This window comes from Achromobacter colocynthidis (genome assembly GCF_057334535.1).
Genome location: NZ_JBHFIZ010000021.1, coordinates 1 through 114393 on the forward strand (window position 1 = coordinate 1; position 114393 = coordinate 114393).

A 114393-nucleotide genomic window follows, 5' to 3' on the forward strand; every position below is an offset into this window, starting at 1 on the left:
GGGCTTGAAGCGACCGAGGGCGAGATTGGCATGCAACTGATGTGCATCGGCCATGGCATGGCCACGGCGACCATCATCCAGAGACTGTGAAGCGTTATGAACAAGACCGTGGCCGCCGCGCCGCGCGATGAAGGCACGGAGTCCGAGCGCCGCCGCGAGCTGGTGCTGACGGCCGGCAGGTTGTTCTGCAAGCATGGCTACGAGCGCACCACCGTGCGCGAACTGGCCCGCGCCGTGGGCTTGCAGTCCGGCAGCCTGTTTCACCATTTCCGCAGCAAAGAAGAAATTTTGGTGGCGGTCATGAACAACGGCATCCAGGAAGTGATCGACGGCGGCGAGCGGGCGCTGGCGCATTACGACGCGCCGGCCGACCGCCTAGCGGCGCTGTTTCGCGTACACATGTGGAGCATGCTGCAAGGGGCGGGGGGCGACGCCATGAACGCGCTGGTGTACGAATGGCGCAGCCTGTCCGCGCCCAGTCAGTCGGCGGTCAAGGCGTTAAGCGATCGCTACGAGGCGATGTGGCAGTCCGTGGTGGCCGGCGCGGTGGATGCGGGCATGATCAAGGGCGATGCCCGCGTCATCAAGCGTTGCGTGCTGGGGGCGATGAACCTGACGGTGCAGTGGTACAAGCCGGGCGGGCGCCTGGCGCCCGCCGAGTTCATTGATGCGATGTTGCTGGCGTCGTTGCCGGCCTTGCCCGCGGGCGCGGGGGCTTGGCCCTTGCCGGCTCAGGCTACCGACGCTTGATATAGGCGCCCACGGCGCAGGCCACGGCCAGCGCCAGCAGGCATCCCGCCACGGGCAGCAGGAAGTCGGCTTCGCCGTGATAGCCGCCACCGGTGACGCCGCCCGCCACGCCGCCCATCCACAGCAGCGCGGACAGCAGCGATGCCACCGCGGAGATCGCGGCGGCGATGCACAAGGCAATGAACACCGGCCGGCGCGGCCGCGCGGAGACGTAGGGCGAAGCCGGCAAGACGCGGCGGGGTTGCTTGATCCAGTAGATCAGCCCCGCCGCAATCAGCAGCAGCATCAGGATCTTGAAGATCATGACGCTGCCCCGGCCAAGCAGCCTTTAGTCTTCACGACGCAGGTGCGGGAACAGGATGACGTCGCGGATGCTGGGGCTGTCGGTCAGCAGCATGACCAGGCGGTCGATGCCGATGCCGCAGCCGCCCGTCGGAGGCATGCCGTATTCCAGGGCGCGGATGTAGTCCGCGTCGTAGAACATGGCTTCTTCGTCACCGGCGTCCTTGGCTTCCACTTGCGAGCGGAAGCGTTCGGCCTGGTCTTCGGGGTCGTTCAATTCCGAGAAGCCGTTGGCGATTTCGCGGCCCGTCATGAACAGCTCGAAGCGCTCGGTGATGCCTTCGCGCGTGTCGGAAGCGCGCGCCAGCGGCGACACTTCAACCGGGTAGTCGATGATGTACGTGGGGTTCCAGAGCTTGGCTTCGGCCGTCTCTTCGAACAGCGCCAGTTGCAGCGCGCCCAGGCCGGCGCGCGACAGCACGGGGCCGTCGGCATCCGCGCCCAGCTTCTTCAATTCGGCGCGTACAAAGGCGGGGTCGTCCAGTTGTTCCTGGGTGTAGCCCGGCGCGTACTTCAGGATGGCTTCGCAGATGGTCAGGCGGTCGAACGGCTTGGACAAGTCCAGCTCGCGTTCCTGATACGTCAGCACGGCGCTGCCGGTGGCCGAGATGGCCGCCTGGCGGATCAGTTCTTCCGTGAAGTCCATCAGCCAGCGGTATTCCGCAAAGGCCGCGTAGAACTCCATCATCGTGAATTCAGGGTTGTGACGCGGGCTGACGCCTTCGTTGCGGAAGTTGCGGTTGACTTCGAACACGCGCTCGAAGCCGCCGACGATCAGGCGCTTCAGGTAGAGCTCGGGCGCGATGCGCAGGTACATTTCCATGTCCAGCGCATTGTGGTGCGTGACGAACGGCTTGGCCGCCGCGCCACCCGGAATCGGGTGCAGCATGGGCGTTTCGACTTCCAGGAAGCCGGCGTTCAGCATGAACTGGCGGATGCTGCCCACGGCCTTGCTGCGCGCTTCGAACGTGCGGCGCGTGGCGTCCGTCATGATCAGGTCAACGTAGCGCTGGCGGTAGCGCAGTTCCTGGTCGGCCACGCCGTGGAACTTGTCCGGCAGCGGGCGCAGCGACTTCGACAGCAGGCGGGCGGTGGCGGCGTGCACCGACAGTTCGCCCTTGTTGGTCTTGAAGACCGACCCTTCGATCGCGATGATGTCGCCGATGTCCCATTGCTTGAACGCGGCGTAGTTGTCTTCGCCCAGCGTGCCACGGTCCAGGTAGATCTGGATGCGGCCGGTGCTGTCTTGCAGCGTGGCGAAGCTGGCCTTGCCCATGACGCGCTTGAGCATCATGCGGCCGGCGACCTTGACGGTGACGGCGGCGGCGGCCAGGGCTTCCTGTTCTTCGCCGTCGTACTTGTCGTGCAGCGCGGCGGCGCGGGCGTCCGGAACGAAATCGTTGGGGTACGCGACCCCGGTTTCGCGCAGTTTGGCCAGCTTGGCGCGCCGTTCGGCGATCAAGCGGTTTTCATCCTGGGCGGGTGCCGGAGTGGTCGAGTGGTCGGTCATGGTAAGGGGATCAGTCGTAATTGCGGATGTCGTCGATTTCGGTCGTGCCGAAATCTTCGCGATCCAGGTAGGCAAGGATGCGGGCGGCCACGTTGGCGGGCGAAGCGAGCTTGCCGGTGGCGTGGAAGTCCTGGAACTTGGCCAGCGCCGGGAAGCTGTCGGGGTCGCTGGAACGGATGGCGACCTGCATGTCGGTGTCGACGATGCCGGGGGCCAGCGCGACGATGCGCGCGCCGTCATCGCCTTGTTCCTGCTTGACCACGCGCGAATACATGTCCAGCGCGGCCTTGGTGGCGCAGTAGACGCCCCAGCCGGCGTTCGGGTTGCGGCCCGCGCCGGACGAGATGTTCAGCACGCGGCGGTCTGCCTTCAGGTCTTCGACGGCGGCCAAAAAGCGCGCGGTCAGCAGCATGACGGCGGTGACGTTCAGATTGAACGCGGCGGTGATGGCCGCGCTGTCGATCAGGGCGTCGGTGCCGGCCACGGGGTGGACCGTGCCCGCATTGTTGATCAGCAGATAGCGCTTGGCATCGCGCGGCAGGGCCGAGCAGATGCGTTCGGCCGCGGTTTCCGCCGCCTTCAGGTCCGAGAGGTCCACGGACAGTTGTTCCAGTTGCACATCCTGCGACCGGGCGTAGGCGGCCAGTTCAGGGTCTTCGCGGCGCGCCAGCGTGATCAGGCGGGTGCCCGGTGTGAGCAGGCCGCGCGCCATGGCGGCGCCGATGCCGCGCGAAGCGCCGGTAAGGATTGCGATGGTGTCAGACATTCGTGGACCTCTGGGTGCGGTTAGCGGAAGTATCGCGACAAACTTAAACGCCTTGCTTCAGGCTGGCCTGGATGAAGGGATCCAGGTCGCCGTCCAGCACTTTTTGCGTGTTGGAGATTTCAACGTTCGTGCGCAGGTCCTTGATGCGGCTCTGGTCCAGCACGTAGGAACGGATCTGGTGCCCCCAGCCCACGTCGGTCTTGGAGTCTTCCAGCTTCTGCTGTTCGGCCATGCGGTTGCGCATTTCCAGTTCGTAGAGCTTGGACTTCAGCATCTGCATGGCTTCGGCGCGGTTGCGGTGCTGCGAACGGTCGTTCTGGCACTGCACCACGATGCCCGTGGGGATGTGGGTCAGGCGCACGGCGGAATCGGTCTTGTTGATGTGCTGACCGCCCGCGCCGGACGCGCGATAGGTGTCCACGCGCAGGTCGGCGGGGTTCACTTCAACTTCAAACGATTCGTCTACTTCCGGGTACACGAAGACGCTGGCAAACGACGTGTGGCGACCGCCGGAGGAATCGAACGGGCTCTTGCGGACCAGGCGATGCACGCCGGTTTCGGTGCGCAGGTAGCCAAAGGCGTATTCGCCTTCCATCTTGATGGTGGCCGACTTGATGCCCGCGACGTCGCCTTCAGATTCTTCCAGCACTTCAACCTTGAAGCCCTTGCGCTCGGCGTACTTGAGGTACTGGCGCAGCAGCATAGAGGCCCAGTCCTGCGCTTCCGTGCCGCCCGCGCCCGCCTGGATGTCCAGGAAGCAGTTCAGCGGATCGGCCGGATTGGAGAACATGCGGCGGAATTCCAGGTTTTCGAGCTTTTCCTGGAACGCGTCGGCGTCTTTTTCGATGGATTCAAGGGTGGAATCGTCGTCGTCGGCCTCAGCCAGTTCGAACAATTCATTGGCGTCGGCCAGGCCCGTGCCCAGACCGGTGAGCGTTTCCACCACGTCTTCCAGGGCTTTCTTTTCACGGCCCAGGTCTTGGGCGTGCTTGGGGTCGTTCCAGACCGCCGGGTCTTCAAGCTCGGCGTTTACAACGTGCAGGCGTTCAGCTTTGGCATCGTAGTCAAAGATACCTCCGTAGAGCCTGTTCGCGCTCCGCGTAATCGGCGAGGCGGGCTGCGAGCTGGTTCTGACGTTCGGCTTCCATGATGATTCCTGATGACTTTTGTGCGAAACCTGGCATTTTACCGTGGTTGGGGCAATAGCGCGGGCGGGGGTTGTAAGACGGGGGGGGCGGATGGGGGCGAGCGGGCGCGCACCTCGTAGGATGGGTGAAGCGCGGGAATGCGCGGGCAAGAATTCAGGTGCGGGACGCGCGTAACCCATCAGCCGGCCGCCACCGTGTAGGTACCGCCCATGAGAATTTAGGTACGGCCCATGAGAATTCGGCGTTGTTTGATGGGTTGCGCGCGTTCTACACCTTCGTTCTTGCGCGGACTTTGCCGCGCTTCACCCATCCTACGGATGTGAATCCGCTTTTTACCCCGCGTGTTCGATCACCAACTGCACCGATACCATCCCGTTCCACACGTTTTGTTCCAGTCGGTACGCCGCCTGTATATGTTCCGGTAGCGACTGGTCGTGGCCGAACCAGATCGCGTCAAAACGCTGATGGCCGCGTTCCAGGGACAGCTTCAGGTGCTTTTCACCGACCAGGCGCTGGTTGCGCACGGTGAATTCGTCCAGGAACAAGGGGGCGGCAAAGCCCGCGCCCCAGACCTGTTGCTGCAACATGCCCGCGACTTCGGCGTTGGCGTAGCCCGACTCCAAAGATCCATCGGTTTCGATGACGGGTTCGAAGGTGTCGCGGCCGGTCAGCTCGCGCACGGCCGCGTCGAAAGCGGGGGCGAAGGCGGGGAAGTCGGCGCGGCCCAGCGTCAAGCCGGCGGCCATGGCGTGGCCGCCGAATTTGCGGATCAGGTTGGGATGGCGCTTGGATACGAGGTCCAGCGCATCGCGCAGGTGCACGTCGGGAATCGAACGGCCCGACCCCCGGATTTCGTCATCGCCCGCGGGGGCGAACGCCAGGGTGGGGCGCCAGAATTTTTCTTTCAGGCGCGAGGCCACCAGGCCCACCACGCCCTGGTGCCAGCCGGGGTCGAACACACAGACCGTGGCGCCCGCCGATGCGTTGGGTTCTTCCATGGCGGCCAGGGCCTGCTCGCGCATTTCGGCTTCGATGGTGCGGCGTTCGCGGTTGATGTTGTCGAGTTCGCGCGCCATTTCCAGCGCCTGGGCTTCGTCGTCGGTGGTCAGGCAGGCAATGCCCAGGCTCATGTCGGCCAGGCGACCGGCCGCGGTGATGCGGGGGCCCAGCGCAAAGCCCAGGTCGAAACCATTGGCGCTGCGCGGTTCGCGGCCGGCCACGGCAAACAGCGCGCGCAGGCCGGGTTGCAGGCGGCCGCTGCGCATGCGTTGCAGGCCTTGAGTGACCAGCAGGCGGTTGTTGGCGTCCAGTTTGACCACGTCGGCCACGGTGCCCAAGGCAACCAAGTCCGATAGCGCATCCAGGCGCGGGCCGCCATCGGCCGGGTAGACGCCACGGCGGCGCAGTTCGGCGCGCAAGGCCAGCATCATGTAGAAGATCACGCCCACGCCCGCCAGGTTCTTGGACGGGAAACCGCAGCCGGGTTGGTTCGGGTTCACGATGGCCAGCGCGTCGGGCAAGGTGTCGCCCGGCAAGTGGTGGTCGGTGATGACCACGCCGATGCCGGCATCGTTGGCGGCGGCCACGCCGTCAACGCTGGCGATGCCGTTGTCCACGGTGATGATGATGTCGGGCTTGCCGCTGCGGTGGCGCACGGCCAGCTCGACCACGGCGGGCGACAGGCCATAGCCGGTTTCAAAGCGGTTCGGCACCAGGAAGTCGACATCGGCGCCCATGGCGGATAGGGCGCGCAGGCCAACCGCGCAGGCGGTGGCGCCGTCGCAATCGTAGTCGGCCACGATCAAGAGCTTCTTGCCGGCCTGGATGGCATCGGCCAGCACGCCGGCGGCGTGCGCGGAATGGGTCAGGCCGGCGGGCGGCAGCAGCGACGGCCACGCCAGCTTGGTTTGATCAGGATGGGTGACGCCGCGCGCGGCCCACAGGCGGGCCAGCAGCGGATGGATGCCCGACGCTTCCAGGATGCGGCAGGCTTCCAGGGCGGCGGGTCGGGTCGTTAAGCGGGGTGAGACCACCAGGCGCTCCAGTTTTTCTTGGGCGCGGGCAGCAAGCCAAGCAGGCCCCCGCGCGGTTTCAGGGTCAGCGCGGCTTGGCGGTCGTCGCCCAGCAGCAGCAGTTCGGTGGGGGCGGCGGGCAGGCCATGCTTGCCGGCCAGCGGGCGCAGGTGCTGCGCATCCAGTTCGGCCAAGGCGTCCAGCCAGCCGGACCAGTCGCCCGTCCGTTGCGGGGCGTCCAGCCCGGTCAGCACGTACTCGGCACCGGCAGGCGTGGCCGTCCAGGGCGTGCCGCCGCCGTACAGCCATAAGGCGTTGACCGGGGGCAGGCCGCGCGCGGCGCGGTCGTCGTTGACGGGGTGTTCGTGCCACGCCATCTGAATTTCATTGAGCAGCCGGCGCCAGGGGCGGGTTTCGGCGTCTTGGCGCCACCATTCGTTCAGCCGGTGGCCGGCCACTACCTGCGGCGACGCGGTCTGCGGACGCAAGCCCTCGGGCAGCGTCAAGCGCCAGCGTTGGGGTGACAGCGCGTGGACGGTGAAACCCGTGCCGTCAAACAGCGGGCGCGCCGTGTCCAGCAGGGCGTCGGATTCCTGCGCGCGCAATTCCATTTGGCCGGGGTCCAGCAAATTGGCTTGGTCGGCCCCCAATGCCAAATGGACCAACTCGGCCAGCCACACGGCCTGGCCGGCAGGGGCTTGGTCGCACGCCAGCAAGGGCCCCAGCCCCGCGCCTTGCAGCAGGCCGGGTTCGGCCTGGTAGCCCGCGCGGTTCAGTTGCCAGGATTCGAACGCGGTACAGCCGTGGGCACGGACATCAAACGGCGTGGCGCGGGCGGAGCCGGCCAGCAGCCAGTGGTGCAGCGTGGGCGCGCGCTCGGGTAGCAGTTTGGCCAGTTCGGCGGCAACGGGAAGGGCGGGCAGGGCGCCCGGAATGACGATCAGCATGGGCGGGATTGTAGTCTGGCAAGGCGGCGGGAACTAAGGGGCGTTGGCGCCTGCCATAGCTTGACACGGCTGGTCGTGGAACCGCACATCCGCGGCGCGATTTCCAGGCCGTTAATGCAATAATGCGCACGTGCTGAAAATACCCTACGAACTCTGGATAGGCGCCCGCTATGCCGGGATGGCCCGAATCCGCCAGCGACGCGGGCGCCGCGATCGCTTCATCTCATTCATTGCCGCCAGTTCCATGGCGGGTATCGCGCTGGGCGTTGCCGCCCTGATCGTGGTGCTATCCGTGATGAACGGGTTTCAAAAAGAAGTGCGCGATCGCATGCTGTCGGTGCTGCCGCACATCGAGCTCTACATCCCCGGCGCCTTGCCCGAGCGGGTGCTTGAGCAGTGGCAGCAGTTTGCCACCGCCGCCAAGCAGAACCCCGAGGTCAAGGCCGGCGCGCCCTTCGTGGCGGCGCAGGGCATGCTGGTACGCGGTCAGGCGCTGCGGGGCGTGCAGGTACGGGGCATCGATCCCGCCACCGAAGGCAACGTGTCTGACCTGCCGCGCCAGATGGTATCGGGCAAGCTGACCGACCTGAAAGCCGGCGGCTTCGGCGTGGTGCTGGGCAACGAGCTGGCCGATGGCCTGGGCGTGAAAGTGGGCGACACGCTGCTGATGATGGCGCCGCAGGGCTCGATCAGCCCGGCCGGTTTCGCGCCGCGCATGCGCCAGTTCACCGTGGTTGGCGTGTTCTCGTCGGGCCACTATGAATACGATTCGTCGCTGGCGTTCGTGGACAACCAGGACGCCGCGCGCGTGTTCCGGGAAAGCGGCACGGCGGGCGTGCGGCTGCGCATTGCCGACATGCAGAAAGCGCCCGAGGTGGCGGTCGAACTGAAGAAGGTCTTGCCGCCCTACGTGATGGCCAGCGACTGGTCGCGCAACAACCGCACCTGGTTCGCCGCCGTGCAGACCGAAAAGCGCATGATGTTCCTGATCCTGGCGCTGATCGTCGCCGTGGCCGCGTTCAACCTGCTGTCGTCCTTGGTGATGGCCGTGAAGGACAAGCAGTCGGACATCGCCATCCTGCGCACGCTGGGCGCCGGGCCGGGCGAAGTGGCCCGCATCTTCCTGGTGCAGGGCGCCTTGATCGGCGTGATCGGCACCTTGCTGGGCGTGGTGGGCGGTATTGCCATCGCCTACAACGTAGACGTGATCGTGCCGTTCATCGAACGCATGCTGGGCGTGCATTTCCTGCCGCGCGAGGTCTATTTCATCAGCGCGTTGCCGTCCGACCCGCAAGTGGGCGACATCGTCACCATTGGCTTGACGTCCTTGGTGCTGTCGCTGCTGGCCACGCTGTATCCCAGTTGGCGCGCTTCGCGCCTGCAACCGGCACAGGTGCTGCGTCATGATTAAGATTCCCAACGCAGACGCTTTGACCCCCGCGCTGCAAGCCGAAAACATCGTCAAGTTCTACGACGATGGCGCTACCCGCATCGACGTGCTGAGCGATGTCAGCCTGACGGTGGCGCGCGGCGAAATGGTCGCCATCGTGGGCGCGTCGGGCTCGGGCAAGAGCACGTTGCTGCACATTCTTGGTCTGCTGGACGTGCCCAACAGCGGCTCGGTATCGGTGGACGGCAAATTGGCCGTGGGCCTGTCGGAAGCCAAGAAGAGCGCGGTGCGCAACAGCAGCCTGGGCTTTGTGTACCAGTTCCACCATCTGCTGCCGGAATTTTCGGCGTTGGATAACGTGGCGATGCCGCTGATCGTGCGTCGCGAAAACCGCGACAAGGCCCGCGAGGCCGCGCGCGAGGTGCTGGCGCTGGTGGGCCTGGCCGCGCGCGAAGACCATTTTCCGGGTCAGTTGTCGGGCGGCGAACGCCAGCGGGTGGCCTTGGCGCGCGCGCTGGTGACGCGCCCGGTGTGCGTGCTGGCCGATGAACCCACTGGCAACCTGGACCGCAACACGGCGCACAAGATGTTTGAGCTGCTGACCCGCGTGAACCAGGAGTCGGGCACGGCGTTTGCCATCGTCACGCATGACCCCGAACTGGCTGCTCGCGCCGACCGCCAATTGTTGATGGAAAACGGCAGGCTGGTACCGGAATAAGCCGGGCAGGGGAGCATAATTCCGCCAAGGAGGCCATGCCCATGCTGATCGACACCCACTGCCACCTGGACGCCGCGGAATTCGACGCCGACCGCCAGCAGGTGGCCGACCACGCTTGCGAAGCCGGCGTCCGGTCCATCGTCATCCCCGCCATCGAACGCGCCAATTTCTCCGTGGTGCAAAAGCTTGCCGGCCAGATCGCCGGCGGCGCCTACGCGCTGGGCATCCATCCGCTCTTCGTGCAGCGCGCGCAAGAGTCCGACTTGGACGTGCTGCGCGACACCATCAAGCATTGCCTGGGCGACCCCCGCTTTGTGGCCATCGGCGAAATCGGCCTGGACTTTTTCGTGCCCGAGATTTCCGCCGGCGAAGCGCGCGAACGGCAGGAACGGTTCTATGCCGCCCAACTGGACATGGCCGCGGAATTCAAGCTGCCCGTCTTGCTGCATGTGCGCCGGTCGCAAGACATCTTGCTGAAATACCTGCGCCGCCATGGCCCCATCGGCGGCATCGCGCACGCCTTCAACGGCAGCGCGCAGCAAGCCCAAGCGTTTATTGATCACGGATTTGCCCTGGGCATGGGGGGCGCCATGACGTATGAACGCGCCCTGCAGATTCGCCGCCACGCGGTGGACGTGGATCTGGCGCACCTGGTGCTGGAAACCGATGCGCCGGATATTCCGCCTGCCTGGCTGCACCCGCCCCAGCGCCGCAACCGGCCGGGTGAGTTGGTGCGTATCGCAGCCGTTCTGGCTGAGCTGCGCGGCATCACGCCCGCGCAGGTGGCGCATGCCACCACGGCCAACGCGATGCGGGTATTGCCACGCCTGCCGGCTGCAATTCTGACTGACGACGACTAAATCCGTCCCCGAATGTTTAACGCAGATGACAGTGGTTGTCGTCTTAATGCATCACAGATCTAAGAAATTTCTGAAAGCTTTCTAAAAACTGAATGAAAGCTGGCAAAAGGATGGATCGCTTATTGGGAATGCCTATCATTGGCGTTCTTTAAAAATCCCAATCAGCGCGATGCGCGCCGCCCGGCCCGGGTGGTTCCCTGCGATTCCTTATGTCTACTCAGAAAAGCGTTACCGGCCTCGGGGTCGTTCGCCCCACAATCCTCCCATCCTTCCGCCCGGCGCCGCTGGTTCTCGCCATCGCCATGACCGGCGCGGCCCACGCGCAGACGGCCAACCGGGGCATGGAAGACACCCTGGGCGTTGCGCAACTGGATACCGTGGTGGTCACCGCTGCCGGCTTCGAGCAGGAAATCAAGAACGCGCCCGCGTCCATTTCCGTGATCACGCGCGAACAGCTTGAAACCAAGCCGTTCCACAACCTGGCCGATGCAGTGGCCGACGTGGAAGGCGTGACGGTGGAACGAGGTGGCAAGGCGGGCGGCATGAACATCAGCATTCGTGGCCTGCCCAGTGATTACACGCTGGTGCTGGTTGACGGCAAGCGGTTGAACCAGAACAGTTCGGGTGCGCGGCCCAACGGCTTTGGCGACGTGGACACCAACTTCATCCCGCCCATGGCCGCCATCGAACGCATTGAAGTCGTGCGCGGCCCCATGTCCACGCTGTATGGCTCGGACGCCATGGGCGGCGTGATCAACATCATCACGCGCAAGACCAGCCAGGAATGGATCGGCCAGATCACGCTGGACGGCACCGCGCAAGGCGACAACACCTACGGCAACAACTACGGCGCGGCGTTTTACCTCAGCGGCCCCATCAAGACCGACAAGGTGGGCCTGACCCTGCGCGGCGGCCACTACCGCCGCCTGAGCGCCCATGGCAGCTATCCCGTCAACCAGGCGGAAGCCGACAGCGGCAACTACACCGGCAACATCGCCGCCTTCTCCGGCCTGGGCGACAGCACGCAACAGAACGTGGGCCTGCGCCTGGCGCTGACGCCCAACCGCAACCACGACGTGCTCTTCGACGTAGACAGCAACTGGCAAACCTATGACAACGGCAACGAGGAACTGGGCACGCTGAACAGCAGCATCGCGCCCAAGCGCCAGGGCGGCGGCTACGAGCCCGAATTGAAGTTCAACCGCCAGCGTTACGCGCTGACGCACCTGGGTCGCTACAGCGGTTCGGTCAGTTCCGACACCAGCATTGTTTACGACACCACCGACACCATCGGCCGCACCAACCCCATGAACTGGCCGCGCCGCCCCACAGACGGCGACAAGCGCGACCTGGAATACGACAACTGGGTGTTCGACACCAAGTGGACAACGCCGCTGTTCAACGAACGGCACAACCTGACCGTGGGCGGGCAGTGGCGCGAGCAGCATTTCAAGGACACGCTGGGGGCCGCGCCGCTGGACCAGCGCCAGTATCAATGGGCGCTGTTCGCCGAAGACGAATGGCGCATTGTCGACGACCTGGCGCTGACGGCCGGCGCCCGCTACGACCGCAACGAGCAGTTCGGCGGCAAGTGGAGCCCGCGCGGCTACCTGGTCTGGAACGCCACGCCTAAGTGGACGGTCAAGGGCGGTGTCAGCAAGGGCTACAAGACGCCCGACATCAACCTGATGACCGACGGCATCATCGGCCTGGGCGCGCAGGGCACCAAGCCCTTGCTGGGCAACTCGCAACTGAAGCCGGAAAGCAGCACCGCGTCTGAATTGGGCCTGCTGTTTGACGACGGCGAGGGCCTGTCCGGCAACCTGACGGCATTCCATACCAAGTTCAAGGACAAGATCGACAGCCAAAGTGTGCCCAATTGCCTGGCCGTGGGTGGCCCGGTGGCCGGGTGCCTGGACTTGGGCGTCTGGGGGCGCAACGGCATCCCCGTGGCCGACTTCTCGCAGCGCGTGAACGTGGATACCGCCACCATCCAGGGCTTTGAACTGGGCGGCCGCGTGCCGTTGGGCGGCGGCGTATCGTTCAACGGCAATTACACGCTGACCGCCAGCGAAGTGACCTCGGGCGATAAGGAAGGCCAACCGCTGGGCTCACAACCGCGCCACGCCCTGAACCTGGGCCTGAACTGGCGCATCAACGACCAGTTCAATGTCTGGGCGCGGGGCGAATACCGCGCCAAGCAGTTCAACAACATGAACTGGGAAAAAGAGCAGGTGTTCTACGACCCGTACTGGCTGGCCAGCACGGGTGGGTCGTATATCGTCAACAAGAACGTGACCTTGTCGGCGTCGGTGTTCAACCTGTTCGACAAGAACTTCGTGAACTACGGCCCGACGAAGGTGGGTTCCACCACGCCCGCCGCGAACGCCAACTGGACCAACTCGTACCGTCAGGTGCTGGAAGGCCGCCGCTTGTGGGTATCGGCGAACATCACGTTCTGACGCCGGTGGGCCGCCCGGTGGGCAAGGGCGGCCGTGCCTCGCGCGGCAGCTCGATGCGCACGCTCAAGCCTTGCGGCGAGACGTTGCGCGCCCGGATGCGGCCCTTGTGCGCGGCCACCGCGGCCTGGGCGATGGACAGTCCCAGGCCCGCGCCGGAACCGGGTGTGTTGGCGCCCGACGCGGCGCGGAAAAAAGGTTCGAACAGGGATTCCAGGTCTTCCTGCGCAACCCCGGGACCCCGGTCTTCAATTTCAACGCCAACAACGTCGGCGCTTTCCAGCAGCCGCACCCGGATGGCGCTGTGGGCGGGCGCGAAGCGCAGCGCGTTGCGCATGACGTTTTCGATGGCGCTGGACAGGCTGTCGCGGTCCCCGATGATGGGCACCGGCGCTTGCGGATCCCACACGATGCGTAGTTGCTGTTCGCCGGCTTCAAAGCGGGCGTCGTCCACCACCGCGCTGACGATGTCGGTCAAGTCCAGCAAGTCGCGCGGTTCGGGCAGGGCGCCCAGGCGGGCCAACCGCAAGGTGCTGCCGACCAAGGCATCCAGCCGCTCGCATTCGCGTTCGATGCGGTCCAGTTGCAGGTCCTGGCGTTCGTCCTTGCGGCGCGCCAGTTCGCTGGCAAGACGCAAGCGGGCCAGCGGCGAGCGCAGCTCGTGCGCGATGTTGTGCAGCAATTGTTCGCGCGTATCCACCACCGCCTTCAGGCGGTCCGCCATGGCGTTGAAGTCGCGTGCCAGCAGGCCAAGTTCGTCTTTGCGTCCGGCCAGCTTGGCCGGTGTATGGGCGTCCAGGTCGCCCGCCGCCAAGGCATGCGTAGTGTGGCGCAACTGGGTCAAGGGCGCGGTGACGTGGCGCGTCAGCGCCCAGCAGAAGGGCGCCGTGACCGCCAGCGCAAACAGCAGCAAGGCCAGCGCCACGGGCGACAGCCCCAGCACCTCCCAGTGCGAGGAATCAAACGGCAAAAACAGCATCAGCCGTTCGGAGCCATCAGGCAGCACCAAAAGCTGGGGTTGCCACCATGACACGCGCTGGCCCGAGGTCTCGGGCGCCAGCAGTTCCGCCTGCGTGGGCCGGTCCGACGCGGCGCGATAGGCGCTGAGCCAATCGTGCATGCGGGCGGGCAGCGTGCGGCCCAGGATTTCGGTGTCGTTCGCATCCAGGATGTAGATCTTCAGCGCCGAATAGCGCTGGTCCATCGCTTCAACCCAGCGTTGCAGGCCGCCTTCGCCATGAATGCGCGCCACCTGCTCCGCGTCGTGCGTCAGGCTGGCGGGATTAAGGCCGTCCAGGGAATTGATGCGATACCAGGCGACGGCCGCCGTGAACAGCATGCCGCACACCAGGATGATGGCCATGGCGGACCAGAACGTCAGGAACGCGCGCCAGAACAGCGACCGCGTGGGTAACAACCACCGCATCAGGCCGAACCCGCCAGCACATAGCCCAGGCCGCGCAGGTTGCGGATCGATAGCGTGCCGTTGGCCTGGTCCAGATGCAGTTTCTTGCGCAAGGCGCTGATGTGGGTGTCGATGCTGCGGTCGTAGCGGTCAGGCCGTCGGCCCAGCGCGTACAAGCCGATCTGCTCGCGTGCCACCACCTGGCCGGGGGCGCGCATCAGCAGTTCCAGGATGCGCTGCTCGGCGCCCGTCAGCGGCACGTCTTCGGTGTCCAGCCGCGCGCGGCCCGTGGCGGGGTCCAGCGACAAGGCGCCCACCGTCAGGTTGGGCCGGGTGGGTTCCGGCATTTCTTCAAAACGCCGCAGCACCGCCGTCATGCGCGCCTTGAGCTCGCGCGGGCTGAAGGGCTTGGCCAGATAGTCGTCGGCGCCGAACTCCAGCCCCAGCACGCGGTCGGTTTCACCGCCGTGCGCCGTGAACATGATGACCGGGCGCCGCGACCGTTGCCGGTATTGCTTGAGCAGGTCCAGGCCATTGCCGTCCGGCAGCATCAGGTCCAGCAGGATCAGGTCGTAGTCTTGCTGCGCCAACAGGGCAAGCCCGTGGGCGCCCGTGTGAGCCAGGCTGAGCAGGCAATGATTGGGTTCCAGGTATTCCTGCAGCATCTGCGCCAGTTCGACGTCGTCGTCGATAAGCAGGATGCGGCGCGCTACCGCTGATTGGGAATAAAGCATTCGTAGAGGGTTCCGCACCCGGTAGTGTGGCCGATGGCCGCCCGCCGGAGTGTCAAGAAGTGCGAAGAAGATAAAAGTTGCGGAAAGGTGTTTGCCGGGTTCCGAAGGCCTCAATTCTAATATGAGAATAGTTTTCATTAAGAAATAAGAGGCAGGCCCAAGGCCGCGCAAGGGGCGCGGCAAGGTCTGGTACGGGAGCAAGCGACCATCATGAGCAGCAACGATCTGGCCTTGGGCGGCCGTGGTTTGACACCGCGCACGCAGTTGGCGGCGGCACTTTGCGCAGCGGGTTTGGGCATGGGCCCGGGGGCGGCGTGGGCGCAGAACGCCAGCGACACCAAGACCCTGGAAACCGTCGTGGTGACGGCCAGCGGCTACGAACAGCAGATTCAGGATGCGCCCGCCTCCATCAGCGTGATCACCCGCGAAGACCTGGACAAGAAGTTCTACCGCGACGTGAACGACGCCTTGCTGGAAGTGCCGGGCGTCATCATCACGGGGGGCGGTGACCGCCAGGACATCAGCCTGCGTGGCATGGGCCCGCAATACACGCTGATCTTGATCGACGGCAAGCGCCAGAGCTCTCGTGAAACCCGCACCAACTCGGATTCCGCCGGCGTGGAAGGCGGCTGGACGCCGCCGCTGGCCGCCATCGAGCGCATCGAAGTGGTGCGCGGCCCGATGTCGTCGCTGTATGGCTCGGACGCCATGGGCGGGGTGATCAACATCATCACCCGCAAGGTTCCCGATGAATGGGGCGGCGAGATCCGCATGGATACGACCATTCAGGAAAGCAATAAATCGGGCGACATCTACCAGGGCAACTTCTACCTGGCGGGTCCCATCAAGAACGATTTGCTGGGCTTGCAGATCTACGGCCAGGCCTCGCAACGCGACGAAGACGACATCGTCAATGGCTTTCGCAAGCGCAATTCGGATAGCGTCACGGCCAAGCTGGCGCTGACGCCCAACCGCGATCACGACATCGTGCTGGAAGCCACCACGATGCGCCAGAAAATGCAGGAAACGTTGGGCAAGACGGTGGCCCCGCTGGCGCCGGGCGTGGCGTGCCCGCGCACGGGCTGCCCGGCGTCGGGCCAGAACGACTACCGCAGCAACAAGTGGGCGCTGTCGCACACCGGGCGTTGGGGTTGGGGCGTGTCGGACAGCTATGTGCAGCAGGAAGAATTCGACAACCGCTCGCGCCAGATGAAGGTCAAGAACCTGAATCTTCAAACAAGCTGGACCCTACCGTTGGGCTCGCACATGCTGACCCTGGGCGGCACCTACCTGAGCCAGCGCTTGAATGACCAGACGGGCAACCAACTGTCGGGTGGCCCCAACAAGATCGACCGCTATCAGTGGGCCTTGTTTGCCGAAGACGAATGGCGCCTGACCGAATCGTTTGCCGTTACCACCGGCCTGCGCATGGACGAAGACGAAAACTTCGGCACCCATTTCAGCCCGCGCCTGTATGGCGTGTGGCACATGGCCGAGCGCTGGACCTTGAAGGGCGGCGTGTCCACGGGTTTCCGCGCACCGGACCTGCGCCAGACGGTGGCGGGCTGGGGCCAGGTCAGCCGGGGCGGCAACATGTACGGCAACCCGGATCTGACGCCCGAGAAGTCGGTTACCGAGGAAATCGGCATTCTGTATGACGACGGCGAAGGCTTCAACGCCGGCCTGACTTTGTTCAACAACGACTTCAAGGACAAGATCACCCGCGTGGCTTGCCCCTTGTCGCAATGCACGGAAGGCCCCAACCAGTTCGGCTCCAATCCCACCACCTACATGAACGTGGACAAGGCCGTGTCGCGTGGCGTCGAAGCCAGCATGAAGCTGCCGTTGGCGCGCGATTTGTCTTTGACCAGCAGCTACACGTTCACCAAGTCGGAACAGAAGTCGGGCCAGTACAAGGGCGAACCGCTGAACCAACTGCCCAAGCACTTGTTCACCACCACGGTGAACTGGCAGGCGTCCGATGCGCTGGAAGCCTGGGCGCGCGTGAACTACCGCGGCAAGGAAAGCCAGCCGACCACGGGCGCGTCGTCGTCATCCGTGGTGGCGCCGTCCTACACCTTCGTGGACATGGGCGCGTCGTACGCGGTGAACAAGACCGTGTCGGTGTACGCCGGCATCTACAACCTGTTCGACAAGCAGGTCACGTATGACGACTACGAGTACGTGGAAGACGGCCGCCGTTACTGGCTGGGCGTGGGCGTGAAATTCTGATCGCAATGAACAAGGGGGGGCGCTTCTCGTCCCCCCGCACTACACAGAGGGCTCTATGACGATGTTGGAAAAAAAGGGCTGTGCCCGCCGTTGGTTGCTACAGGCGGGCGCCGCGTTGGCGCTGAGCGCGGCGGTTGGTGTGTGCGCGGCGCAGGCCACCGTGCCCGTCAAGCATGCGCGCGGCGAGACCAACGTGCCGGCCAATCCGAAGAAGACCATCGTCATGGACATGGCGGTGCTGGACACGATGCACGCGTTGGGCGTGGAAGTGGCGGGTGTGCCCACCGTCGCCAAACTGCCGCCGCAATTGGCGCAGTACGCCGACGAGCGCTACCTGAAAGTCGGCTCGCTGTTTGAACCCAACTACGAGGTGATCCACGCCGCGCAGCCGCAGGTGATCTTCGTGGCCGGCCGGTCGGCGCCCAAATACGATGAGCTGTCCAAGCTGGCGCCCACCGTTGACCTGACAGTCAACCCGCGCGATCTGGTGGGCAGCGTGACGCGCAACACCGAAACCCTGGCCGCCATCTACGGCAAAGAGGCGCAGGCCAAGCAGCAGTTGGATGCCTTGCGCGCGTCCATCTCCGCGCTGCATAGCCAGGCGGCCACGGCCGGCACGGCGCTGATCGTGCTGACCACCGGCGGCAAGATGAGCGCCTATGGCCCGGGTTCGCGCTTTGGCGTCATCCACGATGCGTTCGGCATCAAGCCGGCCTCCAAGGATTTGAATGTGTCGAACCACGGCCAGGCCGTCTCGTTTGAATTCATCGCCGAGATGGACCCGGACTGGCTCTTCGTGATTGACCGCGATGCCGCGATTGGCCGGGAAGGCGTGTCGGCGCAGCGCATGCTGGACAACGAACTGATGCGTCCCACCAAGGCGTGGAAGAACAAGCGCGTGGTGTATTTGAATGGCTTCAACTGGTATTTGCTGGGCAGTGCCGGCTTGACGGCCATGCAGCAGAACGTGGACGACATCGCGGCGGCGTTGGCGGCGGGCAAGTAAGCAGCATGGAAGTAAGCAGTATGAAAGTCAGCGGTATGAAAGTCAGCAACCTGAATGTCAGCAACATGGCGGCTGTACAAGAAGGGCGTTTGTGAACTGGCGGCGGGTGCTAAGCGGTTGGGGCGGCCTGGCCGCGGTGTTGATGCTGCTGGCGGCGCTGTGCGTGGCCAGCGTCAGCCTGGGCGCGGGCACGTTGTCGCTCACGGCGCTATGGGGCGGCGGCGAAGAGGCCGAGCGCGCCTGGCGCCTGCTGATGGTCAGCCGCGTGCCGCGCACGCTGGCCTTGCTGCTGGCCGGCATGGCGTTGGCGGTGGCGGGCCTGATCATGCAGATGCTGGTGCGCAACCGCTTCGTGGAACCCACCACCGCCGGCACCGTGGAATCAGCCACGCTGGGCATCCTGGTCATCACCTTGCTGGCGCCCGACACGCCGGTGATCGGCAAGATGCTTACCGCTACGGGCTTTGCCTTGGCCGGCACCTTGCTGTTCCTGGCGCTGCTGCGCCGCGTGCCACTGCGCACGCCCTTCATCGTGCCGTTGATCGGTTTGATTTTGGGCGGCGTCATCCACGCGGCAACCACCTTCCTGGCTTTCCGATTCGACCTGCTGCAATCGCTGCACGCCTGGACCACGGGCGATTTCTCGGGCGTGTTGCGCGGCCGCTATGAATTGCTGTGGATCGGCTTTGCGCTGGCATGCGCCGCCTACGCCGCCGCCGACCGCTATACCGTGGCGGGCATGGGGCGAGAATTCGCGTCCAACCTGGGCCTGAACCACGCGCGCTTGACCTTCGTGGGCCTGCTGATTGTGTCGGCCATTTCGGCGGTGGTGGTGGTGACGGCGGGCGGCATTCCGTTTCTGGGGCTGATCGTGCCCAACGCCGTCAGCCTGGTGCTGGGCGACAACATGCGGCGCGCCATTCCGTGGGTGGCGGCGCTGGGTGGCGTGTTCGTGCTGGCCTGCGACATCATCGGCCGGCTGGTGATCCACCCCTACGAAATCCCGATCGGCACCGTGGTCGGCGTGGTCGGCAGCATCCTGTTCCTGGGCTTGCTGCGCCTGCGGAGGAATCGCCTTGGTTGATACCGCTTTCTATGGCGCTACCCGCGCCGTGCCACGCGCACCGCAACGCGCGCGCCTGCTGTGGCTGGCCGCCGCCGCGCTGCTTTGCGTGGTGGCGTTCATGACCTTGGGCGCCAACGGCCAGTGGTCGTTCGTGATTCCGTTTCGTGGCGGCAAGCTGCTTGCGATGCTGCTGGTGGCGTACGCCGTGGCGGTGTCGTCGGTGCTGTTCCAGACCGTCACGCACAACCGCATCCTGACGCCCGCCATCATGGGCTTTGACGCGCTGTACCTGTTGATCCAGGCGGTGGTGGTGTTCGGCTTCGGCCAGGCGGCGGTTGCGGCCGAGCATCCCGTGGCCGCGTTTCTGCTGGAAGTCTGCGCGATGACCGCGTTTGCCTGCCTGCTGTTTCGCTGGCTGTTTTCGGATGCGGTGCGCAGCCTGCATCTGATGATGCTGGTGGGCATTATCTTCGGACTGCTGTTTCGCAGCTTGTCCAATTTCGTGGTGCGCCTGATCGACCCCAACGAATTCCTGGTGCTGCAAGACCGCATGTTCGCCAGCTTCAATACGGTGCGCGTGTCGCTCTTGCCGATTGCGCTGGCAGCCGTCTGCGTGGCGACGCTGGTGGTGTGGCGCTTGCGCCATCGCTACGACGTGCTGGCGCTGGGGCGCGACATCGCCGTGAATCTGGGCGTGGACTATCGCCGCAGCCTGATGCTGACGCTGGCGGCCATTGCGGTGCTGGTGTCGGTATCCACGGCGCTGGTTGGCCCGGTGACGTTCTTTGGCCTCTTGGTCAGCAACCTGGCTTACCAGGCCATGGGGTCCGACAAGCATAAATACACCGTGCCCGCCGCGACCCTGTTGGGCGTCATCTTCCTGGTGGGCGGGCAGACATTGCTGGAGCGTGTGCTGGGCTTGAACACCACCGTCAGCGTGGTCATTGAATTCGTGGGCGGGGTGATGTTCCTTGCCCTGATCTTGCGCAAGGGGCGCCGATGATAGACATCGCAAAAGTCAGCAAGCAATACGGCGATAGCGTGGTGGTGGATGACGTCACCCTGCAACTGCCGGCCCAGGGCGTAACCGCCATCATCGGCCCCAATGGCGCGGGCAAGTCCACCTTGCTTTCCATGGTGAGCCGCCTGCTGCCCGTGTCCGCCGGGCAGATCCGGGTGGACGGGCTGGACGTGACGCGCGCGGACAGCCGCGAGCTGGCGCGCCGCCTGGCCATCCTGCGGCAAGACAACCACCTGCCGCTGCGCCTGACCGTGAGGGACCTGGTGGCGTTCGGCCGGTTTCCGTACACGGGCGGCCGGCTGACGCTGGACGACAAGGCCCACATCGACCGCGCGCTTGCGTACCTGAACCTGGAACCGCTGGCTGACCGCTATCTGGACGAGATGTCGGGCGGACAGCGACAGCGCGCCTTTGTGGCGATGGTGCTGTGCCAGGACACGCGCTACGTGTTGCTGGACGAACCCTTGAACAGCCTGGACATGAAGCACGCGGTGGCGATGATGGGCACCTTGCGCCGCGCGGCGGATGAGCTGGGCAAGACCGTGGTGCTGGTGCTGCACGACATCAATTTCGCGTCCAGCTATGCGGACCGCATCGTGGCGATGCGCCAGGGCCGCGTGGCCCACCAAGGCACCCCGGCGGAACTGATCCGGCCCGAGGTGCTGAGCCCCCTGTATGAACTGCCGATCGATGTGCATGACATCGGTGGCAAGCGCATCTGCGTGTATTACCGCTAGGCAGTGCAGGGCCTGTTATGCCGATTCCGTGCTGGCGACCAGTTGAGCCTGGCGCGCGGCGCGGTGGCGTCGCTCCAGCATCACGGCCCACAGCCACAAGGGCATGCTGCCCAGGGCCAGCAGGCTGCCCACCCAGCCGGTGGACGTCCAGCCGTAGCCGGCGGCAATCGCCAGGCCGCCCAGAAGGGGGCCCAGCGCATTGGCGGTGTTGAAGGCGGAATGGTTCAGGGCGGCGGCCAAGCCTTGGGCGTCGCCCGCCACATCCATCAAGCGGGTTTGCAGCACCGTGCCCAGCGCGCCGCCCACGCCCACCAGAAAGACGTTCAGCGTGATCAGCCAGACGTTGTGCGCCATCAGCGGAAACAGCGCCAGCACCACGGCCGACCACACCAGCAGCAAGCCCGCCGTGCGCATCACGGCGCGGTCCGCGAAGATCGGCACCACCATGTTGCCCACCGTCAGCCCCACGCCAAACGCGCTGAGCACGAAGGGCACGGTGCTGGGCGCGACTTGCGTGACGGCGGTCAGCGTGTCGGCCAGGTACGTGTACACCGAGAACAAGCCGCCAAAACCCACCGCGCCGATCGCCAGCGTGATCCAGACCTGGCCCCGGCCCAGCGCGCTTAGTTCGCGCAGCGGGCTGGCCTTGTGGTCGGCGGGCGTGTCGGGGGCGTAGACGGCCACGCTGATCATGGTCAGCACCGCCAATAGCGACACCAGGCCGAAGCTCCAGCGCCAGCCGACCACCTGGCCCAGCCAGTTGGCCATGGGCACGCCGATGATAGTGGCCACGGTCAGGCCCAGAAACACGCGGCCCACGGCCATGGTGCGGCGGTTGGCCGGCACCAGCGAACTGGCCACCAGCGACGCAATGCCGAAGTACGCGCCGTGGGGCAGCCCGCTGAGAAAGCGGAAGAACAGCATCCAGTGATAGTCGGGCGCGATGGCGCTCAGGCCGTTGCCCACGGCGAACAGCCCCATCAGGGCGATCAGCAGGCGGCGGCGCGGCATCTTTGCGCCCAGCACGGCAAGGATCGGCGCGCCGACCACCACGCCCAGCGCATAGGCGCTGATGACGTGGCCGGCCGTGGGCGCGTCGATGCCCAATGACTGCGAAAAATAAGGCAGCAGGCTCATCGTGGCGAACTCGGTGGTTCCGATGGCGAAGCTGCCCACAGCTAGGGCAAGCAGCACCAGCGCGGGCCGGTGCTGCGGGGAAGCAGGGTGAGACATGGGGATGGCTAGGGGTGATTCGAGGAATGTTGCAACGCAACAGCGCTATTGTAAGCACCCCAAGCTGTCATCCACATGTCTGCCGCGCTTACTGGCTGAGATCCACCGCGTAGCGCGACAACTGCGTCGTTGCGTCCGGGGTGGCGTCATACACGCTGACATTGGTCACGCCGTGCGCCACCGCCATCGGCAGGGTGCCCGGCACCGACCAGAACACCACGGGGCCCGCCAACGCGCTCAACGGCTTGAAGCGCCAACTGCGGTCCAGGCCGTAGGTGGCCAGGTCCAGCGTCGGGTTTTTCTTGATGAAGCTAATCAGCACGTCGCGGCTGGCGTCCGGGGCTTGCAACACGATGTCGCCCTTGCCGCCCGCCAGGCCGGGAAAGTCGCCGCCGCCGCTGGCGCGGTAGTTGTTGGTGACCACCAGGAACTCTGCCGCCGGATCCACGGGCGCGCCCTGGTAGGTCAGGCCCGAGATGCGCGAGCCCTTGGGCTGGCTCACATCGATCTCGTATTTCAGCGCATTGCCCGGTGCGTACAGCACGTCGAAGTTGAACGTGGGGAAGCTTGTGTCGACCAAGTCTTGCGGCGCGACCTGGGCAGGGTCGATCTGCTTGAACTGTTCGGCGGTCTTCTCCAGCCACAATCGCACGGTGTCGCCCGTGACGCGCACCACCTGCAAGGTGTTCGGGTACAGGTACAGGTCGGCCGCGTTGTTGATGGCCACATTGCCTTGCTTCACGAAGGTGAAGTCGCCCGGCCCATTGCGCCCGCCCTTGAACGGCGCGGCGGCCGACAGGATGGGCAGGGCGGCGTAGGCCGGGTTGTTCTTGGCGATGTAGTCCTGCAGGTAGTCAATCTGCGCCATGTTGACGATTTGCAGCGCCGACACGTCACCCGTCAGCGCGTAATAGGTCGCCATGTCGAACTGGCTTTGGCCGATCGGCGTCTTCACGTAGTCGATGGTGGCGGCGTGCTCGGTCTGCACCAACTGCTGCACGGCGGTGTCGGGGGCAACGTAGGTGGCCGGCGTCGAACCGCTTTGCGCGGTCAGGCGCGTGGAAATGCGCTGCACCGTGGTCGCGTCCTGCTGCACGCGCCAGCCCTTGTCGTAGGCCAGCTTCAGCGTGATCTGGCCCAGGTTGTTGCCCCATTGGCCCGCTTGCACGGCCGGCACGCCGTTGACCAGGCCGCGCACCGGGTCCACGCCGGGCTGGCCAACGAATGTCGACGTGGCGCTGGTGTCCGGAAACAGCAAGTGCTGGTGGCCGGTGATCAGCGCGTCGATGCCGGGCACCTGGCTCAAGTAGCCCGCGCCGTTCTCCATTGCGGGGTCGTAGGCGGTCTTCATGTCGATGCCGCCATGCGCCAGCGCCACGATGATGTCGGCGCCCGCCGCCTTCATGTCGGGCACGTAGCGTTGCGCGGTTTCTTTCCAGCCCGTGACTTGCACATGGCCTTCCAGGTTGGCCTTGTCCCATTGCAGGATCGGCGGCGGGGCAAACCCGATCACGCCCACCTTGAACGGCACGTCGATCGCGTTGCCGGCGGCGTCCGTGGCCTTGAAGGTTTTGTCCAACAGCACCCAGGGCTTGAAGATCGGTTGCTTGCTGGCGGCCGACACCACGTTGGCCGACACAAACGGGAAGGCCGGCGCGGCGCAGTCCTTGGCGCCGGCGGGGTTGGTCTGGGCCGTGCCCTTGCCGATGCCCGCCAGGCCGAAGTCCACGTTCGTGATCTGCGACAGATAGGGCAGACCGTAGTTGAATTCGTGATTGCCCATCGTGCCCGCGTCGTAGGCCAGCAGGTTCATCTGCTTGTAGATGGCGATCATGTCCGAACACTGCACGGGCGCCACCAGCGCCTGGTAGTCGGACAGCGCGGTGCCCTGGATGGTGTCGCCATTGTCGAACAGCAGCGTGTTGGCGTGCTGCTTGCGGGCGTTGGCGATCAGCGTCGCGCTGCGGTCCACGCCGTAGCTCTTGTCTTCGGCCAGCTTGTAGTAGTCGTAACCCAGCACGTTGGCATGCAGGTCGGTCGTGGCCAGAATCGCCACTTCCAGCGCGGCGCCTTGCGGCACGCTGGCAACGGGCGGGGTCACCGCGCCGGTGTCATCGTCATCGGCGTCATCGCCGCCGCAGGCGGTCAGGCCCGCCATGAGCGCAACGCTGGCGGATACCGCGAACAGTTTTCGTACGTGTGGCTTCACCGTCATTCCTCCGTGTCATGAAGGAATCCGAGTGTGGGGATGGTGTGTGACCTGGGCGTGACATGAATCGCGTGGGCGCGCAAACGCAGCCCGTATTAGCGCAGCGGCGATTCCCTGGTCAGGCTGTCGGTCTCCAGCGACGCCAACGCATCCAGGAAGCGCCATGCGAATGAACCGGGTCCTTCCGACAGTGCGCCCGCGCGCCGGCCCGCGATGGCAAAGCAGGACAGGGCGGCGACTGCCGCCGTATACGGATCGTCTTTGGATACCGCCGCAAAGGCGCCGACCAGCGCCGTCAACGCGCAGCCGGTGGCGGTCACGCGCGGCATCAGCGGCGACCCGCCCGTGACGCGCACCGAACGTTGGCCGTCGGTGACGTAATCGGTTTCTCCGGTCACGGCCACCACGGTGCGATGCGCGGTGGCGATGTCGCGGGCCGATTGTTCCGCCTGCGCCACGGCGTCGCGCGCGTCCACGCCCTTGCCGGCACTGTGGCCGCCCGCCAACGCAATGATCTCCGACGCGTTGCCGCGCACGATGGTCGGCTGCAAGGCCAGCAGTTGCCGCACGGCGTCGCGCCTGAAGGCGGTGGCGTGATGGGCCACGGGGTCCAGCACCCAGGGAATGCCGGCCTGGCGCGCGGACGCGGCGGTCAGCAGCATGCTTTCCAACCAGGGCGCGGACAGCGTACCGATGTTGATGACCACCGCGCCCGCCACGCACGCGAACTCCGGCGCTTCGTCGGTGGCGTGCACCATCGCGGGCGACGCGCCCATCGCCAGCAACACATTGGCCGCGATGTTCATGGACACGAAATTGGTCAGGCATTGCACCAGCGGCGCGTCTTGCCGCAGCGTGGCGTACAGGCTTTGGCACGTCCGCGCCAGGGCAGCGGTGTCAGTGGGGGATTCAGCCATGCCAGAAGGTCCTTGCAACGCGTTTCGAGGGATCGGCGTATGTTCTGGCGTCGCAAGCAGGGCTGTCAAGTTGGCGCGCCATTGCTCGACTGGCTGGTGGCCGGCGCGTTCCTGCTATTCGGCCTGATCCGGCCCATCCACATACACCAGCCCCGCCGCGCGCAGCTTGTCGCGCATGCCGTAGATGTCCAGGCCCAGCTCGCCGGCGGCCAACCTTGCGCGCGTGGCGTCTTCTTTCTTCAGACGCGCCTCGCTGGCATCCGCCACCGACAAGGCGTGCTGGCGTTCCACCACCACCACGCCATCTTGATCGGCCACGATGATGTCGCCCGGCCGCACCAGCGCGCCGGCGCACACCACCGGCACGTTGACGCTGCCTGGCGTGGCCTTCACGGTGCCCTTGGCCGACACCGCGCGCGACCAGACCGGAAAGCGCATGGCTTCCAAGGCCATCACGTCGCGGCAGCCGGCATCGATGACCAGGCCACGCACGCCGCGCGCGGCGCAGGACGTGGCCAGCAGTTCGCCAAACATGCCGTCGTGATTCTCGGTGGTGCAGGCCACGACCAGCACATCGCCGGGTTGGCACAGTTCCACCGCCACGTGCAGCATCCAGTTGTCGCCCGGTTGGGCCAGCACGGTGACGGCGCTGCCCGCGATGGCCGCGCCGCGCCAGACGGGGCGCAGATACGGTTGCAGCAGCCCGGAGCGGCCCTGGGCTTCATGCACGGTGGACACGCCGGCCGCCTGCAAGCGAGCGATCACGGCGGGTTCCGCACGCGGGATGTTGCGTACGGCGATGGCGCGTGTGCTCATGCGAAGGCTCCCGTCACTTGCGGGAATATCCGCTGATAGCCCTCGGCATGCGTGATCTTCAGGTCGGAATTGCGCGATGCCTGCACCCCGCGCTGCAAGGCCACGCGCGTGTAGTACTCCCACAAGTGTTCCTGCGCGGCCATGGTTTCAAAGGCGCGGCGCTTCACGTCCCATACAGATGAAATGTCCAGCAGCACCTCGGGCTTCCATTCGCATTGCTCGGGCTGGTGCGGCTCGAACAGGAACACGGGCGGCGCGCCCAGCACGGGCTGGTCCGGCCGATGCCCGTGCGCCTGGGCGATGATGCGCGCCTCTTGCGCCACATGGGTGGCAAGCGGGTGGTCGAAGTTGTAGGGGTCTTTCAGCGAGTGCGTCAGCACGAAAGCCGGCCGCAGTTCGCGATAGATGTCGGCCAGTTGGAACAAGGCGTCGTCGCTGACGCGCAGCGGATAATCACCGCAATCCAGAAAGCGCACCGACGCGCCCAATATCGACGCGGCGCGCGTGGCTTCTTCGCGCCGTGCCGTCTTGACCTTTTCCAGCGTCATGCCCGGCTCACGCCAGAGCTTGGCCGATTCGCCGCGCTCGCCGAACGACAGGCACACCACGGTCATGTTGAAGCCGCGCTGCGCGTACAGGGCAATGGCGCCGCCCGCGCGCCAGACGAAATCCGCCGAATGGGCGCTGACGATCAGGCCGTTTTGAGTTGTGCTGCTCATGCTTTCTTCCTGAAAAATAAAGGCCGTTCAGTCTGCGCTGATGCCGGCGTCGCGGATCACCTTGGTCCACTTCACCGATTCATCGGCCACGAAGCGACCAAAGTCCGCGGCGCTACCTGGCGTGACTTCGGCGCCGATCTCGCTCATGCGTTGTTGGAAGGCCGGGTCCGCCAGCGCGGCCTGCAATGCCTTGTTCAAGCGCTTGACCACGGGCTCGGGCATGCCGGCCGGGCCAACCAGCCCCCACCACACGGTGGCATCCGCGCCCGACATGCCTTGGGATGCGGCGGTAGGCACGTCGGGCAGCAGCTTGGCCGGATGCGGGTTCAGCACGGCCAATGCGCGCAGCTTGCCGGCCTGGACGTGCGAGACCACTTCCAGCGGGTTGATCGACATGAAGGACAGCCGGCCGCCCAACAGGTCGGTCACGGCGGGCGAGCCGCCCTTGTACGGAATGTGCAGCGCCTTGAAGCCGCCCTCGGACTTGAGGAGTTCGCTGCCCAGATGGCCCGAACTGCCGTTGCCCGCCGAGCCATACGTCAGCTTGTCGGGGTTGGCGCGGCCTTGCGCGACCAGGTCTTTCAAGGTCTTGGCGCTGGCGTCGCTACGCACCACCACGACCAGCGGCGCGAAGCCGATGGCGCCGATGGGGGCGAAATCCTTGGCGGGATTGAAGTTCAGTTTCGGGAACAGCGCCGCATTGCTGGCCAGCGTGTTCGAGGCGGTAAGCAAGGTGTAGCCATCCGGCTCCGCGCGCGCCACGTGCTCCATGCCGATGTTGGTGGCGGCGCCGGGGCGGTTGTCGACGATGACCGGCTGCTTGAGTTCTTCGGCCATTTTCTGCGTGATCAATCGCGTCACGATGTCCACGCCGCCACCCGCCGCGTACGGCACGACGATGCGCACCGGCTTGTCGGGAAAGGTGTCCGCGGCATACGCGCCCAACGGCGCCGCCAGCCCCGCAACCATTCCCAGGGCCACGCCAAAACGGGCGAGATATGTCTTCTGCATCAATGTCTCCTGTGTGCTTGTTCTAGTGTCGACATGGTGCTGGGGCAGGACTAATATCGTCCAATACTTTTTCCGCCAGCGACTTATTTGGTTTTCAAATAAATTGGACTTCCGCCAACTTCGCTATTTCGTTGCCGTGGCCGAGGAGCTGAGCTTCAGCGCCGCCGCCCGGCGCCTGCACGTGAGCCAACCGCCCCTGAGCTTGCAGGTCAAGGCTCTGGAAACCGAACTGGGCGCGGTGCTGCTGGAACGCGATAAACGCAACGTCGCCCTGACCACGGCGGGCGCCTTGTTCCTGGAACAGGCGCGGCGCGCGCTGGGCAATCTGGACCGCGCCGCCGAAGTGGTGCGCCTGGCCTCACAAGGCGAGGCTGGTGAAATCCGCATCGCGTTCACGGCCTCGGTGCCTATGGCCGAAGCGTTTCCGCGCGTGGTGCAGACGTTTCGCAGCAGCCATCCCGCCGCCCGCGCCGACCTGATTCATATGTCCACCGGGCAGCAGCTTCAAGCGCTGGCAGACAAGAGCATCGACGTGGGGTTCTTGCGCCCGTCGCTGCTGTTTTGCCCACCGCCCAACATCCAGACGCTGGACTTGTGGACCGACCGCCTGGTGGTGGTGCTGCCGGCCTGGCATGCGCTGGCCGACACGCAAAGCCCCTTGCCCATGGCGGCGCTGGCCGATGAACCCTTCATTCTGTTTCCGCGCGGGCTGGGTTGCGGCTTGTTCGAGCACGTGATGGTGCTGGCCAGCCGCGCGGGCTTCGCGCCGCGCCTGATGCAAGAGGCCCGCGAAGGGGCGACGATCGTTGGGTTGGTGGCCGCCGGGATGGGCATTTCGGTGCTTCCCGACACCTATGCACGCACCGGCATCCCCGGCGTGGTGTATCGCAGCCTGGATACGCCCGACGCCACCAGTCGCCTGCTGCTGGCGTACCGGCGCGATGACGCGGCCCCGTTGCTGCAACGGTTTGTGGATGTGGTCAGGCCGAACGCGGGGACGGCGGTATAGGGCTGGCGCTGCTTTTTACTTCGCTGACGGCCAGCGTCCGCCCAGGGATCGCGTGGCGTCGGCCGCGGCTTCCTGCACCAGCTTGGCCATCTTCTTGACGGCGGCCGGCGAGTAGCGTTCCTTGGGACCCGACAAGGAAATGGCCCCGCAGATGTCGCCGTCCGGGCCGAACACCGGGCTGGCCACGGCGGCGCAATTCGGGTCGCGTTCGCCCATGGAGGTCAGCATCAGGCCCACTTCGGCGGGTGACTTGCCTTCCACCAGATAGGCCGTCAGCAGCTTGCCGGCGGCGCCCTTGTCCAGCGGCAGCAGATCACCCACGCGGATGCGGTCCAAGGTGGAGTGGTGCGAATCGACGCGCAGCACGCACACGCGGGAATGCGCGTCGTGGTAGACGTGGAACGACGCGCTTTCGGTGCCCTTGTCGACCAGGCCTTGCAGCAGCGGCAGAATGGTTTCCGTCAGCCGGTAGGTGGCTTCGTAGGCGCGTCCCAGGTGGTGGGCGTAAGGCCCCAGCGAATAGCGGCCGTCCGCGCGGCGCACCACCAGGGCCGCGTTTTCAAGCGAGGCGATAAGCCGCAAGAGCGTGCTCTTGTAAAACCCCGTGGCTCGGGAAAGGGCGGCAAGCGTGATGGGCTCGGTGCGTTGTGCAACGGCGCCGACGATCGTCAGGGCGCGTTCGACGGCGGCCACGCCGTCACTGGAATTGTCCTGAGTAGGGGTACGGCTCATGGGGCTGATAGGGATGATTAGGCGGTGGTCCCCGGGTCCGGATCAATGACCCGGCTGACGACCGGGAAATAGCGGTTGCCGTGGCCCTGGGCCATCGCGGCGTCGAACCAGTGGTCTACGTTGCGGGCGCCCAGTGCCTCTACGCCGGTCTGTTCCGCCAGTGCCAGCGCGTAGCGCAGGTCTTTGCGGGCATAGTCCACGGGGAAGGCTTTTTCGGGAAATTCTCCGGGCAGAATAGCCTTTAAGCCGTGGTTGCGCAACGCGAAGCTATCGGCCGAACCGCGTGTGAAGGTCTCCAGCAATACCTGCGGATCCACGCCCGAACGGCGTGCGATGGCGCGCGCTTCCGACAGCGCCACCACGGTCTCGAACAACACCATGTTGTTCAGGATCTTCACGACCTGGCCGCTGCCCACCGGGCCGCAATAGGTGATCTCGTTGGCGAACGTGGACACCAGCGGCTTGATGCGCGCGAACGTCTCTGCGTCTCCGCCGATCATGACGGACAGCGTGCCGGCTTCGGCGGCGGCGCGCGTGCGGGCGACGGGGCCGTCCATGAAGATCGCCCCTTTGGCTGCGAACTCGCCGGCCAGTTCGCGGGTGACGTCCACCGGCGAGGTGCTCAGGTCCACGATCAATTGGCCCGCGCGCGTATTGGCCAGCAAACCGTCGGCCGCACGGGCAAGCTGAGCCACGATTTCGCCCGAAGGCAGGGACAGGAACACCACGTCGCACTCGCGCATGATCTGCGTGGTGGTGGCCGTCGCCACGCCATGCGGGGCCAGGCGCTGCAAGGGGGCGGGATCGGTGTCGCAGCCCAGTACGGGCAGCCCGCCCTTGGCGGCAAGGTTGCGGCAGATAGGTTCGCCCATGACGCCCAGGCCAATGAAGCCGGCTCGTTGAAATTCAGACATGTGGAGAGTCTCCGAAGAAGGGGAGGCCGTCGTCGCGGCCCTGAAAGAAGAATGGATAAAAAAAGCGAAAAGTGACGCGGCCTACATGCCGAAGTAGATGCCCTTGGATTGCTGGTACAGGCGCAGGCCGCTCACGCCTTTTTCTCGGCCGATGCCGCTTTGCTTGAATCCGCCGAAGGGCGTGGAAATGGAAAGCTGCTTATAGGTGTTGATCCAGACGCTGCCCGCTTCCAGGCGCTTGGCAACCCGCCAGGCGCGGCGATAGTCCGCCGTCCAGATGCCGGAGGCCAGGCCGTAGACACTGTCGTTGGCCTGCTCGATCAGGTCGTCTTCGTCGTCGAAGGTCAGCGCGCACAGCACGGGGCCAAAGATTTCTTCGCGCACTACGTGCGCGTCGCGCAACAGTCCGCCCAGGATGGTGGGGCGGTAGAACGCGCCGGCTTCGAGCGCGGCGCCATCCGGCCGCTGTCCGCCCAGCAGCACTTGCGCGCCATCGCGCTTGGCGGCGTTGACCATGCCTTCGATTTTTTCCCGATGGGCGAACGAAGCGATCGGGCCCATCTGCGCGCCGGCGGCATCGGGCAGGTCCACTTTCAGTTGGCTCGCGCGCGCCACCAGTTTTGCGATGAAGGATTCCGCGATGCCGCGGTGAACGTACAAGCGCGAACCCGCCACGCAAGACTGCCCGCTGCCTTCGAAAATGCCGCCGATCACGCCGGCTATCGCGGCGTCTTGGTCGGCATCATCGAACACGATGTGTGGCGACTTGCCGCCCAACTCCAGCGCCACGGGCATCAGCTTTTCAGCGGCGGCGTGGGCAATGGCCCGGCCGCTGGCGGTGCCGCCCGTGAACGACACCATGCGCACGCCGGGATGTTCAACCAGGCGGCGGCCCACCGTGGACCCCAACCCCGTGACCACGTTCAGGATGCCGGGCGGCAAGCCCGCTTCCAGGGCGATGCGGCCCAGCGCCAACGCAGGCGACGAAGTTACTTCGGAAGGCTTGAGGATGACGGCATTGCCGGCCGCCAGCGCGGGCGCCACCTTCTGCGCTTCCATCGTCAGCGGTGAATTCCACGGCGTGATCGCCACGACCACGCCATATGGGTCGTAGTGCGTCATGGACAGGTAGTTGCCGCGCGCCGGCGTGACTTCCGCGCCCAGCGTTTCGCACACGCCCGCGTAGTAGCGAAAGGTGGCCGCGGCGCTGGCGACCTGCGCCTTGCATTCGGCCCAGACCTTGCCGTTTTCAATCATCTGCAAGCGCGCCAGCAGGTCGGCATGTTGTTCCATGCCGTCGGCAATGCGGCGCAGAATCGCGGCGCGCTGGTGCGGCAGCATGTCGCGCCAGGCGGGCTGGCGCTGGGCTTGCCAGGCCGCCTCCACGGCCTGGTCCACCTGCGCGTCGGAGGCCGCGCTGACCAAGTAATTGCGGGCGCCGGTGGCGGGGTTGACCGACGCGAACGCGGCTTCGCCCTGGGCGATCCATTCACCGCCGATCAGCATGGATTTAAGGGTTTCCGAGGATTCGGACATGACGGGTTGTTCCTCTCTTGATGGAATTTTCCAGACCGACAGAGCGCCGTCCAGATGCATTTATTCGTTGACAGGCTTCGTTCGAAAAAATATAAAATAGAATAAGCGTTCTGTCTACTGGAACGATAAAAATAAACAAACCGTCATTCGATGACAAGAGGAGACTTCTCGATGCAACGCAATTGGTTGTGCGCCCTGGCATGTGCCACGACGCTGTTCACGGGAACGGCGCAGGCCGCTGATTCCTATCCCTCGAAGCCTGTGACGATGGTCGTGCCATACCCCGCGGGCGGGGCCACCGACGTGGTGGCGCGCGCCGTGGCGGAAAAGCTCACGCAGGGCTGGGGCCAGACCGTCATCGTGGAAAACCGCGCGGGCGCCGGCACCACGATCGGCGCCAGTTCGGTTGCACGTGCCAAGGGCGATGGCTACACGCTGTTCATGACCACGTCCGCCCACACGATCAGCGGCCACCTGTACAGCAAGCTGAACTACGACCCCGTCAAGGATTTCGCGCCCATCACGCTGGTGACCAAGGTGCCGCTGGTGCTGGTGGTCAACCCCGACGTTCCGGCCAAGACGCTGCCGGAATTTCTGACGTATTTGAAAGAGCACAGCGCGTCGGTCAACTTTGCGTCGCCCGGCAACGGCACGGCGCAGCACCTTAGCGGCGAACTGTTCAAGATCGCCACGCAATCGCGCATCACGCACGTGCCGTACCGAGGCGATGCGCCGGCCTTCACGGACCTGGCGGGCGGGCAGGTGCAGATGATGCTGGCCACGATCACGTCGGCCTTGCCATTGATTGAATCCGGCAAGCTGCGTGCGCTGGCGGTGGCCAACGGCAAGCGGGTGCAGGCGCTGCGCGATGTGCCGACCTTCGCGGAAGCGGGCATGCCCGGCTTCGAGGCCGCCACCTGGTTCGGCCTGTTGGCGCCGGCATCGATGCCGCAGGCGCAGGCGCAACGCATCTACCAGGACGTCTCCAAGATTGTCGCCACGCCGGCCATGCAAACGCGCATCGAGGCCATGGGCGGTGAAGTGGTCAACAGCACGCCACAGGCGTTCGCCGCCTTCATGGGGCAAGAGCAGGAGAAGTGGGGCCAGGCCGTCAAGGCGTCTGGCGCCGTCGCCCAGCAGTAAGCGCAACCGCGCACCCAAGCGTCCGTAGCCCCGCGCCAAAGCAGTGCGGGGCACGGCATCAGGCAACCTCGGAGGAGACACATCATGACAGTTTCAGCATGGCTGGCAGCAGGTGCGATTGCGTTGTCCACGGCCGCGCCCATCGCGGCAAACGCCGCGGACTATCCCAATGCCCCGGTGAAGTTCGTTGTGGGCTTCAGCCCCGGCAGCACCATCGATACGGTGGCGCGCATCGTTGGCGACGCGCTGTCCACGCGCATGGGGCAGTCGTTTGTGGTGGACAACAAGACCGGCGCCAACGGCATGATCGCCGCGCGCGCCGTGGCGCAGGCCAAGCCCGACGGTTACACCATCCTGGTCAGCAATTCCAGTTCCATCACCGTCAACCCCTTGCTCTACAAGGATCTGCAGTACGACCCCTTGAAGGATTTCGCGCCGGTGACGACCGTGGTGTCGGTGCCCTTCATCCTGACGATCAACGCCGACAACCCGCGCGTGGCGGGCGTGACCGACGTCAAGTCGCTCGTGGCGCTGGCCAAGAGCAAGCCCAACACCATCAGCTACGGTTCAGCCGGCAACGGCAACCTGATGCATCTGGCCGGCGCGCAGCTTGCCGCCATGTCCGATGTGCAGATGCTGCACGTGCCGTACCGGGGCGCGGCACCGATGGAAGCGGGCCTGCTGTCCAAGGAAGTCGACTTCGGTTTCGACACCTTGTCCGGCGTGCCGCTCATCAAGGCCGGCAAGCTGCGCGCCCTGGCCGTGTCCACCGCCGATCGCTGGCATGACCTGCCGGACGTTCCTGCCGTGGCCGAATTGGGCTATCCGGATTTCGACATCTCGTTCTGGGTGGGCATCTTTGCGCCCGCGGGCACGCCGCCTGACGTCGTGGACCGCTTGAATCGCGAGATCGCGGCGGTGGCTCAGGACCCCGCCGTGCGCGCGCGGCTGGCGGCGCAGGGCAATCCGTCCACGCAATCGCCGCAAGCCTTCCGGCAGAAGATCGCCGACGAGCTCAAGCAGAACGAAGCGCTGATCAAGCGCGCCAACATCAAGATCGATTGATCGGCGTCGACTGAACCGGCGGCGCACGCCGCCATCGCAATGAGCAGGGAGGAGCATAAGGTGTCCTGGGATAAAGAACTGCAAGAACTGGCGCTGCGCAAGGAGCTGGCGGCGCGCATGGGGGGCGAGGCCAAGGTGCGCCGGCATCGGGAAGGTGGCAAGCTGCCGGTCCGTGAACGCATCACTGGCATGGTCGACAAAGGTTCGTTTCGTGAAGTGGGCGCGCTGACGGGCAGCGCTGAATACGATGCCGAAGGACGCTTGACGGATCTGACACCATCGAACCTGCTGATCGGCCGCGCCAAGGTGGAGGGGCGGCCGGTGGTAGTGGCTGCCGACGATTTCACCGTGCGTGGCGGCGCCAACGACGGCGCGGTTGGCGACAAGTTGGTCGAGGCCGAACGCATGGCGCATGACTTGCGCCTGCCGCTCTTGCGGCTGGTGGACGGTACGGGCGGCGGCGGGTCGGTGCGCAATATCGAAATCAAGGGCCACACCTTGTTGCCCAAGCTGCGCATGTGGCCCTTGATGGCGCAAAACCTGGCCACCGTGCCGGTGGTGTCGCTGGCCTTGGGTTCGGTGGCGGGTCTGGGCGCGGCGCGTGTGGCCGCCAGCCATTACGCCGTGATGGTGCGCGAGACCTCGCAGCTATTCATTGCGGGTCCGCCCGTTGTGGCGCGCATCGGCCAGAATCTGGAAAAGAATGAACTGGGCGGCAGCGACATCCATACCCGCAATGGCGTGGTGGACGACGAGGCGGATTCAGAAGCGGACGCCTTTGCCATGGCGCGCCGCTTCCTGTCGTACCTGCCGCGCTCGGTGCACGAGTTACCGCCGCGCGCGGCAAGCCCCGGCAGCGCTGCCGCCGACCCGGACTGGCTGCGCAACGCCATCCCATCCGATCCGCGCGCCGTCTACAAGATGCGGCCCATCGTGTCGGCGCTGATGGACGAGGGATCGTTCATGGAAATCGGCAAGCGCTGGGGCAGGGCGGTGATCACGGGCCTGGCGCGTATCGATGGCTGGCCTGTGGCGGTATTCGCCAGCGACCCCTATCACTACGGCGGCGGCTGGGACGGCCCCGCCGCCGAGAAATTCACGCGCCTGCTGGACCTGGCCGAGACCTTTCATCTGCCGGTCGTGAACCTGGTGGACGTGCCGGGTTTCCAGATCGGCCTGAATGCCGAGAAGGCCGGCGCCATGCGCTACGGTGTGCGCGCCTTGACCGCCGTGGCGCAGTCCACCGTGCCCTGGTGCTCGATCATCGTGCGCAAGGCTTTCGGCGTAGCGGCGGGCGGCCACCAAAGCGCGGGCCGCTTCAATTTTCGCTATGCCTGGCCGTCTGCCCAATGGGGCTCGTTGCCGGTTGAAGGCGGGTTGGAGGTGGCCTACAAGGCCGAGATCGAAGCCGCCTCGGACCCCGAAGCCAAGATGCGCGAGATCGAGGCCCGCGTGCGCGGCCTGACTTCGCCATTTCGCAGCGCCGAAGCCTTCGTCGTGGAAGACATCATCGACCCCGCCACCACGCGGCAGGTGCTGGAAGAGTTCGTGGACGTGGTGATGCCCTTGCGCGAACCCGGTCCGCGCGCCTTTGGCTATCGGCCGTGACGCCGCATCGGGAGCGCAATATGAAACGAGTCATCGTCGCCAACCGGGGGGCAGTCGCCTGGCGTGTCATTCGAGCGCTGCGCGCGTTGGACCTGGAATCGGTTGCCGTCTATTCCGAGGCGGATCGCGATCTTCCCTATCTGCGTGAGGCCGATGTGGCCGTACCGATTGGCCCCGCGCCCGCCGCGCAAAGCTATTTGAACCGTGACACCTTGCTGCGCGTGGCGCGCGAGGCCGGCGCGGATGCGCTGCATCCGGGCTATGGTTTTCTGTCCGAGAACGCGGACTTTGCCCAGGCCGTGGAGCAGGCGGGCATGATCTTCGTGGGCCCGTCGCCTCGCTGGATCCGGATGCTGGGGCACAAGACGCAGGCGCGCGATGCGATGGCCGCGTTGGGCATGCCGATGGCGCCCAGCAGCGCGGTGCTGGGCGGTGATCTGGATGCAGTGCGCCAGGCCGCGCGGGAACTGGGTTATCCGGTGCTGATCAAGCCGGCCTCGGGCGGCGGCGGCATCGGCATGATTCCGATGCATGGCCCGCAGGATGTGGACGCCGAATGGGTGCGGGCACGGCTGATCGCCGAACGCAGTTTCGGCGGATCGGATCTGTATCTGGAAAAGCTGCTGAGCAACCCCCGGCATGTGGAGTTCCAATTTCTGGCGGACCGCTACGGGCAGGTGCGATGCCTGTATGAACGCGATTGCTCGACCCAGCGCCGGCATCAGAAGGTGCTGGAAGAGGCGCCCGCGCCGGGGTTGGACCGAGCCGCCGTGCAAGACATGGCGGCCCGGCTGGAAGGCATGCTGGCCGGGCTGGGCTATGACGTGATCGGCACCGTTGAAATGCTGTACACGCCCGAGTCCGGCTTTTCATTCCTGGAAATCAATACCCGCTTGCAAGTGGAGCACGCCGTGACGGAAGCGGTGACGGGCATCGACATTGTGGCCGCGCAACTGAGGCTGGCGGCGGGCGAGCGCATGGATAGCGTGCTGGCGCAGGTGCCGCCCTTGCGCGGGCACGCGCTGGAAGCGCGCGTTTATGCGGAAGACCCTGTGCGCTTTCTGCCGTCGCCGGGCGTGCTGCGGGCGTTTACCCCGCCTGAACTTCCCGGCGTGCGCGTGGAGACGGGCTACGCCGAAGGCTGCCGCGTGTCCAGCCATTACGACCCGATGCTGGCCAAGGTGATCGCGCATGCGGCAACGCGGAACGAGGCCTTGGCGTTGTTGAAACAGGCGCTGGCGCAGTTCCGCGTCGAAGGCGTCAAGACCAACATTCCATTCATCCTGCGATTGCTGGACGACCCGGCGTTTGGCGCCGGCGAAGTCTGCACCGGCATGGTGAACCGCATTTTGGAAACGCCGCGCGCGGCGGCGCAGGCCGAGCAGGTGGCCTAAGCAACCCAAGCAACCCAAGCAGCAGGGGGGATCCCCCAGCATCCAAGGAGAAGACATGTTCAAAGTAGAAACGCCCGTGGTGGGCCGTGTGGTTGCCGTCAGCGTGCGTCCGGGCCAGCGTGTGGACGCCGGTGACAGCGTGATCAAGGTCGAGTCGATGAAGATGGAAATTCCCGTCGAGGCCGAGCGCGGCGGCATCGTGGCGCGCGTGCTGGTCGGCGAAGGCGACGAGGTGGACGAAGGCCAGATCGTGGTTGAACTGGAGTGAGGCCGCCATGCTGATCCATACCGAACGGACGGACTCGGGCCAGGTGGCGATGCTGCGCTTGCGCAACCCCCCGGTCAACAGCTTGAGCGCGGCGCTGCGCGCTGAACTGCACGCAGCGATTCAAGCGGCGCTTGCGGATGAGGGCGTGCGCGCGTTGGTGCTCGCGGGTGACGGTGGCTTCTTTTGCTGCGGTGCCGAGATCCGCGGATTCAACACGCCGATGTCCACGCGCGAACCCACTCTGCGTTCAGTGATCGCGCTGATAGAAGGGGCGGCCAAGCCCGTGGTCGCGGCGATACACGGCGCGGCATTGGGTGGCGGGCTGGAATTGGCGCTGGGTTGCCACTATCGCGTGGCGCTGGAAGGCGCGTCGCTGGGCCTGCCCGAAGTGAAGCTGGGCGTTCTGCCCGGCGCGGGCGGCACGCAGCGGCTGCCGCGAATCGTTGGGGTTGAGCGCGCGCTGACGATGATTGCCCAAGGCGATGCCATCGACACCAGCACCGCCTTGGACTGGGGTCTGCTTGACGAGGTGTTTGCCGACGACCTGCCGCAACGCGCCGCCGCTTATGCGCTGGCGCACGCCGAGGCGCCGCTGGCCGGACGCAACGTCGGTGCGCGCAAAGTGGCGGCCCCGTCAGACCCGGGCGTGTACGACCGCGTCCGCGCAGAAGCCGCCCGCCGTTATCGCGGTTGCGTGGCGCCGGTGGCCTGCGTCGACTGCGTGGAAGCCGCCGCCAACACCGCGCTGCAAGACGGCTTGGCGGTTGAGCGCGAACGCTTCCTGGAACTGGTCAACGGCAGCCAATCCAAGGCGCAGCGCCATCTGTTCTTTGCCGAGCGCGCCGCCGTCAAACTGCCAGAGGGCTGGAGGGCCGAAGCCCCAATCACCACGGTGGGCGTGGTGGGCGCGGGCACGATGGGCGGCGGAATCGCGATGAGCCTGGCCAATGCCGGGCTTGCCGTGATGCTGGTTGAACGTGACGCGCAAGCCTTGGAACGCGGCTGGGCAGCCATCCGCAAGAACTACGCCGCGACGGCGTCCAAGGGCAAGCTGACGGCGGCGCAGGTGGAAGAACGCTTGGCGCGCATACGCACCAGTCTGAACATGAGCGACCTGCGCGACGCCGATCTGGTGATCGAGGCCGCGTTCGAGGACATGGACGTCAAGCGCCAGATCTTCACAGCGCTGGATGCCGTCTGCAAGCCGCGGGCCATCCTGGCGTCGAACACGTCGCGTCTGGACATCGACCAGATTGCCGGTTTCACCCGCCGGCCGGCGCAGGTGCTGGGCATGCATTTCTTCAGCCCGGCAAACGTCATGCGCTTGCTGGAGGTGGTGCAAGGCCGGGACACGGACGGCAACGTCATCGCCGCCGTGTTCCGGCTGGCGCGCCAAATGGGCAAGCTGCCGGTGCTGGTGGGCGTGTGCGATGGCTTCGTGGGCAACCGCATGGTCAGCCCCTACACACGCGAGGCGCATTTCTTGTTGGAGGAAGGCGCGTCGCCCGCGCAAGTGGATGGCGCCTTGCAGCGATTCGGGCTGGCTATGGGCCCGTTGCGCATGGCGGACATGGCGGGCCTGGACATTAGTTGGGCGTTTCGCAAACGCATGGCGCCCACGCGGCCCGCGCACCTGCGCTATTCGCGGGTGGCCGACACCCTGTGCGAACAAGGGCGCTTCGGTCAGAAGACCGGCAGCGGCTTTTACCGCTACGAAGCCGGTAGCCGCGAACCGCTGGAAGATCCGCGGGTGCTGGCGCTGATCGAACAATGCTCCCGCCAGGATGGCATTGCGCGCCGCGACATCACCGACGAGGAAATCGTGCAGCGCACGATGTATGCCCTGGTCAACGAGGGTGCCCGCATCCTGGAAGAGGGCATCGCCCGCCGCGCGTCAGACATCGACGTGATCTATGTCAACGGTTATGGCTTCCCCGCGTTTCGCGGCGGGCCGCTGTTTTATGCGGATGAGCAGGGTTTGTCGGCAGTGTTGGCCACCATTCGGCGCTTTCATGAAGCGCATGGCGAGCTCTGGCAACCCGCGCCGCTGCTGGAACGGTTGGTGGCGCAAGGCAAGCGCTTCGCGGACTTGTAAAGCAGGGGGCCGCGCATCGGGCGCGGCGTCCCGATAAAAATCGAGGAGACAGCAATGCATACGGAACAGGCCGGCGCCATGGCGCGGGGGCCGCAGGAACAGTACTTTGCCGCCTTGGCCGAGGGGCGCTTCCAGATTCAGTACTGTCCGGCTTGCGGCCGGCATCAGTTCTTTCCGCGCACGCTATGCATGCACTGCGGGGCGACGGATCTGGCCTGGACGAACCCCGCCTGCACCGGCACGGTCTATTCCTTCAGCATCGTGCGGCGCAAGCCCGAAGCTGGTGGCGACTACAACGTGGCGCTGATCGATCTGGACGAAGGCGTGCGCATGATGAGCCGGGTGGACGGTGTGGCGCTGGACCAGCTGCGGATCGGCATGCCGGTCAAGGCGCGGGTACTGCGCGACGTGGCCCCACCCCTGGTGGTGTTCGACGCCGTGGAGGCCGCATGATGTCGCTGGAATCAATGCGCGGACAGGTCGCCATTGCCGGGGTTGGTCATGCGGGGCTGGGCGAAGCGCACGGCTACACCGAGATGGAAGTGCTGGCCCGGGCCGCGTCGCGCGCGGTTGCTGATGCGGGCTTGACCATGCGGGATATCGACGGCCTGGCCACGTGTAGTTCGTCGGCCACGATGTGGAGCATGCCGGTGGCCGAATACCTGGGCCTGCGGCCGCGCTACATCGAAGCCACCATGCTGGGCGGGTCAAGCTTTGTCTCGCACCTGTTGCCCTCGGTGATGGCGCTGGTGTCCGGGCAATGCAATGCGGTGCTGGTCTGCTACGGCAGCACGCAGAAGACGGCCACCTTCGGCCGCAAGGAAGGCGTCAAGGCGCGCACCTTGCTGGACCCGCAGCCGTTCGAGCATCCGTATTCGCCCTTGCAACCGGTCACGTCCTACGCCTTGGCCGCCGCCCGGCACATGCACCAGTACGGCACCACGCGCGAACAACTGGCCGAGGTGGCCGTGGCCGCGCGGGCGTGGGCGGCCATGAACCCCGAGGCCGCGATGCGCGAGCCGCTGTCGATTGAAGACGTGCTGCGCTCGCGGCCCGTGTCGGACCCGCTGACCGTGCGCGACTGCTGCCTGGTCAGCGACGGCGGCGGCGCCTACGTGATGGTGCGCGCCGACCGCGCCCGCCAACTACGGCAACCGCCCGTGTACGTGCTGGGCAGCGCCACGGCGGTGTGGAATCGGCAGATCTCGTCCATGGAAGACCTGACCGTGACGGCGGCGGCCGAATCCGGCAAGCGCGCGCTGGCCATGGCCGGCCTGAACGTGGCCGACGTGGATGTGGCGGAGCTTTACGACGCCTTCACCATCAACACGCTGCTGTTCCTGGAAGACCTGGGGTTCTGCAAGAAGGGCGAGGGCGGCGCCTACGTGCAAGGTGGCGGCATCGCGCCAGGCGGCAGGTTGCCGGTGAATACCAATGGCGGCGGCTTGTCGTGCGTGCATCCCGGCATGTACGGCATCTTCCTGGTGATCGAGGCCGTGCGCCAATTGCGGGCGCAGGCGGGCGAACGCCAGGTGGCCGGCGCCGACATCGCGTTGGTGCATGGCAATGGCGGCACCTTGTCCAGCCAGTCCACCGCCATTCTGGGTGGCCCGTCCACGCGCTGATGGGGCCGTGTCCCCATCCAGGAAAAAGGAATTCCATGCTGGATAAAACATTCGATACGCTGGCCGCCGCCGTGGCGGACGTGCAGGATGGCGCGGTCATCCTGATCGGCGGCTTTGGTGCGTCGGGCGTGCCCACCGAGCTGGTGTGCGCGCTGCTGATGCAAGGCGCGCGCGAGCTCACCATCGTCAACAACAATGCAGGCAACGGCGAGCGTGGCCTGAGCCAGTTGGTGCAAGCCGGACGCGTGCGCAGGATGATCTGCTCGTTCGCGCGCTCGTCCGACCGCAAGAACCCGAACGCCGCCGCGTTCGCCGAGGCTTACCGCGCGGGAAAGATCGAACTGGAATGCGTGCCGCAGGGCACGATGGCCGAGCGCATGCGTGCGGCCGGTGCGGGCCTGGGGCCGTTTTTCACGCCCACCGCCTACGGCACGCCGCTGGCTCAGGGCAAGGAAACCCGCGTGATTGATGGCGTGGGCTACGTGCTGGAGTCGCCGCTGAAGGGCGACTTCGCATTCGTCAAGGCGCGCACTGCGGACCGCTGGGGCAACCTGGTGTACCGCTACGCCGGCCGCAACTTCGCACCGGTTATGTGCATGGCGGCGGCCACCACGGTGGCTCAGGTGGACAGCATCGTGGAACTGGGCGGCATCCCGCCCGAACACGTCATGACGCCGGGCATATTCGTCAAGCGGGTGGTGAAGGTGGGAGACAAGCATGGGATATGAAAAGCTCAACCGGCGGCAGATCGCGGGCCTGGTCGCGGCCGATATTCCGGACGGCGCCTACGTCAACCTGGGCATCGGCATTCCAACCTTGGTGTCGGCCTTCCTGCCGGCTGGCCGCGATGTGATCCTGCACACCGAGAACGGCATCGTCGGCATGGGGCCGGGTGACCCCAACGCGCCGCTGGACCTGGACTTGATCAACGCCAGCAAGGAAGCGGTGACCTTGTTGCCGGGCGCATCCATCACGGACCACGTGGTGTCGTTCGCCATGATGCGCGGCGGTCACCTGGACCTGACGGTGTTGGGCGCATTCCAGGTGGCGGCGCGTGGTGACCTGGCCAACTGGGACACCGGCGCGCCGGGCACGATACCGGCCGTGGGCGGCGCGATGGACTTGGTTGCCGGCGCCCGCCAGGTCTACATCACGATGGAGCACGTCACCAAGGATGGGCAGCCCAAGATCGTGCGCGAATGCACCTATCCGCTGACCGGCGCGGGCGTGGTGGACCGCATCTATTCCGACCTGGCGATCATCGACGTGCTGCCGGGCGCCATGCGGGTGATTGCGATGGTGGCCGGGCTGCGCTTTGACACCTTGCAGGACCTGACGGACTGCCCGCTGACCCTCGCGGATGATTGCCGAATACTGGATCCGCGATAGCGTTCGGCTCGTACTTTCCCCGTGTTGACACGGGGAGATTTCAATCCTTAGAATGTTCTTATAGAAAGAATAAGCGTTCTGTTCATAAGAACGATCGCAATGGGAAGAGACAATGGAAACCAACGCTATGCCGGCGCAAGGCGCCCTGGACGCGCAGCTTGCACATCGATTCCGCAGCCGGGCGCTGTCGTTCTCGCGGCCCCGTAAGGTCAATATGGACGTGCTGCTGCGCTTCGGCGATGCGCCCCTGCTTGTCCGCATTCGCGATGGCCATGTCGCCGCCGCCGACGCGCCCACCGCGCCCCTGCCGTCGTGCGACGTGTCCTTGCGCGCGTCCGCCACCGCCTGGTCGCGCTTCTGGCAGGCCGTGCCGGACGCGGGCTGGCATGACATCTTTGCGCTGAGCAAGCGCGGCGAGCTGGTTATTGAAGGCAATCTTCAACCCCTGATGGCGCACCTGCAATTCATCAAGGACCTGCTGGCTACCGGCCGCGAGGCGCAAGCATGAGCGCCGCGCTGGAACCCATTGTTGGCCGCTATGTGTCGGTTGAAATCGCGGGCCAGCCCTGCCGCGTCTATTTCGAGGAAGCGGGCGAGGGCATTCCGCTGGTCTGCCTGCATACCGCGGGCGCCGACAGCCGCCAGTACCGCCACATGATGTGCGATACGGACATTACGTCGCGCTATCGCGTGATTGCTTTCGACATGCCGTGGCACGGCAAGTCCTACCCGCCGCCCGGCTGGCAGGACGAGGAATACCGCCTGTCCACCGAACGCTACGTGGAAACCGTGATGGCGTTTTGCCAGGCGCTGGCGCTGGAGCGACCGGCGCTGATCGGCTGCTCGATCGGTGGGCGCATCGTGTTGCAGTTGGCGCATCAGCACGCCGACCATTTTCGCGCGTTGATCGGAGTGGAAGCGGCCGACTTCCAGGAGCCCTGGTACGACACATCGTGGCTGCATCGCGGCGACGTCCATGGCGGCGAGGTCTGCGCCGCACTGGTATCCGGGCTGGTGGCGCCGCAGTCACCCGAGGTCTTTCGCCACGAAACCCTGTGGCAGTACATGCAGGGTGGCCCTGGCGTGTTTCGCGGCGACCTGTATTTCTATCGCGTGGATGGCGATCTGCGGGGCCGGCTGGATGGCATCCGCACCGATCGCTGCCCGCTCTTTCTGCTGACGGGGGAATACGACTTCTCTTGCACGCCGGAAGACACCCTGCGCACCGCTGCCAGCATTCCCGGCGCGCAGGTCACCGTCATGCGCGAGTTGGGGCATTTCCCCATGAGCGAAAACCCCCAGCAGTTTCGCGGCTATGTCCTGCCGGTGCTGGACACCATTGCCCGCCTGTAGCGCAGGCATCACCGACGGGCAGCCCATGCCCGCGACCCCTCAGGAGACATCATGCGTTATCCGATCATTCTGGCCGGCATGTTCGCCTTGGCCACCGTTTCCGCCGCTCAGGCGCAAGACACGCTGAAACTGGGCGCCCTGGTCACGCTTTCCGGCGCGGGCGCCGCCTGGGGGCAGGGCATGAAGAACGCCGCCGAGATTGCGGCGGACCAGGTGAACGAGGCCGGCGGGCTGGAAGTGGGCGGCAAGAAGTACCGCGTGCAGGTCGTGGCCTATGACGACAAGTACCAGGCCAACGAAGCCGTGACCGTGGCCAACCGCCTGGTGTTCGAAGACAAGGTGCGCTACGTGATCGGCCCGGTGGGGTCGGCGCCCGTGCTGGCGATTCAGCCCATGACAGAAAAGAACAAGGTGATTGTGATGACGCTGGGCTTCACCGCCAAGGCCTTGGCCGCGGACAAGCCCTACACCTTCCGCCCCAACGTCACCACCGCCGAAGTGTCGCAGCCGCAGATCGACTGGCTGGTCAAGTCGCAGGGCCTGCGCAAGGTGGGCGCACTGTTTCCCAACGACGAGACCGGGCAGCAGATCGCGTTGGACCTGGAAGCCGCGTACAAGAAGGCGGGCGCAGCCTTGTCCGTGAAGGAATTCTTCGAACGCGACCGTGTCGACTTCGTGCCCGTGCTGACGCGCATGATGGCGCGCGGCATCGACGCCATCGAACTGGACGGCAATTCGCCCACCACGGCGGGCTTGATCGTCAAGCAGGCGCGCGAACTGGGCTTCGAAGGGCGCATCGTGCGCACCGGCGGCCCTGCCACGCAAGAGATCGTGAACGTGGCAGGCAAGGCCGCCACCGAAGGCATGCTGGTGCATACGCCGATCGACCCCGAACTGCCGGCCACCAAGGCCTACGCCGAGCGCTACGCCGCGAAGTACAAGCATTCCATGAACGGCTTCAGCCCGGCTTTTTATGACGGCACCAACATGCTGTTCGAGGCCATGCGCCGCGCCGGCACCGTGGAAGATACTGACCGCGTGCGCGCCGAACTGGAAAAGTTGGACGGCTTTGAAGGGTCCTTGGGCAAGCTGAGCTGGACGGGCCAGGCCATGTACGGCATCAACCACCAATTGAACGCGCCGTTCTACGTGGCCGAGGTCAAGGATGGCCGCGAGGTGATCCGCGCGCGCTGCACCGTCGAGGGATGCCGCTAGCGCGGCGGGGGATGCCACGTGGATTGGAGCATTTTGTTAACGCAGGCCACGATCAACGGCTTGATCGTGGGGCTGCTGTACCTGCTGATGGCCGTGGGCTTCACGCTGGTTTTCGGCGTCATGCGCATGGTGAACTTCGCCCATGGCGAGTTCTACATGCTGGGGGCATTCGGCGCCTATTACCTGACGACCCAGGCGGGCTTCACCTTCCTGCCTGCCGTGGCGCTGACCTTTGCCTTGGCGGTGGCGGGCGGCGCGGTGCTGGAATGGGGCGTGCTCAAGCCGTTTCGCCGCGATGAGCTCAACGGCATGATCGCCACCATCGGCCTGGCGATGATCCTGCAGAACCTGGCTTTGATGTTCTTCGGCCCCGACCCCTTGTCCATGCCCGCCGTCGCCCAGGGCACGGCGCGCATGGGCAAGCTGGTCATTCCGCTGTCGCGTGTGTATGTGGTGGTGTTCGCCTTGCTGGCGCTGGCCTTGCTGTATGGCTTTCTGCGTCATTCTCGCCCGGGGCGCGCCTTGCGCGCGGTGGTAGAGGATTTTGAAATCGCCGGCATCCAGGGCATCCGTTCGCGCATCTACTACCCCTTGGGTTTCGGCCTGGGCGTGGGCTTGGCGGCGGTGGCGGGCGCGCTGATGGCCCCGCTGTTCTCGGTGTCGCCATTTGTAGGCGCCACGCCGCTGCTCAAGGCGTTCATCGTGGTCATCCTGGGCGGGCTGGGCAGCATACCTGGCGCGGCGGTCGCGGGCCTGGCGCTGGGCCTGGCGGAAAGCTACGGCAGCCTGCTGTTTCAAAGCAGCACGGCGGACATGCTGATCTTTGGCGTCGTGATCGTGATGCTGGTGGTGCGGCCCAAAGGGCTGCTTGGCCGAGGGGAGGCATAAGCCATGACCGAACTTTCTCTACAGGCCGACGTGGTGCGACCCGCCCCTTGGCGCTGGCTGTTGTGGGCGGCCCTGGCCGTGGCCGCGGTCGCGCCCTGGTTTGCCGGGCCATTTGTGCAGCACCTGGCGGTTCTGACCTGCCTGAACGTGTTGATCGTCAACGGGCTGGCGCTGATCGCGCGCTGCGGGCAGTTGTCCTTGGGGCACGCGGCCTTCGTCGCGCTGGGCGCTTACGGTTCGGTATTGGCCGCGCGCCTGCTGGGCTGGAGCTTCCTGCCGTCCACGCTGGCCGGGGTGGTACTGACCGCCTTGGTCGCGCTGGTGCTGGGCGCAATCATCCTGCGCCTGAAAGGCGTGTATTTCGTGCTGGTCACGTTTGCGTTCGGGGAACTGGTGCGCTTGATCCTGCTGGACGGCTCGTCATGGTCGGGCGGCGCCAATGGCATTGCCGGCATCCAGCCGGCGGCGCTGCTGGGTGTGGTGTTCGATACGCGCGCCAGCTTCTACGGCCTGGCGCTATGCGTGGCGCTGGGGGCGGTGGCGCTCTTGAGCGCGGTGGCCAAGCGGCCGTTCGGCCATGCCATCGACGCGGTCGCGGAAAACCCGGCGCTGGCCGAGTCCACGGGCCTAAGCGTGCGCCGTATCCAGCTTTGCGCCTTTGGCGCCGGCTGCGCGCTGGCGGCGGCGGGCGGGGCCTTGCAGGCGCGTTACGTGGGCTACGTGTCGCCTGAATCGTTCAACGTCAGTATTTCCATCGGCTTCATCATCATGCTGGTCATTGGCGGGCGCCGTTCGGTATGGGGCGGATTGATCGGCGCCATGGTGTTGACGCCGCTGCCCGAGTTGTTTCGTGGCGCGGTCCAAACGCAGCACATCTTCTATGGCGCGGCGCTGATCCTCATCCTACGTTTTCTGCCGGCGGGTCTTGCCGGTTTGCCGGGGCCGTGGCAGGCGCGCCGGCACAAGGAGTCCCAATGAGCCAGCCTTTATTGCAGGTCCAGGGCCTGTCGCGCAGTTTCGGCGGCCTGGCGGCCTTGCGCGATGTGAGCTTTGCCGTTGCCCCCGGTGAAATCGTCGGCTTGATCGGCCCCAACGGTGCGGGCAAGACGACGGCGTTCAACGTGATCAGCGGCACCATGCCGCCCTCCGCCGGCACGGTCCATTTCGACGGTCGCGATATCTCCGGTGGCCCGCCCAGCCGTGTGGTGGTGCTGGGCTTGGCGCGCACGTTCCAGTCCACCTCGACCTATCCCGAAGTCACCGTCGCCGAGAACATCCGGCGCGGCATGCTGTCGCGCGTGCGGCATTCCTGGCTGCGCCGCCTGGCGGGACGCACACAGGACCTGTTGTCGGCGGCCGAAGTCACGCAGGAAGTGGACCGCTTGCTGACGTTGCTGGACTTGCAACCTTGGCGCGATGCGGCGGCGGGGTCGTTGGCTTATGGCTTGCAGAAGAAGCTGGGCATCGCCGTCGCGCTGGCCTGCCGTCCGCGCATGTTGCTGCTGGATGAACCGGCGGCCGGCCTGAACCACGAAGAATGCAATGAGCTGGGGCGCTTGCTGCGCCGCCTGCAATCCGAAGAAGGGCTGACGATGCTGCTGGTGGAGCATCACATGGCGCTGGTCATGGAACTTAGCCATCGCATCGTGGTGCTGGTGCAAGGAGAAAAAATTGCCGAGGGCACACCGCAAGCCATTCGTGACAACCCGGCCGTGATCGAAGCCTATCTGGGAGCGCCCGACTATGCCCATGCTTGAAGTTCAGGACCTGAAGGTCCGATACGGGCCGTTGGAAGCGGTGCGCGGCATCAGCTTCAATGTTGAACAAGACCAGATCGTGGCGCTGGTCGGCTCAAACGGCGCGGGCAAGAGCTCCACGCTGAAGGCCTTGATCGGTCTGGCTCCGGCGGCGGGCGGTCGCATCCTGTTCGAAGGGCGTGACATCGCGCGCCTGGGGTCGGCGGCACGCGTCTCGGCCGGCTTGGCCTTGTCACCAGAGGGACGGCGGCTGTTCGGCCGCATGACCGTGCTGGACAACCTGATGGCGGGCGCGCATGGCGTCCGGTCTCGTGCTCGCGTGCGTTCGCGGCTAGACGAGATCTACACGCTGTTTCCGCGTGTGCAGGAGCGGCGCGCGCAGTTGGCCGGTTCCTTGTCTGGTGGTGAACAGCAGATGGTTGCCATCGGACGCGCGCTGATGGCGCAGCCCCGCTTGCTGATGCTGGACGAGCCATCGCTGGGCATCGCGCCCAAGGTCGTGGCCGAGATCGCGGACGCCATCCAGCGCATCAACCGCGATAGCGGCATCGCCATTGTGTTGGTGGAGCAGAACGCGCGGCTGGCGCTGCGCCTGGCGCATCAGGCCTATGCGTTCGAGCACGGCGAGGTGGTGCGCAGCGGCAAGGGCGCCGACTTGCTGGCCGATCCCTTTGTGCAAAAAGCCTATTTGGGCATTTGAAGCGAGCCTGACGATGCAAAACACGCTTCCCCAATACGAGGTCTACGCCATCCGCTACGCTCGCATGCCGCGCCAACGGCGCGACAACTTCCTGGGCGGCGACCCCCACGACGGCGACATGCCCATGGATTTCTTCGTGTGGCTGATACGTGGCGCGGGCCGCGTCTTGCTGGTCGACACCGGTTTCAACGCGGACATGGCGCGCACGCGGCGGCGTGAGCTGATCCAATGCCCCATCGCGGCGCTGGCGCCGCTGGGCGTGCAGCCCGAAGACGTGCAGCATGTAGTGCTGACCCATTTGCATTACGACCACGCGGGCAATTTAGATCTGCTGCCGCAGGCGCGCTTTCATGTGCAGGACGATGAAATGGACTACGCCACCGGCCGCTGCATGTGCTTTGCACCGCTGCGCCATGCCTATGCGGTGGAAGACGTGGTCACGCTGATCAGGCGAGTCTACGAAAATCGGGTGGAGTTCCATGACGGCGACGAAGTCTTGCTGCCCGGCATCGAACTGCTGCATATCGGTGGCCACACGAAAGGCTTGCAGGCGGTGCGGGTACATACCGAACGCGGCTGGGTGGTGCTGGCGTCGGACGCCAGCCATTATTACGAGAACATGGGGCAGGGCAGGCCGTTTCCGATCGTCTACAACACGGCGCAGATGCTGTCGGGCTATGCGAAGCTGTATGGCGCTGCGCAGTCCGAACAGCATGTGGTGCCGGGGCATGACCCGGCGGTGCTGGAGCGGTATCCGGCGTGGCAGGATTCGCCGCATGTGGTGATGCTGCATTGTGAGCCGCGCGTTTCCGGGTAGCGGAAACGGCAGTCAGCACCAACCGGGCGTGCCGCCGCGGCATGGCAGGCCGCACAAAACCCTTTCCGCCCAACCCATCCTTCAGACAGCCAGGCGCCGAGCATCAACCGGGCCGCTCTGGCTGCGTTATCGTTTCCACTAATTATCGTAATCCCTAGCTTTTTCTAGGCAATTCTTGCCTCCATAATTTGCGGAAACGTTTCCACAAAAAGGATAGGCATGAACACCGAGTTGCAGGCTGAACGGGTGAAAACCGTCGTAGACCACATGGCCTTGGAGTGTGTCCAGGAATGGGACAAGGTCATCGATACCTTTGAGCACCCCCGGTACGAGATGCACTCAAGCGGCGCCGGCTTCGACGGCGAAAGCGAAGTGATGGGGTACTTCCATTCGTCGCGCGCGTCGTTTCCAGATCTGAAGAACGAGATCATTGCGGTGGGCGCGGCCGACGGGACGGACATCGTCCTGGTGGAGTTCTGGCTGTCCGGCACGCATGCCGGGCCGTTCACCGTCGACGGCAAGACCTACGAGCCGACGGGGCGCAAGTTTCGCGTCCGCATGGCCGCGACATTCGAATTCGCGCCCGACTCCGCCAAGATTATTTGCGAGCGTCCGTACACCTGTCAGAACGCCAAGCTGCGTTCGCTCGGGTTGCTGTAGCGGTACCGGCGATCCCGTTCAGGAGGCGGGTAGCCATGAGAGACCCACTGTAAGAACCATTTTTTCAGCATAAAAAATCAGGGCGGGCCAACGAGGCACTGCGCCCAGAGATAAACCCGAGGAGACAACAATGAAAAAGCTGTCCGTTGCAGCCGCGATGCTTGCCGTGTTCGGCATGGGCGTCGCTCACGCCGATGACTACCCGAATCGCCCCATCCGCATGCTGTTGCCGTTCTCGGCGGGCGGGGGCGGCGACACCTTGGGCCGCATCTTGGCGGAGCGCTTTTCGGTCGAACTGAAGCAGCCCGTCATCGTCGAGAACAAGCCTGGCGCGGGAGGCACGATCGGCATCGCAACGGTTGCTCGCGCGGCGCCTGATGGCTACACGATCACGATCGGCGGCATGACCACGCACATACTTTCGCCCCTGGTCTACAAGGAGCTGCCGTACGACCCGATCAAGAGTTTCACGTCGCTGGGCGCCATCGGAAACTCCGCCATCATGGTGGTCGCCAACAACAGCTTTCCCGCGAATGACATCGAGGGGATCAGGAAACTGGAGGAGTCCCGTAAAACGCCCGTGCAATACGCAAGCTGGGGCGTGGGCTCCACCGGCCATTTCTGCGGCGAGATCCTGGTGCAGAAGGGCAAGCTGAAGATGCAGCACGTGCCCTACAAGGGAACCACGCAGATCATGACCGACGTGATGGGCGGGCACATTGATCTTGGTTTCGTCGACATGGCAACGGCTACCCCGATGGTGACGCAGCATAAGGTGAAAGGGCTTGCGGTCTGTACCAAGCGTTCCCCCAGCGTGCCGGAAATTCGCAGCTACAAGGAACAGGGCATCGACTTTGATCGCGACCTTAACTGGGCCATGTACGTGCCCGCGGGCACACCCAAGCCCATCGTCGATCGCTTATCCAGCACCTTGGAAAAGGTGTTGAAAGAGCAGGAAGTGATCACCAAGCTGCTTGGGCTGGGTATCTCGGCCAACTACGTGCCCGGACCCGCCCATGAAAAGGCGAACATCGCCGACATCGAAGCCTGGCGCGCGGTTGCGCAAGAGGCCGGCATCCAGCCGCAGTAAGCGGCTTCCCCATCTTGGCGGCGAGTGATCTCGTCGCCTGCTTCCCGACACGAGACGTTGATGAAACTGCTACAAGACCGCGTTGCCGTCATTTCTGGGGCGGCGCACCCAAAGGGCATTGGCAAAGCCACCGCAAGACTCTTCTTGGAGCATGGCGCCCGCGTGGCCATTCTTGACGTGGACGAGGCGCGCATACAGGAAAGCGCGGCTGACCTGGGCGCTGCGCCCGCCCAACTGCTTGCGCTGGCCTGTGACGTTGGTAGCGACCAGCACTGCCGCGCCGCCGTTGACCAGATCGCGGCGTGGTCGGGCGGCGTGGTCGACGTGCTGGTGAACAATGCGGCGATCACCCAGAAGGCCACGTTTCGCGACATTACCCCTGCGGATTTCGAACGCATCCTGCGGGTGAACCTGACCGGCGTCTTCAACCTGAGCCAAGCCGTCATCCCATTGATGATTCAGCGCGCGGCGGGAAGCATCATCTCGATTTCATCGCTGTCGGCGCAGAACGGCGGGGGCATCTTCGGCGGCGCGCACTACTGCGCGGCCAAGGCGGGCGTGCAAGGCATTACCCGCGCCATGGCCAAGGAGTTCGGCGAGCACAAGATACGGGTCAATGCGATTGCCCCGGGCCTGATCACCACCGATTTCTCGCGCACCGGGCGCTCGGATGAAAGCAAGGACGACGCCGCCCAAGGCTGGCCGCTGCGCCGGGCCGGACGCCCGCACGAAGTGGCCGGCGGCTGCCTGTTCCTGGCCAGCGACCTTTCCAGCTACATCACCGGCACGACGTTGGATATCAACGGCGGCGCCCACATGAACTAAGGAACCTTGATGAGCAGAATTTTTGGTGGCGTTCGGCAAGTGGGCTACGTGGTCCGCGACATAGAAAAAGCCATGAAGCACTGGTCCGAGGTGCTTGGCGTTGGCCCGTGGTTCTACAAGGAAGAGGGCGGCACGACCGAATTCCGATATCGCGGCCAAGTGTCGCAGCCGCCGCGCCTGTCCATTGCCTTGGCGAATTCAGGCGACCTGCAAATCGAGCTGATCCAACAGCGCGATGAGGCGCCGTCGCTCTATCTGGATTCCCTGCGTAACAGTGGCGAGTGCGCGCAGCATGTGGCGTTCTGGACGCTGGACCATTTCGACGAGTTTTGCGGCCGGCTGCTGCGTAACGGCTACGAGGAAGGGCACGGCGGACGAATGGGCTTGCGCGGCCGCTTTGCCTACTTCGTCCATCCTGACTTGCCCAGCGGCATGATCGAAGTGTCGGAAATGAAGGGCGGCAAAGGCGAGTATTTCGACGAGATCAGAGCAGCTTGCGCATCGTGGGATGGATCCGCGCCGATACGCCCGCGAACCTAGGCGGCCGAGTGCCGAAGACGGTGTATGTTAGCCACTTTCGGCACAGACAAAACCACAATCATGAAAGACCCAATCGCCCGAATCACCATCCGCGACGTGGCCAAGAAAGCCGGGGTTTCCCTGGGCACGGCATCGCGCGCGCTGAACCGCACCGGCCGCGTCAGCGAAGCCGCCATCGCGGCGGTCGAACAGGCGGTGCGCAGCCTGGACTATCGGCCGGACGCCGTGGCAAGAAGCCTGCGCACGAAGTCATCCGGCGTGATCGGGCTGCTGGTGTCCGATCTGGCCAACCCGCTGTACGCACGCATCATCACCGCGACAGAAACCGCGCTACAGGCCGAAGGCTATTCACTGTTGGTGGCTAGCACACACAACGAAAGGCGGCGCGAAGCGTCCTTGGTCGACATCTTTCGCGGCCGGCGCGTCGACGCCTTGATTCTGGGTCCCTGCGAAAAGGAATCCGCCGAGCTCATCGACAAGCTGTCGCAAGAGTTGCCCGTGGTGGCACTGGACCGAGAGTTCGGCGAGTCCTCCGTTGGTATCCACGTGGATCATGCGGCGGGCGCATTCCAGGCGACGCAATATCTGCTGAACCTGGGCCACACGCGCATTGCGCTGCTGACGCCGGGCACGGACCTGCGCACCGGTAAAGAACGTATCGCGGGTTTTCGCCAGGCATTCGACGCGCGCGGCATTGTTCCCGACCCGGCGCTGATCCGGGCGGAACGGTCCGCGATGCAGTTCGCCTTCACCGAGGCGATGTCACTGCTGTCGCACGCGAACCGCCCCACGGCATTTGTTTGCCTGGGAACAAGAATCCTGTCCGGCGTGCTGCAAGCCCTGCGCCATACCGGAGACTCGGTGCCCAACGATATCAGCGTGATCAGCATCGGCGACACCGATCTGTCGCAGCTATTCAGCCCCGCCATCACCTCGCTCAGTTGGGATCTTGAGGCGGTGGGCACGTGCGCGGCACAACTGGTTTTAAAGCAACTGGATCGCCAGACGGCGTCTGCCCAAGGCGATCGCATCGTTATCAAGACGCAGCTGATATTGCGCGAATCGTGCGCGCCCGCGGCGCCGTCTTGACCCTTCATCAACATCAGGAACGCTCATGACACTTCCGTACACCATCACTCATCAAGATCGCCTGCTGACCGTCAACATTGAAGACGGCGTAGAAGTGCCAGGCGCCGCCCCGGGCTCATCGATCATCCCCTTGTTTCTGGACCGGGAGAACGGTGTGTGGGTGTTGTACGGCAAGTTCGCCCCGGGCACGCGCCTGCCCACGCACTTCCATACCGGCGTCGTCCACTTCTACACCACCAAGGGCCAGTGGAACTACCTGGAGTATCCGGATGACGTGCAGAAGGCCGGCAGCTATCTGTACGAACCCGGCGGCTCGGTCCATACGTTTTCCGTGCCCGAAGACGCTACGGAACCGGCCGAAGGCTTCATGGTGGTGTTCGGCGCCAACATCAACTTTATCGATGGCGAGTTCGCCAACATCCGCGACGCGGGCGCCATCGAAGATTCGATTCTTGACGCGGCCAAGAAGGCCGGGCTGCCCGTGCCCCGCTATATCCGCCCCAAGGGTGGCGCCGAATTCACGCGCGATTGAGCGGGGAGGGTTCTGGTTATGCGTTTGGCATCGAAAGTGGCCCTGGTAGCAGGCGCCGGCACGCTAAGAAATTCGTTTTCCGCCGCCGATCAGGTGGGCAACGGCGCAGCCTGTGCGATCCGGTTCGCGCGCGAAGGCGCAACCGTTATCTGCACCGACCGGTCCCTGGCGGCCGCGGAAGAGACCGTGCAGATGATTCGCTTGGAAGGCGGTGTTGCGGAAGCGCTTGAATTGGACGTCACGGATTCGGCACAGATCGAGCGAGTCTCGCACGACGTGGCGGGGCGTCACGGGGGCATCGATATCCTGCACAACAATGTCGGCATCGAAATCCAGGGCGACCTGCTTGCCGTGCAAGACGACGAGTGGGACCGCGTCATGACGGTCAACGTGCGCGGCTCCATGGCAATGGCGCGCGCCTTCTTGCCGCAGATGAAGGCGCGCGGTGGCGGGGCCATCATCAACGTATCGTCGACCGCAAGCCTGAAATGGAGCCCGATGCAGTTCCTGTCGTACAGCACCGCCAAAGCGGCCGTCAATCACATGACGCGGGTCATCGCGCGGCAGTATGCCCCGGACCAGGTGCGGTGCAATTGCATCATCCCCGGCATGATTCGAACGCCGCATGCGGATGCGCTGTATGCCAGCGCCGAGGCGGTGGAAGCAGGGCATAAGACGCGGGACGCAAGGTGCCCGATGGGGCGCCAGGGCAGCCCTTGGGACATTGCCAATGCGGCGCTGTTCCTGGCGTCTGACGAGGCGGCTTACGTTACGGGGTGTTTGATGGTGGTGGATGGGGGGTCGAGTTTGTAGCGCGTCTTTGGCGGGTCCGTTGCTGACGTGGCCGCCAGTGCGGCCGGAAGATCCGGCCGCTTGGCAACTCACTCAATACCGATATCCCAGCGTAAGCATCGTTGTGCGCCCGTCACCCAGCGCGACGGCGTTGCGCAGGCCGCCGGCAAAGTAATCCTTGTCGAACAGGTTGCGCACGGTCAATGCGGCACGCCAGCGGTCCGCGTTGTAAGCGATGCCCGCGTCGGCCACCGCGTAACCCGGGATGACGTATCCGTAAGCGTGGCGCGGGCTTTCACCACGCATGCCACCATTCAGTTCCCAACCTTGCGCCGGGCCGCGCAAGCGGTAGCGCGCCGTCAGGTTGATGCTGTGGCGCGGCACGTTGTCCAGCCAGCTACCTTCGGTGGAGGCGGCCTGCCCGCCGTCGTCGGTGATGACGGCCGCAATGTAGGCGTAGCCGCCCATCAGGCTCAACCCATTGCCCAAGTCCGACACAAAGCCAAGCTCGGCGCCTCGCGTACGTTGCTCGCCGACGGCAATGCTGTAGCCATCGTTGATCGGGTCGGACTGAAGTACCTGGCGACGGCGCAGATCAAAGGCCGCTACGGTCAGGCTGGTATTGCCTTCATCCAGGTCAAACTTGACGCCGGCTTCCCATTGGCGGCCCGTCTCGGGTGCAAACCCCTGGCCGTTGGCGTCGGTGCCTACGTTGGGATAGAACGAGGTGGCGTAGCTGATGTAGGGGCGTATCCCGGGCGCAATTTCGTACATCACTGCGCCCGACCCCGTTGTCTTCTGTGCCGGGTTGTCCTGGCGGTTGCCGGTCAGCCTGTCCGTGGAATAGCTGGCGGCATCGTCACGCCGCAGGCCGGCAATCAGGCGCCAACGCTCGCCAAGCTGGATCTGGTCACGAAAGTAAAAGCCCAGGGAACGTACGGTGCTTTGACTGTCGGTGCGCGGATTGGCGGGGCAGACAATCGGGCTTCCGTAAACCGGGTCGTACATGTTCAATGCGCCGACGGAACAATTTTTTTGCAGCGCGTTCTCGCGCGTGCGCAGATAGTCGACCCCGACCGTGATCTCGTGCTTGCCCCAAGCGGTATCAAAGCGGCGCTGCGCATTCGTGTCCATCGAGAACGTATCGCCGTCCCAATGCTGGTCGGTGGCGGTACGTCGCAGGCTGCGGCCCCCTGCGGCAAGCGTGCCCGCCGCCACGAGTTGGCCGTCAAGCGTGAATTCTTGCCAGCGCAGGTTCTGGTTGACCGTCCAGCCGTTGTCAAAGCGATGCGTCAACGCATAGCCCACCCGGCTCTGGAATCCGCGATACGGGTCCTGATCCGGCTCGCCGATAAAGCGATCACGAGGGATGCTGCCATTCGGGTTTTCAAGCACGGACCCGACCACCGGCAAGCCTTGCTGCCGCACATAGCGGCGTTCCTGATAGCTGGTAAGGATGGTGAAGTCCGTTCGTGTTCCAAGATCCAGCGACAGCGACGGCGCGATCCATCGATTCTTGAACCACACGTAATCGGTGGCGTCATGCGAGTTCATCGCCAGCGCGTTCAAGCGGAAAGCCGCCTTGCCGTTCTCTGACAGCGGCGTGCCCATATCCAGGGTCCCCTGATAGAAATCGTGGCTGCCGACCGTGGTCTCAACGTTCGCGAAAGCCTCGGGCTGGGGCCGCTTGCTGACCATGTTGACCAGGCCGCCGGGTAGCACCAGGCCGTAGAGCAGAGAAGCAGGGCCCTTAAGCACTTCCACTTGTTCAAGCCCAAACAGTTGCTCGGCAACGCGGTTGGAGGCTGCCGTGCGCAGGCCGTCCAGGAACAAGGAATCGGAAGCCACTTGCCCACGAATGATCAGGTCATCCCACCCCCGCCGCCCAAACTGGTTGGCCACCACGCCCGGGACGTTGTGCAGGGCGTCGGCCAGGGTTTGCGCTTGTTGGCTGTCGAGTACGGCGCGTGGGACCACGGTGATCGACTGTGGCGTCTGTGACAGCGGCACGGAGGATTTGTTGACGGAGGGCGGCTGGACGGGATTGAAACTGCCGTCGGCTTCCGGATCGGCGGTGACGCGGACGGAGGGAAGTTGGACGACGTCTGGGGACTGTGCATGAAGGACGCCAGGGGCAAGCAGAGCCAGGCCGGCGAATAGGGCGGGGGCGTGAATGGGCGACATCAAGAGAGAGGGGAGGGCTGCTGGATAGGGTGTTTGGCGGTGGCTGTGAGGCGCGACGCCATGCACGGTGAGGGCCGTATTGAAGCGGCTCTTGGAATATCGGAATGATAATAAAACGCATTAATATTAAAGTCTGTGCGCCGGATCGGCAAGACTGGCGTTGCGGCATGCCGAGGTGGATGGAACTGTTCATTCGGTGATGGGCGCGCTGCCCGCGCGTCCTACGCTCCTGGTTTTGGGAGAGGGACATCACCGGTCGTTCTTTTTGCCTGGCGTTCGTGGGTGGCGCGGCGTGGGTGCAGTGCTTTGCGGTACTGCCGGGGGCGTTTGTTCTGTTGCTGGTGACAGTGGCTGGCGGCATCGCGGCGGCAGTTTGCATGCGATGCCAAGGCGACTTTGCTCGCATCGCGTCCGCCCTGGTGCTGGGCCTTTGCGCCGGTACGCTTAACGCCTGCCTTCAAGCACACCATCGCCTTGACGATTCATTGGCGGACATACATCAAGACCAAGTCTCGCGCCTGATCCTACGCGTGGCCGAGCTACCAGACGGCGACGAACGACACCATCGCTTCATCGCCGAACTGGCCGAGCCCGCGCGCCCGGGCATTCCGTCTCGCATCCAGGTCACCTGGCAAGCGCCACCCGGCGCCACTGCACCCATGCCCGCCTTGCTGCCCGGCCAGATCTGGCGGATGGCGCTTGTCTTGCGGCGTCCGCATGGCGTGCTGAACCCGGCCGGCCCCGATGCGGAAGCGCGCATGTTCGCGCGTGGTTTGCGGGCGGTGGGCACGGTGCGCGGCCGGCCGCAGTTGCTTGATGATCGGCCTTGGGCGTCGGCGGGCGTGGCCATCGAACGAGCGCGGCACCATGTGCGTGTGGGGATGCGCAAGGCCTTGGGGGGGCATCGCTATGCACCGGTGCTGATTGCCTTGGCGATTGGCGATCAGGCCGGGGTGGCGCGCGATGATTGGCGCATCTTCAACCGCAGCGGCATTACGCATCTGGTATCGATAAGCGGCATGCACGTGACGTCCATCGCGGGTATTGCAGGCGTGCTGGTGGCGGCGGCTTGGCGGCGCGCCCGATGGCGGGGCGTGGGCTTGGCGGAGTTCACGCCGTCGCGCGTGGCAGGCGGCGCGGCGGCGGCCGCGGTGGCCTTGCTGTACTGCCTGTTGGCGGGCTGGGGCGTGCCGGCGCGGCGCACGTTCTTCATGTTGTCGGTGGTGTTGGCGGCGGCGATGTCGCGGCTGCCGTTGACGGCGGGCAGGGTGTTGGCGTGCGCGGGGGCGGGCGTGGTGGCGTTGGATCCGTGGGCGCCGTTGTCGGCTGGGTTTTGGCTGTCGTTTGGGGCGGTGGCGATATTGCTGCGCATTGCCGACCTGCCGTTTGACGCCGAGGCCGGGTGGCGCCAGCGTTGGGCAAGCCGGCTGGCGCAGGCGACGCGCTTGCAGTTGCTGGTGACCTTGGGGTTGACGCCCTTGCTGGCGTTTCTGGTGTACCAGGTGTCGGTGGGCTCGCCACTGGCCAACGCGGTGGCGATTCCGTCGGTGACCTTCATCGTGACGCCCTTGGCCTTGTTGTGCGCGGCGCTGTCTGTGGTGCCGGGCGCGCAGGCGGCGGCAGGCTGGGCGGCGCAGGTGGGGCTGGCCGCTTTTGATGCCACGATGGTGCCGGTGGTGTGGGTGGGCAATGCGGACTGGGCGAGCTTTGCGGTCGCGGCTGCGCCCTGGCCGTGGTTGTTGTTGGCCGTGGCGGGTATGGTCTGGGCCTTGCAGGCTCGTGGATGGCCGGCGCGGCAATTGGGGTGGGTGTGCATGCTGCCTTTGCTGTGCTGGCGGCCGGACAAGCCCGAGCCAGGCCATTGGCGCATGAGCGCGCTGGACGTGGGGCAGGGCAGTGCAATTCTGGTCGAGACCGCTAGCCAGACCCTGTTGTTTGATGCGGGACCGCGTCATTACGGCGGTAGCGATGCAGGCGAGCGGGTACTGGCGCCGTTCATGCAAGCGCGTGGCATTACCGCGCTGGACGTGCTGGTGCTGTCGCACGCCGACCAGGACCACGTGGGCGGTGCGCGCGCGGTGCTGGCGGCGGTGCCGGTGCGGCTGAGTTATGCGTCGTTTGATGTGGCGGCTTTCGTGCGGCGCGATGCCAGCGTGTGGCCGGTGGCGGGGGCGGGGAGGGGGAAGGTGACGAGGTCGGTGACCGGGAATGCGACGGGGCCATTGCCGGGCCAAGCTGCACCTGATGCGCCGTCCGCGCTGCCCGATCGCATGTTGCGTTGCCGACGCGATGACTCGTGGGAGGTAGACGGCGTGCGGTTCACATTTCTGCATCCCGCCAAGGGCGGCAGCGGCGCGCCGGCTGACAAGAACGCCGACAGTTGCGTACTGCGCGTGCAAGGCGCCAGCCATTCGTTGCTGCTGACGGGCGATATCGGCGTGGCGCAGGAACGCGAACTGGTGGCGCGCGGGGTGGGGCAGGCAGACGTGGTGCTGGCACCGCATCATGGTTCCGCGTCGTCATCCGGGCGGGAATGGGTGCGCGCGGTGCAGGCTACGCACGCGATCGCCCAGGCTGGGCATTTGAATCGCTTCCGTCATCCCGCCCCGACCGTTGAGCGACGCTGGCTACGCGCGGGCGCGGTGTTCTGGCGTAGCGACCGGGATGGCGCGGTGATGGCGGAATCCAGCGGGCGCGGGCTGCGGGTATGGTCGCAGCGAGGTGAGGGCGCACGGTATTGGCATGGCCGATGACGGATGGATAGGGTGCTATCCGCAAGCGCTAAGACAAGGTTCAACGAGGACCGCAGGGCAAGCAGCTCGGCAAGGTTTCCATGCTAGCCGTCTCCGACCAGCAGCCCCCGCCAGTCTTTATCCCGCGCCAGCCACCAACCGATCGAACAAATCATCGCCGCCCATCTGCCCGCCCTTAAGCATCAACTCCACACCATCAACCACCGGGTTGTCGCTGCGAGCAACGCTGACAGTCACGCCGGGCGCTAACACGCATCGAAACGCCAAGCCCCACAGGCCCAGCGCCAGCGTGGCTTGGCTTGAGGTGTCGCCGCCCGCGATGCCGACCCGTGCAAGCCGGGTGCCGGCATGCGCGCTGGCGGTGATGATGGCGGCGGCAAGTTGCGCGGTGGCGCGAGCGGTGGAGGCGGCCTGATCGCTGGTCACCGCTTGTTCGGGGCGGTCGGTGTGGACCAGCACGTTGTTGCCTTGCGCCAAGGCTGCGGCCGCCAACTGGACTTGCTCTGCCACGTAGGCGGGGGATTCCAGCAGCGCTTGCACTTGCAGGGGCTGATGTGTGTAGCGCGTGCTTGCGGCAATCTGCCGCGCCGTAACGGGTGACAGGCTGCCGGCCATGACCAGCACGGGGCCGGTGGCGGCGGGCAGGGGGGGCAGGCGATTGCTTACCGAAGCAGCGACATCAGGCCCAGCAACTTTGCCGTCACGCCCAGCATCCTTGCCATCACGCTCAGCAAGCTTGGCATCACCCCCAGCGTCCTTGCCGTCACGCCCCGCCGCCTTACCCCCGCGCTCTAACGCCGCCGCGCGCGCCAGCGCCTGTTGCACGCTGCTTGGACCAACCGCCAACAACGGAGCACTCGCCGCCGCGCGCCAGATCAATCTGCCGATCACGGCCAGTTGCTCGTCGTCGGTCAGGTCGAACAGCACGGGGCCGTCATCGTTGCTGATCAACCGGTCGATCCAGCCATCCACTTCAGCGGCATCGTCGGCACTCCGCAGACGCGGATACGCAATATGCGGCACCGACCGAATCCCATCCACCCCCTGCGCCGCCAGATGCCGGCGCAAGTCAGCCTCATGCATCGGCGTGACCGGGTGCTGGCTCATCACCGGATGCCGATCAATGCGATAGACCTCCGGCGCGGCCCCGGCGCGGGCGAACAATTGCGCAAAGCTGCAATAGCGTCCGATGCTGGGTTGCCCGCCCACAATCGGCACCAGCCGGTTGGGCATGTAGCGGCGCAGTTCGCGGATGGCGACGCCGATGCTGCCGACGTGTGGTGCGCTATCGAAGGTGGAGCAGCATTTGTAGTGCAGCACGCGCGCGCCGGTGGCGGCCATGAAGCGGCCGACGGCGCGCAGTTCCGTTTCCATATCGGCGGGGGACATGGCGCGCGCGGCGCCCGCGATGCCGATGGCGTCCAGCGGGCCGGCGCGGCGCAGTTGTTCGGGCGTGGGCACGCCCAGGAACAGCAAGCCGCGCAAGCCGGCGCGTGCGACTTCGGCCAAGGTGTCGGTGGCGCCGGTGAAATCGTCGCCGTACCAGCAGACGCGGGGCGTGCCTAGGCAGCCGACATCCGCAGTCATGCTCGCCCGCCAAAGAACTCCAATGCCCGCTTCAACTCCGGCGCATTGCGCGCAAAGTCCTCCAGCGCCTCGCCATCCCGCACGGCCTGCCACGCTTGCCGAATGCTCTGCACGCCTGCGGCCGGCCCATCCGGATGCGCCAAAATCCCGCCGCCCGACATGAACATCAAATCGTCAGTACGCACCGCCGCCCACGTGGCGGGCACGGTGCCGGCCCATTGGCCGGACGAGAACGCGGGCATGACCGGGTCGTCGATGCCGGGCGTGAGCGACGCCAGGCAGTCGCGCGCGGATTCCACGACTTCGCTGTCTTCCTGCGCAAACTTGCCTTGCAGTCCATGCACGTGCATATGGTCCACGCCGGCCAGCCGCCACAGGGTTTGATACGCCTGAAAACCAATCCCCAGCAAAGGCGCGCGCGACAAAGCGCCGAAGCCGTTGCGGTGCCCGTGCAAGGCCAATGGCGTGCTGCGGCGCAGGGTCTGGATGGCTGAAAAACCGCACCAGTTCAGGCTGGCCATGACGCAGGTGCCGCCTTCGCGTTCGATCAGGTCGGCGTGGCGGCGCATGGCGTCGGTTTCGTCGCTGATGTTGAAGGCCACCATCACCTGGCGGCCGGTACGTTCGCGGTGGGCGCGCACCACCGCCATGACGGCGGCGACGCGTTGCGCCAGGGGCGCGTGCGCCGGGTTGGCGCAGACTTCGTCGTCCTTGATGAAGTCCACGCCCGCCGCGCACAGTTGGGCGACCAGATGCGCGGTCTGCTCGGGCGACAGGCCCACGTTGGGCTTGATGATGGTGCCCACCAGCGGGCCCGTTGCCACGCCCGTCAGTTGCCGCGTACCGGCGATGCCCACTTGCGGCATGTCGAACTGCGCGCGGTAGTTGGCGGGCAGCTCCATGCTTTCCAGGCGCAGGCCGGTGACTTCGCCCAGGTCGTACAGGTTGCCGCCGACGGTAGCCGCCAGCGTGGGCAGGTTGGCGCCCACGTTGGCCACGGGAAAGGCGATGCGCACGCGGGCGCGCTGGTACTTGCCCGGCATGCCGCCCGGTTGGCGCGCCAGCCAGGCGTTGGGCAGGCTGGGCGTGTCGGTGGTGTCCAGCAGGTCGATGGCTTCGATGCGGGCGCGCGCGCGGGCGCGCAGTTCATCGGTTTCGCCTTGCACGCGGGTGAAGGTGCCGCAGGACTGCTCGCCCGCCATCACTTCGGCGACCCGCGCGGGGTCCATCGGGGTTTCGATCAGATAGGTCGCGCTAAAGGACTGGGAATTCATAAGCTTGGGAATTCAAAGGGGGCGGCGGGCGGCAAGGTTGGGTCAGCAAGGGGCAGCAGGCGTCAGCAGGGATAAGCAAGCGACAGAGGCATCAACTGGCACCCGCAGGCATCACCAGGCGTCAGCAAGCCTCAACCGACGTCAGCAGGCTTCAAAGACGGGACAAGTCCGGAAATGGGCGGACCGGATCCTTGCCGTCCCAGCCGTTGGCGCTTTCTCGGATCAGGTCGAACAGGCGGCCCTTGGGGCCGGCCACTTCCGACAGTTCGATGACGGTGCCCGGGTGATATTCAGTATCGAAATAAATGAAGCGGCCTTTTTCGCCGACTTCGCCGCTCATCTTGGGCTTGAAGCCCTGGGCCAGCAGGCGTTCCAGGTCGGCGTCGTAGCTCTCGGTCCAGTAGGCCACGTGCTGCAGGCCGGTGCGGCCGGCTTGCAGGAAGTCGCGGTACATGGACGGCACGTCGTTGCGCGTCTGGATCAGTTCAACTTGCACGAAGCCGGAGTTGGCCAGCGCAACCGAGTTGTGCGGCTGGTGGCTTTCACCGTCGTACTGGTAGTTGACGATTGGCACGCGCGGGTTGTAGTACCAGGGGCCCACGCCCAGCGTGGTGCTCCAGTAGTCCATGGCGGCTTCGATGTCGTGCACCACATAACCGAGTTGGCGGATTTCGCCCAGAAAACGACTCATGATGGATCTTTATAAAGAGGGAGACGGAAGGGGAGGCGGGCCCGGCGCGGATTCACGCGCGGGCCGCGTCAGGTCACAGGAAGCCGATGGAGAACCAGGGGAAGGCGGCCACGACGATCAGCCCGATCAGCAGCGCCGCGACGTAGCCCCAGATGGGGCCGATGCCCTCGTTGGGATCGACGCGGCTGATGGCGCAGGCGCCGTAGTAGCCCACGCCGAAGGGCGGTGCGAACAGGCCGATGCCCATGGCGAAGATCACGACCATGGCGTAATGCACTTCATGCACGCCGGCCTGCACCGCGATCGGGAACAGCAGCGGGCCGAACAGCACGATGGCGGGTATGCCTTCCAGCACACTGCCCAGGATGATGAAGGCCACGATGGACACCGCCAGGAAACCGTAGCTGCCACCGGGCATGTCGGCCATCAACTGCGCCAGGTCGCCCGAGAAGCCGGACTGCGTCAGCGCCCATGCCATGGCCGTGGCGCAGCCCACGATCAGCATGATGGCGCCGGACAGCGATGCGGTCTCGATCAGCATGGGGCGCAGGCGCGCCCAGTCAAAGCGGCGATAGATCAGGATGCCGATCACCGCCGAATACACGATGCCGATGGTGGAGACCTCGGTAGCGGTCGCCACGCCTTCGACCACCGCGGCGCGGATCACAAAGGGCAGGGCCACGGCGGGCAGCGCAATCACGAAGAAGCGGCCGATCTCTTTGAGGCTGAAGCGTTGCACCAGGCTCAGGTCTTCCTTGCGATAGCGCCACCACACCACCGAGCACAGGGCCAGGCCCAGCACCACGGCGGGCAGCAGGCCGCCCGTGAACAGCGCGGCGATCGACACGCCCGTGACCGAACCGATGGTGATCAGGACGATGGACGGCGGAATGGTTTCCGTCTGCGCGCCGGTGGCCGACAGCAGCGCCACCAGATCGCCGGGCTTGGCGCCGCGCTTGCGCATTTCCGGGAACAGCACGGGCGCAATGGCGGCCATGTCGGCGATCTTCGAACCCGAGATGCCCGACACCAGATACATGGCGCCGATCAGCACGTACGACAAGCCGCCGCGCACGTGGCCCAAGAGGCTGGCCAGGAACTGGATCATGGCGCGCGCCATGCCGGTCATCTCAATCAGGGAACCCAGGAAGATGAACAGCGGCACGGCCAGCAGCATCAGGTGCGACATGCCTTCGTCCAAGCGGCCCACCATCACTTCCATGGGTGTGTTGGTGGTCAGCGCCAGATACGAGAAGGTGGCCAGCGCGAAGGAAAACGCAATCGGCACGCCCGAAAATACGGTGGCCGCCACGATGCCCACGAAGAAGATCACCAGGTTCAGCTTGCCCAGGCCCTGGAACAGGGGTTGGGCCAACCAGAACAGGGCGACCACCGCCGCCACGCCCACCAAGGCCACCAACACCTGGCGTACCGGCGTGGTGCGCAACAGGCGCAGCAAGGCCACCACCGCCATCAGCGCCATGCCCACGGGAATGGCGGCGGCGCGCCACGCATTGCTGAGTTCCAGCGCGGGCGTGGTGATGAAGTGTTCTTCGTGCGCGTATTCGATGGCGGGCGCCAGGATCAGCACCAGAAACGCCAGCGACGCGGCCAGCGCAGCCGTTTCCAACTGCGCGCGCCGCGCGGGGCTGACGTTGTTGACCAGGGCCGTCATCCGCATGTGCTCGCCACGCCGCAAGGCGACTACGGCGCCCAGCATCGACAGCCACAGGAACAGGATGGAGGCCAGTTCGTCGGACCAGACCAGCGGGCTATGGAAGACGTAACGCGCGACCACCCCCGCGAACAGCACGCAGATCTCGACCAGTACGATCGCGGCCGCAACGTGTTCGACCACGCCGCCCAGCACGCTGTCCAGCGCGTTGGCGGCGCGCCGCAAGGGGTTGGCCGGCAGCGTCGGGGCGGCGGCGTGGGGAGCGGACAGGGAAGACATGACGCGACCTCAGGCCAGCTTGCCGACGCTTTGTTCCAGCAGCGACCAGGCTTCGTTGCCGAAGCGGCCCTGCCATTCCTTGTAGAAGCCCGCCGTGCGCAACGCCTGGCGGAAGGTGTCCGGCGCCGGCTGGTTGAATTGCAGGCCCTTGGATTCCAGGTCCGACTGCACCGACGCGTTCAGCTTCTTGATGTCTTCGCGTTGGGCCAGGCCGGCTTCGTTGATGCCGCGCGCCACGATGGTCTTCAGGTCTTGCGGCAGGCCTTCCCACATGCGGCCGTTGGCGATGAACCAGTAGCCGTCCCAGATGTGGTTGGTCAGCGAACAATACTTCTGCACTTCGTACAGCTTGGCCACCTGGATGATGGGCAGCGGGTTTTCCTGCGCGTCCACCACCTTGGTCTGCAACGACGAATACACCTCGCTGAACTGCAAGCTGGCGGGCGCGGCGCCCAGGCCCTTGAACATGGAGATGGGCAGCGAGCTGACCGGCACGCGAATCTTCAGGCCGTCCATGTCGGCAGCGGTCGTCACGGGTGCCTTGCTGCTGGTGGTCTGGCGAAAGCCGTTGTCCCACATTTTTTCAAAGGCGTAGAGCTTGCGCTGCGCGATCGCGGCGCGCACGTGTGCGCCCAGTGCACCGTCCATGGCGCCCCAGACCTGGCTGTAGTCCTTGAACGCGAAGCCCACGGCGTTGATGGCGGCCACCGGCACCAGCGTGGCGATAACCAGCGCCGACGGCGTGAAGAAGTCGATACCGCCCGAGCGCACTTGCGCCAGCATGTCGGTGTCGCCGCCCAGTTGGTTGTTCGGGAAAATCTTGATGTCGACGCGGCCGTTGCTTTCCTTAAGGATGCGTTCGGCGGCTTCTTGCGCGCGGATGTTCAGCGGATGCGTCACCGGCAGGTTGTTGCCGTACTTGAGCGTGTAGTCGGCCGCGCGGGCAATCAGCGGGAATCCGCCGGCCAGGGCAACGGCGGGCACCGCGCAAAGGCGACGCAAGGCACTACGGCGTGTGAGCAGCTTCATGGTTGTCTCCAAAATTGGTCTTATGATGTTTTTTGATGTGCCACAACAGCGCCAAACCCATGCGGCAGACTGGACAATAGTGAATTGCCGCTATCATCGTCAAACTTCTTTCATGATGGTTTTTGATGTGAATAGACCCTCGCCCGACCGTAAGCTTGCCCGCTTGGCCGATGTGGCGGCGCGCGCCGGCGTGTCAACCGCCACGGCCGACCGCGTGTTGAACCGCCGCCCCGGCGTGCGCGCCAACACCGCGCAGAAGGTCTTCAAGGCCGCCATTGAACTGGACTATCTACCCGAACAGGAACTGGCCGCCGCCGTGCCCGCCGAGCCGATGCGGCTGGTGTTCCTGCTGCCGCGCGGCAGCAACCGCTACCTGCGCATGTTGGGCGATACCGTCAGCTACGCGCACGAACACTTCGCGCCGCTGAACGCCAAGTGCCAGATTGAATACGTGGAAAGCTTCAACCCCGACGCGCTGGCCCAGGCCTTGGCCAAGCACGGCAAGCGTGCCGACGGCATTGCGTTCATGGCGCTGGAACACCCCGTGGTGCGCGAAGCGGTCAACACGCTGGCGCAGCAGGGCGTGCCCACGGTGACCTTGATTTCAGACTTGGCCAACAGCGCGCGCACGGCCTATGTGGGGCTGGACAACCGCGCCGCCGGCCGCACGGCGGGTTACCTGATCGCACGCTTCATCGGCCCGCGCGCCGCCCATGTGGCCTTGATTGCCGGCTCGCGCCATTACCGCGCGCACGAGGAACGCGAAAGCGGCTTCTTGCAGTTGTATGCCGAGCAGTTCCAGGCGATGCAGGTGGTGGATTTGCGCGAAGGCTATGACGACGCGCAGCGCAACTACGAGCAGACGCGCCAACTGCTTGAGCAATATCCCAACCTGGCGGGCATCTACAACATCGGCGGCGCGTCCGACGGCGTGGCGCGGGCCTTGAAAGAGGCCGGCTTGCAGCACCGCGTGGTGTTCATCGGCCACGGGTTGACGCCGGACACGCGCTCGCTGCTGATCGACGGCACCATGGACGCCGTCATCACGCAAAGCCCGATGGAAGCGCTGATGAGCTGCGTGCGCATTTTCAGCAACCTGCGCGACAAGCGCAGCGCGATGAATGGGGTGGAACTGGCGCGTAGCCAGGTGATCTTCCGGGAGAATTTGCCTTGATGCGGGCGCTGTCGCCTATCGTGCCGGCGCGCTTGATCCCAGTCGCCAAAACCTGCGCTTGCAATTTAACTGCCTAGGCAGATAAAATCGGCCAATCGCGATCCACAAGGCTTGTTGCCCGATGCCATCGCCATCCTCGCGCCACCCCGTAACGAGACACCATGGCTTCTGCTACCGCTTCCGTGCTGGACAGGTTCTACACCGGTGAGCTCGGTTTCATGGTTACGTCCGTGCGCAACGGCATTCACGATGCGCTGGCGCGCGAACTGGCGCCGTTCGAGCTGACCATGCCGCAGTACGTGGTGCTGAATTGCCTGGCCCGGGGCTGGGGCCGCACGCCCAGCGACTTCTGCCGGGTGCTGGCCTATGACTCGGGCGCGATGACCCGGCTGCTGGACCGCATCGTGGCAAAGGGTTTTATCCGCCGCGTGGAAAACGAAGCCGACCGCCGTAGCCACCTGATCGAACTTACCGAACTGGGCCAAGCCGCCTTGCCGCAAGCCTTCGCGGCGACGGACGTGGTGATGCGGCGCCTATTGGCGGGGTTTTCGGAGGACGATGCGCAGACCTTGCACTTGCTGTTGTCGCGCTTGCTGGTCAACGCGCAAAACGAACCGAAAACCGACTGAGAACGAACTGAGCATAGGGGCCGTTTTTTCGCCCCCGCGTTTTTTTAAGCATTTACCTGCCTAGGCATATACAGCCTGGGCATAAATATGGACCACAGCCATGCAAGCTGCTGCTGCTGCTTCTCCCGCGCCATCTCCGCCGCCCGCCTTGCTGGCGACCATCGGCGCGCTTACCTTCATCGACTTCCTGCAAAACGGCATGGTCACCTTTGGCGCCACGCCCATCATGGGTGAGATCGGCGCCAGTCCCGAGGAATACACGGCCATCGCGGTCATCTACGCCTGCGTGGCGGTGGTGATGATTGCCTTGCAAGGCTGGCTGGTGCACCACCTGGGCCAGCGCCGCTATCTGCTGGCTTCCCTGGGCGCGGCGGCGGTGGGGGCGGTGGTGTGTGCGCTGTCGGTGGGCCAGGGCGGTTTCCTGGCGGGGCGGGTGCTGATGGCGATTGGCTGCGCGGCGATGCTGACCTCGTCGCGGCTGACGGTGAACTTGATTCCGCCTGGTCCCGCGCGCTTTCACGGTATCAAGGCCTTGGCCACTGGGCTGTGTACCGGCACGGCGCTGGGGCCCTTGCTGGCTTCGGCGGCGGTGGATCACGATGGCTGGCCGCTGATGTTCTGGCTGGTGGCGGGGCTGTCGGTGCTGGCCATGGTGCCTGTGGTGCTTTCCATGCCGGGCAGGCAAGGGCAGGCCACCGTTGCCGGGCAGGCGCGGCTGGCGCCCATCGCGGCATTGGGCGTGGGCAGTTTCCTGCTGCTGCATGCCTTGCAACGGTCCTATTACGACTTCTTCAGTGACCGCCATCAACTGGTGCTGTTCGCCGTGGCGGGGGGCGCCGCGCTGGCCTATTTCGTGCGATCCGAAACGCGCACCGGCGCGCCCTTGCTCAAGCTGGGCGGCATGAAAGAAGTGCGCTTTCTAAGCGGCCTGGCGCTCTTCATGTTCAGTTATTTGATGCTGGGCGCCAACGGCTATCTGGTGCCGCAAATGCTGCAACGCGCGCTGGGCTTGTCGTGGTCCAACACGGGCATGTTCTTCTCGATGGGCCTGGGGGCGGGGGGGCTGACCTTTGTGGTGATGGCGCAGTTGATTGCGCGCTGGCCGTCGCCGCGCAAGTTCTTCGTGGCGGGCTTTGTGGCGCTGACGGCGTTCGGCGTGCTGATGTCAGGGCTGACGCCCGGGGCCGACCCCTGGGCTGACGTCTTGCCCGCGCTGGCCTGCTATGGCGTGTTCATCATGATCATCATGCCGGCCACGGCCATGAATACTTTTTCGGGGCTGACCCATGACGCGGCGGTGTTCGCGCACGCGCAGCAGGTCAAGAACATGCTGGCGCAGGTGGGGCAGGCGCTGGGCATCATGGCAGCCACGGTCAGCCAGCAGTGGCTGACCACCAAGCACTACAACGTGTTGAAGGAGAGCATTGCCGAGGGAAATGCCAATTTTGAAGCGGCCAAGGCGCAGCTCAGCAATGTGTATGCGGCGGTGGCCGACCCCGCGCAGGCGCAGCGCATGGCGCTGGCGCGAATTGCGCAGATCCTGGATCAGCAATCGGTGCTGCTGGCCAACCTGGACCACTTCCGTGCGTTGGCGGTGCTGGCCTTGACGGGGGTGCTGGTCAGTTGGACGCAGCGGGTGTTTCGGTAGCGGTGGATTCGGTAGCGCTGGATTCCGTAGCGCTGGATTTCTTGGCGTGGATCCCCTCAGCCCGGAATTCCGTCGCCCCGGCTTTCAGTTGCCACCCAACTGCCCGATCACCTGTCTCGCCACGTCCGCCAGCGACAAGCCGCCGTCCATGGCGGCGCGTTGCAGGCGTTCATGCGCGGCCTGTTCGGTTAGGCCGTACTGGCTGATCAGCAGCCGCTTCGCGCGGTCGATGCGCTTTCTTTCTTCCAGCGCGCCGCGCACCGTGTTCAAGGCGTCGTCGGTGCGCTGCATGCGCAGCGTCTGTTCGCGCATCATTTCCAGCACCGAGCGTTCCAGCACGCTGCCCACGCCGTCCGCGGGCGGGGTGTCCACGATGCGGCTTTGCACGCTGAACACCATGCTGGGCGCGCGGCCGCTGGCATGGTCGGCATAACGCGCCAACAGCAGTTGGCGGTCGTCGAGTTCCTGGCGGGTTTCGGCGATGCGGCGTTCGCATTGCTGCGCCAGCGCCTGCGCCAACAGGCTTTCCACTTCGCGCATGGCGTCGATGCGCGCGGTGTATAGGTCGAACCACAGCTCGGCCAGGGCGCCGTCCACCCGCTGCTCGGCAGAGGTGCGTTGCGCCATGTCGCGCATGCGCTCCACCGGCTGGCCTTGTTGCTGCTGGATGCGTTCCCAACATTGCAGCGCGGCGTCTTGCGCGTATTGCACATAGATGTCGAAGCTGCGGGCCTGGTGGGCGGCCAGGCCCAGCATGCGCGCCTTTTGCGTTTCGGTGAAGAAGCCGGCCGTAAAACCGATGACGCCGGCCGCGCGTTCCTGGCCGCTGAGTTCCTTGCCCTGCATGAAGTTCAGGAGGGCGACCAGGATGCGGGTGACGCCGGGGTCCAGCGCGGAATCAGCGGCTTCGAACACCACGGCCAGCAGGCTGCTGATGATCTGCGTGAAGCGCGCGTCGGCGTCGTCGGCGGGCACGGCGTGGTCGCGCACCTGGCGGCGCAGGCCGGGCAATTCGTCCAGACGGAATAGGGCGAAAGCAATGCAGTTGAGCAGGCGCGCCTTGTCGCTGCCGTGCGGGGTCTTGGCGGCAATGCCATCAAGAAAACCGCGCACGTCGGTTTCAACGCGGGCCGCGTCTTGAACCAGCCCCGCCAGGGTTTCTTGCTGGCTGTCGGGCGCGTTGCACAGCGTCAGGTTCGAATACCCACGTTCCTTCTGCAAGGCATGCACCAGCGCGCTGATGTGCACGGTCAGCTCGCAGGTGACGGCCAGGCTTTCCAGGCCGTGGAGTTCACTACGCCGCGCGGCAAGCAGAAAGCGCAGGGGCGGCGGGATGTGGCGTTCGACCATAAGAAGGAATCAGGGAGGGGATCAAGCGCTGCGGCGCAGCAGCGGTTCGGCGGACGGCAGGGGAAAGCGGGGCTGGACGAAGGGGAGCGCGGGGGTGGCAAGGTCGGCGGCCTCGGCCGGGTAGGCCACACCAACCGCGCCGGCCACTTCCAGCACCTGGCACGCCGCCACCTGGCCGATGACCAGCACGGCGGGGCTGCGCAATTGGAACGCAGCGGCGTCCTCGGCCATGCTGGCAAGCGTTGAGCGGCATTCGCGCTGGTCCGCCAGCGAGGCGCGTTCGATCATCGCCACGGGCATGTCGGGGGCCATGCCGGCCGCCAGCAACTGGCTGCTCATGTCGTGCAATTTGGCTACCCCCATATAGACCACCAGCGTCGTGCCGCTCTTTGCCAGCCCCGTCCAATCCGGCGTGGCGCCGTCCTGAGAATGGGCGGTGATCAGTGTAACGCCCTGGGCCATGCCGCGTTGGGTCAGGGGGATGCCGCAAGCGGTGGCGGCGGCAAGCCCGGCGGTGATGCCGTTGATGATTTCACAGCCCACGCCGTGGTCGCTCAACCATTGGGCTTCTTCGCCGCCGCGTCCAAAAATGCAGGGGTCGCCGCCCTTCAAGCGCGCCACGCGCAGGCCCTGGCGGGCGTAGCGCAGCATCAAGCGCTGAATGAACTCTTGCGGGGTCGAGCGGCAGCCGCCGCGCTTGCCCACATACACCAGCCGCGCCTGCGGGCAGTAGTCCAGCACTTGGGGGTTGACCAGGTCGTCGACCAGCACGACGTCGGCCTGGCCCAGCACGCGCACGGCTTTCAGGGTGAGCAATTCGGGGTCGCCGGGGCCGGCGCCAATCAGCCAGACGGAGGGGGACAGGGCGGTGCTTCCGAACATGGTGTGCTCCTGAATTCAGCGATCAAGCAAAAGAAAGATGACGATGGCAAACAGGACCAGGCACAGGCCTTTCCAGAATGCCAAGGGGTTGCGTTCCAGCAGCGGCAGGCGTTCGCCCCGGCGCGCGGCCTCGGGCGGATGGCGCAGCGCATGCGTGAATTCGGATAGCTCGGGCGTGCGCTGGGCGGGGTCGGGATGCAGGGCGCGGCTAAGCACGCCGTCGATCCACGCCGGCAATTCGCGGTCGCGGTCCAGCACCGACACATAGGTCAGCCGCATCTGCGCGGCGCGGCTGCGGGCGCGCGCCACGTCCGCGCCGTAGGGCAGGCGTCCGGACAGCATCTGGTACAGCATCGCGGCCAGCGAATACAGGTCCGACCGCGAGGTGCCGGCTTCGCCCAGGAAGTACTCGGGCGCGGCGTATTGCGCGGTGCCCAGCATGGACGGCGCGTCGTCGTCTTGGGTGGCGCCGTCCCACAAGCCGGCCGCCTGCGTCGAGCCCAGGTCGATGATGCGCGCCACACCGTCGTCGCCGATCAAAATGTTGTCGGGCCGCAGATCCTGATGCACGATCTCCAGCCGGTGAAACGCTTGCAGGCCGCGCGCAATCTGCTCGATCAGCGTCACCGCCTGGTCCAGCGTAGGGCGCGGGTGCTCGGCCATCCAGCGCGTCAGCGTGCGCCCGGGCAGGTATTCGCTGACCGTGTAGAGATAACGGCGCGTGCGCGGCATCGGCCAGGCGCGCACCACGTGGCGGCTGTCGATGCGGCGCGCGATCCATTCCTCGGTCAGCAGCCGTTCCAGATAGGCCGGGTCGTGGCGCAGGTCCAGCGAGGGGATCTTGATGACCACCTTATCGCCGCTGTCGATGTCCTCTGCCAGGTAGACGTGGCTGCGGTGGCTGGCTTGCAGCTCGTCCTGAATGCGGAAGCCTTCGAATTCCATGCCGGCGGTCAGCAAGGGCGGGCAGGGCAGGTTCAGGCTGTAGCGCGCGATTTCATCGGCGCGGCGCGCGGGCAGCGCATCCACGCGGACGATCTGCACGGTCAGGTTGTCGTCGCTGCCGCGATCGAATGCCAGGCCGGCCAGGCTGTGCGCGGCCGCGTCCAGCGTGTCCGGATGCGCGGCGATGGCTTGTGTCACGTCGTCTGCGTTGATGTGTTCATACACGCCGTCGGTGGCCAGCAGAAAGACGTCGCCCGCTTCCAGCGGCTGCGTGTGATAGTCGATTTCAAGGTGGGGCGTCAGGCCCAGCGCGCGCCCCAGATAGCTTTTGTCTTGCGATATCCAGACGCGATGGTCGTCAGTCAATTGCTCCATTGCGCCCGCGCGCAGCCGGTAGATGCGCGCGTCACCAATATGCAGGATGTGCGCGGTGGTGGCCTTCAGCACCATCACGGTCATGGTGCAGACGTAGCCCCGGTCGGCGTCGCGCGGCTGGTCGGGGTGATGGCGCTGGCGCGTCTGCGCGTGCAGCCAGCTATTGGCCGCGCTCAGTACCTTGTGGGCGGACTTTTTCACCGACCAGGTTTCGGGCGTGCAGTAATAGTCTTCCAGGAAGCTCGCCACGGCGGTCTCGCTGGCAATGTGGCTGACCTGGCTGCTGCTGATGCCGTCGGCCAGCGCCACCGCCACGCCCTTGGCGCCCAGCAAGGGCTCGCCCGGTACGCACAGGCCGTGGAAGTCCTGGTTGACGGGCTTTCTGCCGGGTTCGGTGTGTTGGCCCACCGCCACCTGCAAAGAGGCGGCGCTGGGCTTAAACCCGAGCTCGGGCTCGCGACGGTCCATTACGGCTGACGTCCTGGCGCGTGATCAGTTGAAGCGGCGCTTGGGGGCCGTCTTCATGTGCGTCGTGTACAAGGTCAGGCCGGTCAGCGAGAGGCCGCCGATCAGGTTGCCCAGCACCACGGGGATCTCGTTCCAGATCATGTAGTCCATGATGGAAAAATTGCCGCCCATGATCATCGCCGACGGGAACAGGAACATGTTGACGATGGAATGCTCGAAGCCCATCGCGAAGAACAGCATCACGGGCATCCACATGGCAATCACCTTGCCGCTGACCGACGTGGAAATCATGGCGCCAACCACGCCCAGCGACACCATCCAGTTGCACAGCACGCCACGGATGAAGATGGTGAGCATGCCGCCCGCGCCGTATTCCTTGTAGCCCAGCGTGCGGTTTTCACCGATGTGAGAAATGACTTCGCCGACCTTGTTGGGCGGCACGGAAAAGCCGTAGGTGAACACAATCGACATCAGCACGGCCACCGTCAATGCCCCCAGAAAGTTGCCGACAAAGACAAAGCCCCAGTGCTTGAGGATGCCCTTGAAGGTCACGCCCGGGCGCTTGTCGAACAGCGCCAGCGGGGTCAGCACGAACACGCCGGTCAACAGGTCGAAACCCATCAGGTACAGGATGCAAAAGCCCACCGGAAACAGCGCGGCGCCCAGGATGGGCGAGCCGGTCTGCACGGTGACGGTCACGGCGAACACGGCGGCAATAGCCAGGATGGCGCCAGCCATGAAGGCGCGGATCAGCACGTCGCGCGTGGCCATATAGATTTTGGATTCGCCGGCGTCCACCATCTTGGTGACGAATTCGGAAGGGACCAGGTAGGACATGATTTACCTATCGTGTTGATGATTGTGAAAAGGGAAACGCGCGGTCAGGCGATTTCAACGGTGTCGCCGTTGAACCGGGCCTGCCAGGTGCGCAATTGCTGTTCGGGGTACTGCACGCAACTTCCATCCGCCAACCGGAAGTGCTGCTTGTAGAGCGGCGAGGCCACCACCAGGCTGCCGCCCAGGTGGCCGACCAGGCCGCGTCCGATGACGTTGGCGCCGGATTTCGGGTCGCGGTTTTCAATGGCGTAGAGCGGGTTGCCGTCGGCTGCGGGCACGTAGAACAAGGCAATCTGCTGCCCGTCCAGCAAGACGACCACGCCGGAATCGGCCACCAGGTCATCGCGGGTGCAGACGGCACGCCAGGCCAGCGTCGGGGTAGCGGGGGCGGGGGCAAGGGCTGAAGCATTCATCAGACGATCTCCTCGGCAATGGGAATGACGCGCGCGGGCTTGCGCTCAAGCTCGGCTGCCCGCGCAGGCCGGGGCTGGCCGCGTTCCTGCACGAATTGAATGTCGGGGTCGCCGCCGCGCTCGTTGACGAACGTGCGAAAGCGCTTGAGCTTTTCCGGGCTGCTGACGGTGTTGGCCCATTCGCATTCATAGCGGTCCACCACCAATTGCATCTGCGCTTCCAGTTCGGCGGCCAGGCCCAGGCTGTCGTTCAGCACCACGTCTTTCAGATAGTCCAGCCCGCCTTCCAGCGACTCGCGCCACACCGACGTGCGTTGCAGCTTGTCGGCGGTGCGGATGTAGAACATCAGCACGCGGTCGATGATGCGGATCAACGTGGCGTCATCCAGGTCGGTGGCGAACAGTTCGGCGTGGCGCGGGCGCATGCCGCCGTTGCCGCACACGTACAGGTTCCAGCCGTTCTCGGTGGCGATGACGCCGATGTCCTTGCTTTGCGCCTCGGCGCATTCGCGGGTGCAGCCCGACACCGCGAACTTCAGCTTGTGCGGCGAACGCAGGCCCTTGTAGCGGTGTTCGATGTCCAGCGCCATGCGCACGCTGTCTTGCACGCCATAGCGGCACCAGGTGCTGCCCACGCAGGACTTCACGGTGCGGGTGGACTTGCCGTAGGCGTGCCCGGTTTCAAAACCGGCGGCGATCAGTTCGCTCCAGATGTCGGGCAGTTCGTGCAGTTGCGCGCCGAACAGGTCGATGCGCTGGCCGCCCGTGATCTTCGTGTACAGCTTGTATTTCTTGGCGACTGCGCCGATGGCGATCAGGCCGTCTGGCGTGATCTCGCCGGCAGGAATGCGCGGCACCACCGAGTAGGTGCCGTTCTTCTGCATGTTCGCCATGAAGGTGTCGTTGGTGTCTTGCAGCGGCACCAGGCGCGGTTCCTGAATGGGGCGGTTCCAGCACGAGGCCAGGATGGAGCCCACGGCGGGCTTGCAGATGTCGCAGCCGACGTGGCCCTTGCCATGGCTGGCCAAGAGTTCTTCGAACGTTTCGATGCCGCCCACGCGCACGATGGCGTAGAGCTCTTGGCGCGTATAGGCGAAGTGTTCGCACAGGCTTTTGTCGACCGTGACGCCACGGCTGGACAGTTCGTGTTCCACCACCTGCTTGAGCAGCGCGGCGCAACCGCCGCAGCCCGAGGCCGCCTTGGTGCAGCTTTTGACGCCGGCCAAGTCCGTGCAGCCGCCGTCGATGGCGGCGCTGACGGCGCCCTTGCTGACGTTGTGACAGGAGCAGATGGTGGCGGTGGCGGGCAGCGCATCCACGCCCAGCGCGGGCGCGGCGCTGCTGGCGGGCAGGATCAGGCTGGCCGGATCCAAGGGCGGCGCGATGCCGTTCTGCGCGTATTGCAGCAGCGTGTCGTAGTAGCGGTTGTCGCCCACCAGCACCGCGCCCAGCACACGCTTGCCGTCGGCCGACACCACCAGGCGGCGATAGCTGGCGCCGGCTTCATCGATAAAGCGGTAGCTGCGCGCGCCCGGCGTCTTGCCATGCGCGTCGCCGATCGAGCCCACGTCCACGCCCAGCAGCTTGAGCTTGGTGGACATGTCGGCGCCGGTGAACGTGTGTTCCGATGCGCCGCACAGTTCGGCCGCGGCGATGCGCGCCATCTGGTAGCCGGGTGCCACCAGGCCGAACACGCTGCCGTTCCAGGCGGCGCATTCGCCGATGGCATAGATGTTGTCGTCGCTGGTACGGCAATGGTCGTCAATGGCCACGCCACCGCGTTCGGCCAGCGTCAGGCCCGCTTTGCGCGCCAACGCCACTTGCGGGCGGATGCCGGCGGAAAACACAATCAGGTCGGTTTCCAGCGGCGCGCCTTCGGCAAAGCGCATGCGGTAGCGATATTGCGTGCCGGGCTTGATGTCCTGCGTGGCGCGCGACAGATGCACGCCCACGCCCAGCGCCTCGATGCGCGCCTTCAAGGCGGCGCCGCCTTCCTCGTCCAACTGCACCGGCATCAGGCGCGGCGCGAACTCCACCACATGCGCTTCCAGGTTCAGCGACTTCAAGGCATTGGCGGCTTCCAGCCCCAACAGGCCACCGCCCACCACCACGCCCCGGCGCGCCCCTTGGGCGGCCTCGCGGATCAGGTCCAGGTCGTCGATGCTGCGGTACACCAGGCGCGAGGCCCCCTCGGCACCCGCGATGGGCGGCACGAAGGGGTAAGAGCCGGTTGCCAGCACCAGCTTGTCGTAACCGACGCGGCCGTTGGCGGTAATGACCTCACGCGCGTGGCGGTCGATGTCCAGCACCGGCTCGCCCAGATGCAGCGTGAGCCCGTCGCGTTCGTAGAAGGCGGCATCGCTCATCGACATGGATTCGGCGTCGCGGCCATTCAGGTATTCGGACAGGTGGACGCGGTCGTAGGCGCGGCGCGTTTCCTCGCCATAGACGTGGATGCGATAGCGCTCAAGCGCGCCTTGGGCGATCAGTTGTTCGACGCAATGGTGGCCCACCATGCCGTTGCCGATCACCACCAAGGTCTGCAAGGAATCGGGAGTGGCCGCTGCTTTCATGAATATCCCCAGGCTTGTGGTTTGGGTTTCAAAAGACAAAAAGCGCCCTGGACCTTACGGTCGGGGCGCCTTTGCCGGTACTGCTTGAATTGTGTTGCGGGCCTTGCGGCCTGCATGAACAACTTAAGCAAAGACCATGCCAGGTTGGGTCGGAGAGTGGGTCGGGAAGCTGTGTGCCGAGGCTTGGACGCGGGGCGTCATAGGAGAAATTGCGGAATGCGGGCGGGGAACGAGCCGATTGGGGTGGGGCGGATCGGGGTGGGGCAGGAAGCGACTGCCATCGTCGGATGCCTCAAAGCGGTGCAAGCCGTTGTGCGCGCCGCACTGGTTTGGCGCAGCGCAACATGGCGGGGCGGGCCGCGTCAGTGGCGCGCGGCCTTGCCCGCACGCAGCGCGCCGCGCCGCACGCGCAGGCTGGCGCGCACCGTGGTCTTGGCGCCCCTGACGGATTTGGGGCGGTGGGATTTGCTGCCGACGTTGTTGTGGGCTTTGCTGCCGGCATTGCCGCCGGGTTGGCCCTTGCGACCCTTGCGACGGCCGCTGCGCGCCTGGGCCCGCGCGCGCGCCGTGCAGGCGGCGGCCAGGGCCAGCAGCTTGTCTTCGTCCAATTGTTCGGCATCCACCAATTGTTCGTCGGCGCCTTTCATGGCCAGCAGCAGCTCGTCCAGCTTCAGGTGCAGCGCGCGGCTGTCCTTGTTCTGGTTTTGCTGGATCAGGAACACCATCAGGAACGTGACGATGGTGGTGCCGGTGTTGATCACCAACTGCCAGGTTTCGGAATAGCCGAAGACGGGGCCGGTAACGGCCCACAGCAGCACGGCGCACAAGGCCGTGCCAAACGCGATGGGCGACCCCGCCCAATGCGTGACATGCGCCGCGAAATGGTCAAAGAACCTGGTGACGGCGTTCGATTTTTTGGGGGGCCTCGATGAGTCCTTGGTGGTCTCTTTCGCCGTCTCGCCGGGCTTTTCTTGCCGCTGTGGGGCCGTCGTCGTCGGTTGTGGTTTTTCTTGCATGAGCATCACTTGCCAATCCTCATTGCTGTTCGATCCCTGTCACCGCATAAGCAACGTGACGCTTACTTGGGCCGAGGCTCGCGCAGCCCTTTATCAGGGGGCGCCAGTTCCCCTGCGCGCAGGCGCGGCAGGCACTGCGCCATCGCGCGCGCCACGTTGCGCACTTCTTCCTGCACGGCCTGGTCGCAATCCAGGTCGGCATGGCTGGTGGCGTAGGGCTGGTAGTAGCCGATGTAGCGGTCCAGCCGCGACATCGCCCCGGCGTCGATCAGGCCCATCCAGTCCATCCAGTCGCTCAAGGCGCGTCGCTGGCCTTCGATGCCGGCCACGTCGCCATGCACGACGAGGCCGTAAGCACGCCCCGCCAGATGTTTGGGATAGGGCCAGCCGTCCAGTTCAATACGCTTGGCCTTGGCCGCGTCCTTGCCGGATGTGGAGGTGGGGTCGGGGTTGCCGCCATCGGCGCATACCAGCCGGTCGATCATCAGCTTCAACGGGCTGGGCGATTGGTACCAATAGGTCGGCGCCAGCAAGATCACCCCGTGCGCCGCCACCCACTGTTCGTAGATGTCGTTCATGGCGTCGTTGTCCTGGCCCAGGGAATGATTGGGATAGCAACTGCATGGCCAATGGCACAGCGGCATGGCGGTGGAGACGCAGCCTTTACAGGGATGGATCTGGTACTGGTATTCGGATGTCAGCCGGCTCAGGTCCAGCATGTCGGCTTGCACGTTGGCGCTGGCGAGTTCTGCGCTGACGATCTGGGCCAGGCGCCAGGTCTTGGAGACCTCGCCCGGACAGGTGCCGTCGTTGCGCGCCGCGCCCACCACCACCAGCACGCGCGAGCGGGTGGCGGGGTCGCGTTGCGTCGTGGCCGCTTGCGCCAGGCGGTCGTGCGCGTCTTTCCATTCCACCGACAGGTCGTAGTCCGGGTCGGCGTAGGCCGCGCCGGCCTTTACGGTGATGGGGGCCTTGCGGCCGCCTTGGTAAGCGTCCCAGGCGATGGCTTCCAGGCGGTTCAGCGCATCCTGTTCCGTCTGAAAAGCCGGGTCGTAGAAGCGGCGCATGAAGCGCAGCCTGAAGGTGTCGCGCGCAAGCGGGCCGGTGTATTGGCCTTTGCGCACATCGGGCTTGGGTGCGGTCATGGGGGCTGCCTGCTTGAAGTGACGCAGGAAGCCAGCAAGCCGCGTGCCCGTTATTGGCCGCCTGTCATTACCACCATGACCTCAGCTGGCTTGGGGCTGCGCGACAAATAGATATGCCCCACGCCGCTGTCGAAGTAAGCCGTTTCGTGCTTGGTCAGCACCAGCGATTCCCCGTTTTCAAAGCGGATTTCCAGTTCGCCTTCCAACACCACCAGGAATTCCTGGCCGGCGTGGCGCATGTAGTCCTCGAACTCCGACTCCTCGCGGGCCAGGATGCGGCCATACATGGGCGTCATGCTGCGCTGCGGATACTGGCCGGCCAACAGCTTGTAGTCGTAGGTGCCCGTCATGTAGCCCGGCGATTCGGCCAGCGTGCAGCGCAGGGCAGAGGGGGCGGGGCCGTCGCTGGCGTCTTTTCCCGGGGCCGTGACCGGGCCGAACAAGGCAGCGATGTCTACGTCCAGCGCACGCGCCACGGCGGCGAATTTGGCATAGCTGATGGACACCTGCCCCAGTTCCATCTTTGACAAGGTGGACAGCGCCACACCGGTCAGGGCCGACAGCTCCTTCAGGGTCATGGAGCGCGCCCGGCGCAGCGCGCGCAGCCGTATGCCCAGGCTGCTGCGGTCAGCCAGGATGTTGGTGGCGGGCGAGGGCGGACGGATGATCGGCATGTTGGTGCTTTCCCTTAGCGGCACGGGCTGGCGCAATACTAGCCTGCCTTTTTTCGTTGACGGATATTTTGTCATATCCGAGAATTCTCAAATCCGAGAATTATGGAAACACCATGAGTGAGCAGCAGTTCGACGTTGTCATCATCGGGGCCGGTATTGCCGGTGCGTCTTTGGCTTATCGCTTGACGGCAGAATCGTCGTCGCCGATGCGCGTACTGCTGCTGGAACGCGAAGCGCAACCCGGTTATCACGCCACCGGCCGCTCTGCCGCGATGTTCATGGAAACCTATGGTACGCCCCAGATCCAGGCGCTGACGCGCGCCAGCCGTGCCTTTTATGAGCAGCCGCCCGAAGGCTTCACCGAGCACCCGCTGCTGCATGAGCGCGGCTGCCTGTACATCGCCAGCGCGGACCAGCGCGACACGCTCATGGAAACCTACGAAGGTGCGCAGGCGTTGGCCGGCAACGTGCAGTTGCTGGACGCGGCACAGGCCTTGTCCCGCGTGCCCTGCATTCGGCCCGAGGCGGTGGCGGGCGGCGCGATGTTTGAACCCGATGCTCGCGACCTGGACGTGCATGCGCTGCATCAGGGCTTTCTGGCGGGTGCGCGGCGGCATGGCGTGGTGCTGCGGTGCAACGCCGAGCTGGAGTCGGGCCAGCGGTCAGTTGGTAGCCAGTCGGATGACCAATCAGGCGAAAAAGCAGGCGAAACCTGGACGCTGCTTCTCAAAGACGGCACGCAGCTGCAAGCGCGCATCGTCGTCAACGCCGCGGGCGCCTGGGCCGACGATGTGGCGCAGCGTTGCGGCGTGGCGCCGGTGGGCTTGCAGCCTTGCCGGCGCAGCGCCTTCACGTTCCCCGCGCCGGAAGGGGTCGATTGCAGCGCCTGGCCGGCCGTGGTGGGCATTGACGAGTCTTTCTATTTCAAGCCCGATGCGGGCCAGTTGCTGGGTTCGCCCGCCAACGCGGACCCGGTGGCCGCGCACGACGTGGTGGCCGAAGAGCTGGACGTGGCGACCGGCATCTATCACATCGAAGCGGCCACCACGCTGAGCATCCGACGGCCCTCGCACGTGTGGGCCGGGCTGCGCTCGTTTGTGCCGGACGGCGACATGGTGGTGGGTTTTGACGATGCCCAGCGTGGGTTCTTCTGGTTGGCGGCGCAGGGCGGATATGGCATTCAGTCGGCGGCGGGGGTGTCTGCATTGGCGGCGTCGCTGGTCACCGGCCAAGCCTTGCCGGTGGAACTGATCGACCAGGGCGTGGCGCCATCCTTCATGACGCCGCTTAGGCTGCGTTGAGCGTGGCGCTGATAATCGTTGGCGCCAAGTTTTCCGATGGCGCGTTCGGTATCGGGAACGGGGGCGCACTTTGCAGTGATCCTAAGCCCCTTAAAGTCCCTCAAAGCCCCTTAGCCAAACGCTGCCCTGACGGCGGCAAAGGCGGCCGCCACCAAGGGGTCGCCTTGGCGGGCGGCCTGGGTGATGAAAGACAGCTCGGCGGGGATGGCAAGGCCGGGCAGCAATAACAAGCCATTCGCCTGGGACTCGCGCAGCGCAATCGAATCACGCACCAGGGACAGCCCCACGCCCGAGCGCACCAAGTCCAGCATGGACGCTTCCTGATCCACTTCGGCCACCGCGTTGGGCGCGATGCCCAGCGCGTCGAACTTGGCCGCCAGCAAGCGGTGGTGCACGGAATCCGGCGGGGTCCGGATCCAGGGCAGGGCGGCAATCTCCTGCCAGCCTCGGCCGGCCACCTGCGCGCCCCAACCCTTGGGCGCCACCACGTAATAGGTAAACGACGCCAGGGGCAGGACTTCCAGCAAGGGCGCGCCGCCCGTTGCGCCGGCCGGCCCCAAATAGAAACCCACGTCCAAATCACCCGCCCGCACCTGTCGGCCGACGGACCCTGACATGCCATGGCGCAGCGTGGGTCGGATCTTCGGATAGTGCTCCACCAGGTATTGCAGCGTGGCGCCCAGGCGCAGGAACTCCGGGTCCAGGATGGTGCCGATGCGCAGTTCGCCTTGTACCGTGTCGCGCAGGGCGCCGATGGCGCGTTGGAAATCTTCCATGGCGTCCAGGATGCGCAGCGCGGACGGCAGCAGCGCCCGGCCATCCGCGTTGGGCGCCAGCCCCTGCGCCGTGCGCGCGAAGAGCGTCAGGTCCAGCGATTCCTGGAAGTTCTTCAATTGCAGGCTTAGCGCGGGCTGGGTCACATGCAGGTGTTCCGCCGCGCGCGTCAGGTTGCCTTCCCGCGCCACGGCGGCAAAGGTGCGGATGTGCTTCAAGTCCATGGCGCTGTCCGTTGCGGAAAGGGGGTGAGCATTATTAAAGATGCTTATAAGCCGAATTTCAACTTTTCATTGGACAGTTGGGGGCGGCTGCGCCAGAGTCACGCAGACGCGGGTGACGGCAAGCGACGAACGGCAAGCAATGCACGGCAAGTCATGCCCCGCAAACACACAAAAGCAGATAAAAAATGCTTATGGAGACATACGGTTGATGGAGACATACGATTTCGTCATCGTGGGCGCGGGCTCGGCCGGCTGCGTGCTGGCCAACCGCTTAAGCCAGGACCCCAACACGAACGTGCTGCTGCTGGAAGCCGGGGGCCGCGACAACTACCACTGGATCCACATCCCCGTGGGCTACCTGTATTGCATCGGCAACCCGCGCACCGACTGGATGTACCGCACGGTCAAGGAAGCCGGGCTGGGCGGGCGTTCCTTGATTTATCCGCGCGGCCGGGTGCTGGGCGGATGCTCGTCGATCAACGGCATGATCTACATGCGTGGCCAGCGTGAAGACTACGAGGACTGGGCCGCGCTGTCCGGCGACCCGGGCTGGGGTTGGGACCAGGTGCTGCCGGTCTTCAAGCGCAGCGAAGACTATCACCGTGGCGCCGACGAATTCCATGGCGCGGGCGGGGAATGGCGGGTCGAGGCGCAACGGCTGCGTTGGGACATCCTGGAAGCCTTTGCCGCCGCGGCCGAACAGGTAGGCATCCCCCGGGTTCAGGATTTCAACCGTGGCGACAACTTCGGCAGCGGCTATTTTGAAGTGAACCAACGCAGCGGTTGGCGCTGGAACACGGCCAAGGCATTTTTGCGGCCGGTGATGAAGCGGCCCAATCTGCACGTGATGACGGGCGCGCAAGCCGAACAACTGGTGTTCGAGGGCAAGCGTTGCGTGGGCGTGCAAGTGCGGCTGGAAGGCAAGGGCAAGGAGCGTGGCACGCCGCGGACGATTACCGTGCGCGCTCGCCGCGAAGTCGTCATGGCGGCGGGCGCCGTCAACACCCCGCATCTGCTTGAACTGTCCGGCATCGGCGAACCCGCGCGCCTGCGTGAAAGCGGCATTGGTTTGCGCCACGCCTTGCCCGGCGTGGGCGAGAACCTGCAAGACCATCTGCAACTGCGGGTGATTCTTAAGGTGAATGGCGTGAAGACGCTGAACCGAATCGCCGGGTCGTGGCTGGGCAAGGCGGGGATCGGCCTGGAATACCTGTTGCGCCGACGCGGGCCGATGAGCATGGCGCCGTCGCAGTTGGGCGCGTTTGCCAAGTCCGACCCTGGCCAGACGCGCGCCAATGTGGAATTCCATGTGCAGCCTTTATCGCTGGGGGCGTTTGGCGAACCGCTGCATGCCTTTGACGCCTTCACGGCCAGCGTGTGCAACCTGCGGCCAACCTCGCGCGGCAGCGTGCATGCCCAAGGGGCGGCGGGCACGCCCGATGGCGCGGCGCCCGTCATCGCGGCCAACTACCTGAGCACGGAAGCCGACATTCAGGTGGCGGCGGATTCCATCCGGCTGGTGCGGCGCATTGCCGCCGCGCCCGCCTTGCAGTGCTATCAGCCTGAGGAATGGTTGCCTGGGCCGGACTACCAGACGGACGAGCAATTGCGCGAGGCGGCCGGCAAGATCGGCACGACCATCTTCCATCCGGTGGGCACCTGCGCCATGGGCAAGAACGCGGACAGCGGGGCGGTGGTGGACGCGCGCCTGCGGGTCTTCGGGTTGGAGGGGCTGCGCATTGCGGACGCCTCGGTGATGCCGCTGATCACATCAGGCAACACCAATTCGCCCACCATCATGATCGCGGAGCGCGCCGCGGACATGATTCTGGAAGACGCGCGGGCAGAATCGCGGGCAGACGCGTAGGAAAGCCCGCGTCGGGCGCGTCCTTGATGTCTCTTGGACGCGCCGCGTGGTTTGAATGGGTTTGAATCCGCGCGTTCAGCGCAGCGAGCGGTACACCTCGGGGCGCTGCGGGTGCGTCAGGATCACTTGCCAGAGCTGGCCTTCGCGTGACCGGAAAAAGCCCGCGCAACACATCAGATAGTATTTCCACATGCGGTAAAAGCGCGTGCCGTAGCGTGACTGCAAGGCCGGCCAGGCGCGCTCAAAGCGGTCCCACCAGGCCATCAGCGTGCGGTCATAGTCGGTGCCGAAGTTGTGCCAGTCTTCGATGATGAAGCGGTGCTCGACGGCGGTGGCGATTTCGCGCGCGGACGGCAGCTTGCCGTTGGGGAATACGTAGCGGTCAATCCAAGGGTCCGTGCTTTGGCTGGTGGCCGCGATGCCGATCGTGTGCAAGAGGAAGATGCCGTCCGGCGCCATCAGGCGTTGCACGTTGCTGAAGTAGGTGTCGTAGTTCTTGGGCCCCACGTGTTCAAACATGCCCACCGACACGACCTTGTCGAAGCTGCCTTGCAGGTCGCGGTAGTCTTGCAGCAGCAGTTGCACCGGCAGGCCCTTGACCCGTTCCTGCGCCAGCGCCAACTGTTCCTTGGACACCGTCACGCCCGTGACCGTCACGCCGTAGTTCTCGGCCGCGAACTTGGCCAGCCCACCCCAGCCGCAGCCGATGTCCAGCAGCGTCTCGCCGGGCTTGAGTTGCAGCTTGCGGCAGATCATGTCCAGCTTGGCCAGTTGGGCGTCTTCCAGCGTCTGGGCGTTTTCCCAGTAGGCGCAGGAATAGATCATGCGGCTGTCCAGCATGGCTTCGAACACGTCATTGCCGGCGTCGTAATGCTGTTCGCCCACTTCAAAGGCGCGGTGCTTGGATTGCAGGTTGAACAGCTTGTGGCGCAGGTGCTCAGCAATCAGCTTGATGCGCGCCACGCCCAGCGCGGCCGAGCCCATGTCGGCGCGCAGCAGGCGGGTGAAGAGTTCGTCCAGTTGCTCGCAGTCCCATTCCCCGTCCATATAGGACTCGCCCAGACCCAGCGACCAACTGGCAAAGACGCGTTCGTACATGTGGCTGTCATGCACCTGGATGTCCCAAGGGCGCGTGCCGTTGATTTGCACGTCGGCCCGGGACAGCACGTCCTGGAGCACTTTTGGCGGTTCGGGGGGAGGGGGGCTGACGTCGGGCGACGAGTGGTCAGCGGTTAGCGGAGAAACAGGACTGCTTTGCTGCATACGGACTCCATATCAATTTTGGGATGACTGATCTGGCAATGCCTGAAGCTCATAACTCTCGCCCCAACCGGCGGCTGATTCCAATTTAATGATTGGATCGGCCTGATAGCTAACGGCAATTCCGTACCGCCGCGACAAGGGGGCGCCGATGAGAATGGGGTGATCGTAGCGAGGCGCGGGCGCAGTGTCCAGCACGGGGCGCAGCGTCTGAATTGCACCCGACCGCGCCGCCGCCGTCATGCGATTGTCTGGCTGACGCGATTACACTAGTGCGCCCTGGTGGGCCGCCGTTGCGGCGCCCGCCGATACGTGGAGTGTTTAGATTGGACGCCAGCCTGCAACCCCGCTTGGAATTCGTCACCTGCGCCAGCCCGGCCGGCTTGCACCGGATGGCCTACTGGGAATGGGGCGACCCGGCCAACGAGCAGGTGCTGCTGTGCGTACACGGGCTGACCCGAAGCGGGCGCGATTTCGACGTGCTGGCGCGCCGCCTGGCTGGCCGCTACCGGGTGGTCTGCCCTGACGTGGTGGGCCGTGGGCGCTCTGACTGGCTGGTCAACCCTGCGTTCTACACGGTGCCGCAATACGTGTCCGACATGGTGACGTTGATTGCGCGCTTGCGGCCCGCCACGCTGGCCTGGGTGGGCACGTCGATGGGCGGCCTGATCGCCATGGCGCTATCGGGCGCTTCGGTGTTCGCCACCGCCATGCAGGCCATGCGCCCGCATGCGGGCATGCTGCCCCCCGGCCACGGCATCCAGCTGGACAAGCTGGTGTTGAACGACGTGGGGCCGCGTCTGGAAACCGGCGCCTTGTCGCGCATCGGCCAGTACGTGGGCCAGCCGGGTGAGTTTGCCTCGTTCGAGGAAGCGGTGGCCACCATGCGCGCCAACTCCGAAACCTTCGGGCCGCATACCGACGCGCAATGGACAGATCTGGCCCAATACCTGTACCCGGAATTCGGCGGCAAATGGGTCAAGCACTACGACCTGGCGCTGGCCCAGGCGCTGGCCGCTCAAACACCGGAAGAGCTGGCGGCGGGCGAACAGATTCTGTGGCGGTCCTACGACGCCGTGCCGTGCCCGATTCTGATCGTGCGCGGTGAAAAGTCCGACCTGCTGACGCCCGCCACCGTGGACGAGATGCTGAAACGCAATCCGCGCGCCCAAGCGCTGGAAGTGCCTGGGGTAGGCCACGCGCCGACCTTGATCGCCGACAGCCAAGTGGAGCCGGTGGCGGCGTTTCTGCTGGGCTGAATGTCCGCGGGGCGATTAGGGGGACGCCCCGGCGCTATTCAGGGTGCCGGGGCTTCTCTACAATAGCCCGATGAAATCGCCCACCCTGAACATCGATCTGCACTGCCATTCCACTGTGTCCGACGGCGCGCTGGCGCCTCGCGACGTGGCGCAGCGCGCGCACGCCAACGGCGTCGACGTCTGGGCATTGACGGATCACGACGAAGTGGGCGGCCTGGCCGAAGCCGCCAGCGCGGCGCAAGACCTGGGCATGCGGTTTTCCACCGGCGTGGAAATCTCGGTGACGTGGGCGGGCCTGACGGTACACATCGTGGGCCTGCAATTCGATCCGCAAAACGCTGAGCTGGTCGCGGGTTTGCGCCAGACCCGCTCGGGCCGCGCCGAACGCGCCAAGCGCATCGGCGACCGCCTGGCCGAAATGGGCATGCCCGGCGCCTACGAAGGCGCGCTGCCGTTCGCCGGCAACCCTGAACTGATCAGCCGCACCCACTTTGCGCGCTATCTTGTCGAGGCGGGTTACTGCCCCGACGTGCAAACCGTATTCACCAAGCACCTGGGCGACGACCGCCCCGGCCACGTGCCCATGCAATGGGCCACGCTGGCCGAAGCCGTGGGCTGGATCCGTGGCGCGGGCGGTCGCGCCGTCATCGCGCACCCGGGCCGCTATAAGTACACGCCGCTGCAATTCGCCGCGCTGTTCGACGAATTCTTGCAGTTGGGCGGCGAGGGCATCGAAGTCACCACCGGCAGCCACACCGTGGAAGAGGCCCGCCAATATGCCGAGGTGGCGCGCCGCTACGGCTTCCTGGCGTCGCGCGGGTCTGACTTCCACAGCCCCAAGGAAAGCCGGATCGACCTGGGCCGCCTGCCGTCGCTGCCGTCCGACCTGAAGCCGGTCTGGCACGACTGGTTCTGACGCGGGCGGCCAACGCCGGCCATTCTGCAAGCCTGACGCGGGCGGCCACCAACGCCGCCCATCCTGCAAGCCATTTATCTTGGGATCGCGCCACTGCGGCGCAGCCGCTATGAACAAAGCCTTTGTTAAAGAGTCCGACAACGAGGACGACGACGACCTGCCGCAAGCCCAAGCCTTGCCCGTGGGCACCAAGAACTACATGACCCCCGAAGGCTACGAACGCCTGCGCGCCGAACTGACGCACCTGATGAACGTAGAGCGCCCGTCGGTAGTGCAAGTGGTGTCGTGGGCAGCCTCCAACGGCGACCGTTCCGAAAACGGCGACTATCTCTACGGCAAGAAACGCCTGCGCGAAATCGACCGCCGCATGCGCTTTTTGACCAAGCGCCTGGACATCGCCGAAGTCGTCGACCCCGCCTTGCAGCCCAACCGCGACCAGGTATTCTTCGGCGCCACGGTGTTGTACAGCGACAAGGCCGGCGAAGAGCACACCGTCACCATCGTCGGCGTCGACGAAGCCGAGCCCCTGGCCGGAAAAATCAGCTGGATTTCCCCCGTCGCCCGCGCGCTGATCAAGGCAAAGGAAGGCGACACGGTAGTGCTGCGCACCCCCGGCGGAATAGAAGAGCTGGACATCATGGAAGTGCGATACCCGTAGGATGCCCGAGGCATACCCGTAGGATGGGTGAAGCGCGAGAATCCTTAAACAAGAACAAAGCCCTACAACGCGCGCAACCCATCAAGCAGCGGTGGGGTTCTTAACGGGTTCAGCCACAACGCAGCCTCCGCCCGATGGGTTACGCGCGATCCCTATCCGATTCCTTTTGGAAAGCCTCCCGGGGGTCACCCATCCTACAAGTGCCATACCGTAGGATGGGTGAAGCGCGAGAATCCTTAAACAAGAACAACGCCGCACAACGCGCGTAACCCATCAAGCAGCGGCGAAGTTTTTAACGGCCGCGGCCACACCGCCAGATGGGTTACGCGCGATCCCCATCCCATTTTTTGGAAAGCGCCCCGCGCAACCCATCCGACAATCCCGCCGCAATGGACCACCCAAAAAAGGAAACAGGCGCCAGCTTTTGGCTGGCGCCTGTTTGGTTGGGAGGGCTCTGACGTCCCTGCCTCGGTTTGGCGGCTTGCGCCGTCGTTCCCCTGGGGCTTGCTGCTAAATCAGTACGTTGGCGTCAACGCTCTTCACTGCTTGCGCGCAGCGATGGATTTTTCGGCCATGTTGACCAGGTCTTCGCCGATCTGCTTCTTCCACTTGTCGTAAACCGGCTTCGTGGTCTTCACGAACGCCTCGTGCTCGGCCTTCGACAAGGACGTGACCGTCACGCCGTGGCCTTCGATTTCCTTCAGCAGCGACGGGTCGCTTGGCGTGACGCCCTTGCGTGCAATCACGATCTGCTGCTTGCCGGCATCCAGCGCGGCCTGGCGCACGATGTCGCGGTCCTTTTCCGACCAGGAATTCCACACCTCGCGGTTCACCACGAAGATCAGCGGATCGGCCACATAGTTCCACAGCGTCAAATACTTCTGGCCCACCGTATAAAGCTTGGAACCCGTGTAGATCGACAGCGGATTTTCCTGCCCATCCACCGCGCCGCTGGCCAGCGCCGGCTGCGCGTCGGCCCAGCTCATCTGCGTGGGGTTGGCGCCCAGGGCCGTGAACGTGTCGATGTACAGCGGCGAACCCACCACGCGCAGCTTCATGCCCTTCATGTCGGCGGGCGTCTTCACTTCGCGCTTGGAATTGCTCAGTTGGCGATAGCCGTTTTCGCCCCAGGCCAGCGGCACCACGCCGGCCTTTTCGATCAGCTTGAACATCTCGCGGCCCACGTCGCCTTGCACCAGCGCGTCGATGGCAGCGTAGTCGGGCATCAGGAAGGGCAGCGAAAACAGGTTCAACTGCTTGACCTGCGGCGACCAGTTGATGGTGGACCCCACCGCCATGTCGATCACGCCTTGGCGGATGGCGGTGAACTCGCGCGTCTGGTCGCCCTGGACCAGCGACGTGCCCGGGTACACCTTGATGTTGATGCGGCCATCGGTGCGCTCGCGCACCAGCTTGGACCAGATCTCGGCGCCCTGGCCCCACGGGAACGTCGTGCCCACCACGATGGACAGCTTGTATTCGGACTTGTAGTTCTGCGCGTGCGCGGGCGTCATGCCGACCACGGCGGCGGCGCACAGCGCGGCGCCAATCAGGTTGCGGAAGTTCATACGATGTCTCCTCTCTTTGCGAGTGTGTCTATTGTTGTAATCAAGATCGTTACGGACCTGCTTTCGCTTCAATAATCCAAATCAATAACCCAACTTATGCGGCAGCCACAGCGCCAGTTGCGGAAACACCAGCACCGCCACCAGCACCAGGAACATGGAAGCCAGCAACCACACCACCCACCGCACCGTGGACTCCATGGGCACCCGTGCAATGCGGCACGACACCATCAGGTTCACGGCCAGCGGCGGGGTAAATTGGCCCAGCGCCACCTTCAAGGTCAGCACCACGCCGAACCACACCGGATCCCAGCCGTAGGCATTGGCAATGGGCATCAGCAGCGGCACGAAAATCAGGAAGATCGAGATGCCGTCCAGGAACATGCCCACTGTCATCAGCAGCAGGATCAACAGCGACAGCACGCCCCATTCGCCCAAGCCGGAATTGACGATGGCGTTGGTGATCGGGTCAATCACGCTCAGCGTGGACAGCGCCCATGCAAAGATGCCGGCCAACGTCACCACCAGCATGATCACGGCGGACAGTTCGGCCGCTTCGCGCAAGATGGTGTAAAGGTCGCGCAGCTTGATGGTGCGGTGAATGAAACCGCCCACGAACAAGCCGTAGAACACCGCCACCACCGCTGCCTCGGTAGGCGTGAACCAGCCCAGGCGCATGCCGCCCAGAATCAGCACCGGCGCGGCCAAGCCCCATGAAGCATCGCGCAGGCTGGCCCAGAAGGGCGGGCGCGGCAGATGGGATTCCAGCGCGCCCATCTTGTATTTGCGCGATAACCACACGGCCGGAATGATCAGCGCAAAGCCCGCTAGCAGGCCGGGAATCATGCCGGCGGCAAACAGCGCGGGCACGGACGCGCCGGGCACCAGCACCGAATAGATGATGAACGCCACCGACGGCGGAATCAGGATGTCGGTGGCGGCGCCCGCCGCCACCACCGACGCCGAGAACGAACCCGGGTAGCCCGCGCGCGACATGGCGGTGATCATCACCGCGCCCACCGCCGCCGCGCAGGCCGGGCCAGACCCAGAGATGCCGCCCAGGAACATGGCCACCGCAATCGACACCAGCGGCAGCATGCCCGGGCCACGGCCCACAATGGCAATCGCAAAATCCACCAGCCGCTTGGCCACGCCGGACCGGTCAAAGATGGAGCCGACCAGCACGAACATGGGGATGGCCAGCAGCGGGTACTTGGCCAGCCCCGCGTAGAAATTCTGCGGCACGGCCAACAAGCCATACCAGGGCGTGTCCAGATTGGACAGCACGATGGCGATGGTGCCGCCGATGCCCAGCGCCACGCCCACCGGCACCCCGATCAACATCAGGACGACAAAGACAATGAACAGCAGCGACACAATCATGGCTTGCCCGCGCTCTGCAGAATGCGGCGGATGATGCCCAAGGTGCGCAGCGAGATTGCCGCCGCCATCACCGGCAGCCAGATCGAATACCACCAAGTGGGCACGCCGATCGCGGGGGACGTTTCTTCGTACATGAATTCGTCCGACACCAGCTTCACCGACAGCACGGTCAGCAGCACGAAGAACGCCAGCACGCATCCGTTGGAAATCAAGGCCATGATGCGCTGGCGGCGCGGTGAACCCGAATCCGCCAGGATCTCAATACGGATATGGTGGTTGCGCACGAACGCCACGCTGCCGCCCGCCATGGTCAGCACGATCAGCAGGAACACCGAGATTTCTTCGGTCCAGGCGAACGACTGGTCCGTGAAATAGCGCACCAGCACGTTGGCGAAGGTGATCAGCGCCAGCGTCGCCAGCAGAATCACGGCCAGCCATTCTTCAATGGCCAGCGGCACCTTTACGGCGGGATCGGGTTCAACGGGGATGATCGGTTCGACGGGCTCGACGGAGGCTTCAGGGCGGGACATGGGTGCGGCGACGGCTTGGGCGCGGGGCCCGCTTTATGAATTGGGTCGCTGCATCCTACCGTCGCCCTTGGGGCGAGGGTGTTCGTGTTTTCCCGTGGTGCGGGGCGACAACAACATGCTGCATTGCGTCAGACGATTCTGTGGCGCGGCGGTAAGACGCTGGATATTTCGCGATGACACCGTGGCTTCAAGCCGATATTGCTATGCACCATCCTGGTTCATCGTCGTCAGAATTCTTTTGTAACACTAGGGAAAACAAGGGCTTTGCAAGCTTCTTGAATAACGGCTCCGGGAAAACCCCCTAAACAGGTAAAATCCCGTTTTGCTCCCATCCTTATACGGCGCCCGCATCGTGTCCCTAGTTCAGCATCTGCCTGGTTCCTCCGTCCTGTCCTCCTTTCGTCGTGATCGCCTGCTGGCGCAACTAAAGGAAGCCGGCCTGCCGGTGGCCGACATCTCCGCTCGCTACGAGCACTTCGTCAGCACCGACGCCGCCTTGACGGCCGAACAGCAGCAACACCTGACCCAATTGCTGGATTACGGCACGCCCAGCACGGCTGACGCGCCCGCCAAGAGCTTGTCGCTGCTGGTCATTCCGCGCCTGGGCACCATTTCCCCGTGGGCCAGCAAGGCCACCGACATCGCCCACAACTGTGGCTTGTCGTCGGTACACCGCATTGAACGCGGCGTGCGCTATGTGATCACCCCCGAACGCGGCCTGCTCGGCACCAAGTCGTTTGACGACGCCATGCTGGCGCGCGCGGCCGACTGCCTGCACGACCGCATGACCGAAACCGTGGTTGACGCCAGCTTCGACGGCCAGGCGCTGTTCCAGACGCTGGCCGGCAAGCCCATGCGCACCGTCGGTGTTCAGGCTGATGGCGTCAAGGCATTGGCCGAAGCCAACGTGTCGCTGGGCCTGGCCCTGTCCGAAGACGAAATCGAATACCTGGCCAAGTCCTTCACCGACCTGGGCCGCGACCCCACCGACGTGGAGCTGATGATGTTCGCGCAAGCCAATAGCGAACACTGCCGCCACAAGATCTTCAACGCCGAATGGGTTATCGACGGCCAGTCGCAGCCCAACACGCTGTTCGGCATGATCCGCGCCACGCACAAGGCGCAGCCGGAAGGCACGGTCGTGGCGTATTCGGACAACGCCGCCATCATGGAAGGCGGCCCCGCGCAGCGCTTCCAGGCCGGCGTACCGGGCGTGACGGGCGAGGGCGCTGACGGCGCCAAGTACATCCGCCGCGACACCACCGTGCACACCTTGATGAAGGTGGAAACCCACAACCACCCGACCGCCATCGCCCCGTTCCCGGGCGCGTCCACCGGCGCGGGCGGCGAAATCCGCGACGAAGGCGCCACCGGCCGTGGCTCCAAGCCCAAGGCCGGCCTGACCGGCTTCACCGTGTCGCACCTGCGTTTTGACGACGCGCTGCAACCCTGGGAAGCCGACCACCACGGCCTGCCCGAGCGCATCGCCTCGCCCTTGTCCATCATGATCGACGGCCCCATCGGCGGCGCGGCGTTCAACAATGAATTCGGCCGGCCCAACCTGCTGGGCTACTTCCGTTCGTTCGAGCAGACCGCCGGCGGCACACGCTGGGGCTATCACAAGCCCATCATGATCGCGGGCGGCCTGGGCAGCATCGATGCGGGCCTGACCCATAAAGACGTGATTCCCCCCGGCGCGCTGCTGATCCAACTGGGCGGCCCGGGCTTCCGTATCGGCATGGGCGGCGGCGCCGCCTCCAGCATCAGCATGGGCAGCAACTCGGCCGAACTGGACTTTGATTCCGTCCAGCGTGGCAACCCGGAAATCGAACGTCGCGCGCAAGAAGTCATCGACCGCTGCTGGCAGCAGGCCGAGAACAACCCCATCATCGCCATCCACGACGTGGGCGCGGGCGGCTTGTCCAATGCCTTCCCGGAATTGGTCAACGACGCCGGCCGTGGCGCCATCTTCGACTTGAAGCGCGTGCCGCTGGAAGAGTCGGGCCTGTCGCCCGCCGAAATCTGGAGCAATGAATCGCAGGAACGCTATGTCCTGTCGATTCTGCCGAAAGACCTGGAACGCTTTGACGCCATCGCCCGCCGCGAACGCTGCCCGTATGCGGTGGTGGGCGTGGCCACTGAAGAACGCCAACTGCGCGTGGTGGACGGCGAGGGCCTGCCCGGCCTGGACACGATTCGCCCGCAAGGCGACGCCGAAGTGCGTCCCGTGGATGTGCCGATCGACGTCATCCTGGGCAAGCCGCCGCGCATGACGCGCGACGTGCGCCGCCTGCCGGGCGTGTCCGCGCCGCTGGACTTGGCCGGCATCGACCTGACCGAAGCTGCTTACCGCGTGCTGCGTCACCCCACCGTCGCCAACAAGTCCTTCCTGATCACCATCGGCGACCGCACCGTGGGCGGGCTGTCCAGCCGCGACCAGATGGTCGGCCCGTGGCAAGTGCCGGTGGCTGACTGCGCGGTTACCTTGGCCGACTACGAAGGCTTCCGTGGCGAAGCCATGTCCATGGGCGAACGCACCCCCATCGCCATGCTCGACGCCCCGGCGTCCGGCCGCATGGCCGTGGCCGAAGCGCTGACCAACCTGGCCGCCGCCGACGTGGCGCGCCTGGAAGACATCAAGCTGTCCGCCAACTGGATGGCCGCTTGCGGCGTCGACGGCCAGGACGCCGCGCTGTATGACACCGTGTCCGCCGTCAGCGAACTGTGCCAGGCCACCGGTCTGTCCATTCCGGTGGGCAAGGATTCCTTGTCCATGAAGACGTCCTGGGAACAGGACGGCGAGCAGCGCCAGGTGGTGGCGCCGGTGTCGCTGGTGGTCACGGCGTTTGCGCCCGTTGCCGACGTGCGCGCCAGCCTGACCCCGCAACTGCGCACCGACGCGGGCGACAGCGTACTGATTTTGATTGACCTGGGCCGTGGCCGTCACCGCATGGGTGGCTCGATCCTGGCGCAGACGTACAACCAGATCGGCGAAACCGTGCCGGACATCGACGCGCCGCAAGACCTGCGCGCGTTCTTCATCACGATCCGCACGCTGGCCGAAGCCGGCACCATCCTGGCCTACCACGACCGTTCCGACGGCGGCCTGTTCGCCACGCTGACCGAAATGGCCTTCGCCGGCCGCACCGGCGTGTCGGTGAATCTGGACATGCTGACCTTCGATCCGCAATCGGCGGATTGGGGCGACTACAAGATCCGCCCGGATCAAGTGAAGGTGCAACGCGAAGAACTGACGCTGAAGGCGCTGTTCTCGGAAGAAGCGGGTGCCGTCATCCAGGTGCCGGCCTCGCAACGCGACGCTGTCATGCAAGTGCTGCGTGGCGCCGGCCTGTCGGCTCACTCGCACGTCATCGGCGGCTTGAACGGCGCCGACGAAGTCGAGTTCTATCGCGATGGCAAGAAGGTCTGGGGCCAGCCGCGCGCTGAACTGGGCCGCGCCTGGAGCGAAGTGTCCTACCGCATCATGGCCCGCCGCGACAACCCGGCGTGCGCGCAAGCCGAGCTTGACGTCTGGAACGATACGACCGACCCCGGCATGAGCCCGAACGTGTCCTTCGACCCGCAAGAAGACATTGCCGCGCCGTTCATCAACACCGGCAAGCGTCCGCGCGTGGCCATCCTGCGCGAGCAGGGTTGCAACAGCCAGGTGGAAATGGCCTGGGCCTTCGATACGTCGGGCTTCGAAGCCATTGACGTGCACATGACCGACCTCTTGGCCGGCCGCGTGGACCTGGCGCAAATGCAAGGCTTGGTGGCGGTGGGCGGTTTCAGCTACGGCGACGTGCTGGGCGCCGGCGAAGGTTGGGCGCGCACCATCCGCTTCAACAGCCAGTTGTCGGATCAGTTCGCCGCGTACTTCGCGCGTCCGGATACGTTCGCGCTGGGCGTGTGCAACGGCTGCCAGATGATGGCCGCCTTGGCCCCGATGATTCCGGGCGCCGAGCACTGGCCGCGCTTCACGCGCAACCAATCGGAAAAGTACGAAGCGCGCCTGTCGATGGTGGAAGTGGCCAAGTCGCCGTCCATCTTCTTTGCCGGCATGGAAGGCGCCCGCATTCCGGTGGCCGTGGCCCACGGCGAAGGCTATGCCGACTTCTCGCAGCAAGGCGACGCCAGCCGCGTGCTGGCCGCCGCGCGCTACATCGACAACCGTGGACTAGCCACCGAAGCCTATCCGTTCAACCCGAACGGCAGCCCCGGCGGCCTGACTTCCGTCACCACGGCCGATGGCCGCTTCACGGTCTTGATGCCGCACCCCGAGCGCGTGACCCGCAACGTCATGATGTCTTGGGCACCCGAGAAATGGGGCAATGCAGACAAGGGCGGCGCGTACAGCCCCTGGATGCGCATCTTCCGCAACGCGCGCGCCTGGCTGAAGTAATTCATCCAGACACGCGGGCGGTAGGTTAGTCCGTCAAGGCGAAGCCGTGCGCAGGTCGGCGGCTTCGCGTTCAAACTGGGTCGACAGTTCTTCCGCCGCCGGCGTCAAAGGCTGCGCGGTTCGTTGGATCAGGCCGATCACATAACTGGGCAGGGGCTCGGCAATGGGCACGATGTCCAGTTGCTCGCGCCACAGATCGGTGGTGATCAACGCGGTGGGCAACAAGGCCATGCGGTCGCTGTTCGCCACCAGCGCGGCCGTGTCGATCAAGCCATCCGTCTGCATGTCTACCCGTGGGGTACCCAAGCCCGCTTGGCTGAACACGGGGTAGACCGATGCGCCCGGTTGGCCGGGCGGCCCCGCCACCGCGAATACCGCCTCGCGTAGTTCATGCAAGCTGCGCGCCTGCCGCAAGGGGTGGTCGCGACGGGCGGCCATTACCAATGGGCTGGTCAGCAGCACGCGCGCCTTGAGCTGCGGATCGGTGTCGTCCGCGTTCAGCGAGCAAATGGCGAAATCCAGTTGGCCTTCGCGCAGCAGCGGCGTCAGGGTGTGATAGAGGCCGCTGCGGCAACTGAGTTCTACCTCGGGGTAGCGCTGCCGAAAGCGGTGGATGGCGGACGTGGATAGAAGCACGGATGCCGCCGCCGAGATGCCGTACTGCACGGTGCCCAGCCGTTCACCGCGCATTTGCGACATGGTGTCGCGGGCGCGCTTGGTTTCATGAACCAGGTGTTGGGCGTGGGGCAGAAAGCGTTTGCCGTAGTCGTTGGGCCGCATGCCTTTGGCGTGCCGGTCGAACAACGGCAGCCCCAGCGTGCGTTCAAGCCGCCGCAAGGACTTGGTTAAGGCTGGTTGGGTTTGCCCGGTGGCCCGGGCTGCCGCGTGCACGCTGCCATGTTGCGTGACGGCAAGAAAGTCGAACACTTGCTGCAACTTCATCTTGATGCCTCCCCGTAATTGCTCAGTCGATCTAACTGAAAGGTCCCCGGCTGCTCGCATCTGAATTGCCGACCGACCGTAGTTCATACTTTTCAACGCCGCAAGCAGGGGTAGAGGGGAGTGGGGGCTGCGGATCACGCACATCCAGCAACGGCGGGCCTTGCGGGGCGATTAGCCTCGCGCCCTGAAGCGCCTTGTCAAACTTTTGTAACGCCCTGAGATATTTAACTTTTCGTTGCAAGATGCCGTTAAGCGAGGAAGCGTACTGCAACCCCGGAGTGGCCTTTTCATGTTCAAGAATTTAAGTATCCGCGCAATCCTGACGACCGCCTTGGGCGTCTTCTTCGCGCTTTTCCTGCTGACCGGCGTAGCCGTGCATCAGCAACTGACGTCCAACCGCACGTCCATCGAAGTGCTGCTGGACACCAATCTGGTTCGTGCCAACGCAGTGGATGGCGCGGGCGCCGAATTGCTGCGCGCCCGCCTGGTGTTGCTGGCCGCGCAAAGCGCGTTGCTGGAAGGAAAGTCCATCGACAGCCTGACCAGCATGCAGCGCCTGGATGGCTATACGAAAAGGGCGTCTGATTTGATAGAGATGGCGCGCAAACAGCCCGAGACGTCGGCACAGGGTAAGCCACTGTTCGATGCCGCGTTGGCCGCTTATGACGTTTATCAGCGCGATGCGATCGCGCCGATGGTGGCGGCGATTCGTGCGGGCAAGCCGCAAGACGCCAGCCGTCTGAACCTTGAGAAAGTCACGCCGCTGGGCACCGCGTTCACGCAGGCCATCAAGAGCTACGTCGACTACGCCGATGACGTCGGCCAGCGCGTGGCGCGCGATGCATCCACGCGCATCAACGGCGCGATTGTTGTGCTGATTTGCCTGCTGGTGGTAGTGGCGGTGTTGGTGGTGAGCCTGTACGCGATCTTCGCGCGGTCGGTGTTCCGCCCGCTGCACGAGGCTGGCCGCTTGTTCGACCGCATTGCCGGCGGCGACTTGAGCAATCGCATCGAGCAACGTGGCAACAACGAAATCGGCGTGCTGTATGCCGCCGTCAAGCGCATGCAGGACAGCTTGAGCCGCACCGTGTCGGCCGTGCGCCTGGGCGTGGAAGAGATCCATACCGGTTCGCGCGAAATCGCGGCGGGCAACATCGACCTGTCGTCGCGCACCGAGCAGCAGGCAGCATCGTTGGAAGAAACGGCCGCCAGCATGGACGAACTGTCGTCCACGGTGAAGAACAACGCCGATAGCTCGCGCAGTGCCTCGCAGTTGGCGACGGCGGCGTCCGAAGTGGCAACGCGCGGCGGCAAGGCCGTGGGCGACGTGGTGGGCACCATGCGCGGCATCGCGGATAGCTCCAAGCGCATCGCGGATATTGTGGGCGTGATCGACGGGATTGCATTCCAGACGAACATCCTGGCGCTGACCGCGGCCGTGGAAGCGGCGCGGGCCGGCGAGCAAGGCAAGGGTTTTGCCGTGGTGGCCAGCGAAGTGCGCGCCCTGGCGCAGCGCAGCGGGCAGGCGGCCAAAGAGATCAAGGGGCTGATCGACGAGTCGGTGCAGAAGGTGTCGATCGGGTCGGATCAGGTGGAAGCCGCGGGTGCCACGATGCAGGAGATCGTGACGTCGGTGCGCCGCGTGACAGACATCATCAACGAAATTTCCAGCGCGTCGGAAGAGCAGTCGCAGGGCATTCAGCAGGTGAATCAGGCGGTGTCGCAGATGGACAGCGTGACGCAGCAGAACGCCGCGTTGGTCGAGCAGGCCGCGGCGTCGGCGGCGTCATTGGAGGCGCAGGCGCAGCAGTTGCGTGAGGCGGTGGCGGTGTTTAAGTTGCAAGCCGGTGGGCAGGTGATTGATGCGGATGCGCCGGCGTTGGGGCGGGGTGTTGAGCCGGTGATGATTGGGGGGTGATTGTTGGGCTGTTTTGGTGTGGCTGGGATTGGTGGTTAATCACGGCTGCTTGATGGGTTACGCGCGATCTGCGGTGGGGTTCTTTTGTTGGCTTTCGCGCGCTACACCCATCCTACGTGTCACTTTGTAGGATGGGTGAAGCGCGCGCGGGCGTTCAGCAGAAAGAAAACGCCGATCGCGCGAAACCCATCATTGGGCCGTGATGACATGGCCCGGATGATGAATCAATCACCGCTGCTTGATGGGTTGCGCGCGTTCAACGGCGGGGTTCTTCTGCCGTCGTTCCCGCGCTTCACCCATCCTACTCAAGGCGGATGTTTGCGTCCGCCGCGACGTGCTTCCATTTTTTGACGTCGCTGGCGATGACTTCCTGGAAGGCGTCAGGTGTACCGGCGACAACCGTGCCGCCCAGGTTGGCCAACTTGGCTTTGACTTCGGGGGCGTTCAGGGCCTTGACCGAGGCGTCGTGCAGCGCCTTCTTCACGTCGTCCGGCAGGCCCTTGGGCGCCAGCAGGCCGTTCCAGGCGTTGGCTTCGTAGCGCGGCAGGCCGGCTTCCTTGAAGGTCGGGGTGTCGGGCAATTCCGGCGACCGCACATCCGCCGCGATGGCGATGGGGCGAATCTGACCGCTCTTGATATACGGCAGCGAGGCCGGCACGGGTTCCCAGATCATCGACACCTGGCCGCTGATCACATCGGTGAACGCGGGGCCCGCGCCACGGTACGCAATGTGCATCAGCTTGGCGCCCGTCATCGACTTCATCAATTCCATCGCCAGGTTGCCCAGGCCGCCCGCGCCGGACGAGGCGTAGGTGTACTTGTCGGGGTTCGCCTTCGACGTCGCGATCAACGCATTCAAATCGGTGGCGGGGAAGTCCTTGGTGACGCTCAGCACGCCCGGCACCGTCACCAACTGCGTGATCGGCGTGAAGTCCTGCACGGCGTCATACGTCAGCGTCTTGTACACCGCGGGATTCGTGCCGTGCGTGCTGGACGAGGCCAGCAGCAGGATGTAGCCGTCGGGCGCGGCATCCGCCACGTAGCGGGTGCCGATCGAGCCGCCCGCGCCGGCCTTGTTTTCAACCACCACGGTGGCGCCCAGCTCGGTGCCCAACTGCGCCGCGAACACGCGGCCGATGATGTCGGCGGTGCCGCCCGGGGCAAACGGCACGATCAGGCGCACGGGCTTGTTGGGGTAGGCGGCTTGTTGCGCCGACGCGGCGCCGGCGGCCAGCGTGGCGCCGGTCAGCAGCGCCAGGGCGATGGTGGTTTTCTTGAATGTCATCTGTGTCTCCAGGCGAAGGTTAGTCGAGGCTGCGATTGAGCCAATCGACGATCAATTCGGCGATCTGGTCGCTATTGCGATCCAGCATGCAGAAATGGGAATTGCCGGCGATGCCGGTGGCGGGCAGGTCCAGTACGTCGGCGTGCTGTCCGGCCGCGCGCAGGGCGGTCCAATAGGCGTCCGTCTGCGCGCGGTAGCGCTGCCAGGTGTCGTCCGCGCCAAAGTGGTCGCCCCAGACCAGCAACTGCGGGGGCAGGGCGTCTTGGGCCGTGGCCGGGGTGCCGGTGGGTTCCAGCGCCACCACCGCGCGCACCGTGCTGGCGTATTCCTGCGCCAGCAGCGTGGCGTAGCCGCCGCCCTGGCTGTGGCCGATGACGATGCACGGGCCGGCCAGGTCCAGCAGTTGCCGGTAGGCGTCCAGCGCCATCTCGCCATGCGTCAGCCAGCGCGGCACAAACTGCTTGGCGAAGGTATCGAAGGCGTCGACGGGAAACTGTTGCGCGGGATAGGCGTGGCGCGGTTGGCCGGCGGGGGCATAGCCCGTGGCCGGCCCGATGCGGAACAAGCGCCAGGCTTCTTCCTTGGACCGGAAGATGGGGGCGCTGTCATACACCTGCGGATACATCGCCCACGACGCGCGACCGCGTTCGGGCGCATCGGACACGAACACGTCATAGCCCGATTGCAGCAGACGCCACAGCCAGCCTTGGCGGCCGTCCGGTGTGCTTTCCCACTGCGCGCCCGTCATGCCGCCGCCGTGCCACAACAGCACGGGGTAGGGATGGCGCGGCTGGGCCAGCCGGTATTCCTGCACATAAAGCTGGCCGACGCTGTAGCCGCCGTTCATGTCGATCAGGCGGGGCGCGTTGTCCACCACTTGCTTTTGCTGCATCGGCACGCCGCCCGCCACGGCGTCGGCGCCGCCCACGAAATGGCTGCGGATGGATTTGAGCAGGACGGGGGTGTCGGACATCGGCGCCTTCCAGAAAACGATGCCGAAATGTTAGTTGCCAGATGTATCAGCCTTGTGCAAAATGAGCGGCCACTGTGCCGAATCGGCACAGACCCATCACCGCCCGCCCAGGCGCGCCTTCCCCTGAAAGAGACCCCATGGACACCAAATGGCTTGAGGACTTCGTTGCGCTGTCCAAGTCGCGCAACATGTTTCAGGCGGCCGAGGCGCGCAATGTGACCCATCCGGCTTTCGGACGCCGCATCAAGGCGCTGGAGGAGTGGGCCGGGGTGCCCTTGGTTGAGCGCGGCCATCAGGTGTCCAGCTTGAACGCGGCGGGGCGCAACATGCTGGCCGCCGCCATCGACGTGCTGGACATCCTGCGCGACACCCGCCAGGCGCTGCAAAAGCCCGAACAGGAACGCAACCGGAAAATCACCATCGCGTCGGGCAAGACCCTGGCGCATTCGGTGCTGCCCGGCGTCATGGCGCGCGTGCAGCAGGGCATGCCCGCGTTCCAGCTCAAGGTGATCACCACCACCTTGAATTTCGGCGTGGACATGTTGGCGGATGGCGAGGTGGACTTCCTGCTGTGCCACGCGCACGAACCGCTGTACGCCAAGATCGACAACCCCGGCTACCGCTGGCGTCGGGTGGGTGCCGACAAACTGGTGGCCGTCAGCGCGCCGGTGTCGCCGGGCGGCCGCCATCCCCGCTACGCGGTGCCCAAGCTGCCGTCGGACCCGCCGGTGCCGTTCCTGGCGTATGCCGACAGCATGTCGCTGGGCCGCATCCTGGACGATAAGCTGCGCGGCCTGTGCCTGATCGGGCAGTTGCAGACGATGTACGAGTCGGACCTGGCCGACGCGCTGCACGCCATGGCGCGCCAAGGCTTCGGCCTGGCGTGGTTGCCGCACACCTTGATCGAAGCCGATCTGCGCGCCGGCACGCTGGTGCGCGCCGACAGCGCCCGCAACGACATCCACATGGAAATCCGCATCTATCAGTCGGTGGACAACGCCAAGTCGCTGGCGCGAGACGTGTGGGCGCGCATCGAGGCGTATGCGGCGCGTTGACCGCGTCCGCCATCCCGCTCGCCCCGCTCTGCCGGCGGCAGGCATAAAATAGCGGATTACCCCATTCCGCACCCCCACGCACCCCTACAGGATTCCGCGCCATGAACGCCCGTATCCCCGACGACGCACTGCCGCCCACCCTTGATCCCGACGCCCTCCAGGCCTTTGTGGACGACAAGTGGGACAACGAAATCATTCCCGCGCTGACCGATTACATCGCCATTCCCGCCAAGAGCCCCGCGTTTGACGCCGACTGGGAAAAGAACGCGTTCATCGAGCGCGTGGTGCGCGATGCCGCCGCCTGGGTCGAAGCGCAGAAGGTCTCGGGCCTGAAGCTGGAAGTGGTGCGCCTGCCGGGCCGCACGCCCGTCATCTTCTTTGACGCGCCCGCCACCCGCAGCGACAACGGCGACACCGTGCTGCTGTACGGCCACCTGGACAAGCAGCCGGAATTCTCGGGCTGGCGCGCGGGTCTCGGCCCCTGGACCCCCAAGTACGAAGACGGCAAGCTCTACGGCCGTGGCGGCGCGGACGACGGCTACGCCGTGTACGCCTCGCTGACCGCCATCATGGCGCTGGACAAGCAGGGCGTTCCGCGTCCGCGCTGCGTGGGCATTGTGGAAACCTGTGAAGAATCGGGCAGCTACGACTTGCTGCCGTATGTGGATGCGTTGCGCGACCGCCTGGGCAACGTCGCCCTGGTGGTGTGCCTGGATTCGGGCGCCGGCAATTACGACCAGCTCTGGATGACGACCTCGCTGCGCGGCATGGTGGCCGGCACGCTGGAAGTGCAGGTGCTGGACGAAGGCGTGCACTCGGGCGACTCCAGCGGCGTGGTGCCGTCGTCGTTCCGCATCTTGCGCCATCTGCTGGACCGCCTGGAAGACAGCGCCACCGGCCGTCTGCTGCCGCAAAGCCTGCATTGCGAAATTCCCGCCGACCGTGTTGAACAAGTGACCGCCACCGCGCGTATTCTGGGCGACGAAGTGTGGCGTCGGTTCCCCTGGAGCTGCGGCGCCGAAGGCGGCTTTGTGCTGCCGATGACGACCGAGCCCGAAGAGGCGCTGCTGAACCGCACGTGGCGCCCGACCCTGTCGGTGACCGGCGCCGAAGGCCTGCCGCCGTTGTCCAGCGCCGGCAACGTGCTGCGCCCGCGCACCGCGTTCAAGCTGTCGCTGCGCCTGCCGCCGCTGATTGACGCCGTGGCCGCCTCGCAGGAAATCAAGGAGCTGCTGGAAGCCGACGCGCCCTATAACGCCAAGGTCATCTTCAAGGCCAACGAAGGCGCGGCCACCGGCTGGAACGCGCCCGCATCCGTGCCCTGGCTGACCCAGGCGCTGGACGTCGCCTCGCAGCAGTACTACGGCCAGCCTTGCGGCTACATCGGCCAGGGCGGCACGATTCCGCTGATGAGCATCCTGCAAAAGGGCTTCCCGAAGGCGCAATTCATGGTGTGTGGCGTGTTGGGCCCGAAGTCCAACGCGCACGGTCCCAATGAATTCCTGCACGTGCCCTACGGCAAGAAGCTGACGGCGGCCGTTGCGCAAACCATGGCGGCCATGCCGGCATGATTTCGACTTCCGACGCTTACGCCAATGTGGTGGCTGAAACCCGCCACTGGCTGACTCAGGCCGTGATCGGCCTGAATCTTTGCCCGTTCGCCAAGGCGGTTCAGGTCAAGGACCAGATCCGCTTTGCCGTCAGCGACGCCACCGACGCCGAAGGGGTGCTGACCGACTTGCAGGACGAGCTTGCCCTGCTGGCCGAGACCGACCCCGAGAAGATCGACACCACCTTGTTGATCATCCCCGACGCGCTGGACGATTTTCTGGATTTCAACGATTTCGAAGAACTGTCCGACCGCCTGCTTAAACGCATGCGGCTGGTGGGCGAATTGCAGGTGGCCACGTTCCACCCGCAATTCCAGTTTGCCGACACGCAGGTCGACGATATCGAAAACTACACGAACCGCGCGCCGTACCCCATCCTGCACCTGCTGCGGGAAGACAGCATCGACCGCGCGGTGGAGTCGTTTCCGGACGCCTCGGAAATCTACGAGAAAAACATCGACACGATGAAGAAGCTGGGCCTGGAAGGCTGGAAGAAGCTGATGACCAAGGATTAGGGTTCCGATCCAGGGGCGTCCGCTTCAGGGCATCCCCTTCAGGGCGTTCATCCAGGGGCATCCATTTCGCCGTCTGCTTCGTATAGAGGGTTAACCACCTTTGATGCGACAGGAGACGGCGGTGCCCGGCATTTTTCTCTGCGTTTTCCCCTTCGTTTCCCTCTCTGCCCGGGCGCGCCATGCGTAGCGCGGCCACGGTGGCCGCGCTGGCGGCCTTGCTGCTGCTGACGCTTACGGCCTGTTCGCCGCTGGCCGTGCTGAACGGCGCGGTGCCCGACAACGCCAACCGCGTGGTGGCGGACGTGGCCTATGGCGCGGACCCTCGCCAGCGCCTGGACATCTACGCGCCGCCCGGCGTGCAGCAGCCGCCCGTGGTCGTGTTCTTCTACGGCGGCAGTTGGCGCAATGGCTCGCGCCCCGACTACAAGTTCGTGGGCGACGCGCTGGCCTCGCGCGGCATTCTGGCCGTGATCGCCGACTACCGGCTATACCCCGACGTGGCTTACCCGGACTTTCTGGACGATTGCGCCCGCGCTGTCGCCTGGACGCTGCAACACGTGGCCCAGTACGGCGGCGACCCCGGCCGGGTTTTCGTGGCCGGCCACAGCGCGGGCGGCTACAACGCCGCCATGGTCGCGCTGGACCCGCGCTGGCTGGAACGCCATGGCGCGTCGCCATCCATGCTGCGCGGCTGGATCGGCATGGCCGGCCCCTACGACTTCCTGCCCATCGTGGCCAGCAGCCTGAAGCCCGTGTTCCATTTCCCGGGCACGCCGCCCGACTCCCAGCCCATTGCCCACGTCACGCCCAACGCGCCGCCCGCCTTGCTGATGGCGGGCATGGCCGACACCACCGTCGACCCCCATCGCAACACCGAAGGGCTGGCCGCCGCCTTGCAGGCCGCGCGGGTGCCCGTGACGCTGGTGCGTTACGACGGCCTGGGGCATGCACTGCTGGCCGGCGCGCTGGCGCGTCCGCTGCGGTGGCGCGCGCCGGTGCTGGACGACTTGGCGGGTTTTGTCTTGGATCCGTCGGGTGGGCCGCTCCGATCGGACAAGTAGCGCGTTGAAGTAGCGCAGTCGCGTCGCGCATGCGATTCGCGCATGCGAGTAGGGCTCGCGGCTACGGGTTTTCCCTGGTGAATCCAATTCGCCGGGGCCTACGTATATAGGGCATCGACACGCGCAAGCGGGAATTCCCACGCCCATTGGAACCCGCGCGCTTAATCCGCCTAACCAGGAGAAGACTGATGAGATCCCCCTCCGACTCCGAACGCCTGGCGCTCAACGATGCCTGCGTGCCCGAGGCCGCGCAGGCCCTGTCGCTGACCGAACGCCTGCTGCGTCGGCGCCTGCTTGACCAACTGGGGCAACTGCAAGGCGGGCGGCTGCTGATCGACGACGCAATGGGCAGCGTCGAAGTGGGCAACGTCAAATTGGGCAACGTCGAACCGGGCAACGTCGAACCGGGCGAGCAGGGCGCGACAGCCGGCCGACCTTTGCGGCTGCGGGTGCAAGACCCTGCGTTCTACGGCGCAATCGCCCGCCATGGCAGCGTGGGCGGCGGCGAATCCTATGGCGACGGCCATTGGCATTGCAATGATCTTGTCGGCCTGATCCGCCTGCTGGTGCGCAACCGCGACCTGCTCGACGGCATGGAACGCGGCATGGCGCGGCTGGGCGGCATGGCGATGCGGGCGCTGCATGCGTGCCGGCGCAACACGCGCGCGGGCAGCCGGCGCAACATTGCCGCGCACTACGACCTGGGCAATGAATTCTTCCGCCTGTTCCTGTCAGACGACATGATGTATTCGTCAGCGATATGGGCGGGCGAGGACGACACGCTGGAGCAGGCCTCCACCCGCAAGCTGGACGTAATCTGCCGCAAGCTGGACCTGCGGCCCGGTCAGCATGTGGTCGAGATCGGCACGGGGTGGGGCGGCTTTGCGCTGCACGCGGCGCGCCACTACGGCTGCCACGTCACCACCACCACGATCTCGCGCGAACAGCACGCGCTGGCCACCGAACGCATACGCCGCGCCGGCCTGCAATACCGCGTGGACGTGCTGCTGCAAGACTATCGCGACCTGAACGGCCAATTCGACAAGCTGGTGTCGATTGAAATGATCGAGGCCATCGGCGCCGCCTACTTGCCGGCGTACTTCGCCAAGGTGGGCGAACTGCTCAAGCCGGACGGCATGGCGCTGATCCAGGCCATCACCATTGAAGACCATCGCTACGCGCAGGCGCTGAAGGCGGTGGACTTCATCAAGCGGCATATCTTCCCCGGCAGCTTCATGCCGTCCATCCAGGCCATGCTGCAAGCCAAGACGCGCGTCAGTGACCTAAGCCTGGTGCACCTCGAAGACTTCGGCCTGTCTTATGCGCGCACCTTGGAAGCCTGGCGGGATCGCTTCATGGCGCGGCTGGACGCCGTCCGCGCACAAGGTTTTGACGAACGCTTCATTCGCCTGTGGGAGTTCTACCTGGCGTATTGCGAAGGCGGCTTTCGTGAACGCGCCATCGGCGTGTCGCATCTGCTGCTGGCGCGGCCGGCCGCCATGCCCGCGACGGCGCGCTGGGCTACGTCATGACGCCCGGCATGCAGGCGCTGATGGTGGCGGCGGTGGCCGTGGTGCTGATGACCGTGGGCTGGCGCTGGCAGCGGCGCCATCACAACGCAGGCATTGTGGACGCGATGTGGGCGTCTGGCATGGCGCTGGCCGCCGTGTTGCTGGCGCTGACCGGCCCCGGCGCGGCCATCCCGCGCGTGTTGCTGGCCGTGCTGGGCGGCGTGTGGGCCGGGCGGTTGGCGTGGCACATCTGGCGGCGCGTGCGCCACGGCGAGGAAGACGGCCGCTACCGCGCCTTGCGGGCGCATTGGAACGGGCACCAGGGCAAGTTTGCGCTGTTCTTCCTGGCGCAAGCCGGGCTGGTCGTCTTCATGTCGCTGCCCTTCATCGCGGTCGCTTCCAACCCCGTGCCGCGCATGACGCCGTGGGTGTGGCTGGGCCTGCTGGTGTGGATCGTGGCCGTGGCGGGTGAAACGATTGCCGACCGGCAGTTGGACGCTTTCCGCGACAACCCGGCCAACCGTGGCCGCACCTGCCGGCAGGGCCTGTGGCGTTATTCCCGGCATCCCAATTACTTCTTCGAATGGCTGCACTGGTTCAGCTATGTGGCGCTGGCGGTGGGCGCCGACCTGGCCTGGCTGGCCTGGCTGGGCCCCATTGCCATGTTCATTTTCCTGCGCTGGATCAGCGGCATTCCCTACACCGAAGCGCAGGCGCTGCGTACCCGGGGTGACGACTACCGCCAGTACCAGCGCACCACGCCGATGCTGTTCCCGTGGTTTCCCAAGCGGGAATCGGCGGGCTCAACGCATGCCAATGCAAAGGGCGAATGATGACGACCGCAACACTCAACGATTCCCGTCTGGCTTCCGACCGGCCGGCGCCCGGCTTATTGGGGCTGGCCGAACGCGGCCTGGTACCCGACGCGCTGATGCGCCACGGCATCCGCCGCTTGTGCGCCCAGCGTCTGCGGGAGGAACAGGTGGACGGCCCCGCGGGCCAGGCGCGGCGCTACCAGCAGTTGATCGATGAGCTGCGTACCAGCCCCGTCGCCATCCACACCGACGCCGCCAACACCCAGCACTACGAGCTGCCGGCCGACTTCTTCAAGCTGTGCCTGGGCCGGCAGTTGAAGTACTCCGGCTGCTATTACCCCACGGGCCGCGAAACGCTGGACCAGGCCGAAGCCGCCATGCTGGAACTGACCGGCCTGCGCGCCGAACTGATGGACGGCCAGCGCATCCTGGAACTGGGCTGCGGCTGGGGATCCCTGACGCTGTGGATGGCCGAACGCTATCCCTCGGCGCGCATTACGGCGGTCTCGAACTCCGCCTCGCAGCGGCAGCACATCCAGGCGCAATGCCGCGCGCGGGGGCTGCTGAACGTCGAGGTCATCACCTGCGACGTCAATACGCTGGAGTTGCCGCCGTCCGCGTTCGACCGCTGCGTGTCGGTGGAAATGTTCGAGCACATGCGCAACTACCAAGACCTGCTGGCGCGCATCGGCTCGTGGTTGCGCCCGGGCGGCAAGCTGTTCGTGCACCTGTTCGCGCACCGCAGTCTGATGTACCCGTTCGAAACCGAGGGCGCCGACAATTGGCTGGGCCGGCATTTCTTCACGGGCGGCATCATGCCGTCAGCGGACACCTTGCTGTGGTTCCAGCAGGACCTGCGCATCCAGGCACGCTGGCTGGTCGACGGCCGCCATTACGAGCGCACCGCCAACCACTGGCTGGCCAACCAGGACAAAAAGCGGGCAGACATCATGCAGGTGCTGGAACAGGCCTATGGCGCGCCGTTTGCGGGCCTGTGGTTCCACCGCTGGCGCATGTTCTGGATGGCCTGCGCCGAACTGTTCGGCTACCAGGACGGGCAGGCGTGGATGGTGGCGCATTACCGCTTCGTGCGGCCTGAATAGGTTTTACCAAGGCCTGACCAAGGCCGGACCCAACCATGCAACCAGACCGAGAGGAGGGCGCCATGCCGAAAACCAAACGCTTTGCCGGGGTGACCGGACTTGCGGTGCTGGCCGCGCTTGCCGCGTTGGCCGGGTGCAGCAGCCCGCCGCCGATGCCTCCCGTCAACAACGTCGACATCAAGCGCTTCATGGGCGATTGGTATGTGATCGCCGGCATTCCCACCTGGCCCGAACGCCAGTCGTACAACGCCGTCGAGTCCTACGCCTTGCTGCCCGATGGCCGCATCCAGACCACCTTCCGCTACCGCCACGGCGGCTTCGACGCCAAGGTGAAAACCATGCGCCCGGTGGGCACGGTGGAGCCGGACACGGGCAACGCCATCTGGGGCATGCAGTTCATCTGGCCCATCCAGGCGGAATACGTCATCGCGTATCTGAACGACGACTATCAACAGACCATCATTGGCCGCAGCAAGCGCGACTACGTCTGGATCATGGCGCGCACGCCCAGCTTGCCGCCGGCCGACTACGCCCGCCTGGTGGATAAGGTGCGCGAACTGGGCTATGACACCGCGGAATTGCGCCCCGTGCCGCAGCAATGGCCCGAGCAGGGGCCCGAACCGCGCACGTATCCAGATGCTGCCGGCGCAACACGCTAAATATTTTTTGGTTATATAGCGGCGGCGGCTTATTTCAGCGCTGCGCGCCGGTATCGCGTCTGATCCGGCCCGCATACCAGTGCAGAAAGACCGTGCGCGCCATCAAGCCCGCCGCTGGTCATACCAGCTATACGAAGACGAAAGATTTCACGAAGCTTACGGCAAGGGTTTTCCCGCTACGCCCCGGGCGGCATTTGCCGATAGGATCGCAGCCAAATTCATGAGCGCGACCATTTGTTACCCACAGGATCGCGCCTGGGGGCTCCACCAATTCGCCCCGGGACCCGGAAAAAAAACTTTATCCAAGTTGGGAGACTTGCATGCAACGCCGTTCCTTTTTGAAGAAAGCCACCTTGGGGGCCGCAGCAGGCGGCGCCACCCTGGCGGCGCCCGTCATCGCCCAGGAGGCCCCCACCCTGAACTGGCGCCTGGCGTCCAGCTTCCCCCGTAGCGCCGACGCCATCTATTCCGGCGGCGAAAGCGTCGCCAAGTACGTGTCCGAAGCCACCGGCGGCAAGTTCTCCATCCGCGTGTTCCCGGCCGGCGAAATCGTCCCGGCGCTGCAAGTGCTGGATGGCGTGCAAAACGGCACGATCGAATGCGGCCACAGCGCGTCGTACTACTACTACGGCAAGGACCCGGTGCTGAGCTTTGATGCCGCCGTGCCGTTCGGCCTGAATACCCGCCAGATGAATTCCTGGATGCGCCACGGCGACGGCCTGTCGCTGCTGCGCGACGTCTTCAAGACCTACAACATCGTCAACTTCCCCTGCGGCTATACCGGCACGCAGATGGGCGGCTGGTTCCGCAAGGAAATCAAGACGGTGGACGACCTGAAGGGCCTGAAGTTCCGCGTCAGCGCCTTCGCGGGCGCCGTGTTGTCGCGCCTGGGCGTGGTGCCGCAGCAGATTGCCGGCGGCGACATCTACCCGGCGCTGGAAAAGGGCACCATCGACGCGGCCGAATGGATCGGCCCCTACGACGATGAAAAGCTGGGCTTCAACAAGGTGGCCCCGCATTACTACTACCCGGGCTGGTGGGAAGGCACGCTGCAAGTGTCGCTGTACGTCAACCAGGACGCCTACAACAAGCTGCCCAAGCACTACCAGGCCATCCTGGCACAGGCATCGGCCGCGGCGACCAACGACATGATCGCCAAGTACGACGCCGAGAACCCCGCCGCGCTGCGCCGCCTGATCGCCCAGGGCGCCAAGCTGCAATCGTTTCCCAAGCCCGTCATGGACGCGTGCTTCGCGGAATCGGTCAAGCTGTACGACGAAATGGGCGCCAAGAACCCGGTGTTCAAGAAAGTCTACGAAAGTATGAAGAACTTCCGCGACAACGAACTGCCCTGGTTCCGCGTGGCTGAAGGCAGCTATGACAGCTACATGGGCACGATCAACCGCGGCAAGTAAGCCGCCCCGATTGTGCCGGCGCGCGTGGATGTGCCGCATCCGCGCGCGCTTGCTGGTTTTCTCCTCTCTTCTCGTTGCACATTGACTGCGCGCCAAGCCCCGCGCCAGTCCGGATATCCAACATGAATGCCCTATTAGCCCTATCCCGTTTGATCGATGCGATCAACACGGTGGTCGGCCGGTGCGTGACGTGGCTGACGCTGGTCGTCGTCGTGGTCAGCGCCGGCAACGCCATTGTGCGCAAGGTCTTCCAGGTCAGCTCCAACGGCTGGCTGGAATTGCAGTGGTACCTGTTCGGCGCCATCTTCCTTTTGGCCGCCGGCTACACGCTGCTGCGCAACGAACACGTGCGCGTGGACGTGCTGTCGTCGCGCCTGTCGCGCCGCAAGCAGATCTACATCGACATTTTCGGCGTCATCTTTTTCCTGATGCCCGCCTGCCTGCTCATCACCTACCTGTCGTGGCCGGTGTTCATGGATTCGTTCCTGACCAATGAGCAGTCGTCCAATACCGGCGGCCTGGTGCGCTGGCCGGTGAAGCTGCTGATCCCGGTCGGCTTCGCCTTGCTGGTGCTGGCCGGCTTGTCGCACCTGATCAAGTGCGTGGGTTTCCTGATGGGCAAGTGCCCCGATCCCGGCGCGCGACCCTCCGAAATTTCCGCTGAAGAAGCCCTGGCGCTGGAAATCGCCGAAGAGGCGCGCCTGCGCGAAGAACGCGCCCTGGCGGCGCAAGGCGGGAGCAAGCCAGACGGCGCTCGCGGCCAGAACGGACAGGACGGACGCTGACCATGGAATTCTTGACTGCAAACATGGCCCCCATCATGTTCGCCACGCTGGTGGTGTTCCTGCTGATGGGCTTTCCCGTGGCCTTCGCACTGGCGGCCAACGGCATACTCTTCGCGCTTGTCGGCATTGAACTGGGCCTCTTGAACGCGGCGCTGTTCCAGGCGCTGCCGCAACGCATCTTCGGCATCATCGCCAACGACACCTTGCTGGCGGTGCCATTCTTTACCCTGATGGGGCTGGTGCTTGAAAGATCCGGCATGGCCGAAGACCTGCTGGAAACCATCGGCCAATTGTTCGGCACCGTGCGCGGCGGCCTGGCGATTGCCGTGGTGTTCGTAGGCGCCATGCTGGCGGCCACCACCGGCGTGGTGTCGGCATCGGTGATCTCGATGGGCCTGATTTCCTTGCCCATCATGCTGCGCTACGGCTACGACCGCAGGCTGGCCAGCGGCATCATCGCCGCGTCCGGCACGCTGTCGCAGATCATCCCGCCGTCGCTCGTGCTGATCATCCTGGCCGATCAGTTGGGCCGCTCCATCGGCGACATGTACCGTGGCGCCATCGTGCCCGGCTTCCTGCTGGCGGGCACGTATGTGGCGTTCGTCATCATCAAGTCGTACCTGAAGCCTGATTCGGCGCCCGCGCTGCCCGAAGAGGCGCGTTCGTTCCGCGAAGCCAACGGCACGCGCGGCGGGCGTTCGCTGCTGGTGCTGATGGTGATCTCGGCGCTGTCCGCGTACTTCGTCGGCCAGTACATCGAAGCCGATACGGCGCCGGTGGACGAGCAGATCGTGCTGTCGCTGCTGATCTGGGGCCTCACCGCCTTCATCATTGCCGGCACCAACAAGATCTTCAAGATGGGCATGCTGTCGGCCCTGGCCGAGCGCGTCACCTTCGTGATGATCCCGCCGCTGTTCCTGATCTTCCTGGTGCTGGGCACGATCTTCATCGGCGTAGCTACGCCCACCGAAGGCGGCGCCATGGGTGCCGTGGGCGCCATCCTCATGGCCATGATCCGGGGCCGGCTGACGTTGAAGCTGATGAAGCAGGCCATGGACACCACCACCAAGCTGTCCACCTTCGTGGTGTTCATCCTGGTGGGCTCGACGGTGTTCGGCCTGACCTTCCGTGGCGTCAACGGCGACCTGTGGGTGGAACACCTGCTGGTCAGCCTGCCCGGCGGCGAAATGGGCTTCCTGATCGCCGTCAGCGTGCTGACCTTCGTGCTGGCCTTCTTCCTGGACTTCTTTGAACTGGCGTTCATCATCGTGCCGCTGCTGGGCCCGGTGGCCGACAAGCTGGGCATCGACCTGATCTGGTTCGGCGTGCTGCTGGCGGTGAACATGCAGACCTCGTTCATGCATCCGCCGTTCGGCTTTGCGCTGTTCTACTTAAGATCGGTCGCGCCCAAGGACAGGTACAAGGACAAGGTCACGGGCAAGATGATCGAACCCGTCACCACGGGCCAGATCTACCGCGGCTCCATCCCGTTCATCGTCATCCAGTTGGCCATGGTGGCGGCGGTGTTGGCGTTCCCGGGCCTGGTCATGCACTACAAGAGCGACGAAGCCCAGGTCGACGCCACCAAGGTGAAGATCGAGGTGGATACGTCCTACGGCACCAGCACTTATGGCAGTGACGACCCGGGGGCGGATTTCAAATAGCGCGCCTCGCAAGAAACGCAGGAAACGCAGGAAAGCAATGCCGGCAGCGATGCCGGCATTTTTTTTGTTGCGTGCTTTCGGGATTTCCCTAAATGGTGGCGACAAGCGATCGAATACAGAATACCGGCACGGTGACCGCCGCCGTTCGGCGCGCGGCCTGTGCGCCTTGCCGGAGAACCCCCATGAGATTGTCTCGCCGCCATGCCCTGGGCGCGCTTGCCGCGCTGCCCGCTTCCTTGCTCTCCTTGACCTCACTGACCGCGCGCACTGCCTGGGCGCAAAGCACGTTTCCGACGCG

Annotated in this window: 99 protein-coding genes (1 of these 99 only partly in view); 59 read left to right on the plus strand and 40 right to left on the minus strand. The window is 65.2% G+C overall.

All coding sequences use genetic code 11. The annotated features are described in order from the left end of the window. Positions 1–96: 96 nt before the first annotated feature. Positions 97–750: a TetR/AcrR family transcriptional regulator gene (locus ACE04A_RS06180; RefSeq protein ID WP_448716035.1), complete on the plus strand. Its 654-nt coding sequence runs from the start codon at positions 97–99 to the stop codon at positions 748–750. Here ACE04A_RS06180 and ACE04A_RS06185 read toward each other — a convergent pair. From ACE04A_RS06185 to ACE04A_RS06210, 6 genes are all read right to left on the minus strand, one after another. After that, the gene (locus ACE04A_RS06185; RefSeq protein ID WP_448716036.1) at positions 737–1054 is read right to left on the minus strand and encodes a preprotein translocase subunit TatB; all 318 of its coding nucleotides are present in this window, start codon (positions 1052–1054) and stop codon (positions 737–739) included. The two genes, ACE04A_RS06180 and ACE04A_RS06185, sit on opposite strands and share 14 nt — an antisense overlap. A gap of 24 nt (positions 1055–1078) precedes the next feature. Further along, positions 1079–2602: a lysine--tRNA ligase gene (gene lysS, locus ACE04A_RS06190; protein ID WP_279993900.1), complete on the minus strand. Its 1524-nt coding sequence runs from the start codon at positions 2600–2602 to the stop codon at positions 1079–1081. 10 nt (positions 2603–2612) lie between these two features. Continuing rightward, complete coding sequence (locus ACE04A_RS06195; RefSeq protein ID WP_448716037.1) at positions 2613–3368, minus strand: SDR family oxidoreductase; 756 nt, start codon at positions 3366–3368, stop codon at positions 2613–2615. Positions 3369–3411: 43 nt separating this feature from the next. Beyond that, positions 3412–4516, minus strand: a protein-coding gene (gene prfB, locus ACE04A_RS06200) for a peptide chain release factor 2 (RefSeq protein ID WP_100856261.1) whose coding sequence is annotated in 2 segments (ribosomal slippage) — positions 3412–4434 and positions 4436–4516 — 1104 coding nt in all. Because the reading frame shifts where the segments join, the coding sequence is not laid out codon by codon here. A 332-nt stretch (positions 4517–4848) separates the two neighbouring features. Further along, positions 4849–6549, minus strand: coding sequence for a single-stranded-DNA-specific exonuclease RecJ (gene recJ, locus ACE04A_RS06205; RefSeq protein WP_485819954.1), 1701 nt, complete (start codon positions 6547–6549; stop codon positions 4849–4851). Continuing rightward, entirely contained in the window at positions 6531–7475 is a 945-nt protein-coding gene (locus ACE04A_RS06210) for a hypothetical protein (RefSeq protein ID WP_448716038.1), read from the minus strand. The genes recJ and ACE04A_RS06210 overlap by 19 nt, the downstream gene beginning before the upstream one ends. Before the next feature lie 178 nt (positions 7476–7653). On the opposite strand from ACE04A_RS06210, the gene ACE04A_RS06215 reads away from it, so the two are divergent. The 4 genes from ACE04A_RS06215 to ACE04A_RS06230 all read left to right on the plus strand — a co-directional run bounded on the left by ACE04A_RS06215 (position 7654) and on the right by ACE04A_RS06230 (position 12905). Beyond that, positions 7654–8886: a lipoprotein-releasing ABC transporter permease subunit gene (locus tag ACE04A_RS06215; RefSeq protein ID WP_242001444.1), complete on the plus strand. Its 1233-nt coding sequence runs from the start codon at positions 7654–7656 to the stop codon at positions 8884–8886. Further along, positions 8879–9583 carry an ABC transporter ATP-binding protein gene (locus ACE04A_RS06220; protein WP_259246393.1) on the plus strand — a complete coding sequence of 235 codons (705 nt, stop codon included), beginning with the start codon at positions 8879–8881 and terminating at the stop codon, positions 9581–9583. The genes ACE04A_RS06215 and ACE04A_RS06220 overlap by 8 nt, the downstream gene beginning before the upstream one ends. A gap of 41 nt (positions 9584–9624) precedes the next feature. Next, positions 9625–10443 (plus strand): TatD family hydrolase, encoded by an 819-nt coding sequence (locus tag ACE04A_RS06225; RefSeq protein ID WP_259246394.1) that lies wholly within the window; start codon positions 9625–9627, stop codon positions 10441–10443. 209 nt (positions 10444–10652) lie between these two features. Next, positions 10653–12905, plus strand: coding sequence for a TonB-dependent receptor domain-containing protein (locus ACE04A_RS06230; RefSeq protein ID WP_485819955.1), 2253 nt, complete (start codon positions 10653–10655; stop codon positions 12903–12905). Here ACE04A_RS06230 and ACE04A_RS06235 read toward each other — a convergent pair. Then, complete coding sequence (locus ACE04A_RS06235) at positions 12895–14328, minus strand: sensor histidine kinase (RefSeq protein WP_485819956.1); 1434 nt, start codon at positions 14326–14328, stop codon at positions 12895–12897. The genes ACE04A_RS06230 and ACE04A_RS06235 overlap by 11 nt on opposite strands. Then, the gene (locus tag ACE04A_RS06240) at positions 14328–15041 is read right to left on the minus strand and encodes a response regulator transcription factor (RefSeq protein WP_448716041.1); all 714 of its coding nucleotides are present in this window, start codon (positions 15039–15041) and stop codon (positions 14328–14330) included. The genes ACE04A_RS06235 and ACE04A_RS06240 overlap by 1 nt, the downstream gene beginning before the upstream one ends. Before the next feature lie 210 nt (positions 15042–15251). On the opposite strand from ACE04A_RS06240, the gene ACE04A_RS06245 reads away from it, so the two are divergent. The 5 genes from ACE04A_RS06245 (at position 15252) to ACE04A_RS06265 (ending at position 21103) form a co-directional block, all read left to right on the plus strand. Further along, positions 15252–17273, plus strand: a complete 2022-nt coding sequence (locus tag ACE04A_RS06245) for a ligand-gated channel protein (protein ID WP_448716042.1) — start codon at positions 15252–15254, stop codon at positions 17271–17273. 55 nt (positions 17274–17328) lie between these two features. Next, positions 17329–18279 (plus strand): siderophore ABC transporter substrate-binding protein, encoded by a 951-nt coding sequence (locus tag ACE04A_RS06250; RefSeq protein ID WP_448716043.1) that lies wholly within the window; start codon positions 17329–17331, stop codon positions 18277–18279. A 142-nt stretch (positions 18280–18421) separates the two neighbouring features. Then, entirely contained in the window at positions 18422–19363 is a 942-nt protein-coding gene (locus tag ACE04A_RS06255; RefSeq protein ID WP_230695376.1) for an ABC transporter permease, read from the plus strand. Continuing rightward, on the plus strand, positions 19356–20348 hold the full coding sequence (locus tag ACE04A_RS06260) for an iron chelate uptake ABC transporter family permease subunit (protein WP_485819957.1): 993 nt from the start codon (positions 19356–19358) through the stop codon (positions 20346–20348). Before ACE04A_RS06255 ends, ACE04A_RS06260 begins: the two co-directional genes overlap by 8 nt. Beyond that, the gene (locus tag ACE04A_RS06265) at positions 20345–21103 is read left to right on the plus strand and encodes an iron ABC transporter ATP-binding protein (RefSeq protein WP_448716044.1); all 759 of its coding nucleotides are present in this window, start codon (positions 20345–20347) and stop codon (positions 21101–21103) included. The genes ACE04A_RS06260 and ACE04A_RS06265 overlap by 4 nt, the downstream gene beginning before the upstream one ends. 15 nt (positions 21104–21118) lie before the next feature. Here ACE04A_RS06265 and ACE04A_RS06270 read toward each other — a convergent pair whose 3' ends face one another. The 6 genes from ACE04A_RS06270 to ACE04A_RS06295 form a co-directional block, all read right to left on the minus strand. Then, positions 21119–22336 (minus strand): MFS transporter, encoded by a 1218-nt coding sequence (locus ACE04A_RS06270; protein ID WP_259246401.1) that lies wholly within the window; start codon positions 22334–22336, stop codon positions 21119–21121. An 88-nt stretch (positions 22337–22424) separates the two neighbouring features. Next, complete coding sequence (locus tag ACE04A_RS06275) at positions 22425–24551, minus strand: 5'-nucleotidase C-terminal domain-containing protein (protein ID WP_485819958.1); 2127 nt, start codon at positions 24549–24551, stop codon at positions 22425–22427. Between the two features lie 89 nt (positions 24552–24640). After that, positions 24641–25462, minus strand: coding sequence for a hydroxyethylthiazole kinase (gene thiM, locus ACE04A_RS06280; RefSeq protein ID WP_448716045.1), 822 nt, complete (start codon positions 25460–25462; stop codon positions 24641–24643). Positions 25463–25576: 114 nt separating this feature from the next. Further along, positions 25577–26278, minus strand: a complete 702-nt coding sequence (locus tag ACE04A_RS06285) for a 4-carboxy-4-hydroxy-2-oxoadipate aldolase/oxaloacetate decarboxylase (protein WP_485819959.1) — start codon at positions 26276–26278, stop codon at positions 25577–25579. Next, complete coding sequence (locus tag ACE04A_RS06290) at positions 26275–26997, minus strand: PIG-L deacetylase family protein (protein WP_259246408.1); 723 nt, start codon at positions 26995–26997, stop codon at positions 26275–26277. The genes ACE04A_RS06285 and ACE04A_RS06290 overlap by 4 nt, the downstream gene beginning before the upstream one ends. A gap of 27 nt (positions 26998–27024) precedes the next feature. Then, entirely contained in the window at positions 27025–28008 is a 984-nt protein-coding gene (locus tag ACE04A_RS06295) for a Bug family tripartite tricarboxylate transporter substrate binding protein (protein WP_448716047.1), read from the minus strand. Between the two features lie 103 nt (positions 28009–28111). Between ACE04A_RS06295 and ACE04A_RS06300 the strand changes: the two genes are divergently transcribed. Next, on the plus strand, positions 28112–29017 hold the full coding sequence (locus tag ACE04A_RS06300) for a LysR substrate-binding domain-containing protein (RefSeq protein ID WP_259246410.1): 906 nt from the start codon (positions 28112–28114) through the stop codon (positions 29015–29017). A gap of 15 nt (positions 29018–29032) precedes the next feature. Here ACE04A_RS06300 and ACE04A_RS06305 read toward each other — a convergent pair whose 3' ends face one another. From ACE04A_RS06305 to ACE04A_RS06315, 3 genes are read right to left on the minus strand one after another with little or no spacing between them, the layout of a single operon-like run. Continuing rightward, positions 29033–29749: an IclR family transcriptional regulator gene (locus ACE04A_RS06305; RefSeq protein ID WP_485819960.1), complete on the minus strand. Its 717-nt coding sequence runs from the start codon at positions 29747–29749 to the stop codon at positions 29033–29035. A gap of 17 nt (positions 29750–29766) precedes the next feature. Beyond that, on the minus strand, positions 29767–30720 hold the full coding sequence (locus ACE04A_RS06310) for an NAD(P)-dependent oxidoreductase (RefSeq protein WP_438860110.1): 954 nt from the start codon (positions 30718–30720) through the stop codon (positions 29767–29769). Positions 30721–30744: 24 nt separating this feature from the next. Continuing rightward, positions 30745–32199 (minus strand): aldehyde dehydrogenase, encoded by a 1455-nt coding sequence (locus tag ACE04A_RS06315; RefSeq protein WP_438860107.1) that lies wholly within the window; start codon positions 32197–32199, stop codon positions 30745–30747. A 171-nt stretch (positions 32200–32370) separates the two neighbouring features. On the opposite strand from ACE04A_RS06315, the gene ACE04A_RS06320 reads away from it, so the two are divergent. The 25 genes from ACE04A_RS06320 (at position 32371) to ACE04A_RS06440 (ending at position 55065) form a co-directional block, all read left to right on the plus strand. Then, the gene (locus ACE04A_RS06320; RefSeq protein WP_279993921.1) at positions 32371–33342 is read left to right on the plus strand and encodes a Bug family tripartite tricarboxylate transporter substrate binding protein; all 972 of its coding nucleotides are present in this window, start codon (positions 32371–32373) and stop codon (positions 33340–33342) included. Between the two features lie 84 nt (positions 33343–33426). Continuing rightward, entirely contained in the window at positions 33427–34407 is a 981-nt protein-coding gene (locus tag ACE04A_RS06325) for a Bug family tripartite tricarboxylate transporter substrate binding protein (protein ID WP_279993923.1), read from the plus strand. A 60-nt stretch (positions 34408–34467) separates the two neighbouring features. Continuing rightward, positions 34468–36015 (plus strand): acyl-CoA carboxylase subunit beta, encoded by a 1548-nt coding sequence (locus tag ACE04A_RS06330; protein ID WP_448716048.1) that lies wholly within the window; start codon positions 34468–34470, stop codon positions 36013–36015. A 20-nt stretch (positions 36016–36035) separates the two neighbouring features. Then, the gene (locus ACE04A_RS06335) at positions 36036–37409 is read left to right on the plus strand and encodes an acetyl-CoA carboxylase biotin carboxylase subunit (RefSeq protein ID WP_448716049.1); all 1374 of its coding nucleotides are present in this window, start codon (positions 36036–36038) and stop codon (positions 37407–37409) included. Between the two features lie 55 nt (positions 37410–37464). Beyond that, positions 37465–37677 (plus strand): biotin/lipoyl-containing protein, encoded by a 213-nt coding sequence (locus ACE04A_RS06340; protein WP_268077398.1) that lies wholly within the window; start codon positions 37465–37467, stop codon positions 37675–37677. 7 nt (positions 37678–37684) lie between these two features. Beyond that, complete coding sequence (locus ACE04A_RS06345) at positions 37685–39772, plus strand: 3-hydroxyacyl-CoA dehydrogenase NAD-binding domain-containing protein (protein ID WP_448716050.1); 2088 nt, start codon at positions 37685–37687, stop codon at positions 39770–39772. A 54-nt stretch (positions 39773–39826) separates the two neighbouring features. Then, a complete protein-coding gene (locus ACE04A_RS06350) occupies positions 39827–40225 on the plus strand; it encodes a Zn-ribbon domain-containing OB-fold protein (RefSeq protein ID WP_448716051.1) in 399 nt (132 codons plus the stop codon). Further along, positions 40225–41397, plus strand: coding sequence for a thiolase family protein (locus ACE04A_RS06355; protein ID WP_279994226.1), 1173 nt, complete (start codon positions 40225–40227; stop codon positions 41395–41397). The genes ACE04A_RS06350 and ACE04A_RS06355 overlap by 1 nt, the downstream gene beginning before the upstream one ends. A 35-nt stretch (positions 41398–41432) precedes the next feature. Further along, complete coding sequence (locus ACE04A_RS06360) at positions 41433–42125, plus strand: 3-oxoacid CoA-transferase subunit A (protein ID WP_448716052.1); 693 nt, start codon at positions 41433–41435, stop codon at positions 42123–42125. Further along, the gene (locus ACE04A_RS06365) at positions 42115–42786 is read left to right on the plus strand and encodes a 3-oxoacid CoA-transferase subunit B (RefSeq protein WP_485819961.1); all 672 of its coding nucleotides are present in this window, start codon (positions 42115–42117) and stop codon (positions 42784–42786) included. The genes ACE04A_RS06360 and ACE04A_RS06365 overlap by 11 nt, the downstream gene beginning before the upstream one ends. Positions 42787–42898: 112 nt before the next feature. Beyond that, positions 42899–43294: a hypothetical protein gene (locus ACE04A_RS06370; RefSeq protein WP_448716054.1), complete on the plus strand. Its 396-nt coding sequence runs from the start codon at positions 42899–42901 to the stop codon at positions 43292–43294. Beyond that, positions 43291–44139, plus strand: a complete 849-nt coding sequence (locus tag ACE04A_RS06375) for an alpha/beta fold hydrolase (RefSeq protein WP_279993935.1) — start codon at positions 43291–43293, stop codon at positions 44137–44139. Before ACE04A_RS06370 ends, ACE04A_RS06375 begins: the two co-directional genes overlap by 4 nt. Before the next feature lie 51 nt (positions 44140–44190). Continuing rightward, entirely contained in the window at positions 44191–45354 is a 1164-nt protein-coding gene (locus ACE04A_RS06380; protein WP_279993938.1) for an ABC transporter substrate-binding protein, read from the plus strand. 18 nt (positions 45355–45372) lie between these two features. Then, on the plus strand, positions 45373–46242 hold the full coding sequence (locus ACE04A_RS06385; protein WP_448716056.1) for a branched-chain amino acid ABC transporter permease: 870 nt from the start codon (positions 45373–45375) through the stop codon (positions 46240–46242). A 3-nt stretch (positions 46243–46245) separates the two neighbouring features. Further along, a complete protein-coding gene (locus ACE04A_RS06390; protein WP_485819962.1) occupies positions 46246–47220 on the plus strand; it encodes a branched-chain amino acid ABC transporter permease in 975 nt (324 codons plus the stop codon). Next, positions 47217–47999, plus strand: coding sequence for an ABC transporter ATP-binding protein (locus tag ACE04A_RS06395; protein WP_279993944.1), 783 nt, complete (start codon positions 47217–47219; stop codon positions 47997–47999). The genes ACE04A_RS06390 and ACE04A_RS06395 overlap by 4 nt, the downstream gene beginning before the upstream one ends. Continuing rightward, the gene (locus tag ACE04A_RS06400) at positions 47986–48699 is read left to right on the plus strand and encodes an ABC transporter ATP-binding protein (protein ID WP_279993947.1); all 714 of its coding nucleotides are present in this window, start codon (positions 47986–47988) and stop codon (positions 48697–48699) included. The genes ACE04A_RS06395 and ACE04A_RS06400 overlap by 14 nt, the downstream gene beginning before the upstream one ends. Before the next feature lie 13 nt (positions 48700–48712). After that, on the plus strand, positions 48713–49516 hold the full coding sequence (locus tag ACE04A_RS06405; protein WP_448716058.1) for an N-acyl homoserine lactonase family protein: 804 nt from the start codon (positions 48713–48715) through the stop codon (positions 49514–49516). A 219-nt stretch (positions 49517–49735) separates the two neighbouring features. Beyond that, positions 49736–50176: a nuclear transport factor 2 family protein gene (locus ACE04A_RS06410; protein WP_485819963.1), complete on the plus strand. Its 441-nt coding sequence runs from the start codon at positions 49736–49738 to the stop codon at positions 50174–50176. Positions 50177–50306: 130 nt separating this feature from the next. Further along, positions 50307–51266, plus strand: a complete 960-nt coding sequence (locus tag ACE04A_RS06415) for a Bug family tripartite tricarboxylate transporter substrate binding protein (RefSeq protein WP_448716059.1) — start codon at positions 50307–50309, stop codon at positions 51264–51266. Positions 51267–51326: 60 nt separating this feature from the next. Then, the gene (locus ACE04A_RS06420) at positions 51327–52091 is read left to right on the plus strand and encodes an SDR family NAD(P)-dependent oxidoreductase (RefSeq protein ID WP_448716060.1); all 765 of its coding nucleotides are present in this window, start codon (positions 51327–51329) and stop codon (positions 52089–52091) included. A 9-nt stretch (positions 52092–52100) separates the two neighbouring features. After that, a complete protein-coding gene (locus ACE04A_RS06425) occupies positions 52101–52631 on the plus strand; it encodes a VOC family protein (protein ID WP_485819964.1) in 531 nt (176 codons plus the stop codon). Between the two features lie 60 nt (positions 52632–52691). Then, the gene (locus ACE04A_RS06430; protein ID WP_259246414.1) at positions 52692–53720 is read left to right on the plus strand and encodes a LacI family DNA-binding transcriptional regulator; all 1029 of its coding nucleotides are present in this window, start codon (positions 52692–52694) and stop codon (positions 53718–53720) included. 25 nt (positions 53721–53745) lie between these two features. Next, the gene (locus tag ACE04A_RS06435; RefSeq protein ID WP_448716061.1) at positions 53746–54252 is read left to right on the plus strand and encodes a 2,4'-dihydroxyacetophenone dioxygenase family protein; all 507 of its coding nucleotides are present in this window, start codon (positions 53746–53748) and stop codon (positions 54250–54252) included. A 36-nt stretch (positions 54253–54288) separates the two neighbouring features. Continuing rightward, a complete protein-coding gene (locus ACE04A_RS06440; protein ID WP_485819965.1) occupies positions 54289–55065 on the plus strand; it encodes an SDR family NAD(P)-dependent oxidoreductase in 777 nt (258 codons plus the stop codon). Positions 55066–55137: 72 nt separating this feature from the next. Here ACE04A_RS06440 and ACE04A_RS06445 read toward each other — a convergent pair whose 3' ends face one another. Beyond that, the gene (locus ACE04A_RS06445) at positions 55138–57228 is read right to left on the minus strand and encodes a TonB-dependent siderophore receptor (protein ID WP_448716129.1); all 2091 of its coding nucleotides are present in this window, start codon (positions 57226–57228) and stop codon (positions 55138–55140) included. A gap of 269 nt (positions 57229–57497) precedes the next feature. Here ACE04A_RS06445 and ACE04A_RS06450 point away from each other — a divergent pair, with 269 nt between their 5' ends. After that, positions 57498–59981: a DNA internalization-related competence protein ComEC/Rec2 gene (locus ACE04A_RS06450; protein ID WP_485819976.1), complete on the plus strand. Its 2484-nt coding sequence runs from the start codon at positions 57498–57500 to the stop codon at positions 59979–59981. Between the two features lie 117 nt (positions 59982–60098). Here the strand turns inward: ACE04A_RS06450 and ACE04A_RS06455 are convergent, their stop codons facing one another. The 5 genes from ACE04A_RS06455 to ACE04A_RS06475 form a co-directional block, all read right to left on the minus strand. Further along, the gene (locus ACE04A_RS06455) at positions 60099–61568 is read right to left on the minus strand and encodes a four-carbon acid sugar kinase family protein (protein ID WP_448716063.1); all 1470 of its coding nucleotides are present in this window, start codon (positions 61566–61568) and stop codon (positions 60099–60101) included. Further along, positions 61565–62842 (minus strand): ribulose-bisphosphate carboxylase large subunit family protein, encoded by a 1278-nt coding sequence (locus ACE04A_RS06460; protein ID WP_279993970.1) that lies wholly within the window; start codon positions 62840–62842, stop codon positions 61565–61567. The genes ACE04A_RS06455 and ACE04A_RS06460 overlap by 4 nt, the downstream gene beginning before the upstream one ends. Positions 62843–62993: 151 nt before the next feature. Beyond that, positions 62994–63533: a VOC family protein gene (locus ACE04A_RS06465; RefSeq protein ID WP_268077430.1), complete on the minus strand. Its 540-nt coding sequence runs from the start codon at positions 63531–63533 to the stop codon at positions 62994–62996. Positions 63534–63606: 73 nt separating this feature from the next. Beyond that, positions 63607–65487, minus strand: coding sequence for a TRAP transporter large permease (locus tag ACE04A_RS06470; protein ID WP_259246421.1), 1881 nt, complete (start codon positions 65485–65487; stop codon positions 63607–63609). A 9-nt stretch (positions 65488–65496) separates the two neighbouring features. Beyond that, positions 65497–66516: a TRAP transporter substrate-binding protein gene (locus ACE04A_RS06475; RefSeq protein WP_259246422.1), complete on the minus strand. Its 1020-nt coding sequence runs from the start codon at positions 66514–66516 to the stop codon at positions 65497–65499. 112 nt (positions 66517–66628) lie between these two features. Here ACE04A_RS06475 and ACE04A_RS06480 point away from each other — a divergent pair, with 112 nt between their 5' ends. The 3 genes from ACE04A_RS06480 to ACE04A_RS06490 all read left to right on the plus strand — a co-directional run bounded on the left by ACE04A_RS06480 (position 66629) and on the right by ACE04A_RS06490 (position 69967). Beyond that, a complete protein-coding gene (locus ACE04A_RS06480) occupies positions 66629–67690 on the plus strand; it encodes a LacI family DNA-binding transcriptional regulator (protein WP_259246423.1) in 1062 nt (353 codons plus the stop codon). A 161-nt stretch (positions 67691–67851) separates the two neighbouring features. Then, positions 67852–68319, plus strand: coding sequence for a MarR family winged helix-turn-helix transcriptional regulator (locus tag ACE04A_RS06485; RefSeq protein WP_438857901.1), 468 nt, complete (start codon positions 67852–67854; stop codon positions 68317–68319). A 100-nt stretch (positions 68320–68419) separates the two neighbouring features. Then, entirely contained in the window at positions 68420–69967 is a 1548-nt protein-coding gene (locus ACE04A_RS06490; protein WP_485819966.1) for an MFS transporter, read from the plus strand. 84 nt (positions 69968–70051) lie between these two features. On the opposite strand, the gene ACE04A_RS06495 is transcribed toward ACE04A_RS06490, so the two are convergent. From ACE04A_RS06495 to ACE04A_RS06535, 9 genes are all read right to left on the minus strand, one after another. Beyond that, positions 70052–71317 (minus strand): nitrate- and nitrite sensing domain-containing protein, encoded by a 1266-nt coding sequence (locus ACE04A_RS06495; RefSeq protein ID WP_438857903.1) that lies wholly within the window; start codon positions 71315–71317, stop codon positions 70052–70054. Positions 71318–71338: 21 nt separating this feature from the next. Further along, complete coding sequence (gene cobA, locus ACE04A_RS06500; protein WP_259246428.1) at positions 71339–72199, minus strand: uroporphyrinogen-III C-methyltransferase; 861 nt, start codon at positions 72197–72199, stop codon at positions 71339–71341. Between the two features lie 15 nt (positions 72200–72214). Further along, positions 72215–73987, minus strand: coding sequence for a bifunctional protein-serine/threonine kinase/phosphatase (locus tag ACE04A_RS06505; protein ID WP_485819967.1), 1773 nt, complete (start codon positions 73985–73987; stop codon positions 72215–72217). A 24-nt stretch (positions 73988–74011) separates the two neighbouring features. Further along, positions 74012–74824, minus strand: coding sequence for a formate/nitrite transporter family protein (locus tag ACE04A_RS06510; protein ID WP_050450013.1), 813 nt, complete (start codon positions 74822–74824; stop codon positions 74012–74014). A gap of 44 nt (positions 74825–74868) precedes the next feature. Continuing rightward, complete coding sequence (gene nirD, locus ACE04A_RS06515; RefSeq protein WP_279993984.1) at positions 74869–75237, minus strand: nitrite reductase small subunit NirD; 369 nt, start codon at positions 75235–75237, stop codon at positions 74869–74871. Further along, the gene (nirB, locus tag ACE04A_RS06520) at positions 75237–77810 is read right to left on the minus strand and encodes a nitrite reductase large subunit NirB (RefSeq protein ID WP_448716067.1); all 2574 of its coding nucleotides are present in this window, start codon (positions 77808–77810) and stop codon (positions 75237–75239) included. Before nirB ends, nirD begins: the two co-directional genes overlap by 1 nt. Positions 77811–78172: 362 nt before the next feature. Beyond that, entirely contained in the window at positions 78173–78826 is a 654-nt protein-coding gene (locus ACE04A_RS06525; protein ID WP_279993986.1) for a low affinity iron permease family protein, read from the minus strand. A 62-nt stretch (positions 78827–78888) separates the two neighbouring features. Continuing rightward, complete coding sequence (locus ACE04A_RS06530) at positions 78889–79971, minus strand: flavodoxin family protein (RefSeq protein WP_448716068.1); 1083 nt, start codon at positions 79969–79971, stop codon at positions 78889–78891. A 50-nt stretch (positions 79972–80021) separates the two neighbouring features. Then, positions 80022–80645, minus strand: a complete 624-nt coding sequence (locus tag ACE04A_RS06535) for a helix-turn-helix domain-containing protein (protein ID WP_259246438.1) — start codon at positions 80643–80645, stop codon at positions 80022–80024. A gap of 113 nt (positions 80646–80758) precedes the next feature. Here ACE04A_RS06535 and ACE04A_RS06540 point away from each other — a divergent pair, with 113 nt between their 5' ends. Next, on the plus strand, positions 80759–81946 hold the full coding sequence (locus ACE04A_RS06540) for an NAD(P)/FAD-dependent oxidoreductase (RefSeq protein WP_448716069.1): 1188 nt from the start codon (positions 80759–80761) through the stop codon (positions 81944–81946). A 110-nt stretch (positions 81947–82056) separates the two neighbouring features. Here the strand turns inward: ACE04A_RS06540 and ACE04A_RS06545 are convergent, their stop codons facing one another. Next, entirely contained in the window at positions 82057–82944 is an 888-nt protein-coding gene (locus ACE04A_RS06545; RefSeq protein ID WP_448716070.1) for a LysR family transcriptional regulator, read from the minus strand. Between the two features lie 208 nt (positions 82945–83152). Here ACE04A_RS06545 and ACE04A_RS06550 point away from each other — a divergent pair, with 208 nt between their 5' ends. Beyond that, positions 83153–84811 carry a GMC family oxidoreductase gene (locus tag ACE04A_RS06550; RefSeq protein WP_448716071.1) on the plus strand — a complete coding sequence of 553 codons (1659 nt, stop codon included), beginning with the start codon at positions 83153–83155 and terminating at the stop codon, positions 84809–84811. Between the two features lie 75 nt (positions 84812–84886). Here the strand turns inward: ACE04A_RS06550 and cfa are convergent, their stop codons facing one another. Beyond that, positions 84887–86074 (minus strand): cyclopropane fatty acyl phospholipid synthase, encoded by a 1188-nt coding sequence (gene cfa / locus ACE04A_RS06555; RefSeq protein ID WP_259246442.1) that lies wholly within the window; start codon positions 86072–86074, stop codon positions 84887–84889. A 323-nt stretch (positions 86075–86397) separates the two neighbouring features. On the opposite strand from cfa, the gene ACE04A_RS06560 reads away from it, so the two are divergent. From ACE04A_RS06560 to greB, 3 genes are all read left to right on the plus strand, one after another. Beyond that, complete coding sequence (locus tag ACE04A_RS06560) at positions 86398–87330, plus strand: alpha/beta fold hydrolase (RefSeq protein ID WP_448716072.1); 933 nt, start codon at positions 86398–86400, stop codon at positions 87328–87330. Positions 87331–87400: 70 nt separating this feature from the next. Beyond that, positions 87401–88246, plus strand: coding sequence for a 3',5'-nucleoside bisphosphate phosphatase (locus ACE04A_RS06565; RefSeq protein WP_259246444.1), 846 nt, complete (start codon positions 87401–87403; stop codon positions 88244–88246). Between the two features lie 109 nt (positions 88247–88355). After that, positions 88356–88904, plus strand: coding sequence for a transcription elongation factor GreB (greB, locus tag ACE04A_RS06570; protein ID WP_259246446.1), 549 nt, complete (start codon positions 88356–88358; stop codon positions 88902–88904). 539 nt (positions 88905–89443) lie between these two features. On the opposite strand, the gene ACE04A_RS06575 is transcribed toward greB, so the two are convergent. From ACE04A_RS06575 to ACE04A_RS06585, 3 genes are all read right to left on the minus strand, one after another. Continuing rightward, entirely contained in the window at positions 89444–90472 is a 1029-nt protein-coding gene (locus ACE04A_RS06575) for a DctP family TRAP transporter solute-binding subunit (protein ID WP_259246447.1), read from the minus strand. A gap of 81 nt (positions 90473–90553) precedes the next feature. Further along, positions 90554–91852: a TRAP transporter large permease gene (locus ACE04A_RS06580; RefSeq protein ID WP_259246449.1), complete on the minus strand. Its 1299-nt coding sequence runs from the start codon at positions 91850–91852 to the stop codon at positions 90554–90556. Then, positions 91849–92382: a TRAP transporter small permease gene (locus ACE04A_RS06585; protein ID WP_259246454.1), complete on the minus strand. Its 534-nt coding sequence runs from the start codon at positions 92380–92382 to the stop codon at positions 91849–91851. Before ACE04A_RS06585 ends, ACE04A_RS06580 begins: the two co-directional genes overlap by 4 nt. 352 nt (positions 92383–92734) lie before the next feature. Between ACE04A_RS06585 and purL the strand changes: the two genes are divergently transcribed. Continuing rightward, positions 92735–96784, plus strand: coding sequence for a phosphoribosylformylglycinamidine synthase (gene purL / locus ACE04A_RS06590; protein ID WP_259246456.1), 4050 nt, complete (start codon positions 92735–92737; stop codon positions 96782–96784). Positions 96785–96817: 33 nt separating this feature from the next. On the opposite strand, the gene ACE04A_RS06595 is transcribed toward purL, so the two are convergent. Further along, positions 96818–97726: a LysR substrate-binding domain-containing protein gene (locus ACE04A_RS06595; RefSeq protein ID WP_259246457.1), complete on the minus strand. Its 909-nt coding sequence runs from the start codon at positions 97724–97726 to the stop codon at positions 96818–96820. 289 nt (positions 97727–98015) lie between these two features. On the opposite strand from ACE04A_RS06595, the gene ACE04A_RS06600 reads away from it, so the two are divergent. Continuing rightward, on the plus strand, positions 98016–99644 hold the full coding sequence (locus tag ACE04A_RS06600; RefSeq protein WP_485819968.1) for a methyl-accepting chemotaxis protein: 1629 nt from the start codon (positions 98016–98018) through the stop codon (positions 99642–99644). A gap of 301 nt (positions 99645–99945) precedes the next feature. Here ACE04A_RS06600 and ACE04A_RS06605 read toward each other — a convergent pair whose 3' ends face one another. Together ACE04A_RS06605 and ACE04A_RS06610 are read right to left on the minus strand one after the other, a co-directional pair. Further along, positions 99946–100929 carry a Bug family tripartite tricarboxylate transporter substrate binding protein gene (locus ACE04A_RS06605; RefSeq protein WP_438858278.1) on the minus strand — a complete coding sequence of 328 codons (984 nt, stop codon included), beginning with the start codon at positions 100927–100929 and terminating at the stop codon, positions 99946–99948. 19 nt (positions 100930–100948) lie between these two features. After that, on the minus strand, positions 100949–101902 hold the full coding sequence (locus tag ACE04A_RS06610; protein ID WP_448716073.1) for an alpha/beta hydrolase: 954 nt from the start codon (positions 101900–101902) through the stop codon (positions 100949–100951). Between the two features lie 137 nt (positions 101903–102039). Here ACE04A_RS06610 and ACE04A_RS06615 point away from each other — a divergent pair, with 137 nt between their 5' ends. The 12 genes from ACE04A_RS06615 to ACE04A_RS06670 form a co-directional block, all read left to right on the plus strand. Continuing rightward, positions 102040–102957 (plus strand): LysR family transcriptional regulator, encoded by a 918-nt coding sequence (locus ACE04A_RS06615; protein WP_279994011.1) that lies wholly within the window; start codon positions 102040–102042, stop codon positions 102955–102957. Positions 102958–103058: 101 nt separating this feature from the next. Then, positions 103059–104528 (plus strand): M20 family metallopeptidase, encoded by a 1470-nt coding sequence (locus tag ACE04A_RS06620; RefSeq protein ID WP_448716074.1) that lies wholly within the window; start codon positions 103059–103061, stop codon positions 104526–104528. Next, a complete protein-coding gene (locus ACE04A_RS06625; RefSeq protein ID WP_438858281.1) occupies positions 104525–105082 on the plus strand; it encodes a DUF1415 domain-containing protein in 558 nt (185 codons plus the stop codon). Before ACE04A_RS06620 ends, ACE04A_RS06625 begins: the two co-directional genes overlap by 4 nt. Before the next feature lie 179 nt (positions 105083–105261). Continuing rightward, positions 105262–106143, plus strand: a complete 882-nt coding sequence (locus tag ACE04A_RS06630) for an alpha/beta hydrolase (RefSeq protein WP_448716075.1) — start codon at positions 105262–105264, stop codon at positions 106141–106143. A gap of 188 nt (positions 106144–106331) precedes the next feature. Continuing rightward, the gene (locus ACE04A_RS06635; RefSeq protein WP_448716076.1) at positions 106332–107675 is read left to right on the plus strand and encodes a class I SAM-dependent methyltransferase; all 1344 of its coding nucleotides are present in this window, start codon (positions 106332–106334) and stop codon (positions 107673–107675) included. Further along, complete coding sequence (locus ACE04A_RS06640; RefSeq protein WP_448716077.1) at positions 107672–108487, plus strand: DUF1295 domain-containing protein; 816 nt, start codon at positions 107672–107674, stop codon at positions 108485–108487. Before ACE04A_RS06635 ends, ACE04A_RS06640 begins: the two co-directional genes overlap by 4 nt. Next, on the plus strand, positions 108487–109572 hold the full coding sequence (locus ACE04A_RS06645) for an SAM-dependent methyltransferase (RefSeq protein WP_448716131.1): 1086 nt from the start codon (positions 108487–108489) through the stop codon (positions 109570–109572). Before ACE04A_RS06640 ends, ACE04A_RS06645 begins: the two co-directional genes overlap by 1 nt. 62 nt (positions 109573–109634) lie before the next feature. Continuing rightward, on the plus strand, positions 109635–110231 hold the full coding sequence (locus ACE04A_RS06650; RefSeq protein WP_448716078.1) for a lipocalin family protein: 597 nt from the start codon (positions 109635–109637) through the stop codon (positions 110229–110231). 320 nt (positions 110232–110551) lie between these two features. Then, positions 110552–111646, plus strand: a complete 1095-nt coding sequence (locus ACE04A_RS06655; RefSeq protein WP_100856169.1) for a TRAP transporter substrate-binding protein — start codon at positions 110552–110554, stop codon at positions 111644–111646. 122 nt (positions 111647–111768) lie between these two features. Next, on the plus strand, positions 111769–112431 hold the full coding sequence (locus ACE04A_RS06660; RefSeq protein WP_448716079.1) for a TRAP transporter small permease subunit: 663 nt from the start codon (positions 111769–111771) through the stop codon (positions 112429–112431). Between the two features lie 2 nt (positions 112432–112433). Continuing rightward, positions 112434–114095, plus strand: coding sequence for a TRAP transporter large permease (locus ACE04A_RS06665; protein ID WP_230696048.1), 1662 nt, complete (start codon positions 112434–112436; stop codon positions 114093–114095). Positions 114096–114277: 182 nt separating this feature from the next. Beyond that, on the plus strand, positions 114278–114393 hold the 5' end (the start) of the coding sequence (locus tag ACE04A_RS06670; RefSeq protein WP_264616439.1) for a Bug family tripartite tricarboxylate transporter substrate binding protein. 895 nt of this gene lie beyond the right edge of the window; 116 of the gene's 1011 nt are visible here — the first part of the coding sequence; the start codon lies at positions 114278–114280; the stop codon falls past the right edge of the window.

What these genes read in the sequence shown, in the direction of transcription:
- ACE04A_RS06210 (WP_448716038.1), bottom strand. Translation starts at nt 7,475, where the DNA reads ATGCTGATCGTCATTCCGGGCGCCCTGCCCGCCCTTCCCGTTGCCGCC.
- ACE04A_RS06490 (WP_485819966.1), top strand. Translation starts at nt 68,420, where the DNA reads ATGCAAGCTGCTGCTGCTGCTTCTCCCGCGCCATCTCCGCCGCCCGCC.
- ACE04A_RS06335 (WP_448716049.1), top strand. Translation starts at nt 36,036, where the DNA reads ATGAAACGAGTCATCGTCGCCAACCGGGGGGCAGTCGCCTGGCGTGTC.
- ACE04A_RS06545 (WP_448716070.1), bottom strand. Translation starts at nt 82,944, where the DNA reads ATGGACTTGAAGCACATCCGCACCTTTGCCGCCGTGGCGCGGGAAGGC.
- ACE04A_RS06355 (WP_279994226.1), top strand. Translation starts at nt 40,225, where the DNA reads ATGTCGCTGGAATCAATGCGCGGACAGGTCGCCATTGCCGGGGTTGGT.
- ACE04A_RS06510 (WP_050450013.1), bottom strand. Translation starts at nt 74,824, where the DNA reads ATGTCCTACCTGGTCCCTTCCGAATTCGTCACCAAGATGGTGGACGCC.
- ACE04A_RS06290 (WP_259246408.1), bottom strand. Translation starts at nt 26,997, where the DNA reads ATGAGCAGCACAACTCAAAACGGCCTGATCGTCAGCGCCCATTCGGCG.
- ACE04A_RS06620 (WP_448716074.1), top strand. Translation starts at nt 103,059, where the DNA reads ATGAACGCCCGTATCCCCGACGACGCACTGCCGCCCACCCTTGATCCC.
- ACE04A_RS06495 (WP_438857903.1), bottom strand. Translation starts at nt 71,317, where the DNA reads ATGGTCGAACGCCACATCCCGCCGCCCCTGCGCTTTCTGCTTGCCGCG.
- ACE04A_RS06645 (WP_448716131.1), top strand. Translation starts at nt 108,487, where the DNA reads ATGACGACCGCAACACTCAACGATTCCCGTCTGGCTTCCGACCGGCCG.
- ACE04A_RS06665 (WP_230696048.1), top strand. Translation starts at nt 112,434, where the DNA reads ATGGAATTCTTGACTGCAAACATGGCCCCCATCATGTTCGCCACGCTG.
- ACE04A_RS06430 (WP_259246414.1), top strand. Translation starts at nt 52,692, where the DNA reads ATGAAAGACCCAATCGCCCGAATCACCATCCGCGACGTGGCCAAGAAA.
- ACE04A_RS06180 (WP_448716035.1), top strand. Translation starts at nt 97, where the DNA reads ATGAACAAGACCGTGGCCGCCGCGCCGCGCGATGAAGGCACGGAGTCC.
- ACE04A_RS06235 (WP_485819956.1), bottom strand. Translation starts at nt 14,328, where the DNA reads ATGCGGTGGTTGTTACCCACGCGGTCGCTGTTCTGGCGCGCGTTCCTG.
- ACE04A_RS06255 (WP_230695376.1), top strand. Translation starts at nt 18,422, where the DNA reads ATGCTGCTGGCGGCGCTGTGCGTGGCCAGCGTCAGCCTGGGCGCGGGC.
- ACE04A_RS06660 (WP_448716079.1), top strand. Translation starts at nt 111,769, where the DNA reads ATGAATGCCCTATTAGCCCTATCCCGTTTGATCGATGCGATCAACACG.
- ACE04A_RS06425 (WP_485819964.1), top strand. Translation starts at nt 52,101, where the DNA reads ATGAGCAGAATTTTTGGTGGCGTTCGGCAAGTGGGCTACGTGGTCCGC.
- ACE04A_RS06360 (WP_448716052.1), top strand. Translation starts at nt 41,433, where the DNA reads ATGCTGGATAAAACATTCGATACGCTGGCCGCCGCCGTGGCGGACGTG.
- ACE04A_RS06195 (WP_448716037.1), bottom strand. Translation starts at nt 3,368, where the DNA reads ATGTCTGACACCATCGCAATCCTTACCGGCGCTTCGCGCGGCATCGGC.
- ACE04A_RS06365 (WP_485819961.1), top strand. Translation starts at nt 42,115, where the DNA reads ATGGGATATGAAAAGCTCAACCGGCGGCAGATCGCGGGCCTGGTCGCG.
- ACE04A_RS06475 (WP_259246422.1), bottom strand. Translation starts at nt 66,516, where the DNA reads ATGAAGCTGCTCACACGCCGTAGTGCCTTGCGTCGCCTTTGCGCGGTG.
- ACE04A_RS06275 (WP_485819958.1), bottom strand. Translation starts at nt 24,551, where the DNA reads ATGACGGTGAAGCCACACGTACGAAAACTGTTCGCGGTATCCGCCAGC.
- ACE04A_RS06305 (WP_485819960.1), bottom strand. Translation starts at nt 29,749, where the DNA reads ATGAGCCGTACCCCTACTCAGGACAATTCCAGTGACGGCGTGGCCGCC.
- ACE04A_RS06315 (WP_438860107.1), bottom strand. Translation starts at nt 32,199, where the DNA reads ATGTCCGAATCCTCGGAAACCCTTAAATCCATGCTGATCGGCGGTGAA.
- ACE04A_RS06345 (WP_448716050.1), top strand. Translation starts at nt 37,685, where the DNA reads ATGCTGATCCATACCGAACGGACGGACTCGGGCCAGGTGGCGATGCTG.
- ACE04A_RS06405 (WP_448716058.1), top strand. Translation starts at nt 48,713, where the DNA reads ATGCAAAACACGCTTCCCCAATACGAGGTCTACGCCATCCGCTACGCT.
- ACE04A_RS06230 (WP_485819955.1), top strand. Translation starts at nt 10,653, where the DNA reads ATGTCTACTCAGAAAAGCGTTACCGGCCTCGGGGTCGTTCGCCCCACA.
- cfa (WP_259246442.1), bottom strand. Translation starts at nt 86,074, where the DNA reads ATGCAGCAAAGCAGTCCTGTTTCTCCGCTAACCGCTGACCACTCGTCG.
- ACE04A_RS06610 (WP_448716073.1), bottom strand. Translation starts at nt 101,902, where the DNA reads ATGTCCGACACCCCCGTCCTGCTCAAATCCATCCGCAGCCATTTCGTG.
- ACE04A_RS06470 (WP_259246421.1), bottom strand. Translation starts at nt 65,487, where the DNA reads ATGTCTTCCCTGTCCGCTCCCCACGCCGCCGCCCCGACGCTGCCGGCC.
- ACE04A_RS06595 (WP_259246457.1), bottom strand. Translation starts at nt 97,726, where the DNA reads ATGAAGTTGCAGCAAGTGTTCGACTTTCTTGCCGTCACGCAACATGGC.
- ACE04A_RS06655 (WP_100856169.1), top strand. Translation starts at nt 110,552, where the DNA reads ATGCAACGCCGTTCCTTTTTGAAGAAAGCCACCTTGGGGGCCGCAGCA.
- ACE04A_RS06445 (WP_448716129.1), bottom strand. Translation starts at nt 57,228, where the DNA reads ATGTCGCCCATTCACGCCCCCGCCCTATTCGCCGGCCTGGCTCTGCTT.
- ACE04A_RS06460 (WP_279993970.1), bottom strand. Translation starts at nt 62,842, where the DNA reads ATGAATTCCCAGTCCTTTAGCGCGACCTATCTGATCGAAACCCCGATG.
- ACE04A_RS06350 (WP_448716051.1), top strand. Translation starts at nt 39,827, where the DNA reads ATGCATACGGAACAGGCCGGCGCCATGGCGCGGGGGCCGCAGGAACAG.
- ACE04A_RS06635 (WP_448716076.1), top strand. Translation starts at nt 106,332, where the DNA reads ATGAGATCCCCCTCCGACTCCGAACGCCTGGCGCTCAACGATGCCTGC.
- ACE04A_RS06640 (WP_448716077.1), top strand. Translation starts at nt 107,672, where the DNA reads ATGACGCCCGGCATGCAGGCGCTGATGGTGGCGGCGGTGGCCGTGGTG.
- ACE04A_RS06225 (WP_259246394.1), top strand. Translation starts at nt 9,625, where the DNA reads ATGCTGATCGACACCCACTGCCACCTGGACGCCGCGGAATTCGACGCC.
- nirB (WP_448716067.1), bottom strand. Translation starts at nt 77,810, where the DNA reads ATGAAAGCAGCGGCCACTCCCGATTCCTTGCAGACCTTGGTGGTGATC.
- ACE04A_RS06525 (WP_279993986.1), bottom strand. Translation starts at nt 78,826, where the DNA reads ATGCAAGAAAAACCACAACCGACGACGACGGCCCCACAGCGGCAAGAA.
- ACE04A_RS06265 (WP_448716044.1), top strand. Translation starts at nt 20,345, where the DNA reads ATGATAGACATCGCAAAAGTCAGCAAGCAATACGGCGATAGCGTGGTG.
- ACE04A_RS06615 (WP_279994011.1), top strand. Translation starts at nt 102,040, where the DNA reads ATGGACACCAAATGGCTTGAGGACTTCGTTGCGCTGTCCAAGTCGCGC.
- ACE04A_RS06465 (WP_268077430.1), bottom strand. Translation starts at nt 63,533, where the DNA reads ATGAGTCGTTTTCTGGGCGAAATCCGCCAACTCGGTTATGTGGTGCAC.
- ACE04A_RS06625 (WP_438858281.1), top strand. Translation starts at nt 104,525, where the DNA reads ATGATTTCGACTTCCGACGCTTACGCCAATGTGGTGGCTGAAACCCGC.
- ACE04A_RS06220 (WP_259246393.1), top strand. Translation starts at nt 8,879, where the DNA reads ATGATTAAGATTCCCAACGCAGACGCTTTGACCCCCGCGCTGCAAGCC.
- ACE04A_RS06505 (WP_485819967.1), bottom strand. Translation starts at nt 73,987, where the DNA reads ATGGACCGTCGCGAGCCCGAGCTCGGGTTTAAGCCCAGCGCCGCCTCT.
- ACE04A_RS06400 (WP_279993947.1), top strand. Translation starts at nt 47,986, where the DNA reads ATGCCCATGCTTGAAGTTCAGGACCTGAAGGTCCGATACGGGCCGTTG.
- ACE04A_RS06410 (WP_485819963.1), top strand. Translation starts at nt 49,736, where the DNA reads ATGAACACCGAGTTGCAGGCTGAACGGGTGAAAACCGTCGTAGACCAC.
- ACE04A_RS06630 (WP_448716075.1), top strand. Translation starts at nt 105,262, where the DNA reads ATGCGTAGCGCGGCCACGGTGGCCGCGCTGGCGGCCTTGCTGCTGCTG.
- nirD (WP_279993984.1), bottom strand. Translation starts at nt 75,237, where the DNA reads ATGAATGCTTCAGCCCTTGCCCCCGCCCCCGCTACCCCGACGCTGGCC.
- ACE04A_RS06320 (WP_279993921.1), top strand. Translation starts at nt 32,371, where the DNA reads ATGCAACGCAATTGGTTGTGCGCCCTGGCATGTGCCACGACGCTGTTC.
- ACE04A_RS06455 (WP_448716063.1), bottom strand. Translation starts at nt 61,568, where the DNA reads ATGACTGCGGATGTCGGCTGCCTAGGCACGCCCCGCGTCTGCTGGTAC.
- ACE04A_RS06370 (WP_448716054.1), top strand. Translation starts at nt 42,899, where the DNA reads ATGGAAACCAACGCTATGCCGGCGCAAGGCGCCCTGGACGCGCAGCTT.
- ACE04A_RS06540 (WP_448716069.1), top strand. Translation starts at nt 80,759, where the DNA reads ATGAGTGAGCAGCAGTTCGACGTTGTCATCATCGGGGCCGGTATTGCC.
- ACE04A_RS06415 (WP_448716059.1), top strand. Translation starts at nt 50,307, where the DNA reads ATGAAAAAGCTGTCCGTTGCAGCCGCGATGCTTGCCGTGTTCGGCATG.
- ACE04A_RS06215 (WP_242001444.1), top strand. Translation starts at nt 7,654, where the DNA reads ATGGCCCGAATCCGCCAGCGACGCGGGCGCCGCGATCGCTTCATCTCA.
- ACE04A_RS06340 (WP_268077398.1), top strand. Translation starts at nt 37,465, where the DNA reads ATGTTCAAAGTAGAAACGCCCGTGGTGGGCCGTGTGGTTGCCGTCAGC.
- ACE04A_RS06380 (WP_279993938.1), top strand. Translation starts at nt 44,191, where the DNA reads ATGCGTTATCCGATCATTCTGGCCGGCATGTTCGCCTTGGCCACCGTT.
- ACE04A_RS06480 (WP_259246423.1), top strand. Translation starts at nt 66,629, where the DNA reads ATGATGGTTTTTGATGTGAATAGACCCTCGCCCGACCGTAAGCTTGCC.
- ACE04A_RS06585 (WP_259246454.1), bottom strand. Translation starts at nt 92,382, where the DNA reads ATGTCCCGCCCTGAAGCCTCCGTCGAGCCCGTCGAACCGATCATCCCC.
- ACE04A_RS06605 (WP_438858278.1), bottom strand. Translation starts at nt 100,929, where the DNA reads ATGACATTCAAGAAAACCACCATCGCCCTGGCGCTGCTGACCGGCGCC.
- ACE04A_RS06245 (WP_448716042.1), top strand. Translation starts at nt 15,252, where the DNA reads ATGAGCAGCAACGATCTGGCCTTGGGCGGCCGTGGTTTGACACCGCGC.
- ACE04A_RS06530 (WP_448716068.1), bottom strand. Translation starts at nt 79,971, where the DNA reads ATGACCGCACCCAAGCCCGATGTGCGCAAAGGCCAATACACCGGCCCG.
- ACE04A_RS06395 (WP_279993944.1), top strand. Translation starts at nt 47,217, where the DNA reads ATGAGCCAGCCTTTATTGCAGGTCCAGGGCCTGTCGCGCAGTTTCGGC.
- ACE04A_RS06550 (WP_448716071.1), top strand. Translation starts at nt 83,153, where the DNA reads ATGGAGACATACGATTTCGTCATCGTGGGCGCGGGCTCGGCCGGCTGC.
- ACE04A_RS06185 (WP_448716036.1), bottom strand. Translation starts at nt 1,054, where the DNA reads ATGATCTTCAAGATCCTGATGCTGCTGCTGATTGCGGCGGGGCTGATC.
- ACE04A_RS06435 (WP_448716061.1), top strand. Translation starts at nt 53,746, where the DNA reads ATGACACTTCCGTACACCATCACTCATCAAGATCGCCTGCTGACCGTC.
- ACE04A_RS06600 (WP_485819968.1), top strand. Translation starts at nt 98,016, where the DNA reads ATGTTCAAGAATTTAAGTATCCGCGCAATCCTGACGACCGCCTTGGGC.
- ACE04A_RS06485 (WP_438857901.1), top strand. Translation starts at nt 67,852, where the DNA reads ATGGCTTCTGCTACCGCTTCCGTGCTGGACAGGTTCTACACCGGTGAG.
- ACE04A_RS06650 (WP_448716078.1), top strand. Translation starts at nt 109,635, where the DNA reads ATGCCGAAAACCAAACGCTTTGCCGGGGTGACCGGACTTGCGGTGCTG.
- ACE04A_RS06250 (WP_448716043.1), top strand. Translation starts at nt 17,329, where the DNA reads ATGACGATGTTGGAAAAAAAGGGCTGTGCCCGCCGTTGGTTGCTACAG.
- ACE04A_RS06285 (WP_485819959.1), bottom strand. Translation starts at nt 26,278, where the DNA reads ATGAGCACACGCGCCATCGCCGTACGCAACATCCCGCGTGCGGAACCC.
- ACE04A_RS06535 (WP_259246438.1), bottom strand. Translation starts at nt 80,645, where the DNA reads ATGCCGATCATCCGTCCGCCCTCGCCCGCCACCAACATCCTGGCTGAC.
- ACE04A_RS06390 (WP_485819962.1), top strand. Translation starts at nt 46,246, where the DNA reads ATGACCGAACTTTCTCTACAGGCCGACGTGGTGCGACCCGCCCCTTGG.
- ACE04A_RS06295 (WP_448716047.1), bottom strand. Translation starts at nt 28,008, where the DNA reads ATGCAGAAGACATATCTCGCCCGTTTTGGCGTGGCCCTGGGAATGGTT.
- thiM (WP_448716045.1), bottom strand. Translation starts at nt 25,462, where the DNA reads ATGGCTGAATCCCCCACTGACACCGCTGCCCTGGCGCGGACGTGCCAA.
- ACE04A_RS06580 (WP_259246449.1), bottom strand. Translation starts at nt 91,852, where the DNA reads ATGATTGTGTCGCTGCTGTTCATTGTCTTTGTCGTCCTGATGTTGATC.
- lysS (WP_279993900.1), bottom strand. Translation starts at nt 2,602, where the DNA reads ATGACCGACCACTCGACCACTCCGGCACCCGCCCAGGATGAAAACCGC.
- ACE04A_RS06420 (WP_448716060.1), top strand. Translation starts at nt 51,327, where the DNA reads ATGAAACTGCTACAAGACCGCGTTGCCGTCATTTCTGGGGCGGCGCAC.
- ACE04A_RS06575 (WP_259246447.1), bottom strand. Translation starts at nt 90,472, where the DNA reads ATGAACTTCCGCAACCTGATTGGCGCCGCGCTGTGCGCCGCCGCCGTG.
- ACE04A_RS06270 (WP_259246401.1), bottom strand. Translation starts at nt 22,336, where the DNA reads ATGTCTCACCCTGCTTCCCCGCAGCACCGGCCCGCGCTGGTGCTGCTT.
- ACE04A_RS06375 (WP_279993935.1), top strand. Translation starts at nt 43,291, where the DNA reads ATGAGCGCCGCGCTGGAACCCATTGTTGGCCGCTATGTGTCGGTTGAA.
- ACE04A_RS06240 (WP_448716041.1), bottom strand. Translation starts at nt 15,041, where the DNA reads ATGCTTTATTCCCAATCAGCGGTAGCGCGCCGCATCCTGCTTATCGAC.
- cobA (WP_259246428.1), bottom strand. Translation starts at nt 72,199, where the DNA reads ATGTTCGGAAGCACCGCCCTGTCCCCCTCCGTCTGGCTGATTGGCGCC.
- greB (WP_259246446.1), top strand. Translation starts at nt 88,356, where the DNA reads ATGAACAAAGCCTTTGTTAAAGAGTCCGACAACGAGGACGACGACGAC.
- ACE04A_RS06565 (WP_259246444.1), top strand. Translation starts at nt 87,401, where the DNA reads ATGAAATCGCCCACCCTGAACATCGATCTGCACTGCCATTCCACTGTG.
- ACE04A_RS06325 (WP_279993923.1), top strand. Translation starts at nt 33,427, where the DNA reads ATGACAGTTTCAGCATGGCTGGCAGCAGGTGCGATTGCGTTGTCCACG.